Raw genomic sequence first — 114,547 nt, forward strand, 5'->3', positions numbered from 1 at the left:
CTCCACCAGTACCGGCGGCTGGCCGTCCGCTGGGAACGCCGCACAGACATCCACGAAGGCTTCCTCAACCTCGGCGCCTCCCTCATCTGCTGGCGACGACTCAGCAATCGAACCCGATAGGAGCTCTAAGCGCGGCGGCGGCCGACCGGGTTTCGGTGAACGGATACGCCGTCATGGCGCTCGAAGGTCTGAAAATCCGCTCAGAACGGATCATCGGTACTTGGATTAAGTATCCGTGATACTATCTTCACGTACCTTTCGATCGATCGGGGAGTTGGATGACCACGACCTACACGTTCTGGAACAACAAGGGCGGCACGGGCAAGACGAGTCTGTGTTTCCAGTCCATGGCCTTCTACGCCGACCAAAATCCGGACAAGCGAGTCCTGGCGATCGACGTCTGCCCACAGGCCAACCTGTCCGAGCTGCTTTTCGGTGGGCTGACGGGCTCAGGTAGCGAGGTGCTGCTCGCCCGCCAGAATGAGCCGACCCGCCGAACCATCGGTGGCTATTTCGAGCTGCGGGTCCCCACCCCGTGGTCGACTCCGGCCATCGATCCCGATTTGTACATGTCGCACCCAGCGGACTACAACTCCGCGATCCCGGACAACCTCGATCTCATCGCCGGAGACCCAATCTTGGAGCTGCAGGCCAACGCCGTATCCACGCTGGCCAACACGCAGCTGGCTGGCACTCCGACGTGGCTGCGCGTCATCGACTGGATCCAAGATCTGGTCGATACCCTGGAGGGCAGATACGACACGATCTTCATCGACGCGAACCCGTCGTTCTCGATGTACACCCAGATCGCCCTCTCGGCAGCCGACCGCTTGGTCTTGCCCGTGATGGCTGACGACTCCTCGCGCCGCGCGATTCAGAACGCATTCTCCCTGATCTACGGCCTGAAGCTGCCGTCTGAGATCTACACTCAGTACGCCTTCGCCACGAAGTTGAAGGCAGAGGGCCGTGGCCTGCCGAAAGTGCACGTGATCGCGAAGAACCGGCTCACTCAGTACGTCGTCGCGGCGTCGGGGTACTCTGCCGTGCTCAAGACCATCGACGCGGACGTGAAGGCACTCCTCACGTCGAACCCTGGAATGTTCACCGCGCACAAGGCGAAGGACGTCATGGTTGAGATCCGGGACTTCCAGACCGCCGGAGTCGTTGCGTTCGCACGTGGCTGCCCGTTCTACGAGCAGAAGCCCGGCCGCATGGACATCATGGGCAAGCGTGTTGGGGTGAAGCGCGAGTACCTCGACAACTGCATCCAGTCAGTGCAATCGCTTGTCGACGAACTCTGACCTCTGAAGTTCCCCCCGACCGTTCTGTGGTCGCACAGCCTTCTGTGCCAGCGTTTGGCCGCGCTCGTCGACCGGACCTGTCGCTGAACGTCGAGTTCAGGCAGCAAGCGCAGAGAGAGTCTTGCGAGATATCGAGGCTTGGGCCAGCTCGGCGACCACGCTACGGCCGCCGAAGAAGGCATTCGAGATGCATTGGTGCACAGCGTATTTCGACAAGCAGGACCGCGCTATCAGAGGCAGTCGACTGTAGCGCATCCAGGTCCGAGTGCTGCCATTCCGAACCGCTGCTTGCACACACCGTCGTGGCGAGGCCCTGACACGGCTCCGGCGGACCGCTCGGCAATCGAAACTGAGAGACCTGGGTAAGAAGGCAGACCTTGGAGATTTTCGACGCCATAGGATTTTTCGGAGGTCATGAGTTTAGTCTAGGCTGCACATAGATCGGCCTTGGGAGGCCGCCGTGAGCAACTGGGGAAACTACGTGGACAAGCACTTTGAGCAGATCGCGGTGGGCAAGCTCAGCGTCGATCCGGAGATGAACAGCGGACGTCTCTACATGCAGCGCGATGAAATCCTTGCCTGGACTGCAAAAATTGCAGAGAACTGGGATAGGGAGATGCTGCTACCGGCTTTGGTGTCGAAGCGCGCCGACGGCACGTTGGTGATCTTGGATGGTCAGCACAGTAACGAGGCCTGCAGGCGCGTGGAGGGTGACAACTTCCGCCGCGACGCCATGGTTTACGAGGGGCTCACCATCCAGCAGGAGGCCAAACTCTTTCTCGCTGCGAACAAGCACCGCAGGCCGGTCAAGCCCTTCGATAATTTTCGGGTATCGCTAACGGCAGGCGACCGCACTGCAGTGCGGGTAGATACAGAAGTACGAGCCCTTGGCGACGGCCTGCAGGTGGCTGCCAGCTCAAGCACGAACCGTGTTGGTGCCGTCCAGGCCCTTTTGGTAATGGGCAAGACAGCAGGGATGATCACTCGAGTCTTGAGGATAGTAAGTGCCGCGTGGGGTCGCGATGCCAGCACCTGGGACAACCTGGTCCTGCGGGCGGTGGCTATGGTGCTCGCCGCACCGGGTACCTGGGAGTTGGCAGACGACGATCTGCTCATCAAGGTATTAAAGGACGGCGGCACTCCGGCGGTCTGGAAGCGAAACGCAGTGCGCGAGACGCCGAGTGGCGGCGGCTCGGCATCTCGGTCGGTGCCGATGGCACAAACGATTGTAGGGAATTACAACATGGGCATCATGGATCGCGAGAAGCTGCTTGTTTTCGGCCGACCGAAGAAGGCAGTGTCCTCCAGCCGCAAGGTCCGAACGTAGGCGAAGCTATCTCGGTCCGCAATCATCTACCGCCGCAACTACAGCCACCGCACGGCGTGGCCAACTCCACTGGCTCCCTCAAGGCCACCAAGTCGAGTGCAGTGGCGTCGCCCGGTGGAGCCGCGGGCCGCCAGAAGCGGCAATGAGAAACGGGCTACCCGTCGGCTGTGGCCGTTGACCGCGCAGGGGCGGGCAAGTACCCGCCCCGGCCACCGCAGCCAGCCCGGCCGACGGGTAGCCGCCAGGAACGGCCTTGTGGCGGCTACGCCTCATCATCGTTGACGAACGCCTCTATTGCCCTGCGCAACTCTTCCGGATCAGAAGTGACGATGTGGGCCTTGGTCGTTGCGCCGTCCGCTTCCCGCCGTTCGAATTTGAATACGTTTCTGTGAGATCGCGACGGAAGAAAGCGCTTCGCCGAGTCATAGAGGATTGCCGCTAGGATATTCGCGGGGATGGCCAGCAGAACCGACGCGCCATACTTGAGAAAGATCGCTGCGTCAGGAAGTGCTGACAGCTGATGAATGCGCGAAAATTCGACAGTGTGTGTGGAGGGGAGACCCGAAGCGGCAGAGAGTATCTCATCGTCTGTGTAGTAGCTCGCATCCGCCGCAATCTGGAAATCCGCACCACCTGAGATTCCCGCAAGGTGTTCGAAAAACGCGATAGAGAATCCGCCCGGCGCTCCCTGTTCCTTGATTTCATTCTGTATCGCCGCCCAATCGTCCGCATCTACGTCGAATTCGGCCCAGGCCGCTCGATGGCCGTCGTCAAGCTGTTCAACACCGGCCGTTACGTTCTGGACCTCAAGCTGCCGACCAGGATCGTGATTGAAATTCATTGGCGTGGTGCCAGTAGCAAGAGCATCCGCAATTTGATCCAACGCCGATTCGTCCAGAACAAAGTCTTTGCCGGGCAGTGGATGATTGCTTGCTACCCGGGTCCTCACACGCTTCATCGCCACGGCATGCCTCCCTTATCGACCACGCCATTACCCAGATGGACTACCGGCCAAGAGTATCCCAGTGCATACACCCCACCCCCATGCCATCCACCGACGGGATGTCAACGGTGTTCCATAGGTGTCCGCCGGTGCGCAAAAGGTGGCGATTTAGTGCCTCTCACCTGCGGTGATGCGACAGGGTACTCGGTGGCGGTGCAGGTGGGCGGGCTGCCTCATAGCGGGCCGGAGGTACTTAAAATCCGTCAAGTCTGGGTTCGAGTCCCAGCGGGGGCACTACTTTTCGGCCGATGTGCCGCGCGGATGCGTTCCGTGCAGCGGCCGGTATCGGGGGCGGTGCCCACAGCCGACGCGCAGTCGGGCGGCGCTATCGTGGTCGGCGGCGAGCACCGGTTCGATCGGCAATGCCGGGTGGCGCGGGGATTTCGAAGTCCGGGTCGCTGGGGGATCGGGGGGGTGGGTGTGGACTGTGAGCAAACTTACGGACAATTCCGGACAGTCGAGCAGATGGGTAGTCTGGCGCGCAGGTTCGCCTTGTCGTACCGCAGATCAGTAGACCTCATATGCAGTAGTCGATAGGAAGTGCCTTATGCATCGTCACCGTGTGGCTGTCGTCGCCGGACTCGTCAGCGCCGTCCTGGTCGCCGGCACCGCCGCTACCGCTTCGGCGCGGCAGATCGGTGGATTCGACGTCGGTGGTGCGATCGAGACCGAGTACGACCAGTCGGGGGGATTCGATCTGCTGGGTAATCCGACCGGGCCGGACAGCCTGGGCGCCAACGGCGGTCACTTCCAGGTGTTCGAGCACGGGTCGATCTACTGGTCGCCCGATACCGGCGCCCACGAGATCGGCGGGTTCATCCGGGATCGGTGGGGTGCGCTGGGCTGGGAGAAGGGGGTGCTCGGGTATCCGACCACCCGGGAATCCGATGCCACCGACGGGAAGTACAACAACTTCCAGAACGGGTCGATCTACTGGTCGCAGGACACGGGTGCGCATCAGATCGGCGGGGCCATCTACGTGAAGTGGGCCGCGCACGATTACGAGCGCGGGCCGCTGGGTTTCCCGACCAGTGACGAGTTCGCGACCAAGGGCGGCGGAAAGGCGAATCTGTTCTCCGGTGGGGCGATCTACTGGACCAAGGCGACCACCGCGCACATTCTGAGCAACGGGCCGATTCTGGATCAGTGGACCGTGGCCGGAAGCGATTCCGGGCGCTACGGGTTCCCGACCAGTGACGAGTACGACGTGCCGGGCGGGAAGGCGCAGAACTTCCAGCACGGCACCATCACCGTGCGGAGCTGAGCGGGATCGTGGCGGGACCGCGGTGGGGTCGGGTGCGGACCGCGGACTCGATCAGGCCGGGACCGCGGCGGGTTTGCGGGTGCCGGTGGTGACCAGATACAGCACCAGCAGCACCACGCTGAGCCAGACGTAGGTGTCGCCGATGAAATGTTGCCACGGCGTCCAGGACAGCTCCCGGTTCTCCTCACCGGGCTCCCAGTTCTGCGGGCCGATCACGAACACGACGGCGGTGGCCAGCATGATCGCGTACCAGACGAGGGCCTGCCGCAGTGGCGCCCGGCTCGCGGCACCCACGCCGGCCAGCAGGGCGGGCGCGATCCAGACCCAGTGGTGCGACCAGGAAATCGGGGAGGCCAGCAGGGTGAACACCGCGTTGAAGGCCAGCACCAGCGGCGGGTTGTCCGCGGCGCGGCGCATCGCCGGTACCACCAGCGCCAGCAGGACCAGGCTGAGCAGCAGCCACAGCGCGGTGAATTCCGGGCGTGGTACCTGAAAGCGGGACAGCACGCCCTGGATGGATTGATTCGTGCGGAAGGCCGAACCGCTCAGGCCGGATACGTTGCCCATGCCGCCGAACCAGTATCGGGTGGATTCGCGGGGGAGCACCGCGTAGGCGAGTGCGGTGGCCACCGCGCCGGTGATCGCGGCGGTGGCGGCGGCCCGATAATCGCGGCGTACGAGGAAATACAGCACGAACGCGGCGGGGGTCAGTTTGATCGCCGCGGCCAGGCCGACCAGGACGCCGCGCGGCCACTTCGAGCGTGCGGACGGATCCTCGGCGGAGGCCCCCCCGGCCAGGCAGTCGATCGCGACCAGCACCATGAGCAGCAGATTCACCTGGCCGAAGTCCAGGGTCGAATGGATCGGCTCGAGCAGCAGGGCCAGCGGCAGCGCGCACGCGGTGACGAGGAGGGCGAGTTCGACTCCGCCGGACCAGATCCGGCGAGCGGCCAGGTAGAGCGTCACCGCCAGGGCCAGGACCGTGACCACGAAGAACGCGGTCGCGGCGGCATGCCAGGGCAGCATCGCGAACGGGCTCAGCGCCAGCGCGGCGAACGGCGGGTAGATGAACGGCAGGCTGATGCCCATCGTCGTCTTCGGGAGGCTGCCGTACATGTCGGCGCCGTGCCACATCGCCTGTACACCGAGCCGATAGACCTGGAGGTCGATGTACTCCCGCTTGATCGGCGTCAACGGCCCGCTGGGGTGCAACAGCCACCAGACGCAGATCGCGGCCAGCAACGCCGGCAGCGCCCACACAATCCGCGGGAAGCGGCGGGTCGCGGCCGTCGGTCGACTGGAGGTAGTGACGCTAACCATCCAGGACGAGGTTACCGGCAGCGGCATTCGGACAACCGGACGGGTGTGACACCATGACACCCGCTATGACGATGACCAGCGGCGAGCGCTCGGCCGCCGAAGCGCCGCTCACCCTCACCACCCAGCCGCCCCGCAGCCTGTCGTTCGGCGACCAGACCGCCTTCTGGGCCAACCTCGGGGTCACCCTGATCGGTTTCACCGCGGCGCTCTATGTCCTGCATCCGACCGGGCATCCGCAGCTGCCGCTGCTCGGCGCGCTGCTGGCCACCGCGGCCGGCACCGTGATCGGCGCGGCGATGGTGGCCGCCGCCGGTGCGGTGGGCGAGCGGACCGGCGCGCCCGCGATGGCGAACTTCCGTGGCCTGTTCGGTACCCGGCTGTCCTATCTGCCGACCGTCGCCAACATCGTGCAGTGCGTCGGCTGGGGTGTGTACGAACTGACCGTGATCGCGGGCGGCGTGCAGGCGCTGACCCATCATCGGCTGCCGCACGCGCCGGTGATCGTCGCCGCGGGTGTGCTGTGCACGGTGATGGCGATCTGGCCGTTGCGAATTCTGCGGCTGCTGCGCAAGTACGTGACGGTCGCGGTGGCCGTGGCGATGCTGTATTTCACGGTGCGGTTGTTGCATCGGCCGCTACCCGCGGTGCCCGACACGTCGTGGAGCGGCTTCTTCCCCGCCGTCGATACCGCGCTCGCCGTGGCGGTGTCGTTCGTTCCGCTGGCCGCCGACTACACCCGGCACGCCCGGTCCGCGCGCGCCGCCTCGGGGGCGACCCTGCTCGGTTTCTCGGTCGCGCAGACCTGGTGCTATCTCCTGGGCATCGTCGCGTTGATCCAAGTCGGCGGCGACGGTGACCGGATCTTCGACACCTTCCTCGGAGTGGGTGCGGGCTGGTTGTTCTTCGCGGTGCTGGTGCTGCGCGAATCGGATCAGTCGTTCGCGAACGTGTACTCGACGGCGATGTCGATCCAGAATCTGCTGCCGCGGGTGGATCGCCGCATCCTCGCCGCCGCGGTCGGTGTGCTGGCCACCGCGCTGGCGCTGGGGGTGCACGATTTCACCGGCTTCGCCAACTTCCTGCTGTTGATCGGCTCGGTGTTCGTGCCGCTGGCCGCGGTGCTGGTGGTCGACTTCTTCCTCGGCCGGGGACGGGCCGCCGGGGCCGGGCACGGCTGGGACCTGTCCGAGCGTGCCCCGGCCCGGCCGGTGATGCTGGTGCCGTGGTTGCTGGGATTCGTCGTGTACCAGCTCTGCAATCCCGGTTCGGTGGACGGCTGGGCCCGCTGGTGGGGGCATGCGCAGGACGCCCTCGGCGTGCACCCGGGCTGGTGGTCCTCGGCGTCGCTGCTGTCGTTCCTGACCGCCGCGCTGATCACCGGGATCATCGTGCTGTTCGAACGCCGCCGGGGCCGGGCGGCCGCCGTCGCTTGACCGGCCCGCCGCCCTGGTCACCGCGATCGGCGTCCAGCGCCACTCCCGCACGGATTGCCTCCGGTGGCTGGGCCTCCGCGGTCCGGCGGGCCGCACGGATGCCGTCGCCGGGTGTGCCGGAATTTCCCGCACATGATCGACGCGAGGCCGGGGTATGCCCGACTCGGTATCCGCGGCACGTCCGTGCACGGTGCGGTGGCTGTTAGATTCGCCTGACCGTGCGGGTTCGTACGCGGTGCTTTCCGTTCAGGGAGGAGACCGAGGTGACCGATCCGGGGCAAACGCGACGGGGAGCCGGTACGACGCGGCGGGGGATGTTCCGCGTCAAATCCGTCGAGCAGTCCATCCGGGACACCGACGATCCCGAGGCGAACCTGCGCCGGGAACTGTCCGCCTGGGATCTCACCGTTTTCGGGGTGGCCGTGGTGGTCGGCGCGGGCATCTTCACCCTCACCGCGCGCACCGCCGGGACCGTGGCCGGGCCGTCGGTCTCGCTGGCGTTCGTGCTCGCCGCGGTCGCCTGCGCGCTGAGCGCCCTGTGCTACGCCGAATTCGCCTCGACGCTGCCGGTGGCGGGCAGCGCCTACACCTTTTCCTACGCCACCTTCGGCGAGATCGTCGCCTGGATCATCGGCTGGGACCTGCTGCTCGAATTCGCGCTGGGGACATCGGTGGTCGCGAAGGGCTGGTCGCAATATCTGGGTGAGGTGATGGGGACGGCCAGTCCGATCGTGCATCTCGGCTCGGTGACGTTCGATTGGGGTGCGGTCCTGCTCGTCGCCGTGCTGGGGGTGCTGCTGGCGCTGGGCACCAAACTGTCGTCGCGGGTGTCGGCGGTGGCGGTCGCGATCAAACTGGCGATCATCGCGATGGTGGTGATCGTCGGGCTGCGGTACTTCTCGACATCGAATCTGTCGCCGTACGTTCCGCCCTCCCAGCCGGGCGACACCGGCGGCGGGTTGCGGCAATCGTTGTTCTCGTGGCTGACCGGCGCGGGCAACAGCAGTTTCGGCTGGTACGGGCTGCTCGCGGCGGCCAGCATGGTGTTCTTCGCGTTCATCGGATTCGACGTGGTCGCCACCACCGCGGAGGAGACCCGCGATCCGCAGCGCGACGTGCCGCGCGGCATCCTCGGCTCGCTGGCGATCGTGACGGTGCTGTACGTGGCGGTGTCGCTGGTGCTGACCGGCATGGTCCCCTACACCGCGTTGTCCGGTGAGAATGCCACTCTCGCAACAGCTTTCGCGCTGCACGGGGTGAATTGGGCGAAGAACATCATCTCCGTCGGCGCCCTCGCCGGGCTGACCACGGTGGTGATGGTGCTGTTCCTGGGCCAGACCCGGGTGATGTTCGCGATGGCCCGTGACGGATTGATCCCACGTCCGTTGGCGCGCACCGGAACTCGCGGCACGCCGGTGCGGATCACGGCGCTGGTCGGGGTGGTGTGCGCGGTGCTGGCCGGATTCGTCGATTTCGGCACGCTGGCCGAGATGGTGAACATCGGCACGCTGTTCGCCTTCGTCCTGGTGTCGATCGGCGTGGTGGTGCTGCGGCGCTCCCGGCCGGATCTGCCGCGCGGCTTCCGGGTGCCGTTCGTCCCGGTCGTGCCGGTGCTCGCGGTGCTGGCCTGCCTGTGGCTGATGCTGAACCTGTCGGTGGAGACCTGGCTGCGGTTCGTGATCTGGATGGCGGTCGGCCTGGTGCTGTATTTCGGTTACGGCATCCGGCATTCGAAGTTGGGCGCGGCCGAGCGGGCGGACGGCCCCGCGGTCAGAGCTCCGCGCCGCTCACAGCCGTGACGACGCGCGCCTGCGGGGTGGTCTCGGCGGCGGCGTGCGCGGCGCGGGCGAGGGCGCGGGCGCGGTCGAGCTGGGTCAGGACGGCCTCCCAGGCCGGATGTCCCACGGCCGGCCCGCTGCCCAGGGCGAGATCGCGCTGGATGCGGAGCAGGGCCCGGGTGGCCTCGGCGGTGCAGGCGGCGGCGGCCAGCGGTGGCGTCCGGTCGGCATCGGAATACAGTTCGGCGATGCGGTCGGTGAGCCAGTACGCCTCGAAATGCGCCTGGTCGTAGAGGTCTTCGTCGCCGAGCGCGACCGTGCTGGGCGTCGCGGCGCGGGCCCGGTGCTCGAAACTGACCAGATCGGGGGCGGCGGTCAGGGTACGCCGGAGATCCGCGCCGATCAGCCGATACAGCAGGCCCGCCAGCATGGCGTGCTGTACCCCCGCACTGTCGGATCCGGGCGCCTCCCGATCCCGGACCTGCTGTGCGACATCGTCGATTTCGGCGCGCAGTACCGCCAGCGCCGCTCTCAACTGCCCAATAGTGGCCATCGGTGCTCGCTTCGGTGCCGTCCGGACGTCCCGCAGGAAACGAGACGGACGGGGGCAGTCGACCGCCCCCTTCGATCGGCAAGGCTACCTTGTGGCAAACGATTTTGGTCAGGATCCGGCCGGTGAATTCGAAGGTGTGTCGTCCGAGGACGGCGTCGGCAGGTGCTCGAAGGCATAGTACAGCGACAGCAGGCCGAACAGGATCAGCGACAGCAGCGGCTCCCACAGTGCGAGCGCGGTGCCGGCCAGATAGCCGGCGGCGCCGACGCTGAAGCGAAAATTGGCTCGCCGCAGCCATTCCCGGCTCAGCCGGGCATCGATCACGCCCGGCCGGAGTACGGCGTACCACCAGACCAGGCTGAAGCCGGCCGCCATCGCGATCATCACCAGGCCGTAGACGAAGGTCACCGTCGCGGTATCGCCGCCGTGCAACTCGTGAGCCAGCTGACGACCGAGCAAATCGGTGGGGAACGGCACCGCGACGATCACCATGAGCAGCAGCAGATTCGCCAGTTGCAGCGCCCGATCCACCCGAACGACGTGGCGGAACACCGCGTGATGATTCATCCACATGATGCCGATGCTCAGGAAGCTGACCACGTAGGCCAGGTAGGCGGGCCACATGTGCAGCAGGCCCTCGCGTAGATCACCCTCGGGCGCATGCAGATTCAACACGAGCAGGGTGATGGCCACGGCGAATACGCCGTCGCTGAACGCTTCGGTGCGGCTACGATCCATGCCCCGAGTCTGTGTGACATGTCGCCTTTCGGCCAGCCGGGCAACGGCTGGGAAGCCGAACCCGAGCCGGGCTCATATTCTGTGCGGCATGAGTTCTACGACCGACGAGCCGACCGGTCCGCTACCGCGGGGCCGGCATCGACTCAGCCGGGACGAGGTCCGGTCCTCGCAATATCGCAGATTGTGCACCGCGGCACTGGTCGCCGTCGGGGAACTCGGATATGCCGCCACCACCGTGGCCGATATCGTCAGCCGCGCCCAGGTGGCCCGGCGTACCTTCTACGCCCTGTTCAGTGGCAAGGACGAATGCTTCGCCGCGGCATACGATTTCGGTGTCGAGACCGGATTGCGGACGTTGCAGTCGACGATTGCGGCGGCGGGCGAGATGAGTTTCCCGGCCCGGGTGCGGTTGTCCTTCGACGTCTGGCTGGCGGCGCTGGCCGGCGAACCGGCCGCCGCCCGCGCGCTGTACGTGGAGACGCTGGTGGCCGGCGGTCCGCTGGTGGAGCACCGGGCGCGGGTGCACCGGATGTTCGCCGCCTACATGATCGATATCGCCCGCTGCGGGGTGGACAGCGGCGATCTGACCTCCGAACCCGATCCGCAGCTGATCGATATGCTGCTCGGCGGGATCGACGATCGCGTCCGCGCCTGTCTGCACGAGCGGGGCGCCGAGGATCTGCCCGAGCTGAGCTCGCTGTTCACCCGGACCGCGCTGGCGTTGTGTGCCGGCGCGCACGGGTGAGACCTCCTCAGGGCGTGGGAAATCCGCCGGAGCGCAGGGCGGGCAGGCCCGCGCAGTCGCGATAGGTCCGGGCGATCAGCGCCGCGCGCAGATACCAGAGGCCGGTGTCGCGGCTGGGATCCAGACCCGTCAGCTCGTTGACGCGCTTCAGCCGGTAGTCGACGGTGTTGGCGTGCACGTGCAGCTGCCGCGCGGTCCGCTGCCGGGACAGCCCGTTGTCGAGGTGGCAGCGCAGCGTCTCCATCAGATCCGGATAGTCGTCGAGCGGATCCAGCAGCGTGCCGAGCCGATCCAGTCCCGGTCCGGGGCGGGTCACCTGGTATTCCAGCACCAGATCGGCGAGCCGGTAACTGCCCGGCGGCCGGCCCAGCCGCAGCACGGTGTCGAGCAGTTCGTGTGCCTGATCGGCCGCCTCCGGAATCGCTTCGGTGGCGGCGGGGATCACGGTGGCGGTGACGGAAACCCCTGCGGCGTGCGACAACCGGGTGATCAGCGGGTCGAGTTCGCCCGGCGCGACCTCCGGGTCGTCGGCGGGGGCCTCGCCCACGTCGCGGGGGATCAGGACGGTGCCACCGTCGACGGACAGCAGCGACAGCGCCCGGCCGCCGCACCGCTCGGCCAGCTCCGACTGCAATCGCCGGAGCTTGCGCCGGGCAACGACTTTGGTGTCGACCCGCGGATGCGATTCGTCGCGGTGCGCCGGAATGCTCATCGCCACCACGAGATACGCCGGGGCGATCTCGATCCCGGCGACGCGGGCCATGGTCGAGGTGGGATGCCCGGCCAGCAGCGCCGAGACGAGCGTGTGCACGGCGGTGTGGTGCTCGGCCGCCGCGGCCTGATGCTCGCGGACGTACGCCAGCGCGACGGCCGGCGTGATGGTGTCGATGATCCGCAGCATCAGCCGGGCGGTGTCGCGCGGGCGTTCCCGCGGATCCGTCTGTGCCAGCAGCAGATCGAACGCCAGCGTGAAACCCTCGTGCACGGCGTGGTGCACGGTGTCGATCGGGATACCCTCGCGGGCCCACTCCGCGGCGGCCCGCTGCAGCCGCTCCACCTTGCCGTCGGGCTCCGCGCCGGACATCATGTCGACGGTCAGCTCCAGGCAGATGCGGGTGACCGTCGTGATGTCACCGTGGGTCGCATCGCCGGGCAGGGTGGCGCACGGCGCCAGGTGCGTGGCGAAGTGGCCGACGAGTTGCCTGGACAGGGCGTGGATATCGTGGCGTGTGCGTCCGGTCATGCAGGGCCCCGCGATCACTGCTTCTGGGAACTCTGGCGTTCCTATTGTTATCGAACTGTAGCTTTTCCACGTGTGCGAAAGCAATAGCCGATCCCGAATGTGTCGGGCTCGCATCCGGGTTGCGCGTCCGTCGACCGGATTGAATTGCGGCTCAGAGGGGTTGCGGCTCGGCTGCCCGGCGCTGATCGAACTCCGCTCGGGCGGTGTGGATCTCGTCCATGTTCCGTAGCGACCAAGCACCCAGCGCGTGGGTGAGCCGGCCGAGATCCGCGCCCAGTTCGGTCAGCGCGTACTCCACCCGCGGCGGCACGGTCGGATACACCGACCGCCGGACCAGTCCGTCGCGCTCGAGCGTGCGCAGGGTCTGGGTGAGCATCTTCTGGGTGATGCCGTCGAGCCGGCGCCGCAGCTCGTTGAACCGGACCGGCCCGCCCTCGACCCGCAGCACCCCGAGTACGAGCAGCACCCATTTGTCGGCCAGCACGGCCAGGATGTCACGGGCGGGGCAGCGGCGCAGGTAGCTGTCGACCAGGTCGGCGGAGTCCACCCAGCCGTCCAGGGCGGCGTGCGTCGCCGGGTCGGATCGGAAGCTGACAGTATCCATCGGGTACCTCGGTATGGAAATAGTGCCTACTTCCCAAGTAGATACCACGAAACCCAGAATTGATACATGTTAGCGATCATCCAGAACACCTACGGCGGCCCCGACGTCCTGCACACCGCCGAACTGCCGATACCCGTGCCGGAAGCCGGCGAGGTCCTGCTGCGCGTCGCCGCGACCGCGGTGAATCCGGCCGACTGGAAGGTGCGTTCCGGCGGCGTGCGCCGGCTCGGGGAGCCGCCGTTCACCCTCGGCCTGGACGTGGCCGGCACCGTCGTCGAGACCGGTTCGGCGGTCACGGGTTTCGCGCCGGGCGACGAGGTCTTCGCGCTGGTCCTGAGCCGCCGCGGCGCCTACGCCGAATACGTGACGGTGCCCGCCGCCAGCCTCGCCGCCGTTCCGGCGGGCCTGGATCTCCGGCAGGCCGCGGCCCTGCCGGTCGCCGCGCTGACCGCCTGGCAGTCGCTCGCGGAACTGCGTGCGGGACAACGGGTCCTGATCCACGCGGCGGCCGGCGGGGTGGGGCATCTCGCGGTCCAGATCGCCAAACTGCGGGGCGCGTACGTGATCGGCACCGCCCGTTCCGGCAATCACGAGTTCCTGCGCGAACTCGGGGCCGACGAGCTGATCGATTACAGCACCACCGATTTCACCACCGCGGTGCGCGATGTCGATGTGGTCCTCGATCTGATCGGCGGCGACTACGGCACGCGTTCGCTGCGGGTGCTGCGGCCGGACGGCCGGTACGTCGACGCCCAGGGTTCCGACGCCGAGGGGGACCCGCGGTACCGGCGCTTCCACGTCGGCCCCTCGGGCCCGGATCTGGCCGAGATCGCGGCACTCGCCGCCGCGGGCCGCTTGCGGGTGCGGATCGAACGGGTGATGTCGCTGGCCGAGGTCGCCGAGGCGCACGCGCTCAGCGAGACCGGGCGGGTCCGCGGCAAGATCGTGCTGGTCCCCTGGACCGATTGAGCCTCAACGATATTCGGCCAGCCGGGGCCGCACCCCCAGGAACACCAGCAGCGCGATCAGCGCGAAGGCGGTGTAGGGCACCCAGCTGCTCCAGCCGGTCAGGGTGTTGACGCCGCGGGTGACGGCCGTGTCGAAGGTCCGCTGGTCGATATCGATGACGGCCTGGAGCTTGTCGTCGTAGTAGCCGAAGTCGCCGTCGGACTGACCCGGATCGTCGCTGGTGTCGAACGAGATCGCCTCGTGCAGATCGGCGGCGGCCATCGCGCGCATCGTCCGGTCGTCGCGCTGATAGGACTGGTAGGCCAGCAGCATGGTCTCCAGCGCGGACCGTTTGCCCCGGAAGGACGCGGCACGCGCCTCGTCGGCGAAGAATCCGGTGAATCGGATGTCGGAGGTGCGGCGGTAGGCCGTCAGCGCGACGCGCAGCGCGTCGTCGTATTCGCCGATCGATTTCACATGTACGTTCAGCAGCCACTGCGACTGATCCAGGAAGCCCTGTTCGTAGGTGGCGGCCCGCTGCGGATCGAGCAGCCAGCGGCTCTCGTCCGCGTTCATGTCGTAGCCGTAGGCGCGGGCTCGCTGCAAGGTCAGCAGCGACTCGAAGGCGTCCTCCTTCGCCACCTTCAGATGCTGGGCGGCGTCCGCGTTGGCGGACAGGCTGCCACCCACCAGCACGGCGGCGACCACGGTCGCGATCAGCAGCGCCGGATTGAACCGGCGGCGGGTCATCACGCGCAGCAGGATCTGCAATCCCACCAGCGCGCCGATCAGCACCGTGCCGAGGAGGGTCAACTGGGCTCGGGCATCGGTGGTATCGCGACGGGTCGCGGCGTAGGCGCTGTCCAGTGCGGTCTTGTTGTCGTTGGTGAGCCGCTGGGTGTCCAGTTCGATGCGGGACATCAGGTCGGTGGCCTGCCGTTGCATCCGCAGAATTCGATCCGAGGGCCGGCCCGCCGGATTCTGCTCGGTGTCGTTGAGCAGCATGATCTGGGCGGCCAGCGCCTGGTACCGGCCGAGTTCCTCCAGCAACGTACGGGAGATGTCCGAACCCGTCGCCGCGATCGCGCGCTGCAGGTCGCCGTCGGCCTGAATCCTGCGCTGCTCGTAGGTCTTCCGGGCGTCGGCCACCGCGGCGCGATTCTCGCTGCCCGCCAGCAACATATTGGCCAGCTCCGCGTCCATGTCGGCGAACGCCACCGCGAGGTCCTCGGTCGCCGCCACATTCGGTGCGGTGTGCGTTCCGAGGAGATCGATACTGGCGCGGATACTCGTCGCGTCCGTCGTCTCCACGACGGCGGTGGCCAGCGCCGCGAGCACGATCACGGTGGCCAGCAGGCGAATCCAGGCCGGCCGGTCCGATCGCTGCGGTACCCGCGACCGCACGGCGTCGACCGCCGTTCGTACCGGTCCGGGCCGAATTGTCCCGGTAGTCACCATGATTCCCTTCTCGGTGCCGTCACACCCAGCTCAGCGGGCGAATATCGTTGGCGCGGTTGACCAGTGCGCGCCGGGTGAGCTGATCGGGGGCCAGCCGGGCCAGCGTGCGGTAACGCTGTTCGAGCGCCGCTCGCAGTGCCCCGTCGTCGAGCGGACAGCCGAGTACCGGGCCCCCGGCGGTGCCGGCGGCCGCCAGTTCCCGGGCTGCCCCGAGTACCTCGATATCCAAGCGGGCCTTGCGTTCCGGGTCGAGTGCGAGTTCCGTGAGCAGCTGCCCGGCGGCCACGAGATGCGGTTCGGTGGCCGCTTGTACCCGGATGCGCACCGCGGTCAGCCGTGCGGCGAGGTACTGACTGGAACTCTCCGGCACGGATTCGACCGCGGCGATCGCACCGTCGAAGTCGTCGGCGGCGAGCCGGGTGCGGGCCAGGCCGAACGCGGCGCTCGGATAGCCGTGGTCGGTGCGCCACACCAGGTCGTACAGTGCGCCCGCCGCGTCCGGATCACCGTCGCATTCGGTGGCGGCGGCCAGCGCCAGTTTCGGCGCGGCCTCGCCGGGCAGCAGGCCGTAGACGGCGTCGAAAGCGGTTCGGGCCGAGCCGGTGTCGCCGCCGGCCAGCGCCGTCAGGGCGCGGTACCAGCCGATCCGCCAGTCCGCCTGCTCGTGTTGCTCCAGATCGTCGAGCCCGGCGCCGGCGTCCGCGAGCGCTCCGGCCGCGACGCGGGCGCGGGCCAGCGCCAATTCGACCTCGTAGGACGGGATCGGGGCCGCTTCCAGCAGCGTGACCAGTCGATCCGGATCGTCGCCGAGACTGGACAGCCAGCGGGCGGCCGGATCCGCCGGATCGACCAGCGGGATCGGCAGCGCCTGCGCGACGACGGCCGGGCCGAGTGTGGCGGGCCGATCCGCGGGATCCGCGCCGAAGACCGCGCGCTCGGGGCCGAACATCGCCGACAGCGCCGGTCGCGGCGCGCCCTCCTCGGCGGCCACCACCTCCCGCAGCACACCGGTGAGCTGTTCGGCCATCTCCGCCGCGGTGCCGAACCGGTCGTCCGGATCGGCTGCGGTGGCCCGCCGCAGCAGCCGGTCCAGGGACGGATGCCGTTGCAGCACCGGCACATCCGCGGCCGGCGGCAGATCGTGCCGGTAGGTCTTGCGGTAGTCGAAGGCGAAGGTCAGCACCGCGAGCGTGCGGCCGACGGTGAACAGATCCGATTCGACCGAGGCGCCCTCGAGTTCCAGCTCCGGGGCGCAGTAGCCGTCGGTCTTGAAGCCGACACTGTCGAGATCCGTCCGGTGCCGCACCGCGCCGAGGTCGATCAGCTTCAGTTGCTCCTCGGACTGGATCACGTTGTCCGGCTTGAAATCACAGTAGAGCAGTTCCCGCGAGTGCAGGTAGCCGAGCGCGGGCAGGATCTCCAGCATGTACGCGAGACCCTGTGCGGGAGGCAACGGTTCGAGCCGGCCCTCGGCATTTCGCTTGGACCGCAACTCCTTCAGCGACGCGCCGCCGATGTACTCCATCACGATGTATCCGACCTCCTCGCCGCTGCGCGGGTCGGGGTGCTGTACGAAGTTGTAGATCTTGACGATGTTGGGATGTTCGACGCCGGCCAGGAACCGCCGCTCGGCCACCGCCGCCGCCATGGCATCCGCGTCGCCGGAATCGAGCAGGCCCTTGAGGACCACCCAGCGGTCGCTGACGTTGCGGTCCCGCGCGAGATAGATCCAGCCGAGACCGCCGTGGGCCAGGCAGCCCAGCACCTCGTACTGGCCCGCGACCAACTCACCCGGACCGAGTTTCGGGGTGAAGGAGAAACCCGTCCCGCAGTGCGGGCAGAAGCCCTCGGCGCGGCCGGGCCGGTCGTCCCGGGTCCGGCCCACGGGCTTGCCGCACTGGCTGCAGAACCGATCCTGTTCGGGCACTTGCGGATCGGACATGATCGCCGTCGACGGATCCCGATAGGGCACCGGGGCGATGGTGACCAGCCCCGCGCCGAGCCGGCCGCGACCGGACCGCTCACTGCGATTGGATCGGGACCTGCTGGAGCCGCGGCGAACCCGGCCCGTCACCGTGCCGGAGGAGGCACTCGCTACCGTGCCGGAGGAGGCACTCGCTACCGTGCCGGAGGCGGCACTCGCTACCGTGCCCGGCGGTCCGTCGGCCTCGGGTCCCGGATCGGGCGCCTGCGCGGCGGTCACCGCGGAATCGGGCGCCAGCCCGCAGACGGTGCAGTAACCATCCTCGACGATGCCGGTGCAGCCCGGCTGCTCACAACGTGTCATTCCCTGTTCCCACGACGGACTCTGTCGCACCGACGGATTCCGGTATGGGAATCGACCCCCACCCGTACCGGAGATACTGCCAGAACCCCAGGTAAACAAACCATGAGTTTTCGATCGAACGGTTGGCTACCCGATTGCGATGCGGGGAGAGCTCGATTTGGTGTGTCCGGCTGCGGCAACCACCCCGCTTACGGTTCAATGATGCTCGAACGTAGCGATCTACCAGCATGCTCTCACCGCCCCCGCGACGCGCGTGGGTGGATCGATTCATCGCAGCAGCACATCGGCATCCGAGAGGACACGACTGTGAGCATGGTTCTCGCCGCAGCACACGACATGTACACCACCGTGCTGGCCCAGGTCGGCAACCCCACCCCGGAGACCCCGCCGGCGGCCGAGAAGCTGATGAAGCTCGTCCGCTACTTCACCTGGTTCGTCCTGCTGTCCGGCGTGAGCGCCATCACCTACGGCGGCGGCAAGTTCGCCTGGGAGAAGTGGAGCGGCGGCGGACTCGAGTCGCCGAAGATGGTGGCGGGCGCGATGATCGGCGGTGGTGTCGCCACCAGCGCCGGCACCATCATGAACGCCGTCATCGGCAGCTGAATCCGTTCCCCGCCGCCTCGCGTTTCACCCGCACGGAATCGGGTAGTGCTCTCGGCCCGAAGTTCCGGCACCATGTATCCAGAAGAATGCGAGGTAGCGGGGGACGGTCCGGTCCCCGGGTCCGGGAGGTTGTCCATGACGCGAACCTGGCGCACCGTCACGATGGCGAGCGCCGCGACGCTGGCCGCTGGGTCCGGTGCGGGCACCGCGTGGTGGGCCACCTATCGGCTGCTGGCGGCGCAGGCCGCGGTGGCCCGCGACCTCATCGGGCACGGGATCATCCGCCCGCCGGAGGCCGACGGCGTGTACACCACCGGTTGTGTCGTGCCCGAGCCGTGGCGCGCCGGTACCGGGTTCGACCTGCATCTGATGATCTTCGGCGACTCCACCGCGGCCGGGGTGGGCTGCGCGACGGCCGAGGAGGTGCCCGGGGTGCGGCTGGCCCGCGGGCTGGCCGAGACGACCGGGCAGCGGATCCGGTTGAGCACCAAGGCGATCTCGGGCGCCACCTCCAAAGGGCTGGCGGGTCAGGTCGACGCGATGTTCGTGGCCGGGCGGCCGCCGCACGTCGCGGTGATCCTGGTCGGCGCCAACGACATCACGAAGAAGCATTCGGTACTGCAATCGGCGCGGCGCCTGCGGCTGGCGGTGGCCCGGTTGCGCGCCGCGGGCAGTGTGGTGGTGGTCGGCACCTGCCCGGATCTCGGGTCGGTCGGGGCGTTCCCGCAGCCGTTGCGGACCGTCGTGCACGGCTGGAGCGCGCGGCTGGCCCGCGCGCAGGCCGCCGCCACCCAGGCCGGGGGCGGTCGCGCGGTGGCGCTGGGCGGGCTGCTCGGCCGCGACTTCCGCAGTCAGCCCGCGGTGTTGTTCTCGGCAGACGGGTTCCACCCCTCCGCCGCGGGCTACGAATTGGCCGCCGCACATCTTCTACCTGCGGTGTTGGTCGAGTTGGCGGCGGGGGAGCCGGTCGCCGCGGCGCCGGTTGTCCACTGAGCGGGATCGCGGTGGTCCGGTCGTGCGTGGGGATTCCGCGCGACGTACATTCGGTAGGGAACCGTTTTACCGAACAACGTTCGGTTAGTCGTCACTGACAAAGGAGACCTCATGCCCGAGGCCGTCATCGTTTCCTACGCCCGCTCCCCGATCGGCCGGGCCGCCAAGGGCTCCCTGGTGAGCATCCGCCCCGACGACCTGGTCACCCAGATGGTGCGCGCGGCGCTGGACAAGGTGCCGAGCCTGGCCGCCGCCGACATCGACGACCTGCACCTGGGCTCCGGCCAGCCCGCCGGCACCGCCGGATTCAACATGGCGAAGGTGGTCGCCACCAAGCTCGGCTACGACTACCTGCCGGGTACCACGGTCAACCGCTACTGCGCCTCCTCGTTGCAGACCACCCGGATGGCCTTCCATGCCATCAAGGCCGGCGAGGGCGACGTGTTCATCTCCGCCGGAGTGGAGACGGTGTCGCAGTTCCCGAAGGGCACCGCCGACGGCTGGCCCGACACCCACAACATCGACTTCGCCGAGGCCGAGGCGCGCACCGCGAAGCGCTCGCAGGCCGGTTCCGCGGACTGGACCGACCCGCGCGAGAACGACGAACTGCCCGACATCTACATCGCGATGGGCCAGACCGCCGAGAACGTCGCCCAGCTGACCGGCATCTCCCGCCACGAGCAGGACGAGTGGGGCGTCCGGTCGCAGAACCGCGCCGAGGAGGCCATCAAGTCCGGCTTCTTCGAGCGGGAGATCACCCCGGTGACCCTGCCGGACGGCAGCGTCGTCTCGACCGACGACGGTCCGCGACCGGGCACCACCTACGAGAAGATCTCGCAGCTCAAGCCGGTGTTCCGTCCCGACGGCACGATCACCGCCGGCAACGCCTGCCCGCTGAACGACGGCGCCGCCGCCCTGGTGATCATGAGCGACACCAAGGCCAAGGAACTGGGCCTCACCCCGCTGGCGCGGATCGTGTCCACCGGCGTGTCGGGCCTGTCGCCGGAGATCATGGGCCTCGGCCCGATCCAGGCCGTGCGCAACGCGCTGGCGATCGCCGGCAAGACCATCGGCGACATCGACCTGTACGAGATCAACGAGGCGTTCGCCGTGCAGGTTCTGGGCTCGGCCCGCGAGCTGGGCATGGACCTGGACAAGCTGAACGTCTCCGGCGGCGCGATCGCCCTCGGCCACCCGTTCGGCATGACCGGCGCCCGGATCAGCGCGACCCTCATCAACAACCTGCAGGCCCACGACAAGCAGTTCGGTCTCGAGACCATGTGCGTCGGCGGCGGCCAGGGCATGGCGATGGTCATCGAGCGGCTCAGCTGAACCTCGCGAAGCCGCCCGGGTCCCCGCGTAAGTGCCGTGGTGACCCGGGCGGTCGCATGTCCGGGCACTTACCCCACGGGTAATCGCCTGCCGCCTCCCGTTGCGGAAACATCGAGGGCATCAACGTAGTAGCCGACAGGAGCCGGAGATGCCCGGATATGCCGTAGCCCATCTGTACAACGTCGACGCCAACGCGCAGGTCGCCGAATATCTCCGCCGCATCGACGGCACGCTGGCGCCGTTCGGCGGGCGGTTCATCGTGCACGGCGGGCGGCAACTCGTCGCCGAGGGGCCGGCGGACGCGGTGCCGATCGTGATCGAATTCCCGGACTACACCGCGGCCGAGGCCTGGTACCGATCGCCGGAGTACCAGGCGATTCTGCGCCTGCGCACCGACAACGCCGACGGGATCGCGACGCTCGCCGACTACTGCGGCGACGATCACATCGCCACCGACGTGCTCGGTGCCGGCGCGCCACACAGCTGAGTTGCGGTTCGGATCGCTCGATGCGGGAACGCACGGAACGGCCGGTCCCCGAAGGGAACCGGCCGTTCCTGTCTCACGCCGTCCGGGCCGTCGCCCGGGACGTCAATCGTTCTGCAGATAGCTCAGCAGGCGCAGGATCTCCAGGTACAACCAGACCAGGGTGACGGTCAGGCCGAAGGCCACCTGCCAGGCCGCCTTCTCCGGCGCGCCGGCGCGGATGAGGCCGTCGGCCGCGTCGAAGTCCAGCAGGAAGCTGAACGCGGCGATGGCGATCACCACGAGGCTGAACACGATCGCGATCGGGCCGCCGTCGCGCAGGCCGAAGCCGCCGGGGGTGAAGAACGCGGCGATCGCGTTGCCCAGGGCCAGCACCAGCACGCCGATCAGCGCGCCGACCATGATGCGGGTGAACCGCGGCGTGACCCGGATCGCGCCCGTCTTGTAGACGATGAGCATGCCGAAGAACACACCGAAGGTGCCGAGCACGGCCTGGGCGATCATGCCGGAGCCGCCGACCCCGCCGTGCCCGCCGAAGCGGACGTTGGCCAGCAGGAACGACACCGCGCCCAGGAACAGACCCTCGAACGCGGCGAAGGTCAGGACGAAGGCGGGGCTGGTCTGCAGCCGCGGCGAGAACATGGTGACGAAGGTCATGCCGAACGCCACCAGCCCGGCCAGCGCGAACAGGCCCGCGAGGCCGTGGTTCGCGGAGGTCAGCGCATAGGAGACGATCGCGGTGATGGTGACCACGCCGAGGCTGATGCCGGTCTTGGTGACGACATCGTCGATGGTCATCGGTCGCGTCGCCGGCGCCGTCTGATACGGCTGGTTGCCGTACTGCGCCTGCTGCCCGCCGAATTGGCCGGTATCGACCGGACCGAACCCGGCGTTTCCACCACCCTGCCGCTGTGGCAGGTTTCTGAAGATCGGGTTGCTGGTGGTCCTCATGACAGCCTTTCTCCGGAAGTCGCGAGCCACGTCCGTCGTGGTCGTTCTGAGTATCCAACGTCCGGGCCTCGAAGTGAGTTCCGAAATCCGAGAAAAAAGCCGACAAATCGGACTATGAGTCGGTGTTGCCGGGCTCGGGCGGCGTGTCGTGCAAGCCCCGGACCGAACGGGTGACGGTGAACTTGGCGTTACGGCTCACGATCTCGGTCCTGCCGACCATCCGCTGCATCACGCCGCGGTAGTTGAGATGTGTGTTGTACACGGTCCACAGTTCGCCGCCCGGCCGCAGGACCCGCCCGGCCTGTCCGAACATCTTGATCGCCGAGCCGGTGTGCACGGCCGCGCCGACGTGGAAAGGGGGATTGCAGAGGACCAGATCGGCGCTGCGGTCGGCGAGTCCGGTCATCGCGTCGTCGCGGAGCACGCACACGCGGTCGGCCACGTCGTTCGCGACCGCGGTGGCCCGGGCCGAGGCGACCGCCGCCGCGGACTGGTCGGTGCCGACGACGGTGATATGCGGGCGTGCTTTGGCCAGCGCGACCGCGAGAATGCCGGTGCCGCAACCGAGATCGACGGCGTCGCTCGCATCGGGCTTCATCCGCCGCAGGTGGTCCAGGAGGAAGCGGGTGCCGATATCGAGCTTCGGCCCGGAGAACGCCGCTCCGTGCGCGACGACCTCGAGGTCGATCTCGTCCAGCTGCCGGCGCACCGGATACGGCGGCTCGCCGAGCGGCCTGGGCCCGCTCGCGAGCAGGATCCGGGACTTCTGCCGGCCGCGGCTGGCCCGCACCGACGCGAACGACTCGGCGAGGACCTCGTTCATCGCCGGAGTGAGGTATTTGTCGCGGGCCCCGGCGAAGACCTCGACCTCCGGCGCGGCGTACCGGGCCACGGCGTCGGCGATCTCGGCCAGTCCGGCCAGCATGCGCGGCAATCGCAGCAGCACCACCGTGACGCCGGCGAGCAGTCCCGGGCCCAGCGTCTCCGCCGAGTACCGGTCGGCCAGCCCGACCGCGCGGGCGTTGTTGGCCAGCGCCAGCTCACCGGTCAGCAGATCCTGGTGCACGCGGACGTCGCGGAGGTCGTGTGCGGCGATGGCGCCGAGGGTGAGGGCGCCGTAGCCGTCGTCGACGATGGCGACCCGGCCGCTGCCCGCGGCGGCCAGCGCGTCGGCGGCGACGTCCAGCAGGAGCCGATCGGCGGCATCGACCGCGTACAGGTTCACGGCCTCTACATCGGGATGGCGCCGCAGGCGGCTCAGCACGTCGTCGACTTCCAGCACTCCTACAGTGTGCTAGACCGTTGCCGTGTCGTCACCACGACCCCAGGGGTCGCACATTTACCATCTGCCCCATGCGTAACAGGCTGCTATTGACGGTCCTCGCGGGATTCGCGCTGCTGACCGGTTGCTCGGAACATTCCCCGGCCCCGGCTCCCGGGCCGGCGACCCAGCCGCCGGCCTCGGCGGCTGAACCGGCTCCGGCGGTGCCGAAATCGGCCGACGACGCTCTCGCCTCCCGCGACGCGCGGCTCACGGTGACCGGCGTGCGTCTGGAGCATCTGCCGGGTATCGACCGGGTCGTCTACGAACTCGGCGGCGCCGGCGTCCCCGGGTGGCAGGTGCAGTACACCGGGCAGCCGTTGCAGGACGGTAGCGATACCGCGGTGCCGGTGGCGGGCAAATCGGTCCTCGAGGTGCGGATCCTCGGTTCGGCCTACCCGTGGGACAGCGGGGTGGACGAGTACGACGGGCCGGATCCGGTGACCGACGCGGGCGTGCCCGGTATCGCCGGGGTCTACGGGACCCAGGTGTACGAGGGCGTCACCCAGTCGTTCATCGGCGTCCAGGGCGATCGACCGGCCTACACGGTCTCGGGCGAGCCCACTCGGCTCGTCATCGACATCGCCACCACCTGAACCAGGGTCGCGGCGATCGCCCGACTTCCGCCGGAATGTCGTGGCGATCGCTCGACCGGCGTCGGGCGAGCGTGTGGCGGACCACGGGTCGCCGCGGGCACGCCGCCGGGCGATCGCGCGGCCGAGATCTGGATGGCGGGTCGTCACCGGCGTGCGGCATGGTCGAGCGAACCGGGGTCGTCACCGGCCTGTCGCTCGACGATCATGCGGCCGCGATCCCCGCGGCGATCGGATTCAGGCGGGGATGTTCTCGGCCGGGGTATCCGTGTCGACGGGCATGGACGGGTCGGCCGGTCCGACGGGCGCAGTCCTCTCGGCGGTGCGGTCCGCCGTCTTCTCGTCGACCGGGGCGGGCTTCGGTGCCTCGGGCGGCGGCCCGACGACGTCGAAGGATCCGTGCACCGGGGTGGCGGCATTGTTGGTCGTCACCGTGACCTCGATGTGGCCGGGCCCGGTGTCCTGGTACAGCGAGTAGAGGATGCTGCCGTAGATGCCGGACACGACGGTGACCCGGTAGTCCCCGGTGGCGCCGGTGCCGATGTTGCGCCAGGAGACCGTGGTGTCCACCTCGCACAGCGGAGCCAGCGGATAGTCGCCCGGGCCGACGCCCTGGACGGGCAGGGACTGGATGTTGAGTACCGCCCGGCCCGGATAGTCGGGGCTGGTATCGGCCCAGGTCCGGATGTTGCCCCAGCAGGCGCCGCCGTAGAACAGCGTCTGGATCTGCGGGAATTCGACGGTCTGGGCACTCGCGGAGCCGGGCACCGCGAGCGTGACGAGGGCCCCGAGGGCCCCGAGCGCGGTGGCGGAAGCGGTCTTCGGAATCCTCACGGCGGCGATGATAAATGCAAACCGAACTTCGCGCGGCGGTATGGCCGGTGCGCCTCGACTGTGATGTCGGCGACAGCCCACCCCGGTCGTGGCGGGTGCCACGGCAGGGCGGTCGGTCGCTTCTGCAACGATGGATGCCATGCGCATCGCGAACCATGTCGTCGATCTCATCGGCAACACCCCACTCGTTCGACTGAACTCCGTGGTGGAGCCGAATTCCGGCCTGGTGGCGGCGAAGATCGAATACCTGAATCCCGGCGGCAGCTCCAAGGACCGTATCGCGGTCAAGATGATCGATGCCGCCGAGCGGGACGGTCTGCTGCGGCCGGGCGGCACCATCGTCGAACCCACGTCCGGGAACACCGGGGTGGGCCTGGCCCTGGTCGCGCAGCAGCGCGGCTACAAATGCGTCTTCGTCTGCCCGGACAAGGTCAGCGAGGACAAGCGCAACGTGCTGCGGGCCTACGGCGCCGAGGTGGTGGTCTGCCCGACCGCCGTGGCGCCGGAACATCCGGACAGCTATTACAACGTCTCCGACCGCCTGGTCCGGGAGATCCCCGGCGCCTGGAAGCCGGATCAGTACTCCAATCCCGGTGGCCCGGCCAGCCACTACGAGACCACCGGTCCCGAGATCTGGCGCGACACCGAGGGCAAGGTCACCCACTTCGTCGCCGGCGTCGGTACCGGCGGCACCATCACCGGCACCGGCCGCTACCTCAAGGAGGTGTCCGGCGGGAAGGTGCAGATCGTCGGCGCCGATCCGGAGGGTTCGGTGTACTCGGGCGGCACCGGCCGGCCGTATCTGGTCGAGGGCGTGGGCGAGGATTTCTGGCCGTCGGCCTACGACCCCGAGGTGCCGGACGAGATCATCGCCGTCTCCGACGCCGATTCCTTCGAGATGACCCGCCGCCTGGCCCGCGAGGAGGGCCTGCTGGTCGGCGGATCCTGCGGGATGGCGGTGGTGGCCGCGCTGCGGGTGGCCGAGCGTGATCCCGACGCGGTCGTGGTGGTGCTGCTGCCCGACGGCGGCCGCGGCTATCTGTCGAAGATCTTCAACGACCAGTGGATGAGTTCCTACGGCTTCCTGCGCACCCGCCTGGATCCGACGTTGCCGGAGCCGCTGGTGGGCGCTGTGCTGCGCGGCAAGTCGGGCGCCCTGCCCGATCTGGTGCACACCCATCCGCAGGAGACGCTGCGCGACGCGATCGAGATCCTGCGTGAATACGGTGTCTCGCAGATGCCGGTGGTCGGCGCCGAGCCGCCGGTGATGGCGGGCGAGGTGGCGGGCAGTGTCACCGAGCGCGATCTGCTGTCGGCGGTCTTCGAGGGCCGTGCGCACCTCACCGATCCGGTGTCGAAGCATATGAGCCCGTCGTTCCCGCTGATCGGCTCGGGCGAGCCGGTCTCGTCGGCGACCAAGGAGCTGGAGTCCACCGACGCGCTGATGGTCGTCGAGGACGGTAAGCCGATCGGCGTCATCACCCGGCACGATCTGCTCGGGTTCCTGTCCGGCAACTAGTCGGCACACTCTCGTTCGACAACCCCGGTGGCTGCGGCCGCCGGGGTTTTCTCGTTTTCGCGCCCGTCCGGCGATCGTGCGACGGCGCGAGCCGGGTCAGACGGTCCGCGCGCGCCCGGATCAGGTCGCCGCGCTCCGGTCGCGAGGGCCGGGATGCCGGTCTCCGAGCGTCGCCGAGCCGATATCAATGCCCGATTCCCGGTCCGTATGGACCTTCTGCACCGAGTCTTCAGCGTGACCTGACAGGGTCCAGCGAACTTCTGATTCGGACAAATCGGGCCACTCGGTATCGACCGGGTAACTTTTTGTGTGATGCACGTCACTTTAAGGTTTCGGACAAAGTGCCTGATGGGAGCAATATTTTGCTTTCGAACAGACCTTCAACCAAGGCCAGTTCACCTTCAGTTCAACTTTGGTTTCTATCGATTTAACTTTGCGAGATCAGGCTGTGATCTGTCGGTTAACAGACCGCAAGTCTGGAAAGCTCAAGGAGTTGTCAACGCTTATGTGGAACACGACGGCGACCGCAGTGCCCCTCCGGCACCGCAGCCGCAGCGTCTGCCGCAATCGCGCGCGCATCTCGCTTCGCCGCCGGGTCGCCAGCCCGTCAGCTGCTGAAGTCGCGTCAGTGTCGGTGGAGAGCCAGAGTCCTCTTCGCTGAGGGAAGCGCAAGCTTCCCGGTCTCCCTTTCAACAGCAAAGCCACGCTCAGCCATTTGCGGGCGAACCCTTCCGAGGGTAACGCCCTGGTTCAGTGCTGCCTGTGGCAGGCCGGTGACGGCCGACGTCCCCAGATAGGAACCACGAACACATGTCTGCAAGCACCATCAAGTCCAGTCGCGTCAAGTCCGCCGCTCGTACCGCCGGTGCCGGCGCCCTGGCCCTGGCCGCCTTCGCGGCCATCACCTCCGCCGGTGGCCACCGCAGCACCGAGCTGCAGCCGGTCGCCCTGCAGTCGACCCTCGCCGCCGCCGCCGATGCGGTGACCGCCAAGGCCAAGCCGATCGACGACCCGGTGGCCGACGTCACCCCCGATTTCGATCCGGCGCAGGTGGACGATCCGGCCCCGGCCGCGATGCAGGAGCCGGCCCCGGCGCCCGCGCCCGCCCCGGCCGTCTACTCCAACGACCTGGACGGCTGGATCCACCAGGCCATGGACATCCTGAACTCGCGTGGCGTCCCCGCCAGCTACGACGGCATCTACCGCAACATCATCCGCGAGTCCGCGGGCGACCCGCGCGCGATCAACCTGTGGGATATCAACGCCATCAACGGAATTCCGTCGAAGGGCCTGCTGCAGGTGATCGACCCGACATTCCAGACCTACCACGTCGACGGCACCTCGTGGGACATCTACGATCCGGTCGCCAACATCGCCGCGGCCTGCAACTACGCCGCCGCGCGCTACGGCTCGATGGACAACGTCAACTCGGCGTACTGATCCGCGTTCCGTTCCTCACACCGTTTCCGGCCGTGACCTCGAAAAGAGGTCGCGGCCGGCGGCATTTCGGACAAGTTCACGATCTCGGCAATACTCGTGCAAATGGGATGAGCGGGTGTTCTACTGAGACCAGCACCACCCTCTCCAGCAGCCACGGCAGTCGGCCGGGCGCGCCTGAATGCGAAGGGAAAGGTCGTGAACACCTCCACTGTGGCTATCGATTTCCAGAGGGGATTCACGGACGCGTGGAGTTCGGTCGCGACGTTCGTCCCGAAACTGGTGGGATTTCTCGTCATCCTGGCGATCGGCTGGATCATCGCGAAGGTGGTCTCGCGAATCTGCGACCGGGTGCTGCGCCGGGTCGGATTCGATCGCCTGGCCGAACACGGCGGAGTCAACCGGATGCTCGCGAACAGCCGGTACGACGCCACCTCGATGTTCAGCAAGCTGATCTACTACGCCATCCTGTTGATCACCCTGCAGCTCGGCTTCGGCACCTTCGGCCCGAACCCGATCAGCCGGATGTTCGACGGCATCGTCTCCTGGCTGCCCAAGGCGGCCGTGGCGATCATCATCGTCTGCGTCGCGGCCGCGGTCGCGCGGGTGGTGATGGACCTGGTCTCGAACATGCTGAGCGGCCTGTCCTACGGCCGGATGCTGGGCCGCATCGCCGCGGTGTTCATCTGGGGTATCGGCATCATCGCCGCCCTCAACCAGATCGGCGTGGCGACCTCGGTCACGACTCCGGTGCTGGTCGCGGTGCTGGCCACGATCGCCGGTGTGCTGATCGTCGGTCTCGGCGGTGGCCTGATCCGGCCCATGCAGCAGCGCTGGGAGCACTGGCTGGACACCGTCGAGGGCGAGATGCCCGAACTGCGCGGCCACGCCGAGGCGTACCAGCGCGGGCGTGAGGACGCGGCGCGGCAGCGACAGTGGTCGGCGACGCCGCAGGCCGGTTATCCGCAGGCCACCACGACGGCCTCGGGGTATCAGTACGGCGACCAGTCCGGTTACGGCCGGTCGTAACTCCCGGGGGCCGGGAGCGGCCCGATCACGAGAGGAGCCCGAGCATCCGCTGCCGGCGGATGCTCGGGCTCATCTCTGCGTTTTCGCGCGGGGCGCGGGGGCGAGCAGGCAGACGGCGGCCAGCCGCATCGGCAGCCAACCGGCCTCCGCCCAGCCCGCCGCGTCGTGCGGCGCGCGGACGGCCTCATGGCCGGCGTGTTCGACGAGACCCCGGGCATATCCGGCCAGCAGCACGGTGACCGGCACGGTCGTGGAATTCTCGATTCCGAAATCGAGAATGTCGCGAACCGCGGCCGCGTGCTGATCGAGAGTCGCCGACAGCGCGGGAACCACCTTCGCGGCGTCGGCCGCCGGATTTCCGTGCGACAGTTGCAGGCGGCTCAGAGTCTTTCGCGCCGCCACTTCAGCCATCACAGGTCCGATCGAGAACACGTTGTCACTCTATCGGTTATCCGATATTTATCGCACTGTGATGAATATCGTACGAATTTCGTCCGGGTTATTTTCCGGTTATTTCACCGTCCGCGCGATGGCCCGGTACCGTGGCCGCCCGCCCCGAGCGACCGTTCCGTAGGCTCTCGGGTATGACCGACGATTTGCTGGGGTTCTCCACCCGCGCCGTACACGCGGGCTACGACCCGGATCCGCGCACCGGCGCGGTGAACGTGCCGATCTACGCCAGCTCGACCTTCGCCCAGGACGGGGTGGGCAGCCTGCGCGGCGGCTTCGAGTACGCGCGCACCGGCAACCCCACCCGTTCCGCGCTCGAGGCCAATCTGGCCGCGCTGGAGTCGGGCCGCCACGGCCGCGCCTTCGCCTCCGGCATGGCGGCCACGGACTGTACGTTACGAGCCACGCTGCGGCCCGGCGATCACCTGGTCATCCCGAACGACGCCTACGGCGGCACCTTCCGCCTGATCGACAAGGTCTTCACGAACTGGGGTATCGAGTATTCGGTGGCCGCGGTCTCCGACCCGGACGCGGTCCGCGCCGCGATGCGGCCGAACACCAAACTGGTGTGGGTCGAGACGCCGACCAATCCGCTGCTCAACATCGGTGACATCGCCGCGCTCGCCGATATCGCGCACGCCGGGCGGGCCCGCTTGGTGGTCGACAACACGTTCGCCTCGCCGTACCTGCAGCAGCCGCTGCACCTCGGCGCGGACATCGTGCTGCACTCCACCACCAAGTACCTCGGCGGGCATTCCGATGTCATCGGCGGCGCGCTGATCACCGACGACGCCGAGCTCGACGCCGCGTTCGGCTTCCTGCAGAACGGCGCGGGCGCGGTGCCCGGCCCCACCGACGCCTTCCTGACCCTGCGCGGGATCAAGACCCTGGCGGTCCGGATGGACCGGCACTGCGACAACGCCGAGACGCTGGCCGAATTCCTGGTCGATCATCCGGCGGTCGAGCAGGTGATCTACCCCGGCCTGCCGCAGCATCCCGGTTTCGCGGTCGCGCAGAAGCAGATGCGCCGGTTCGGCGGCATGATCTCGGTGCGCCTGCGCGGCGGCCGGCAGGCGGCGCTGGACTTCTGCGCTCGCACCCGGATCTTCACCCTCGCCGAATCGCTCGGCGGAGTGGAATCGCTGATCGAGCATCCCGGCGCCATGACGCACGCGTCCACGGCCGGCTCCGCGCTGGAGGTGCCGGACAATCTGGTGCGTCTGTCGGTCGGCATCGAGGACGCCGCCGATCTGCTGGCGGATGTGCAGCAGGCGCTGAGCTGACCCGTTCCCGGACACCGACGGCCGCACCGGATCCGGTGCGGCCGTTCGGCTTTCCCCCGCCGATCGGGGACACGATCGGCCGTGGCGTCTCAGCTGTGGTACGGCTCCGCGCTGAGCAGCGTCACCTTCATGGTGTTGCCGTTGGGGAGCGTGTACTCGCGGGTCTCGCCGACCTTGGCGTTCAGCAGTGCGCCGCCCAGCGGCGAGCTCGGCGAGTAGGTCTCCAGATCGGACTGGCCCAGACCCTCCTCGCGGGTGCCGATCAGGAAGGTCTCGGTATCGCTCTCGTCGCCGTCGTAGTAGACCTTGACGACCGAGCCGGGCAGCGCGACACCCGCCTGCGACGGCGGCACGCCGACCTTGGCATTGTTCAGCAGTTCCTGCAGCTGGCGGATGCGGGCCTCCTGCTGGCCCTGCTCCTCGCGAGCCGCGTGGTAGCCGCCGTTCTCCTTGAGATCGCCTTCTTCGCGGCGTTCGTTGATCTCGGCCGCGATGACCGGACGGTTGGCAATGAGCGCGTCGAGTTCGCCCTTGAGCCTGTCATGCGACTCCGGTGTGAGCCAGGTCACGTTCGTCTCAGTCATCTCGATCAACTCCCTAGTAGTTGTTCCCGGCGGGCCCGGGATTTCTGATACCCGCTGCCCGTACCCGCTCTGGGTCGAGCGCATACGGCAGCATGACGGCTGGAGCGATCCTGGGGGGATGTCCCTCGAACCCCGGCAGGTTCCGTTCCGCGGGCATTGTGTGCCCGGAACCGACAGCGCTGGCCGCCAATGCAGCAAACACGGCTCCGATGTTCGGAACCGTGTATCGGCCCATTCTACCACGATTCATAAATTCGCAGGTCGGAGTGGGTCTTCGTGGGCGTTTCGCGGCTGAAACGTGGTGTGGAGCGGTCGAGCGCGGTGGTGCTTCCGGGTAACGACGGAGTACCCGATCAGCCCGCTTTCAGATATGCCGGGACGTTGCCGCCGCATCCGTACACGTTGCCGTTGGCGGGCCGGGCGGTGCCGCGGACCGGGACGTTCACCTCTACGGTCCCACTGCTCGACGGCGGGATCAAAACCTCGCGACGTCCGAGTTCGTTGCCGTCGGCGTCCATCGCCCGGACGAAACAGACGGCCGGCCGCTCCGGGTGGGTCCGGGTCACCGTGAAGTGGACGTCGACCGTGGAGTCGTTCACCACCGAATAGCCGAGTTCGTCCGGTTGGATGTCCTTGGGCCCGAATTGGCGGTATCCCACATAGGCCACGAGCAGTCCGAGCAGCACCACCACCGCGCCGAGCACGAACGGAATCCGGCGCCGCCGCCGGGGTCCGGTGCCCCGGGCGCCCGGCCGCCCGGCATTCCCGTAGCGATCGGCCACCCGCCGGACGGGTTCGGCGGCGGGATCGAATTCGGGTGTGGTCTCGTTCATAGTGGTGGACCCTCCCGGGGGGTAGGTCGGATTGCGCGTGGGTCGGATGGAACTATAGGGAACGGGCAGCTGCGCCCCTTCCGCCCGGCGGTTCCGCCGCCGGTATCCCAGCGCCGGGACGACGCAGCGGCGGCCCCCGAGACGACACGGCGAAAGCGACGAGATGACGACGGTGAGCGACGAGGTGAACGAGAAGTGAGCGGCCTTCGTCTCATGGCGGTGCACGCCCATCCCGACGACGAGTCCAGCAAGGGCGCCGCGACCACCGCGAAATACGCCGCGGAGGGCGACGACGTGCTGGTGGTGACGCTCACCGGCGGCGAACGCGGCTCGATCCTCAATCCCGCGATGGACATCCCCGGCGTCCTCGACCGCATCGAAGAGGTACGCCGCGAGGAGATGGCCGAGGCCGCCAAGGCGCTCGGCGTGCGACAGCACTGGCTCGGCTTCCGCGACTCCGGCCTGCCCGAGGGTGATCCGCCGCCCCCGCTGCCGGAGGGCAGCTTCGCGCTGGTGCCCCTGGACGAGGCCACGGAGGCGCTGGTCCGGCTGGTGCGCGAATTCCGGCCGCACGTGATGACCACGTACGACGAGAACGGCGGCTATCCGCACCCCGACCACATCATGTGCCACAAGGTGTCGGTCGCCGCCTTCGAGGCCGCCGGCGATCCGGAGCGCTTCCCCGACGCGGGCGAGCCCTGGACCCCGCTCAAGCTCTACTACGACCACGGCTTCAGCCTGCAGCGGCTGCTGACCTTCGCCGACGAGTACGAGAAGATCGGCGATCCGTTCCCGATGCAGGAGTTCCTGGACCGCATCCGGGCCGCGGCCGCCGAGCGTGGCGACATCATGACCCGGGTCACCACCCAGATCGAATGCGCGAAGTACTTCCCGCAGCGCGACGACGCGCTGCGGGCGCACGCCACCCAGATCGATCCCAACGGCGCGTTCTTCGCGATTCCGCTGGAGATGCAGCAACGCCTGTGGCCCACCGAGGAATTCGAGCTCGCCCGGACCCGGGTGCGCACGGAGATCCCCGAACACGACCTGTTCGCCGGGATCCGGGAGGCCGACGAGACCGCGACCACCGCGGTGGAGGACGAGTCCTGATGTTCACCCTGCTCGCGCAGTCGACCAATCCGACCGGCCCGGAATTCGGCAAGGCCTCGCCACTGGGCCTGGTCATCGTGCTGATCCTGCTGGCCGGCACGGCCCTGCTGATCCGCTCGATGAACAAGCACATCAAGGGCCTGCCCGCCGAGTTCTCCCCGGAGCATCCGGAACCGGATCAGGAAGCGGATGAGGGTACCGAACACGGTGTGGCGCATCCGGATTCGGGAAAACCGGCCGATTCCGGAACTCCCTGAAGGCTGTTCGGCCGGTACCTGTTCAGTACCGCAGTCCGGGACGGCGACACAGGTCGCAGTCGCAATCGAAGTACCCGATCCCGGCGCTGCCGCGCGCGCCGCGGCGCTCGGCATCCTCGAGATCGACGAACCAGGGACGGCGAGTGGGCGCCGTCCCTGGCGAGGGAGAGGACAGCGTGTTCTTCATATCGGGTAAATACCCATTCCGGGCCCCCGGCTCGATCACGTTTCGGTACGCGACCCGGGAATTCTCCGTCAGGACAGCTCGGCGAGCGCGCCGGTGATCACGGCCGCGACCTCGTCGGGGTGGGTGTGCATCACCAAGTGCGGTGCGTCGAGTTCGACGACCGCGCGCAGTCCGGCCCGCTCGTAACCGAACCGCTCGACCTCCGGATTGATGGTGTGGTCGGCTGCGGAGACGATTCCCCACGCGGGCTTCGTCTTCCATGCCGCGACCGACGCGGGCTCGGTGAAGGCGGCGGCCGACAGCGGCCGCTGCGAGACCGCGAACACCCGCGCCCGGACCGGATCGACGCCGGCCGCGAAGATCGCCGGAAAGGCGTCCGGCTCCACCGAGACATCCGTACCCGGCTCGCCGTCCGCGACCGGGTACGGCGTGTAGACCAGATGCGCCGCGAGGTCGGAATCGGGGAAGCCGCCCTGCAACGCGCCCAGGCTCTCACCCTCCTCGAGCACGTAGCCCGCGACGTAGACGAGCCCGATCACGTTGTCGGCCGCCCCGGCCACGGTGATCACCGCGCCGCCGTAGGAGTGTCCGGCCAGCAGGACCGGCCCGTCGATCCGCTCCACGACCGCGCGCACCGCGGCCGCGTCGGCGGCCAGGCTGCGGTTGTAGACCGGTGGTACGAATACCGGAACTCTTTGTGCGAGAAGTCGTTCGGTCACCGGTGACCAGCTGGCCGCGTCGGCGAAGGCACCGTGGACCAGGACGACGGTGGGGGAGGGCATGCGTTTCCTTTCGTCGGTGTGCGGCGATGACCCGCTGCCCATGAAGTCTCGATCCGCACCCCCGCGGGCGCCCCTCGCTCCGGGCCACGAATCCACCGGTTCAGGACACGGCCCGATCCTCGTCCACGAACGGTTCCGTCGACCGGAACCGCTGCTGATACTTGCGCGGCGAGATTCCCAGCCGCGCGACGAAGGCCCGCCGCAGACTCTCGCTGTTACCGAATCCGGCCGCGATGGCGGTCTCCGTCACCGAGTGCCCGGCGTGCAGCAGATCGCGGGCCGTGCAGAACCGCGCGAACACCACGTAGTCGGCGGGCGAGCGCTCCAATTCGGTGCGGAACAACCTGGTCAGATGCCGCGGACTGATGCGGGCGTGCGCGGCCAGCGTCTGCACGGTGTGCGGGTACGCCGGATCGGCCCAGATCAGATCCGTCACCCCGCGCACCAGCGCACTGCGCGGCGCGGGCCCGCTCAGCGAGGCCGAGAACTGCGACTGCCCGCCCGCGCGCTGCATGTAGACCACCAGCGACTGGGCCACCCGCCGCGCCACATCCGGCCCGTGATCCTCCTCGACCAGCGCCAGCCCCAGGTCGATCCCCGCGGCCACCCCCGCCGAGCTGTACAGATTCCCGTCCCGCACGAAGATGGCATCCGCCTGCACGTCGACCGCCGGGTACCGATGCGCGAGCTCACGCGCGAACTTCCAATGCGTGGTGGCCCGCCGGCCGTCCAGCAGCCCGAGTTCGGCCGGTACGAAGGCGCCGCTGCAGATGGAGGCAAGCCGGCGGGTGCGCGTCGAGAGCGTGAACGCCGCCGCCAGCAGCCGGTCGGTGACGAACCGGGCCGGCGGCAGCTCACTGCCGGGGATCACGACGGTGTCGAATCGCCCGGCGTCCGTCGCCGCGCCGCCGACCTCCATCCGGCCGCCGATCGAGGTCTGCACACTCTCCCCGTCCGGTGAGATCAGCACCACCTCGTAACCCGGCACCGAATGACCGGCCTCCACGAAAACCTCTGCGGGCCCGGCGAAATCGAGCATCTTGACGCCGTCGAAGACCAGGAAGCCGATGCGTCGGTGCGGTGGTCCCGGGATCGATGACATGTCCACCATTATCCCGGCCCCGTGCTGCCGGAATGATGTGATCTTCGCTGCTCACGAGGGTCCTCCGCACGGATCGCCGGGTGTCTCGTTTTCAGGGATTCCTGGCCCGTTCAGCGGGGCCGTGACGCCGCGCCACCGCCAGACTCGAGTGGCTCGCCGCGGCGGGCGCCGACGCGACGAAAGGGACAACGAACATGGCAGGCAATCCGCACGGGATCTCTCTCGAACCGGCCGCACAGGATTTCGTGGACGCCACCTCCGAGCCGCCGTTCCTGTATCAGATGCCACCGGAGGAGGGCCGCAAAACCGTTGACGGCGTCCAGGATTCGGAGATCTTCAAGCCGGAGATCGACGAGGAGTGGATCACCGTGGACGGCGGCCCCACCGGATCCGTGCGCGCCCGGATCGTGAAGCCGAAGGACGCCACCGGCCTCCTCCCGGTCATCGTCTACACTCACGGCGCCGGCTGGGTCTTCGGCGACGCCCACACCCACGACCGCCTGGTCCGCGACCTGGCCGTGGGCGCCCGGGCGGCCGTCGTCTTCCCCGAATACGATCGCTCCCCCGAGGTGCACTATCCGGTCGCCAACGAACAGTCCTATCGCGTGGTCCAGTGGGTCACCACCGAGGGCCCGAGCAAGAACCTCGACCCCACCCGCATCGCGATCGCGGGCGACTCCGTCGGCGGCAACATGGCCATCGCCCTCACCCTGATGGCGAAGGAGCGCGGCGACGTGTCGTTCCGTCAGCAGGTGCTGTTCTATCCGGTGACCGACGCCGCCTTCGACACTCCCTCGTACCACGAATTCGCGACCGGCTACTTCCTGACTCGCGAAGGCATGCAATGGTTCTGGGACCAGTACACCACCGACGAGGCCGACCGCGCGCAGATCACCGCCTCCCCGCTGCGGGCCACCCCCGAACAACTGGCGGACCTCCCGCCGGCCCTGATCATCACCGCCGAGGCCGATGTGCTCCGGGACGAGGGGGAGGCCTACGCCGCCAAACTCCGCACCGCCGGCGTCCCGGTAACCCAGGTCCGCTACGGCGCCATCACCCACGACTTCGTGATGCTGAACACCCTGCACGACACCAATGCGGCGAAAGCCGCTGTGGCACAGGCGGTCGCGGCCCTGTCCGCGGCACTGCACGACTGACCGTCCCGGGTTCGCCGGTCCGCTCGCCCGGACCGGCGCTCCGAGCCGGCGGATTCAGCCTTGTCCGGTGCGGGTGTCGTGCGCATCCACCGAGCCCGCCAGGAGATCGGTCAGTAGCGAGCGGGTGTTCTCGTCGTCCAGCCGTGCCCGCTCGGCGCTGAGCTCGACCGTCGTGCCGTCGGATCGAGACACATTCACTGTGAGGTCACCGGGCTGGGTGCGGATCCACGCGACGAGCGCGCCGGCCAGCGCCATCGCCGCGCCGTCGGACCGCAGCGCGACCGTCACCGTCTCGATCGCCGAACCGAGTGTGCCCACCGGTGGCACCTTGCTGATCAGCCGCACTCGGCCGCGCAGCGTTTCCTCGGCCGCCAGCCGGGATCGCAGCGTGTGCAGGTCGCTGCTGTTCCCCGATGTCACAACGGATACGGATTCCGCCACGTCCACCTGTCCACCCCTCGGATCGCCTCGAGCGACGCCAATCTAGCACCGAACAGCTTGCGCGGGCCCACGTTTCGCGATCCGACGTCCGAGCCGCAGGCGATTCATCGGCAACTACGGTGCCGCCCAGTTCAATCCAGCCGCGGCGGCGGCTTCGCCGAGACGCTTGTCGTAAGCGACGAAAGACGTCAGGTCAGTGGCCAATTCGAGGGCGGTGGCCAGATGGATCGCGTCGAGACTTCGCACTGTCGCCGGCGATACCGCGGCAGCGTTCGCCCGAACGATGCCGTCGATCTCGACGATGTCCACTCGTGCCAACACTGCGGGGACGTGCACGAGGTCCCCAGGCGCGGCGATCCGCACGGCGCGAACCAACTCGACCTCTACGAGCGCGGAAGCGACCCAGGGGAGGTCGGGACGTTCTCCGAGCCAGTGTCTGAGCGCGTCGGTCTCAGGCTCGAGGCGAACCAACTTGACCAGTGCGCTGGTATCGAGATAAAGCATCAGTACCGCTCACCGTCGCGGAGTTCCTGAAGTGCGGCGTTCACCTGGCTCGCATCATCGACCGCCTCCGACCTGCCTCGGCGGTGAAGATCTGCGAGCAGGTCGGCGCGGCCTCTCGTAGCGGGTCGGATACGTCCTTCGGCTGCCAGGCGAGCCCGCATATCCTGGACCCGGTCCACCGGGACGATTCGGCCTATGATGCGGCCACGTTCGGTGATGTCGATTGTCTCTCCCGCCTTGACCAGCGCCAAGGCCCGTGCCGTGTGGTGCGACAGTTCACGAATCGGAATGGCCGTCATGCCCCGAGTGTGTCACAAAAATGTGTCACATGTCAGGGTGTGGGAGGCTGGTGGGGTGAATCGGCTCGGTGGCGCGACCTCGCCCTATTTGCGGCAGCATGCGGACAACCCGGTGGCCTGGCGGCAGTGGGATGCCGAGGCGCTGGCCGAGGCCGCGGCGCGGGATGTGCCGATTCTGTTGTCCATCGGATATGCCAGTTGTCACTGGTGTCATGTCATGGCCCACGAGTCGTTCGAGGACGAGGCGACCGCGGCGGTGATGAACGCGAACTTCGTGTGCGTGAAGGTGGATCGGGAGGAGCGGCCCGATCTGGATGCCGTGTACATGGCGGCGACCGTCGCCATGACCGGGCAGGGTGGCTGGCCGATGACGTGTTTTCTCACGCCGGCCGGGGATCCGTTCTATTGCGGGACCTATTACCCCAAGGAGCCGCGTGGGGGGATGCCGTCGTTCACGCAGTTGCTCGAGGCGGTGCGGGAGACGTGGCGGAATCGGCGCGGTGAGGTGAACGAGGCGGCGGGGCAGGTGGTGGCGGCGTTGCGGTCGCAGGCCGACGGGTTGCCGGAGACCGATGCGAGTGTGACGCCGGAGTTGCTGGAGCAGGCGGTGGCTGCGGTGATCCGCGATGTCGATTCGCGCAACGGCGGATTCGGGGGTGCGCCGAAGTTTCCGCCGTCGGCGTTGCTGGAGGGGCTGTTGCGGCACGTCGAGCGCACCGGTGACGAGCAGGCGCTCGCGGCGGCCGCGCTGACCGCCGAGGCGATGGCGCGGGGCGGCATCTACGACCAGTTGCGGGGTGGGTTCGCGCGATACTCGGTCGACGCCGCCTGGGTGGTACCGCATTTCGAGAAGATGCTGTACGACAATGCGCAATTGCTGCGGGTGTACGGTCATCTCGCTCGGCGGTTCTCGAATGTGACTGTGGGACAGTTGGGTTCGTCCTCCGTGCGGGTGGCTGCCGAGACGGCTCGATTCCTGATCGACGATCTGGGTACCGCCGAGGGCGGGTTCGCCTCGGCTTTCGACGCCGACACGCACCTCGAGCCCGGGGCGCCGGGGGTCGAGGGGGCCACGTACGTGTGGACGCCCGAGCAGTTGCGGGACACGCTCGGTGCGGACGACGGTGATTGGGCCGCAACGTTTTTCAATGTCACCGCCGAGGGCACCTTCGAGCACGGGAGTTCGGTGCTCACCCGGTACCGCGACCCGGAGGATCCCGAGCGGTTCGAGCGGATTCGGGAGCGGTTGCGCGCGGCCCGGGATCGGCGACCGCAGCCGGATCGGGACGACAAGGTGGTCACCGCCTGGAACGGCATAGCGATCACTGCGCTCGCCGAAGCTGGTGCGGCGCTGGGGCATTCGGAATGGGTCGAGGCGGCTGCCGGTTGTGCGCGGTATCTGCTGGCCGAGCATGTCCAGGGTGACCGGGTGGTGCGGGCCTCGCTGGGCGGGGTGGCCGGTTCGGCGCCCGGCGTGCTGGAGGACTACGCCTGGCTGGTCACCGGTCTGCTCGCCCTGTACCAGGCCACCGGCGACCCACAGTGGCTTGCTCCCGCCGAGCGTCTGCTCGATGCCGCCATCGAGCTGTTCGCCGACTCCGCGCAGTCCGGCAGCTGGTTCGACACCGCTGTCGACGCCGAATCGCTGGTCACCCGGCCTCGTGATCCTTTCGACGGCGCCACCCCGGCCGGCGCCTCGGCACTCGCCGAGGCGCTGCTGACCGCCTCGGTGCTCACCGGCGCCGAGCGGGCCGGGCGCTATCGGGCACTGGCCGACGCCACTCTCACCCGTGGCGCGATCGTGCTGGCCCGCGCGGCGCGCTCCGGTGGCCATTGGCTGGCCGTCGCCGAGGCGGCTCTGGCCGGGCCGATCCAGGTCGCGGTCGCCCTGCCCGATGACGCGGAGGCGGTCGAACTGCTCACCGCCGCACGTCGTTTCGCTCCCGGCGGCTCGGCAGTCCTTGCCGGACAGGAGAACTCGAGCCCCTTGCTGATCGACCGACCGCCTGTCGCCGGGCGGTCCGCCGCCTATGTCTGCCACGGCACCGTGTGTGATCTCCCGGTCACCGAACCGGCGGCATTGGTCGACGCACTGAATGCGGTCCGCTGATCGGAGACCATGGGGTCGGCCGACTTGCGGTGCGTCGGCCGGGGCTCGCGATGCCCGTCGGCCGCGCTCACGCCGAACTCGGCCGGGTCCCTCGGCCGATCGGAGAGCTCTGCGAAAGTTGGGCCGTCTGCCTTCGGGTTTCGGTCGGATGGTCCTCGATCGTTCAGGTGGCGGAGTCCCGCCGGCCCGGCCACCAGGCCTCGTGTCGGCGAGAGGACTCCACTCGGGCGGCGACCCGGGACGGTTCGGCGAAACGCTTGCCCGATCGGCCGCGGTCGAAAAGGGTTGGCGGGGGAGACGTGCCGACTGATAGTGTCCCGGACACCGTGACATCCAGCGAGGAGGTGAGACCCGTGAACACTGTGTCCATGTGGGGCCTCCCTGTCGTCGTCACGGTTTGGCGAACGATGTAGCCGTCGCCGGGAGTGCCTCAGCAACAAGGCAATCCCGAAAGGCGACGTCCGATGAACTTCGCGAATTCCTCACCCGATACGGGTGGATCCACCGTAACCATCACCCGAGTTGCGGAAACACAATGGCACGCGGTGGCCGATGACCTGGTGGTCGGCCGCGCCGAAGCCTCCCGGCGGCCCGACGGCAGGGTATTCCTCAGCATCGACGCATGGCATGAGGCGGTCTTCGACCGGCTGGCCGAGGCGATGGTGCCGAATCTGCCGACACCGCTCCACACGATCGTCGACGAGGTCGACATCGACCTGCGAACCGCTTGGGAGCGTGCCGGTTTCACCGCCGGTCGCCGGGAGTGGGAATATCTCGTATCCACCGACCCACGGGTCGCCGGGCGGGGTGCGGCCACGGATCTCGGGGAGGTGATCGTCCTGCCACTCGGTGCGCTACCCGAAGAACCACTTCTTCAGGCGTACAACATGATTCGTGCCGAGGTCGGGCCGGACCGGATGCCGGTCGAGATCACGGACTGCCGGGGCGGGGCGGCGATTGATCCGGCCCGATACGCGGTCGCGGACAGGTCCGGCGACATCGTCGGCCTGCTCCGGATCGTCTCGCGCCGTCGCCACGCGCGGATCGAATTCGTCGCCGTGCGCGCCGGACATCGCCGCCGCGGCATCGCCCGAGCCCTGCTCACGGGGGTTCTGGACGAACTGCACCGGTCCGGGATCGGCACGGTGTCGGCGTACGTCGACGCCGGCAACACCGCCGCCGTGGCACTGTTCGACGGACTCGCCGGCCGCCGTGCAGGCAGCAACATCGAGTTGGTGCTGCGATGAGCGATCGGGCGAACGGCAAGGGCATCGAGATCGAGGGCACGGTCGTCGAGTGCCTGCGTAACGCCACGTTCAAGGTGGAACTCCCGAACGGGCATACGGTACTCGCGCACATCAGCGGGAAGATCCGGAAGAACTACATCAAGATCCTGCCGCAGGACCGGGTGCTCGTGGAGCTGAGTCCCTACGATCTGGCCCGTGGCCGAATCCTGTTCCGGTATCGGACATAGGGCTGGACCGTGCCGGGCACCCCGGTGCCCGGCACGGTTGCGCTGCCCCGGCCGATCCGGTTCCGCCGTGCCGGTCCGGAAACCGTGTGTACCGACCACGAAAGCCGGTTCGGCTGTGTCCGCACCGCCCACTGCTGCCGGGCAAAGGCTGGTAGTCCTCGCGGCTCGGCCCGGCCGCAGCGGGGTCGGTGGCTGTGGCTCTGGACGCACTGCGGTTGAATCGATTCCGCTGTGCGTAGTCACAGGTCGGCTGTACCTTCATGAAATCGACTGTGCTGACGAAGAATTCGATCGCAGCGGCATCGAGACGATCGGGTCACAGGGTTCGGCCCGGGGGTGCTTTGCACATCCTTCACAGGTGCGGTTGTGCCGATGAGGAAGGTGACTGTGTCGGCAACGGGTCACCGGTGTCGATCAGGGGGTCGGCTGTGCCGGTCTCCGGGTCCGGGTAACCCCCCACGGGCGCGGCGGTATCGGCGATGGGGCCGGTCGCCTCGGCTATCACTTCCACCGTGCCGGGCGATGGTTCCGCCGAACGGCCGAGCTCGGCCGCATCGGTGCCGGGAACGTCCGGTGTGGTGTCAGGGACGCCCGGCGCGATGAGGGGAAGGCCCGGCGCGGTGGAGGGAAGGCCTGGAGTGGCGCCGGGAAGATTTGGCGCCGAACCGTTCTCGCCGGACGAACCCGCCGGGATATCCGTGAAGCAGTCCGTCGGCTCCAGCCGGCCGCGCAGGTGGATGGTTTCGTACCGTCGCCAGTTCGCGCCTTCGGCATCGGTGGCGGCGTCGATCACCGCCCGGCTCACCAGGATTCGCCGCGGCACCCGTTTGGCCTCGCTGGTGAGGCGCGCCGCCTCGTTGACCGCGTCGCCGATCACGGTGAACTCCAGCCGGGTGTCGGTGCCGACATCACCGGCGAACACCAACCCGCGCGCCACCCCGATGCCGATGTCGAGTTCGGCGGCCGCGAGCACCTCGTCGCGGATCCGGCGGGCGGCCCGCAAGGCGGGAGTCGCGTTGTCCGCCATGGGAACCGGCGCACCGAAGATGCACAGCGCCGCGTCTCCCTCGAACTTGTTGACCAGGCCGCCGTTCTCCTCGGTGGCTGTGACCACCGTCGCCAGCAAACGGTTCAGGGTGGCGACGAATTCGCGCGGCGGCAGCCCGGTGGACAGTTGCACCGATCCCGTGACATCGACGAACAGGGTGGTCACCTCGCGCAGGTCGCCGGTGAGGTCGGCGCCGCCGGCGAGGGCGCGTTCGGCCACCTCCGGGCCGACGTGGCGGCCGAAGACCTCCCGCATGCGTTCGCGCTCACGGAGATTCGCGACCAGTTCGTTCACCGAATGTTCCAGCCGGCCGATCTCGCTGGTGCTGCCGATCGGGACGGCGACGTCGAGGTCGCCACGGGCCACCCGGTCCACCGCGCGGCGCAGCAGCCGCAGCGGTTCGGCGACGGCCAGCGCGAGGGTCGCGGTCGCCAGCGCGCCCACGACGATGCTGATGGAGGCCAGGTAGATGCCGGTGCGCACCCGTTCCGCGGTGCCCGCCTCGGCGTCGGACAGCACGGTGATCAGGCCCAGCATCGGCACCGCCGCCGACACGATCCACGACACCACCACGCGGTTCAGGACGGTGGAACTCCAGTGCATCGCGGAACCGAGCACGGCGGCCACCGCGGGGATGGTCGGCCGGATCATCCGATCGACGATCAGGAAGGTCAGACCGGCCGATTCGAATGCGCCGAGGGTGAACATGCCGAGCACAGTGGGCAGCGCCCGGCCGTCGATCTCGCGGGTGAACAGGACGCCCGCGATGAGTACGCCCGGCAGCCAGATCGCCAGTGCCCGTGCGGTGATCGCGATCGGCAGTTGCAGCAGGCGACGCGCTTCCGCCGGTCCGGGCCCGCGGTCGGCGTCGAGCCAGCCGAAGTAGTGGTCGCGGTCCCGCACGGCCAGCACGATTCCGGCCAGCGCGCCCAGTGCCGGATAGATCGCGATCCGGGACACCGCCGCCATCCAGTCCGTGCCCATCCGGCCGAGGAATCCGCTGAGCCACAGCTCGGTGACGATCACGGCGAGGCCGCTGAGGTTGCAGGCCATCACCACCGTCGACAGGCCCCAGCGTGCCCGCAGCGCCCACAGAATCAGCCGGCCCATGAGCGTCTACGGTAGTACCAGCCACACCGCCACGTAGTGACATATCGCCGCGAGAACCGTTGCCGCATGGAAGAACTCGTGGTGACCGAAGACCCTGGGCCACGGATCGGGCCATTTGGCCGCGTACAGGATCGCGCCGACGCTGTAGGCGATGCCGCCGACCAGCAGCAGGACCATCGGCGTCACTCCGACCCGATGGGTGAGCGTGGCCGCCACCGGCACGATCGCCCAGCCGAGCAGCAGATACAGCGGTACCCCGACCCAGCGTGGCGCGGTGGGCCACAACAGTTTCAGGGCCACGCCCGCCGCCGCGCCGATCCACACCACGGTCAGCAGCGTGACGCCGGCCCGCCGCGGCAGCCCGAGCAGCGCGAAGGGGGTGTAGCTGCCCGCGATGAACAGGAAGATCATCGAATGGTCGGCGCGCTTCATCCGCATCCGGGTGCGGTCGCTGCGCCAGGTCACCCGGTGATAGGTGGCGCTCACCCCGAACACCCCGCACACGGTCACCGCATACACCAGGGTGGACCAACCGGCCAGGGCGGACCGCGTCGCCGCGACGGAGACCAGCACGGCGCCCGCGACGGCCGCGAAGCCGACGGCGTACGTGTGGATCCACCCCCGCATCAGCGGTCTGACCACGGCCTCCACGGCCGCCGGAACGCCGGTCACCGGCCCATCATCCACGGACACGTACTTACCTCCCGAGTAACCTACGGTTCCGTAGGTTTGCTTCGTCACTGTACCGCCCCGCCCGACTTGCACCCGGCGGGCCACGGCTGATTTGGTGGGAGTACACGGGTGCCTTCCCTGGGGCCTGCCTACCCGGCCGCACTAGGGTATGACCTGTGCCAGCCACCGCGGCTCCGACTCGTGCGGCCGAACTCGCGGAGAGGTGAACCAGCATCGCGCAGAGGCGGACGAGTATGGAGAACGCGGAGAGGCGGTCGAGCACCTGTGACGGACAGCCGAGGCCGAACCGGGAGCGATCGATGAGCGGGGCCGGAGGCGCGGCGTGAGGGGCAAGCTGCGGCTGCTGCCGTATCGCGTGTACGAGACGCGGCTGTCGAAGCAACTCGCCGGCCGGCAACATCCCCGGCACGTCGCGGTGGTCTGCGACGGCAACCGGCGCTGGGCCCGGGAGAACGGGTTCACCGATGTCGCGCACGGTCATCGGGTCGGCGCGCTGAAGATCGCCGAACTCGTCGACTGGTGCCATGCCGAGGGTATCGAGCTGGTCACCGTCTATCTGCTCTCCACCGAGAACCTGCGGCGCGCGCCGGACGAGCTGGAAACCCTGTTCGAGGTCATCCCCGACGTCGTCGAGGAATTGTCCGCGCCCGAGAAGAACTGGAGCGTGCGTATCGTCGGCTCGCTCGACGGCCTGCCGGGCGAGATCGCGCGCCGGATGGAGAAGGCCGCCGCGGAGACGCACGGCCGCAGCGGGGTGCACGTCAACGTCGCGATCGGATACGGCGGCCGTCAGGAGATCGCCGACGCGGTGCGCTCCCTGGTGCGCCAGGAGATGGCCGCCGGTGAGACCGGTGAGGATCTGGTCCAGTCGATCACCGTCGAGGCGATCGGCCAGCACCTCTACACCTCGGGCCAGCCCGATCCGGATCTGGTCATCCGCACCTCCGGCGAGCAGCGGCTGTCCGGATTCCTGTTGTGGCAGAGCGCATATTCGGAGATCTGGTTCACCGAGGCGTACTGGCCGGCGTTCCGGCGGGTGGATTTCCTTCGCGCGCTTCGTGATTACGCCGCCCGGCACCGCCGGTACGGTGTCTGAGCGACCGCCGGTCCGGCGTCGGGGTTACCGCCGGTCCGGCGAGCCGTAATCAGAGCTTGCGCAACCGGATTCGATTGATGGTGTGGTCGCTGTCCTTGCGCAGCACCAGGGTCGCGCGCGGGCGGGTGGGCAGAATGTTCTCCACCAGATTCGGCCGGTTGGTGGAGTTCCAGATCTCCTGCGCGGTGGCGGTCGCCTCGTCGTCGGTCAGCTTCGCATAGTGGTGGAAGTGCGAATTGGGGTCCGAGAATGCCGTCTTACGCAGTGTCAGAAAGCGATTGATATACCACTGCTCGATATCCTCGATGCGCGCGTCGACATAGATCGAGAAATCGAAGAGGTCCGAAACCATCAGCCGCGGCCCGGTCTGCAGTACGTTCAATCCCTCCACGACGAGGATGTCGGGCTGCCGCACGCAGTGGAAATCATTCGGCACGATGTCGTACAGGATATGTGAATACACCGGCGCGCAGACCTCGGCCGCACCGGATTTCACCTCGGTGACGAAACGCAGCAACTTACGCCGGTCGTAACTCTCCGGAAAACCCTTCCGGTGCATGATTCCGCGACGGTTCAATTCCGCTGTGGGATAGAGGAATCCGTCGGTGGTGATGAGGTCCACCCGGGGATGGTGCTCCCACCTGGCCAGCAGGGCCTGCAGGACGCGGGCGGTGGTGGATTTGCCCACGGCCACGCTGCCGGCGATGCCGATCACGAACGGCACCTGCTGATCGGGATGGGTTTCGCCGAGGAACGTCGCGGTCGCCGCGAACAATCGCTGCCGGGCCGCCACCTGCAGATGGATGAGCCGGGCCAGTGGCAGATAGACCTCGGCGACCTCTTCCAGATCGATCTGCTCGCCGAGTCCGCGCAGACCGGTCAGTTCTTCCTCGGTGAGTACCAGAGGAGTGGATTTCCGCAGCGTGCGCCACTGTTTACGGTCGAATTCCACATAGGGACTCGGCTCGCTCATCCGTGCCATTTACCCACGACCCCGTCCCGCCAAACTTCGTTGTTCGGGCGAGCGGCATCACCACGGCGTGATCCGTACGACGCTGCTCGCATAACCGAATTGTCCTCCGGGCCAACAGCCTGCCGCATCCGGGGTCGCACTACCGCTGGGTAACTTGGAGTGATATTTCTCTCCGCGATGATGCGCGCACTGTGCGGACGGCATCGCGGCGCTGCGCCGGTCCACGTCGGCGGACTATCGTCTCCGGACATGGACGCGCACTCGCTGGTGCCGGAATACCTCCGGCTGGGGCTGGCATTCGACCGTCTCGAACCCGGTTTCGTCGATGCCTACACCGGCGACCCGGCCCTGCGCCGGGAGGTCGCCGACGGTCCCGCCCCGGAGCCGCGCGCGCTGGCCCGCCGCGCCGCCGAGTTGCGCCGGGAGGTGCCCGCGGCCGGGCTGCCGGCCGCGCGCGCCGAATTCCTCGACGTCCACCTGCGCGCGCTGGAATGCTCGGCCCGCAAGTTCGCCGGGGACGCGATCCCGTTCGTCGACGAGGTCCGGGAGTACTTCGATGTCGACATCGCGCCGGGCGAGGTCGACGACTACCGGGACGCGCACCGGCTGCTCGACGAGGTCCTGGCCGGCGACGGGCCGCTGCTCGACCGGATGACCGCGCACCGCAGGGCCGACGAGATCCCGCCGGAGCGGTTGCGCGCCTGTGTGGACGCGTTCTCCGGCGCGCTCCGGGAGCAGGTGCGGGCCCGCTACCCGCTGCCCGACCACGAGAAGGTCGAGTACGAGGTGGTCGGCGACAAGCCGTGGTCCGGCTTCAACTACTACCTGGGTGACTATCGCTCCAAGGTCGCGATCAACTCCGACCTGAAACAGCACATGGCTCACCTGCCCGCGCTGATCGCGCACGAGGCCTATCCGGGCCATCACACCGAGCACTGCCGCAAGGAGGCGGGCCTGGTCGCGGCCGGGCAGGCCGAGCAGACGCTGTTCCTGGTGAACACACCGCAGTGCCTGATGGCCGAGGGCCTCGCGGACCTGGCGTTGAAGTCGATCGTCGGCCCCGGCTGGGGCCGGTGGGCGGAGGAGATCTATGCCGATCTCGGGCTGCGCTTCGACGGCGAGCGGGCCGAGCGCGTCTCCGTCGCCGCCGCGAAACTGCTCAGCGTGCGGCAGGACGCGGCTCTGCTGCTCCACGACCGTGGCCGCGACGCCGACGAGGTGGCCGAATTCCTGCAGCGCTGGAGCCTGACCACACCGGAACGGGCCCGGCAGTCGCTGCGATTCCTGTCGTCACCGCTGTGGCGGGCCTACATCAGCACCTACGTGGAGGGGTACCGGCTGCTCGGCGACTGGCTGGACCGGGCCGCCGACGCCGACGAGCGGGCCGGCCGCTTCGGCCGGCTGCTGGACGAGCCGCTGACACCCGGCGCGATCCGCCGGATGCCCTAGCTCAGAACGTGGTCCAGGTGCTGCACGCCGCGTTGCCGCTGGCGGAGATGCTGCAGGCCGAGGCCAGCAGGGCCAGGATCGTATCGAGGAGGGTCCCGGTGGTTGCGATGGGCGACGCGAAGACGAGCATTGGTACCTCTGTGACTCATGATGTGAAGCCCACCCGGCCGCTGCCGGATGCGACATGCGCGCGCGGCGTACGTTACGGCATTCCGGGCCGCTCGGCAGCCCCGGAAGCTGGGGGATCCCGTCCCGGAGGGCTCGGGCCGGACACCTAGACTGTCCCCGTGACCCAGACGACCGCTTCTGTCAATACCCAGTCGCTCGCCGACCTGGACCCCGAGCTCGCGACCGCGATGGCCGGCGAACTCGCCCGCGAACGCGACACGCTCGAGATGATCGCCTCGGAGAACTTCGTGCCGCGCGCGGTGTTGCAGGCGCAGGGCAGCGTGTTGACCAACAAGTACGCCGAAGGGTATCCGGGTCGCCGTTACTACGGCGGGTGTGAGCACGTCGACGTCGTCGAGGATCTGGCCCGTAACCGGGTCAAGGAGCTGTTCGGGGCCGAATTCGCCAATGTGCAGCCGCATTCCGGCGCGCAGGCCAACGCGGCCGTGCTGATGGCGCTGATGAATCCGGGCGACCGGCTGCTGGGCCTGGATCTCGCGCACGGCGGTCACCTCACCCACGGCATGCGGCTGAACTTCTCCGGCAAGTTGTACGAGGTGCACGCGTACGGGGTCAGCAAGGAAGACCACCGCATCGATATGGACGAGGTGCGCAGGCAGGCGAAGGAGGCCCGGCCCGCGGTGATCGTGGCCGGCTGGTCGGCGTATCCGCGGCATCTGGATTTCGCGGCGTTCCGGGAGATCGCCGACGAGGTCGGCGCCTATCTCTGGGTCGACATGGCGCATTTCGCGGGCCTGGTCGCCGCCGGTCTGCACCCGTCGCCGGTGCCGCACGCGGACGTGGTGTCCTCTACCGTGCACAAGACCCTCGGCGGTCCGCGCTCCGGCCTGATCCTGGCCAAGCAGGAGTTCGCGAAGAAGCTGAACAGCGCGGTCTTCCCGGGTCAGCAGGGCGGTCCGCTGATGCACGTGATCGCGGCCAAGGCCGCGGCGTTCAAGATCGCCGGGACCGACGAGTTCAAGCAGCGCCAGGAGCGCACCCTCACCGGCGCGAAGCTGCTGGCCGAGCGACTGACCGCCGCCGATGTCCAGGACAAGGGCATCACCGTGCTCACCGGTGGTACCGACGTGCATCTGGTGCTGGTGGATCTGCGCAACTCCGCGCTGGACGGTCAGCAGGGCGAGGATCTGCTGCACGAGATCGGCATCACCGTGAACCGCAACGCGGTGCCGTTCGACCCGCGCCCGCCGATGGTCACCTCCGGCCTGCGGATCGGCACCGCCGCGCTGGCCACCCGCGGCTTCGGCGACACCGAATTCACCGAGGTGGCCGACATCATCGCCACCGCGTTGACCGGCGCGGCCGATGCCGAGTCGCTGCGCGCCCGGGTGTCGAAGCTGGCCCGCGACTTCCCGCTGTACGAGGGCCTGGAGGAGTGGCGGCTGCTCGGCTGAGCGGCGCTCCGCGACGAATCGAGGCCCCTCGCGCTCTGCCGGCGCGAGGGGCCTGTTCGTTCGGCGGCCACCGCCGGGCCGCTCTGGACCCCGGGGGCGGGCTCAGTCGCGCGCCGGCGATCTGCTCAGCTGTGGACCAGCGGTCCGAGCGCCTTCCCGGCCAATTCGAGGATGCCCTCCTCGTGCCCGTTGGCGATCATGTTGCAGATGACACCGTCGACGCCGCGGTCGAGGATGCGGCGCTGGATCTGTTCGGCGACATCGTCCGGATCGCCGACGAACACCCGATCCGCCGGGACCGGCGCGCCGACCAGCTCGGTCTGCCGGTCCATCAGTTGCCGATGCAGTTCGCGGGCCCGTTGGCCGTCGGCATCGATGATCGTGAAGGCCAGGAAGCTGGTCTCCAAGGTCCCGGGATCGCGGCCGATCTCGTCGCAGCGCTGATGCAGCGCCTCGATCTTCCGCGGCAACTCCTCGGTGCTGCAGATGATGTTGAGATGGTCGGCGTACCGGGCGGCCAGCGCGAAGGTCTTCTTCTCACCGCTGCCGCCGAGCATGATCGGCAGGTCGTCGCGGATCCGCGGCTCGTTCATCGCCTCCACGGTGTGGTACCACTTGCCGTTCACCGTGGGCCGTTCACCGTGCAGCATCGGCGCGATGATCTGCAGCGCCTCGTCGAGCCGCTGGAACCGATCGGTGAAGGTGCCGAACTCGTAACCGAACGCGTTGTGCTCCAGCTCGAACCAGCCCGCGCCGATACCCAGCACCGCGCGGCCGCCGCTGACCATGTCCAGCGTGGTGACGGTCTTGGCCAGCATGGCCGGATTGCGGTACGTGTTGCCGGTGACCAGCGTCGACAGTTGGATGCGCGAGGTGGCGGTGGCCAGCGCGCCGAGCGCGGTGTAGGACTCCAGCATCGGCTCGTCCGGTGTGCCGATCGAGGGCAGCTGGTAGAAGTGGTCCATCACGAAGGCAGCGTCGAAACCGGCCGCCTCGGCGGCCTGAGCCTGGGCGATGACCTGCGGGAACAGCTCGCGCGGGGAGGCGGCGTGGCTGAAATAGGGCATCTGATATCCGAGACGAATGCTCATACGGGTCAAACTACCGCCGGGCCGTCGGGCCCGGCAGTGACAAACCGGCCCTGGCAATCGCCCCGCCACGCGCGTATAAGTCGATATTCCCGGGTTTCCTGTGCGAATCCACTCACGCGTGGCAGCCCCGGTTCGCCGATGCCCCGCATAGTGTCGGATTCATGAGCGACGACCAGACGCAGTACCGAATCGAACGGGACACGATGGGCGAGGTGCGGGTCCCGGCGGCCGCGCTGTGGCGGGCGCAGACCCAGCGCGCGGTGGAGAATTTCCCGATCAGCGGGCGGGGCCTGGAACGCGCGCAGATCCGGGCACTGGGCCTGTTGAAAGCGGCGTGCGCCACGGTGAATCGGGATATCGGCCTGCTGGACGCCACGAAGGCCGACGCGATCGCCGCCGCGGCGGGCGAGATCGCGGCGGGCCGGCACGACGACCAGTTCCCGATCGACGTGTTCCAGACCGGTTCCGGCACCAGCTCGAACATGAACGCCAACGAGGTGATCGCGTCCCTGGCCGCCCGCGCCGGCGTCACCGTCCACCCCAACGACGACGTCAACATGTCGCAGTCCTCCAACGACACCTTCCCGACCGCGACCCACCTCGCCGCGACTGAAGCGGTCGTGAAGGAACTCATCCCGTCCCTCGACCATCTGCGACTTCGATTGCTGGACAAGGCAACCGAGTGGCGCACGGTCGTGAAATCCGGCCGCACCCACCTGATGGACGCGGTCCCCGTGACCCTCGGTCAGGAGTTCGGCGGCTACACCCGCCAGATCGAGGCCGGCATCGAACGCCTGACGGCGACCCTGCCCCGCTTGGGCGAACTGGCGATCGGCGGCACCGCCGTCGGCACCGGCCTCAACGCCCCCGACGGCTTCGGCGACCGGGTCGCCGCCGAACTGCGCCGCGTCACCGGCCTCGACCAATTGTCCGAGGCCCGAAACCATTTCGAGGCCCAGGCGGCCCGCGACGGCCTGGTGGAACTGTCCGGCGCCCTCCGCACCGTGGCGATCAGCCTCACGAAAATCGCCAACGACATCCGCTGGATGGGCTCCGGCCCCCTCACCGGCCTCGCCGAACTCCACCTGCCCGACCTCCAGCCCGGCTCCTCGATCATGCCCGGCAAGGTGAATCCCGTTCTCCCCGAAGCGGTCACACAGGTAGCGGCCCAGGTGATCGGCAACGACGCGGCCATCGCGTGGGGCGGCGGCAACGGCGCCTTCGAGCTCAACGTCTACATCCCGATGATGGCTCGCAACGTCCTGGAGTCGATCCGCCTGCTGGCCAACGTTTCCCGTCTCTTCGCCGACCGCTGCATCACCGGCCTCACCGCGGATGTCGACCACCTCCGCCACCTAGCCGAATCCTCCCCCTCCATCGTCACCCCGCTGAACTCGGCCATCGGTTACGAGGAGGCCGCGGCGGTCGCGAAGGAAGCGCTGAAGGAGCACAAGACGATCCGGCAGACGGTGATCGATCGCGGGCTGATCGGGGACAAACTGTCGGAAGCGGAACTGGACCGGCGCCTGGATGTGCTGTCGATGGCGAAAGTTTCCGACGGGCAATAGGTTTCGCTCGATCGCCACCTCCGGGATCTAGGCGGAGGTGGCGGTGAGTTCGGCTACCCAGTCCGGGTTTTCGATGAAATGCCGGGGGATGTAGTCGGATTCGACGGTGACGGGGAGGCCGAGGTCGTGGGCCCAGCAGGCCAGGGCGAGGAGGGGGACGGAGACGAACCCGCTGGGATCGGTGCGTGATCGAGCCGTGTCGTAGAACGTGCGGTACTTGATCAAGGCATCGGTGAGCGCGTGCTCGAATCGCTTACCGTCGCCGGCCGCGAGCGCGTCGAAGACGTCCATCGGAGGCCGTAGCAGGTGGTCGGTTCTGTATTGGCCCTCGGGTCCACTGATGTCTTCGTTCGTAGCGAGACTGTTCACCCGCCCTGTTTGTTCGCGGAGGTCGTCCAACCAGGCATCCTGGAGAATTGATACCCACTGATAGGTGAATTCACTGCTCCAACTGCCGTCGCCGGTATTGCGGAGGCGATCCACCGGATATCGGGCAAGTTGCTCGGATGCGGCGTCGGAGCGGGTGATACGGGACCACCAGAACGCGGTCCGCCAACTCCCTTGATGCGCCGCATGGTTCGGCCCTGCGGGAACAGCGATGGTCGCATCGAGCATGCGTAACCGGACCGAGTCGGTTCGCCCGGCGATGTGCGCACCGGTGACCTGGAACAGCCCGACCGCGAGTTGCTCGGTGAGAAGGGCGGCTCTCTGTATCGAGCGTGTCCGGCCGGTTGGATCATCGAGCGACTCCACGCCGAAAAGAGATTCGGCTCGTGCGCAGGCGAACACGAACTTGTCCGGTGCGATCTCCAACAAGGGCAGTAGTCGCGCGACGCTTGCTTCGTACTCCGCTGCACGTCCTTCGAAGGATTCGGCGTCTATCAAGTGACGGGCCACAGTCATGGTCATCTACTTTGTCAGATCGAACTTTTCGCTGGTGTACCCGTCGTATCGCTGCTCGACGAGCCCGTCCCGCTTCTCCTCGGCCACGTTGGCGCGTACCAGAACGTACTCGATGTCCGAAATGAGTGTCGTATCGAGGATGTCCGCCAGATGTCGTTCGATTGCGGAACTGCTCTTGGACAGCGCATTCACGATACTGTCGTAGTAGCATCGGGAGCCCTGCTTACAGTCTGCGTTGTCGGCCCCCGCCCTGGTGCCGAGTGCGGATTCGGGACTCTTCTCCTCGATGATAAGGATCTTCTTGGCACCCGTTGCCTTGTCGGTTATTTCTTGGACCCGGTCGAAGGTACCGGATTTGGTGTTGGCGGGGTCGGTGAGCGATGGACCCCGGGCGTACCGATCGAGCGGATAGGCGGTGTCCAGATACTGTTGCCCGGCATACACACCGATCTGCTCGCCCGCTCTCGTCTGGGCGTCGTAGGCCTGTGCGAGTGCCGTGGCGGTCTGTGGTGCGACGACACCGGCGGTCTCGAGTTCCTGATTCTTTTGATCCACCAAGGATTTCACCAGCAGCCCGGCGATCGAGCGGGCCGACATCTGTTCGGCCACGCCTATCCATTGGGGGAGAGACGCGTTCTGCCGGTCGCGACTACCCGGCACGAATATCGGCGGAACGGCGGTGTCGGGACTGGGCAGGTAGCGGGTGGGATCCGCGGAGTCCTGGCGAACGATCGGAACCGGGATGCCGTTGTCATCGATCTGATTGGCGTCGCGCCGGCGCAGTTTTCCATCAGGACCAGCGTTGTCGTAGTACCGGTAGCGGTAGGTCTCGTCTGCGACCTTCTCGGCGACCGGAGCATTGAGTTTCTCGGTTCGGCTCGGCGGCCCGCGCGGCCCCTTCGAGCCGGGCACCGGCTTGCCGGGAGCGGCCACCCGAGTGGCCGCTTGCGCCTGCTGAATCGCGGTGACGCAGCTCGCCCGCTCCTGTTCCAGCGCCGCCTTCTCGTCATTGAGTTGTTTACTGACGTTGTTGAATGCCGTGACCGCACCGGCGTCGGTGTGATCGAGCCCCGCTTCCTGACCGTTGTGTGCCTCGGTGGAGTCGTTGTGGTCGAGCGCTCGCTGCGGCAGAGTGGCGCAGGCGGGATCGATCGGCGGCGGTGCGGGCGCCTGTGCTTGGCCGGCGGTACCGGCCCCCAGCACCGCTGTGACGGCGAGCGTGAGCAGCAGTACCAGCAGCCGGATCGTGGTCGGTCGGTGGGCCGAACCTAGAACTCCAGCAACCATTTCCCGTCCTCTCTGACGAGGACGAAGGTCGTCGTGATCTGCGTCAGATCCGGATAGAGCCGGGTCACATCCGCATTGGCCAGATCACCATCGATCAGGTAATTGCTCACGTACAGAATTTCGCCCTGATCGCTGCGATCCGTCTTCTCGGGAATGAGACCGCGCGCCTGGGCCTGGTGAAATCGTTCGCGCATCTCCGCGCTGCGCAGATGGACCACTGCGGCGGCGCTGTCGGAGTCCAGCACCGTACGCAGCACATGCTCGATCTCCGCCTCGTCCCGCGCCTCCCGCTCAGCGGGCGACATGCTGTGGCCCAGCAACAGCACGAGACCGATGCAAGCGACGACGACCACCACCAGCGCCGCCGCGATCAGCACCAGAGCGCGGCGGGAACGTAACCGGTCCGGGATTCTCATGCCCGCTCACTTCGCCGGCGCCCGGGTCGGCATCGGCATCCCCAGGTCGGGGCAGTATTTCCAGGTGCCGTTCTCTTTGCGGAAGGTGACCGGGCCGCTGGCGTCGCCGCCCGTGTCGGATTTGCCGACCGCCTCGGCGGTCGCCTTGTCGCCGGTGATCTGGACCTTCTGCAGTTTGGTCAGCGACCCCCGCGGCTTGGATGCGGAGAAACCGGTGCTCAGGTCGGCCGGGATGCTGTTGATGAGCTCCGCGAACTGCGCGCAGTACTGCCCGGACGCGTCGCGCGGGGTCTTCGCGTTCATCACCGACCGCAGATTCGATTCCATCTGGCTCTGGTCAGGGTTCGCGCCGATCACGTCACCACCGCCGCCGCATCCGGCGAGCAGGCCGGCCGCGGCCAGCATCGCCAGCGCTCCGGCCGTACGCGAGCGCGACTGTCCAGCAAACGATTTCACCGTGATCCTCCCCGCGGAGATTTTCCCCACCCCCAGTTCGTCACTGTAGAACATCCCTGCCCCGGACGCGAGCCTGTGTCGAATGACCAACGGCCGCAGCACATCTTGTCGAAGTTCGAGGACCGTCGGGCCGGCTCGGCGCTCGCTTCGATCCGATCCTGCTCAGGCGCCGACCAGGGCCGGGTAGTCCCGCAGTTCGATGTCGTTCTTGGCGTGGTCGGTGTACTTCAGCATGAGGTCCATGCCGCGGGAGCCGAGGAACCAGTTCCGGAAGCGCAGGCCCAGTGCGGTTTTGGGGGCGAGGAAGGGGCCGGGGTGGGAGCCGTCGGCGAGTTTGGTGTAACGCTTCATGATCTCCTGGTAGCGGGGGAAGGCGATCGTGTGATCGCCTGCGGCGGCCGCCAATTCACCGGCCAGGACGTAGGCGCCGACCACGGCGAGGCCGGTGCCGAAGCCGCCGAGGGTGGTGCCGTAGGCCGCGTCGCCGACCAGGGCGACCCGGCCGCGGGTGTAGTCGCGCAGCGTCACCTTGCTCAGCGAGTCGAGGTAGAAGCCGTCCAGGCCGGGCAACTCGGCGAGCATGCGGGGGACCTCGCCGCCCATGCCGGCGAATCGGTCGGTGATCAGGCGGCGCTGGGCGTCGACGTCGTCCCGGGCGTAATCGATTGCGGGAGAAGCGAACATGTACAGCTGGGTGGCCTTCGAACCGCCCGAGGTGGCCAGGCGGCCGGGGGTGTTCCAGCCGTGCGCCACCGCGCGCTCGCGGGGGCCGTCGGCCGGGGTCTCCCAAGGGGTGGCCCCCGCGATCGCATAGTAGTAGCCCTTGTGGGCGACGTAGTCGGCCTCCGGGCCGAAGGCCACCCGGCGCACCCGGGAGTGGATTCCGTCGCAGCCGATCACCAGGTCGAAGCGGCGGGCTTCGGCGTGCTCGAATTCGACGTGCACGCCGTCGGCGGTTTCGGTGAGGGTGGTGACGGTGTCACCGAAGAGGTATTCGCAACTGTCGGCGGTGCGCCGGTACAGGATGCCGGACAGGTCGCCGCGCAGGATCTCGATATCGCCGCCGGTGAAATCGCCTGAGATCACGGCCTTTCGGCGGCCCGCCTCATCGAACAGGATCGTGTCGGTCTTGCCGGTCTGCCGCCGGTGGATGTCGTCGAGGATGCCCGTGCGCTCCAGCACGATCCGGTGCGTCTCGCCGGTGAAGTCGACGGCCTGGCCGCCGCGGCGCAGCTCCGGCGCCTTCTCGACCACGGTGACCGTGTAGCCGTATCGCGCCAGCCAGAGGGCCAGCGTTGGTCCGGCGATGCTGGCGCCGGAGATCAGGACGGTGGTGTCGCGCATGGCGGATCCTTCCATTACTGCGTCCAATGGACGCTGTTCGATGCAATTAGAGTACGATGGACGCAGTTTCTTCGTCAAGCATGATTCGGAAGGATGGAGGACATGCCGTCACCCACCGCCCTGGACCTGTTGTGGGGCACCCGGGAGCGCCCCCGCCGGGGTCCGAAGCCGTCGCTGACCCTGGAACGCATCGTCGGCGAGGCCATCGCGCTCGCCGACGCGGAAGGGCTGGCCAGTCTGTCCATGCAGCGGCTGGCCGAGCGGCTGGGTTGCGCGAAGATGGCGCTCTACCGCTACCTACCCGGCAAGGCCGAATTGACCGCGCTGATGCTGGACTTCGGCATGGGCGCGGCGCCCACCTTCGAGGATGCGGAAACTATTGTGGCCGAAGATATTTCGATGGAGCCGCAGTGGCGGCGGCAGTTGCGCGACTGGACCGTCGCGGTCTACGACGGCATGCGGGCGCATCCGTGGATGCAGGAGCTGGTGGTCGGCACACGCCCGTTGGGGCCCAACGAGATCGGCTGGTTCGAGGCGGGGCTGACCCCGCTGGCCGACACCGGACTCGCCGGCGCGGAGCGCCTGGATGCCATCGCGTTGCTGTCGGGGCACGCGCGGGCGCTCGCGCAGCAGGCGGCCGACGGACCCGGACCGGAGAGCGCGATGGCCCGGCAGTTGGCGGAGACGCTGGCCGCGCGTGCGGATCGCTATCCGCACACGCTGGCCGCCTTCGCCGAACCGGGCGTCCGCGACAATGCCCTGCACTTCGGCATCGATCGCATCCTCGACGGTCTCGCCGTCCTGATGGCGGCCCGGGCCGGCGATTAACCCGCCAGGATCGCGATCTCGGCGCGGGCCTTCTCGCCCTCCTCGCCGAAATCACCGCGGGACAGAATGTTCCAGCGTTCCAGCAGTGGCGCGAAGACCAGTTCGGACATCCGGGCCGGATCGAAGATGCCGGCCTCGGCCAGCACGTCGGTGCTGTTGCGGCCGTCGGGCAGGGTGAGTTCGGGCACCCGGTAAGCGGCGATCCGGTCGGCGACGGCGCGCATGGTCTGGTCCGGCGCCAGATCGAAGGCGGCGGCGACCAGATTCGCGAAGAACACGCCCTGCAGTTCGTCGTCGGCGGCCAGGCGCTCGGCGATCGCGGTCACCAGCGGGTTCTCGCCGAGCGCGGCGATGTTGCGATGCCGCACCGCGGCCGCGGCCTCCTCGAAAGCGGCCTCGGCCAGCACATCGAGCAGATGCAGCGGCGCGCGGCGGAAGCCGGTGGTCATGTGGGTCATCCGCGCGCGTTCCAGCTCCACCGGATCGACGGCACGGGTCACCATCAGATAGTCGCGCAGCACGATCTCGTGCCGGTTCTCCTCGGCGGTCCAGCGGCCGACCCAGCGCCACCACGGACCCTTCCGCAGATATTTGCCGAGTTCGCGGTGATAGGAGGGCAGGTTGTCGGCGATCAGGACGCTCACCGTCAGGGCCAGTTTCGCGGTCTCCCCGAGCTGCGACTGCGCGGAGTCCCAGTCGGCGCCACCGAGGAATTCGAAATTGCGCCCGTCGTCCCACGGCACGAAATCGTGGGGCTGCCACTCGTCGGCGGCCGCGATGTGCCGCTGCAGATTCGCTTCCACCTCCGGTGCCAGCGATTCCAGCAGCTCACGGTCGGTCAAAAAACTTTGCACGCGGCAAATTTACCCATCCGGCGCCCGTTTCGGGCGTCCTGGGCGATTGTCCACTGCAAGGACACAGCGATCCCACAGAAATACGCACCACCAGCACGATCCCACTCCGTCGCCGGAAGCGGTGCGGGCGGAGTAGGCGGCGCCGGGCCGTGAGGCACCGGCGCCGCCACTTCATCGGCGACAGCCGCCATCCCGCAGGGGAATCAGGCGTGCGGGCCGTACTCCTCCAGCATCTCGGTGACGAGCGCCGCGATCGGCGACCGCTCGCTGCGGGTGAGGGTGATGTGGGCGAACAGCGGGTGCCCCTTCAGTTTCTCGATCACCGCGGCGACGCCGTCGTGCCGGCCCACCCGCAGGTTGTCCCGCTGGGCGACGTCGTGGGTGAGCACCACCCGCGAGCCGCTGCCCAGCCGGCTCAGCACCGTGAGCAGCACGTTCCGCTCCAGCGACTGCGCCTCGTCGACGATCACGAAGGAATCGTGCAGCGACCGGCCGCGAATGTGGGTCAGCGGCAGCACCTCCAGCATCCCGCGGGAGAGCACCTCCTCCATCACCTCCGGGCTGGCCAGCCCATCGAGGGTGTCGAAGACCGCCTGCGCCCAGGGGCCCATCTTCTCGCTCTCGCTGCCCGGCAGATAGCCCAGCTCCTGGCCGCCGACCGCGTACAGCGGACGGAAGACGACAACCTTGCGCTGGGTGCGGCGCTCCAGCACCGCTTCCAGACCGGCGGTCAGCGCGAGCGCCGATTTACCGGTGCCGGCCTTGCCACCGAGCGAGATGATGCCCACGCTCTCGTCGAGCAACAGGTCCAGCGCGATGCGCTGTTCGGCGGACCGGCCGTGCAGCCCGAACGCCTCCCGATCACCGCGGACCAGTTGCACCCGCTTGTCCGGGGTGATCCGGGCCAGCGCACTGCCGTTCGCGGACAGCAGTCGAATTCCCGTGTGGCAGGGCAGATCCCGGGCCTCGTCCAGATCGATCACGGACTCCGCGTAGAGCCGGTCCACGCATTCGGAGCTCACGTCGACCTCGGCCATGCCGGTCCAACCGGACACGATCACGTCCTGCGCGTGGTACTCGTCGGCATCCAGCCCGACCGCGCCCGCCTTCACCCGCAGCGGAATGTCCTTGGACACCAGGACCACTCGATTACCCTCGGCCTTCAGATTCAGCGCACAGGCCAGAATCCTGGAATCGTTGGTATCGGTGCGGAATCCCACCGGCAACACCTCGGGATCGGTGTGGTTCAGCTCCACTCGCAGCGTGCCGCGCTCCGTGCCGACCGGCACGTCCTGATCCAGCCGGCCGTGTTCCAGCCGTAGATCGTCCAGCATGCGCAGGGCTTCGCGAGCGAACCAGCCGAGTTCGTGGTGATGGCGTTTTGCCTCCAATTCGCTGATCACTACCAGCGGCAGGACCACCTGGTTCTCGCCGAAGCGAGTAACAGCCCAGGGATCCGACAGCAATACGGAAGTGTCGATCACGAAGGTTTTGACGGAGCGTGCATCAGTCACGGTGGGCTCCTTCGTTGCCCGTGCTTCACTTGCACGGACTACTCTCGCTGGACCGGTCGGCCTGCGGGTCGATCGATGAGATCAATCGCCCCAGGGGCCGGGTGCCGGCCCCCTCGCGCTGAGTTGCTCAGTCACGATCAGGACCTCCCGTACGAGCCACACCGCCGCGGCCCGCACAAACGACGTTACTGCGATTTCGCCGCCAAGGTGAGAGTGATCTCGTTCGGCACGGTGAACATCCCGTAAATGTCCAGCTCGCGGTGACCCTCAGTGCGCGAGTCGCTCCAGCAGAACCGGGATGTGGCTGTGCGCCGGTGCTCCGGATCGGCGTGCAGCCAGCGGCGCAGTTCGGTGGAGGGGGTGACGTCCTTGGCCCATTCGTCCACGTGCGCCTGCTGTTTGCTGACTCCGCGCGGCCACAGCCGGTCCACCAGGATCCGGGTGCCGTCGGCCGGATCCGGGGCCTCGTAGATCCGGGTCACCCGGAACCCGTGCTGCGCTGTCTCGTGGCCGTGCGGCTGCTGTGCCATATCTCCCATGGCAGCACGAACCGACGGGTGACGCGAGCCTCGAATCGGCCACAGCGGATAGAGTGCCCCTCATGGCGGATGCTCGGGAACTTGATCAGCTGTCGTCCAAGGAACTGCACGATCGGGCGGTGAAACATGCCGTCACGCACGGCGACGTGAAATTCCTGTGGCGTTTGCTGGAGCAGATACCGGCGGCCGAGGCGGCGGCCGGCAACCTCGCCGAGAGCGAGTCCGACATCAAGTACATCCTGCCGATGCTCGACGACTACGTGCACGCCGGCGAGGGCACGGTGGCCGATGCGCTGCGGCCCTTGTACATCGAGTACCTGGCCGAGCGCACCTAGCCACCGGGCGGCCTGTCAGGGCATCGGCGGGGCCGCGTGCTCGTCTCCGGTGAAGTCGACCGAGGCGTACTCGCGCAGCTTGGTCAGGCGATGGTAGGCCTCGACCATCCGGACCGTGCCGGACTTCGAGCGCATCACGATGGACTGGGTCGAGGCGCCGCCGGAGTAGTACCGCACGCCGCGCAGCAAATCGCCGTCGGTGACGCCGGTCGCGCAGAAGAACACGTTCTCACCGGAGACCAGGTCCTCGGTGTCGAGGATGCGGTCCAGGTCGTAGCCGGCGTCGATGGCCCGCTGCCGTTCCTCGTCGTCCTTCGGGGCCAGCTTGCCCTGTAGCGCACCGCCCATACAGCGCATGGCGGCGGCGGCGATGATGCCCTCCGGGGTGCCGCCGATGCCGATCAGCACGTCGGTGCCGGAATCCGGGCGGGCGGCGGCGATCGCGCCGGCCACGTCGCCGTCGCCGATCAGGCGGATGCGGGCGCCGGCGTCGCGCACCTCCTGAATCTGCCGGGCGTGTCGCGGCCGGTCCAGGATGCAGACGGTGAGATCGGAGATCCGGGTGCTCTTGGCCTTCGCCACCCGGCGCAGGTTCTCGGCGATCGGCACCGCGATATCGATCACGTCCGCGGCCTCCGGGCCGACGGCGATCTTCTCCATGTAGAACACGGCCGAAGGATCGAACATGGCGCCGCGCTCGGCCACCGCCAGCACGGAGATCGCCCCCGGGGAACCCTTCGCCATCAGCGTGGTGCCATCGATCGGATCGACCGCGAAATCGACGTCGGGCCCGGTGCCGTCGCCGACCGCCTCGCCGTTGTACAGCATGGGCGCCTCGTCCTTCTCGCCCTCACCGATGACGACGATGCCCTTCATGGAGACGGTGGCCACGAGCTGGCGCATCGCGTCCACGGCGGCGCCGTCGCCACCCTCCTTGTCGCCCCGGCCGACCCACCGGCCCGCGGCCATGGCGCCGGCTTCGGTCACCCGGACCAGCTCGAGGGCGAGGTTGCGGTCCGGGGCCTCGCGGCGGCTGGATGCGGGGGTGGATGCCGTCATGGCGTGCCTCCTAGGTTGTCCTTCGCTGACCGAATTGTCGCAGAGAGCCCCCGGCGGTTGATCACCTGCTCAGGTACCGGGACCCGGCGGGAGGGGATGCGCGCGTGCGGGAGGGGTGTGCGGCCGGGGCGGCAACGGCGTGGATACTGGGGCTGTGTCCTACCAGAAACCCCGCACTCAGCACGACTACCGGGACCTGGTCTGGTCGCTGATCCCGCTGGTGCTGATCTGCGTGGTGTTCGCGGCCGTGGCCAGCCAGTGCAGCTTCTCGACACACGGGCCGACCGCCGGCAACGTGCCGTCCTTCGACGTGAACGACGCCTTGAAGTCCGATGCGCACACCTTGCCGTTCCCGGTGCGCAATCCGGCACTGCCCGCGGGCTGGAAGCCGAATTCCGGCAGCCGCGACACCGTGGCGGGCGCCGGTGGGGGAGAGGTGAGCACGGTGGGATTCATCACACCGCAGGGCACCTACATGCAGCTCACCCAGTCGAACGCGACCTCGGATGTGGTGGCCGGGCATGTCGAGGGCGCCCGGCGGCCCAGCGGCACCCAGCAATTGGGCGACCGCACCTGGGCGGTCTACCACCAGGCGGGCAGTGAGCCCGCCTGGGTCACCGATTTCGGGACCGTCCGAGTGCTGATCAAGGGTGCGGGCGACAGCGCGGCGTTCAACACGCTCGCCAACGCCGTGGATGCGGCGCAACCACTTCCGGCGAAGTAACGCCGACCGCGGTGGTGCCGCGGCACGGCCACGGGCTCGTACCCCGTCGGAGCGTTGTGCGGCCGACCCGTGGAGAGTTCGCATCGTGCTCGTGGTTACCGTAGGGCGCCGAGAGGTCCCGGTCGAGGGCTGTGGTTTCCGCGAGGCTCGGATCGGTGGTCTCGGCCGGGCGCCGTGTTGCGGGCGCGTTCCGGCTACTCGGGCCGTGGAGCGGCGCGCAGGGCCACCGCGGCCACGAATGCGGTGAGCAGCATGGTGATTCCCGCCAGTGCGAAGGCATGGTGCAGGCCGTCGATGCCCAGTCCGGAGCCCTGGTAGGCGAGCGCGCCGAGGACCGCGACACCGAGCACCTGCCCGACCTGACGCAACGCGTTGTGTACTGCCGAAGCCATGCCGGTGCGGTGCTGCTGCACCGCCGCGACCGCGGTCGCGGTCATCGGGGTCAGCGACAGGCCGATGCCGAAGCCGCCCAGCGCGAGGATCCACCAGATCGAGCCGAGGCTCGTATCCTGTTGCAGCCGTAGCAGTCCCAGCACCGCGGCGCCGCCGAGCAGCAGCCCCGCCACCATCGGCGGCCGAGGACCGAACCGGCCGACCAGTCGTCCCGAGATCGGTGCCGCCAGTGCGAAGGCCACCCCGATCGCGCAGACGTCGAAACCCGCTCGGATCGCCGAATGTCCTTGCAGCTGTTGGAAATACGCGCTGAGATAGACCACCAGGCCGATGAAGGCGAAGAACACCACCAGCCCCGCCAGATTCGCGGCCGCGAAGGCCGGATTGCGGAACAGCCCGATGTCGACCAGCGGTTCGGCCCGCCGCCGCTCCCAGGCCAGGAAGGCCACCGCGGTCGCGGCCGCGAGGACGAACGCCGACAAGGCCGGTGTGGAACTCCAGCCGTACTGCTGGCCCTCGATCAATCCGAACGCCAGCGCCCCGATCGCCACCGTCGTCAACGGTGCCGCGACCCAATCGAAGCCGTGCTCCGCCGCGGCGCGCGGTAGTCGCGGCACGGCCAGCGCGGCGGCCCCGACCACCACCGCCGCCAGCGGCACGTTGAGCAGCAGCACCCAGCGCCAGCCGAATTCGGCGACCACGATGCCGCCGACCACCGGCCCGATCGCCATCCCCAATCCCGAACTGGTCGACCACAATCCGATCGCCACCGCGCGCTGCCGCTCGTCGTGGAAGGTGGCCCGCACGATCGCGAGACTGCTGGGCACCAGCAGCGCCGGACCCAGGCCCTGGATCACCCTGCCCGCCAACAGGATCGGCACCGACGGCGCCAGCCCGGCGATCAGCGCGCCGACTCCGAACATCGTCACGCCGAGCAGGAACGCGCCCTTGCGGCCGTACCGGTCGCCGAGGCCGCCGCCGGCGACCATCAGGCTGGCGTAGACCAGCACGTAGGCGTTGACGATCCACTCGGCGGTGGTGGGTCCGCTGCCCAGGTCGTGCCCGATGGTCGGCAGTGCCACGCCAACCGCCGTACTCGACAGCACGGCCAGGAACTGCCCGCCGGTCACCGCCGCCAGCGTGAGCCGGTCGGCGGTGTGCGCACGGGTGTCCGCGAGAGGTACAGAGGTCACAACGGGACGGTAGAGGCGGTGAGTGATGCCGTCCATGACCAATAGTGCTATCGATCGATGCCTCTAGAGTTATGAATATGGACCTGCTGCAGTTGCGCTACTTCCGGGCCGTCGCTCGCACCGAGCACCTCGGCCGCGCCGCGACGCAACTGCGGGTGGCGCAGCCCTCGCTGAGCCGGACCATCGCCCGGCTGGAGGCCGACCTGGGCGTGCCACTGTTCGACCGGCAGGGCCGCGGGATCCGGCTCAACCGCTTCGGTGCGGCCTTCCTGGCGCGGGTCGACCGGGCCCTCGGCGAACTCGACGACGCCCGTACCGAATTGGCCGATCTGGCGGGCAGCGGCTGCGGCTCCGTGGTGGTCGCCGCCGAGAATCTGGCGGTGCTGCGTACCGTGCTCGGCAGTTATCTCGCCGCGTATCCCGATGTGGCCGTGCGGTTGTCGCAGTGCTCACCCGAGGAGACGGCGACCCGGTTGCAGGCCGGCACGGTGGATCTCGCGGTGCTGTCCCAGCGTCTCGACCGGCCCGGTATCGCGGGCCGGGATCTGATCACCGAGGAGGTGCTGCTCGCCGTGCCGCCCGGGCACCGGCTGGCGCGGCGGCGCCGAGTCCCGGTGTCGGAGTTGCTCTCCGAGCCGTTCGTCACCACCGGGCCCGACTACTGGCCACGGACACTGCTGGACCGGCTGTTCGCGCCGACCGGCCGGCAACCCGTGATCGCTTGTGAGGGAGACGAACCGGCCTCGCTGCGCGGCCTGGTCGCTCTCGGATTGGGGGTCGGGCTGCTGCCCGCGATGGCGCGGCCGTCGCCTGGGGCACGGGTGTCCTGGCTGCACGTCGACGCGCCGGACTGTAGCCGCACGTTGTCGCTGTACTGGCGGGAGGGCGCCTATCTTCCGTTGTCGGCCCAGCGTTTCCGGGATATGGCGGCCGAGCGCTTCGCCGCGATCGAGGACGGCCGCGCGCCCGGCGGGTTGTGAGGGCGCCGGCGGATCGTCCGCGCGCCTTCGGGTCGCGTGGCGCCTTCGAGTAGCGAGTCCGGGGCCGCAACAGCGGCGCTCGTCCCGGACGGACCGGCGAACCGGATATTTCCGGTGCCGTGGCGATCACGGTCGCGTTGGGCGGGTTTGGCAATCGCAGGGCAATCCGACCGTGTGGCTGTGTGCCGAGGGGCCGGAAGATACTCTCTGCGAGTGAATCGTGGGGAGTTCGGTTGGTTGGAGGTGCTGCTCGGGCGCCGGATCGTCGGCGTGGCGTCGACAGAATCCGGGTTTCGCAGTCGCACCGATCTGCTGGCGCTCGCGGACGGTCGCCGGGCCATGGTGCGCCGGCACTACCGGCGAGCGGATGTCCGGCGACACGAATGGCTCGCCACCACGCTGCGGGCGCGGGCCGCGGCGGAGGGCATCGAGATGCCACGCGTCACCCGGTCGAGCCCGGAATCGGATCCGACCTGGAGCGTCTTCGACGCACTGCCCGGAATGCCGGTCGACGACGAACTGGACAGCCCGCGATTCCCGGTGCTCGCGTGGGAAATGGGCGCGATGCTGTCCGATTTCGCCGAATTGCCCTGCGAAGACCTGAATCTCGACGAGACCTGGACGCGGCCACGATTCCTCGCCGCTCGTGCCGACGCCTGGGCGGAATGCCTGCTGCCGACGCTGAGTCCCGCACAGTACAGCGAATTACAGACCGTGCTGGCCGGATTACCGGACCTGTTCGAGGACCGGCCGGCCGTACTGGCACACGGTGACTTCGTACCGGGCAACATCCTGGCCGACGGTGAAAAAGTCGGCGGGGTACTGGATTTCGATGAGGTTCGGCGAGCCGACCCGCTGTACGACGTCGCCTGGTGGGCGTGGTCGGTGAGTTTCGCGCAGGCCGAATCGTTCGCCGCCGCCTGGCCCGCCTTTCTCGACGGTGCGGGTATCGATCCGTCGGAACCCGGTCTGCTGCCGCGCATTCGGGCACTACAGGTCGTGCGGATGGTGGAGATGCTCGCGGAACACGATCTCGGTCCGGATCCCTGGCGCATCGTGCACAGCCGGTTGCTGCGGACCCTGAGCTGGGTCGCGGCCTGACGGATCCCCTACGGTAGTGCTCCGCAACCTCATTCGCCGTCGGCGTCGCGGCGGGAGAGCGCGTCCTCCACGCGGCGGCGGGCGCCGGCGAGGTGTTCCTCGCAGCGGTTGGCCAGTGCCTCACCGCGTTCCCACAGGGACAGGGCGTCGTCGAGGTCCATGCCGCCCTGTTCCAGCATCTTCACCACGTTGACCAGCTCGTCGCGGGCGCGTTCGTAGCCGAAGCCGGCGATTTCGGTGAGATCACTGGCGGTCATCGGACGGCTCCTTCGATCGGTCGGTGGGGGCGAGCAGTTGCCCGCCGAGGGTGGCGGCGGTCACCGCGCCGTCGACGACCCGGATGCGCAGCTGGCTGCCGGGCGGAGCGTCGGCGACAGCGTGGATGACGTGCCGTTCCTGGCCCGAAACCCGTTGTACCACAGCGTATCCGCGGGCCAGAGTGGCGGCGGGTCCGACGGCGGTGAGCTTCTCGCGCAGATGGCGGGTGGTCGTCGACTCGGCGGCCAGGGCGTGGTCGATCGCCCGGCGGGCCGCCGCGCGCAGCCGTTCGGCCTCGTCGTAGCGCTGGTCCAGCATCCGCAGCGGATCGGCGAGCACCGGCCGGGACCGCATCTGCTGCAGGGCGCGCGCCTCGCGCGCCACCCAGCCGCGCAGCGCCGCCGCCGAGCGGTTCCGCAGCTCCCGCACCGACGCCAGTTCGGCCGCCGCGTCCGGCACGATGCGTTTCGCGGCGTCGGTGGGGGTGGCCGCGCGCAGATCCGCCACGTAGTCCGACAGCGGGTTGTCCGGTTCGTGCCCGATGGCGCTGACGATCGGAGTTGTCGCGGAAACGATGGCGCGGCACAGGGTCTCGTCGGAGAACGGCAGCAGATCCTCGACACTGCCGCCGCCGCGGGCCAGCACGATCACGTCCACCTCCGGGTCGCGATCCAGCTCGGTCAGCGCGTCCAGGATCTGCGGCACCGCGGTCGGACCCTGGACGGCGGTGTTGCGGACCTCGAATCGCACTGCGGGCCAACGCTGCCGGGCCACCGACAGCACGTCCCGTTCCGCGGCGCTCGCGCGACCGGTGATCAGCCCGATCGTCCCCGGCAGGAACGGGATCGGCCGCTTGAGCCGAGGGTCGAACAAGCCCTCGGCGGCCAGCAGCGCCTTCAACCGCTCGATGCGCGCCAGCAGTTCGCCGATCCCGACGGGCCGAATCTCGGTGACCCGCAACGAGATCGTGCCCCGGCCGGTGAAGTAGGTGAATTTCCCGTACACCACGACCCGGGTGCCCTCCTGCAACGGCACCGCCGACCGCCGCAGCAGATCCGCCTCGCAGGTCACCGACAGCGACATGTCCGCGGCGGGATCGCGCAGCACCAGGAACGCGGTCCGGGCGCCCGGCCGCAGCGAGATCTGGGTGATCTGCCCCTCGACCCAGACACTGCCGAGCCGGTCGATCCACTGCGAGACCTTGATCGCGAGGGAGCGCACCGGCCACGGATTGTCCGCCGAATTGGCCGGCCGGCCGGCGTCGGCGGGCCGCTGCCCCGCGCCGCTCGCCGCGGCATCCGTATCGGTCACTGCGCCGTCACGGTGGCGATCCGGTTGGTCAGCATGGTCACGAACGGCGCGCGGTCCAGCGTGCGCTGCTCGTACGCCAGCAGTTCCGTCAACTCCTCGACGCCCAGCGTGCGCAACCGGGCCCGCAACTGGGCCAGGGTCATGGTGTCGTAGTCGTAGCGGGCGACGACCTCGGGCGCGGTCTCGGCGCGCGGCTCGGCCGGGGCGCTGCCGTTGGCGCCGTGGGGTTCCGGATCGGCGGGGGCGCCGGGAGTGTCGTCGGCCACGTCACCGTTCGTGTCGGCGGCGGCGTCATCGATCCAGGACGCCGGCTCGGGATCCGCCGAATACAGGTCGAAACGGCTGCGCCGGACCGGTTCGGCGGTGGTGACGGCTCCGTCGTCCGCCGCGTCCTCGTCGAAGGTGGCCCATTCCGGCTGCTCGGCGCCGTTGCCGGCGAACTGCTCGAATACGGCGTCGCCCTTCAGGGCGAGGGTGGTCACGAACTGCTGCGCGCGCATCGTCGTCTGCAGCACCCGGCTGACGGCGGTGATCGGCAAACTCAGTGCCACGCTTGGTAATCGACGGGTTTCCTCGAGGGCGTAGACAGCGGCCCCCGCAGCGACCCGGGCGATGAACGGCGGTCGGAACATGCCCTAAGGCTAACCGCGCCGCTGCCGGCTGACGACACCGCCGACGGCCGCGGCACTGTACCTTGCCACGCCCGACCACGGGGAATGCGTTCGTGACCGGGCCGAGTGGGTTCCCTGGGGCGCACGTAAGCTGTGGGCATGTCCTCGGCAATCCCCTTGAACGTCGGAATCACCCGGTCGGCGGGTTCGGCCACGGTCGGCTCGGCGAAGCGGGTCCTGCTCGCCGAGCCGCGCGGCTACTGCGCGGGCGTGGACCGCGCGGTCGAGACGGTGGAGCGCGCGCTCGACAAGCACGGCGCGCCGATCTACGTGCGCAAGGAGATCGTGCACAACCGCCACGTCGTGGAGACGCTGCGTGACCGCGGCGTCGTCTTCGTGGACGACACCGGCGAGGTGCCGGAGGGCGCGGTCGTGGTGTTCTCCGCGCACGGCGTCTCGCCCGCGGTGCACGAGGCGGCGGCGGTCCGCAATCTGCACACCATCGACGCCACCTGCCCGCTGGTCACCAAGGTGCACCAGGAGGCCAAGCGATTCGCCCGCGACGACTTCGACATCCTGCTCATCGGCCACGAGGGCCACGAGGAGGTCGAGGGCACCGCGGGCGAGGCGCCCGACCACGTCCAGTTGGTCGACGGTCCCGACTCGGTGGTGAATGTCACCGTCCGCGACGAGAACAAGGTGATCTGGCTGTCGCAGACCACACTCTCGGTGGACGAGACCATGGAGACCGTGCAGCGATTGCGGGAGCGCTTCCCGAAGTTGCAGGATCCGCCCAGCGACGACATCTGCTATGCCACCCAGAACCGGCAGATCGCGGTGAAGGCGATGGCCCCCGAATGCGATCTGGTGATCGTGGTCGGCTCGCGCAACTCCTCCAACTCCAAGCGGCTGGTCGAGGTCGCGCTCGGCGCCGGCGCCCGGGCTTCCTATCTGGTCGACTTCGCCCGTGAGGTCGAGCCGGCCTGGTTCGAGGGCGTGCGCACGGTCGGTGTCACCTCGGGCGCCTCGGTGCCCGAGATCCTGGTCCGCGGGGTGCTGGATCTGCTCGCCGAGCACGGTTACGCCGATGTGCAGCCGGTCACCACCGCCAACGAGACGCTGGTTTTCTCCCTTCCCCGGGAACTGCGCGCCGCGCGCGGCTGACCGTCGTCAGCGGTCGACGACCCGACCGGCGTCGCGTTCGCGGTAGCGGACGTTCGGGCGCGGGTGCGGCGGGACGTCGCCGCTGTGCTGGCCACGACCGCGGCGTTGCGGCTGCTCACCGGCGGCCCGGTCCGGCGTATTGCGGTCGGCCGCGGTCCGATCGGTGGTCCGCGGGTAACCCGCTCCCGGATTGACTCGTGTTGTCCGCTCGGCGCCCCGTTCGGCACTGCCGCGCCGCGATTTGGCCGGGGCCTCCGCGCCGCCCGATCCGGTCGCGGAACGCGCCGCCCGGCGGCGTCCGGAGCCACCGGTGGCACCCTTCGCGGCGGTGCGACCACGTTCGGTGCGACCGGCGCTCGCACCCGCCCGGGGCTTGGCCGTGGTGCTCTTGCGGGCGCGCCCGGCGCTCGCGCGCGGCGTTTCGCGCCGATCCAGCAACACCCGCACGCCGCCGACCGCCAGGGTCAGCACGGTGGCCAGGGCCATCAGCGGGAAGCGATTCACCAGCGGAATCGCCAGGTTGAGAATGATGTCCTTCTTGGAGGTCGAACCGTGGCCCACCAGTTGCTGGTAGGCGAGCGGGACCGCCACGAACAGCAGCAGCGGCGGCGTCACCATGGCGGTGAACAGGCCGCGGTAGCGCACCAGCAGCGCGGTCAGCAGGCAGCCCGCGATATAGCAGCCGGCGAAGATCGTGCTCAGTTCCTTGCGGTGGCCGCCGGCATCGATGAAGAAGCCCACGAGTGTGCAGAACACCGCCACCAGAACCGCCGCGCCGGCCGGCAGGCCGGGCACCGCGGGAATGATCGAGCGGTGTGATGCGGGCACCTCGGATCGCTCGCGTTGGATAGCTGCCACGTAAAGCACACTATCGCTAGCGGACCGAGCATGCGTCGAGGCCGGGCGGATCCGCTGGTCGATCCCCGGTTTCGGCGACCGCCACCGCGCGCGGCCACGACTCGATGTGCCGGATCACCGAGACCTCCCGATCGCCGATGTCGAGGTCGTGCAACCGGCGGGCGGTGACCATGACGCGCGACTCCACGGTGGCCACCGTCTGATTGAACGCCTCCACGGCCTTTCCCAGCTGCGCGCCGAGCCGATCCAGATGGCTGCCGGTCGTGTTCAGCCGCGCGTACAGTTCCCGGCCCAATTGCTGAATGGTAGCCACATCGCGGGACAGGGCCTCCTGCCGCCAGCCGTAGGCGACCGTGCGCAACAGCGCGATGAGCGTGGTCGGAGTAGCGAGGATCACATTCCGGCCGAAGGCGTACTCCAGCAGCCCCGCGTCGGCGGTCAGCGCGGCGTCGAGGAACGGGTCGCCCGGGACGAACAGCACCACGAATTCGGGGGATTGTTCGAAGGCCGCCCAATAGGTCTTGTCGGCCAGCTGATCGACATGGCCGCGAAGATGTTTGGCGTGCCGGGCGAGGTGATCGGCGCGGGCCCGCGGATCTTCACCACCCATGGCGTCGAGATAGGCGGTCAGCGGAACCTTGGCATCGACCACGATCTGCCGCCCGCCGGCGAGCCGCACGACCAGATCGGGCCGCACACCGGCGTCGCGGCCCGCGCGGGTCACCTGGGTGTCGAAATCACAGTGCCGCGACATGCCCGCGAGCTCGACCACCCGCTCCAACTGGATCTCGCCCCAGCGGCCGCGGACCTGCGGCGCCCGCAACGCCGACACCAGCTGCCCGGTCTGCGCCGACAGCTGCTGCGAGACCTGCCGCATGCTCGCGACCTGTTCGCGCAGCCCCGAATACGCGTCGATCCGGTTGTGCTCCAGCCGCCGCAACTGCTGGTCCAGCGCTCCCAGGGCCTCTCGCAACGGATCCACCAGCCCGCCGATCGCGAGCGCGTTGCGCCGCGCGGCGTCCTCCCCGGCCACACTCAACGACTGCCGCAGCACCAGTTCGTTGTCCCGCAACGCCGACAGCCGGGCCTCCGCGACCGCCGCCCGCTGACCCGCCCGCGCGGCATGCCCCAGCCACCCGAGGCCCAGCCCGGCAGTGAACACCAACAGCAGCGCGAACAGCATCGGTGCGGTCATGGGTGCAGATAGTGCCCCATCCCTCCGACAAGTTCCGGCAACCCTCCGGCGTCGGCCACGCGATTCGCCGAAACCGGTGGCGCGGAGCGCGCATCGTAATCGGGGTCGCAATTGGGACAGCGCGGAGTGCCGGTTTCGAAATTGTCGGTGGCATCGCCTACGGTTTCGCGGCATGCGGATGCTGCACACGTCGGACTGGCATATCGGCCGTACCTTCCACGGCGTGGATCTGCTTGTGGACCAGGCACGTTCGCTGGAACACATCGCCGCGATCGTGGCCGAGCAGCACGTCGATGTGGTGCTGGTACCCGGTGACGTGTACGACCGTTCGATTCCCGGCGCGGAGGCCATCGCCGTGTGCAATCGCGGTTTCGAGGCGATCCGGGCCGCGGGCGCGGTGATCGTCGCCACGTCGGGCAATCACGATTCGCCGACCCGCCTCGGCGCGCTGGGCAGTTTCGCCGCCGCGGGCGGGCTGCACCTGCGCACCACGGTGGCGGATGTCGACCGGCCCGTGCTGCTGTCCGACGAGTTCGGCGAGATCGCCTGCTACGGCCTCCCGTATCTGGAGCCGGAGATCACCCGGGTGGAACTGCGGGTGCCGCAGGCCCGCTCGCACGCGGACATCCTGGCCGCCGCGATGACGCGGATCCGCGCCGACCTCGGCCGCCGCGGCAATCCGCGCTCGGTGGTCCTCGCGCACGCGTTCGTGGTGGGTGGCGAGGCGACCGGCTCGGAGCGCTCCATCTCCGTCGGCGGCGTGGAGACGGTGCCGCTCGGCGCGTTCGACGGTATCGACTATGTCGCTCTGGGACACCTGCATTCACCGCAGGTGCTGTCGGAATCGGTGCGGTACAGCGGTTCCCCGCTGCCGTACTCGTTCGGCGAGCGTTCGCACCGCAAGGCGGTGTGGGTGCTGGAGCTCGACGGTACGGGCCTGAAAGAGGTGACGCGGCACGAGATCCCGCCGGTCCGCGGACTGACCCAGCTGACCGGCGAGCTGGACAGCCTGCTCACCGACCCCGCCCACGCCGAGGCCGAGGATCACTACGTATCCGCGCAGCTCACCGACCACGCGCGCCCGGTCGACGGACTGCGCCGGCTGCGTGACCGCTTCCCGCACGCCGTACACGTGGAATGGACACGGCCGGAAGGCAATCCGGAACTGCGCTACCGCGAGCGCGTGGACGGCCGCCGCGACGCCGAGATCGCGCACAGCTTCCTCAGCGACGTCCGCGGCACACCCACGTCCGGTGAGATGCGATGGCTGGAACGCGCACTGGCCACCGCCACCGCCGAGCGTCCCGCCGAGGCGGTGGCCGCCACCTCGCTGGTCGAAGGGCTGACGGCATGAGCGGGCTGGGCTCGAGTGCGCCGGGCGGGCGCGCGTGAGACTGCATCGGCTGGAGATGACGGCCTTCGGCCCGTTCGCCGAGACCTCGGTCGTCGACTTCGACGAACTCGGCGCCGACGGGCTGTTCCTGCTGCACGGGCAGACCGGCGCGGGCAAGACGACGGTGCTGGATGCCATCGCGTTCGCGTTGTACGGCCGAGTGCCCGGAGCCCGCGGCGAGAGCAAGCGGCTGCACTCCGATCACGCCGACGTGCACACACCCCCCAAAGTGTCGCTGGAGGCGACGCTCGGCGGGCGCCGGTTGCGCCTGATCCGCACGCCGGAGTTCCGGCGCCCCAAGAAGCGCGGAACCGGCTGGACCGACGAGAACGCCACCGCCACACTGGAATGGCTCGACGGCCGCGGACCGCACCTGTCCCGGATCCCGGACATCGGCGACGAGGTGAACCGTCTGCTCGGCATGAGCGCCGACCAGTTCTTCCAGGTGGTATTGCTGCCACAGGGCGACTTCGCGCGATTCCTGCGCTCGGACAACGAGGATCGCGAACGGCTGCTGGAAAAGCTGTTCGACACCGAACGTTTCGGCACCGCCGAACAGTGGCTGGCGAACCGGCGCCGCGAGAGCGCTGCGGAGGTGGAGACCCACCGTCAGCACATCGACCGGCTCGTCGCCCAGGTCGGCGTCGCCGCCGGGCTGAGCGCGACCGAGACCGTGGGCCCGCTGGAGTCGGTCGACTGGTCGCAGCAGCTTCTGGACACGGCCCGCACCACTGTCACCGCCGCCGCGACGGAACTCGAACGCTGCCGGTCCGAGTCGCGCCGGGCCCAGGCCGCTGCCGAGGAGCAGCGCCGGCTGCACGACCTGCACCGCCGCCTCACCGCCGCGCGCACCCAGCTCGAGGCGTATCGGGCCGCCGCACCGCACCGCAGCGCGCTGCGCGACGAACTGGATCGAGCGCGGCGCGCCGAGCCCGTCGCCGCATCCCTCGGTGACGCTCGCGCCGCCGCGCTGACCCATCGCCGGCACCACGACGAGACCCGCCGCCGTGCCGAAACCCTCGCCACCCGCCTGCTCGAACCGGCGAGCGCCGAACTCTCCGGAACACCTTGGGCTGCCGCCGATCTGGTCGAGCACGAGCTCGCGGACACCGACCTGGCCGCGGGTCTCGCCGCTCTCGTCGCCGAGGAATCGGCAAACGCGGACCTCCTCGCCGAGCGGAAAATTGCCGCTTCGTCCGGGGGCGGCACGAGGTCCGCTGTGCGCGCGACCCCGATGGTCGCTCGGGAAGACGTCGACGGTACGAAATCCGATGATCGCAGCGGTGTTTCGGGCGAGCGGGATTCATCGGGAGATCCTGAATCGTCGGCCGGGACCGGATCTACCGGGATTCGCGCGACCGATTCGAGCGTGCGCGAGCATGCGATTCCGATCGAGGACTCGTCCGTCGAGCCCTTGAGGGACGGACGGGGCGGTGATTTCGGAAGCGACTCGAAATCACCTGTAGACCAAAACATTCCGCTGGGTGTGGCAGAAGATGCGACAGACGGACGGCACTCGGGAACACGATCGCCGGATGCGCCTTCGGGAGTGGTCGAACTCGAACTCTTCTCGGTCGCGATCGATGACTCCGTCGGTAATACGACTGCGGCGCAGCAAGTTTCGCTGGATCCGGAGCCGGACGAACAGCAGGTGCCCGGCCGGAAGAAGGCGACGCGCGGACGGAGGAACAGCCGTCGTACCGCCGACGACCGGCCCCGCCGGGTCGATGATGCCCCGCTCGTCTGGGAACTCGGCGCGGACGAACCCGGTCTGTTCGCGGTGGACTCCGTCTCGATCGAATCGGCGTCGGCTGATACCGGCGGGCAGGACGAGGCCGATGACGCCGCGTCACTGTTCGATGAAACATGGGATACAGCAATCGATTCGGTAGCATCCGGGACCGGCGGACCGGCGGCTGCCGCCCGGGACGAGCCCGTCGAGCCAGGGGTCGGGAGCGGTTCCGGTGCCATCGAGACTGGTTCCGGTGCCATCGAGACTTCGGTCGAGGCGGCTCGGGCGCCGAGTGATGCTGCGGCCGGCAGCGCGGGCGTTCAGGGCATCGAGAACGGTCCGGTCGAAGCCGGTGGCGGCGACGCAGGCGGTGAGCGCGCCGGGTCGGGACAGCGGCCCGGAGACGTCGTCGCGGCCGAGCGCGTCGAGCAGGGCGGTGGACAGGCCGCCGGTGGGTACCGCGCTGCCATCGAGTCCTCGGTCGAGGTCTTACCGGTAGAGAGCGATGCCGCGTCCGACAGCCCGGCCGTCCGGATGCCGGACCTGTCCGGGGCATCCGCACCGGGCCAGTCGGCCGACGGCTCGAGCGAATCGACTCCGGTTGCGGCCGAATACGATTCGGTGCCGGCCGGGGAGCGGGTTTCCGGATTGGTGGTGGCCGTCGCCCGCTGGTCCGCGCAGATCGGGGCACTGGACGAGGTACGGGCGGATGCCGAGTCGGCCGAGCGGTTGGCCGCGGAACTGGCCGAGCTGCGGGCAGAGCAGGACAAGATCGCGGCGCGGGTGCAGCGGTGCGGGCAGCGGCACGCGCAACTGCCGGAGGAGATCCGGACCGCCGAGACGCGATTGCGGGAATCCTCGGACGCGCTGGCGGCGCTGCCCGGATTGTCCGCGGAGAGCGAACGGTTGCGCACGGCGGCACGCGCCGCGATCGAATTGGCCGAGCGCCGAGCCGAGTCGGAGCCGGCGCGGATCGAGTACGAGGCCGCGCGGGTGGCACATGTGGACGCCCGGGAGCGCACACTCGATGTGCGGGAGCGCCGCCTCGCGGGGATGGCCGCGGAGTTGGCCGGGGCACTGCACGACGGAACACCGTGCGCCGTCTGCGGTTCGGTGGAACATCCGGCCCCGGCGAGCACGACATCGAACGCGGCCACCAAGGCGGACGAGGAGCGGGCCGTGGCGGCCGAGCGGGCCGCCGAGAACACCCGTGATCGAGCGCTGGCACGTATGACCGATCTGGAACGGCAGATCGAGGTGCTGGTGGAGCGGGGCGGCGACGTCGACCGTGCCGAACTGGCCGTCGCGCTGACCGACATCACGCAACGTCACGACGCCGCGCGTACCGCGGCCGCGCGCACCGATGATCTGACTGTCGCACGGGCACGTCTGCGCAGCGAGGAGACGCGGCTGCAGGACGAGCTGCGCGAACTGGAAGGCCGGGCGACGGCGGTCGCCGCCGGCATCGTGGCGGCGGATCGGCGTTCGGCCGAACTCACCGAACGGCTGCGGGTGGCCGCCGGCGCCGACGGCACCGTCGAACGGCGCCGGGCCCGGCTGGAGGCCCTGGTCCGGGAGGCCTCGGAACTGCGTGAGGCCCGGGCCGAGTCGGCAGCCGCGCGGGAACAACTACTGACGGCGGCCCGCCGCGTGGAGCAGCTCGGCCGGGCCGCGGAGCTGGTCACCGGACCGGACTCCGTCGTGGCGCCCGGCGCGAACGAGCCCGACTACACCGTCCTGAGCGGCTACGCGGGCGTGGTCGACGCGGCCACCCGGACCCCGCAGCGGCAAGCGGCGATCGACGAGGAACTGGCCGCCGCCGACCGCACCCGCGCCTACGCGGAAGCGGTGCTGGCGGAGCCGGACATCGAGGCCGCCGCCACGGCCACGCCTGGCGACCCCGACGCCGCCGAGGCGCTGGTCGCACGATCGCTGGCCGAGCTGGACGCCGCCGTCGCGGGCCACGCGGAGGCCGCCCGGCGGGTGACCCTGCTGGAGGATCTCGGCGGTCAGCTGTGGGCCGCGGTAGACCGGATCGCCCCGATGCAACGCGCCCACGAGGAACTGGCCGGCCTCGCGGAGGTGGTCGCCGGCCGCGGCGAGAACAATCGCCGAATGTCGTTGCGCTCCTACGTACTCGCCGCGCGACTGGAAGAGGTGGCGATCGCCGGATCGGTCCGACTGCGCCGGATGTCCGGTGGCCGTTACGAATTCGTGCACACCGACGCCGCCGGTACGCACGGCCGGCGCGGCGGCCTCGGCCTGGACATCCGCGACGACTACACCGGAGCGATCCGCCCCGCGAAAACCCTGTCCGGCGGCGAGACCTTCATGGCCTCCCTGGCGCTGGCCCTCGGCCTCGCCGACGTGGTGGCCGCCGAATCCGGCGGCCTGGTACTCGACACCCTGTTCATCGACGAGGGCTTCGGCAGTCTCGACGCCGACACCCTGGACGCGGTCATGGGCGTCCTGGACGAATTGCGTTCCGGCGGAAGGGTCGTCGGTATCGTCAGCCACGTCGACGAGATGCGCCAGCGCATCCCCAGCCGCCTCCACGTGGTACGCACACCGACCGGTTCCCATCTGCACGCCACGGTGGCCTGAACCGGCCCGACAGCGAACCGAGCTCGATGGAGCCATGGGCGGTGGGAAGCGATGAACTCCACTGTGCGCCATCGTCGTCCGCGTGCGCGCGGGCACTTCGATGCTTCCGCCGGCACCCGGCGTTCGGTGCCGGCGTCCCGCTCATCCGGACCCTTCCACCCACATCGGTGCCGTCCGCCGCGCACGTGCATCATGACGCCGTTGCCTGGTGATCATGCCGCGAACGTGCTGTACGCAGATGCAGGGAGTTGCTCGCGCCGGGAGGCGTGCTCGTGGGCGTCGGGAGCGGGCGTGCGGAACCGGTTGCCGGCCACGACCTCCGATCAGGCGCTGGGCGGCGTGGATATCGGCGCAGGGCCGTGACGAGCAGTTCGTCGGGTTCGGCACGGTCGAGCTGTTCCGGCGGTTGTTCGGGCAGGCCGTCGGTGGTCGTTCGCGACCGACGTTCACCGGCGCCCGGTTTCCTCCCGTCAGCGGCGAGCCGCCAGTGGCATGCCCCGGTTCATCATCGGGGGGCTGCCGAGGCGGGCGGGGGCGGTGCGTTCGGCGAGGGCACGCTTCCACATGTGCATGGACAGGTACGACCGCCAGGGGGCCCAGCGGCCGGTGTCGGAGAGGTCGATGCCGAAGAGGGCGGCGCCGCGGCGGACCACCAGGTCGGTGTGCAGCAGGATGTCGGGGTCGGCGAGCAGGCGCATCGTCACGTAGTCGGCGGTCCACGGTCCGACGCCGTCCAGGGCGAGCAGGTCGCGGCGGACGTCGGCCGCCGTGCGGCCGGAGTGCAGCACCAGATCGCCGGAGGCGAGGGCGCGGGCGACGTTGAGGATCGAGGCGGTGCGCCGCACCGGGCCGGTCAGCACGTCGGCGCCGCGGTCGGCGATGGTCTCGGCGGAGGGGAACAGGTACGGCATCGGGCCGGGGATGGGGTCGCCGAGGGTCTCGACCAGGCGCGAGGTGTGGGTGGTCGCGGCCGACACCGAGATCTGTTGTCCGATCATGGTGCGCAGCAACAACTCCGGGCCGTCGAAGCATCCGGGTACCCGGATGCCGGGACTGAACGGCATACGTCCGCGGCGGTTGCCGGCGTCGAGGGCGTCATCGATGCCGACCGGATCGGCGTCCAGGTCGAGCAGATGCCGCAGCCGTGCCACCGTCGGCGCCAGATCGCGCATGTCGTGCAGGGTCAGGCCCGCGCGGACATGACCGGGCAGGACCTGCAGCCGGACCGTCGCATAGCCGTGCGGGGTGCGCAGGGCCCGTGTGTAGACGCCGTCCTCCCACTGCTCGAGGCCGGGTACCGCGTGCGCGGACAGGAACCATTCGAGCCACGACCGGTCCAGAGGTTCCCGATAGGGCAGCCGCAGCGTCAGCAGGCCGTTGACGCTCGGGCCGTTGCCGTTGGGGATGGCGTCGCCGCGTAGTCGCCGCGACTCCTCCCGCAGGGTGGTGGGGCTGACCGCGAAAACCTCGCGCACGGTGTCGTTGAACTGCCGGATGCTGGCGAAGCCGGCCGCGAAGGCGATATCGGACATCGGCATTCGGGTGGTCTGGATCAGCAGCCGGGCGGTATGGGCGCGGTGCGCGCGGGCCAGGGCCAGCGGGCCGGCGCCGAGTTCCGCGGACAGCACCCGGGTGAGCTGTCGTTGCGAGTAGCCGAGGGCGTCGGCGAGCGCGGGCACGCCGCCGCGCTCGATCACGCCGTCGGCGATGAGCCGCATCGCGCGGGCCGCGAGGTCGGCGCGGGTGTTCCACAGCGGGGAGCCGGGGGCGGCGTCGGGGAGGCAGCGGCGGCACGCGCGGAACCCACTCTGCTGGGCGGCGGCCGCCGTGGGTAGGAACGTGACGTTCGAGCGTTTCGGAGTGATAGCAGGACAGGATGGCCGACAGTAGATCCCGGTTGTCCGTACCGCTGTGACGAACTGCCCGTCGAAGCGGGCGTCACGGGTCGCTACAGCACGGTAACAGCGCTCGAAGTCCAGACCGTTCGCACTCACGCAGTCCACCATGTCAGTCTCGGCCGCCGAGCGCTAGCGGTATTCGGTCATCTGTCCCTGGTCCTATCGTTTAAATATAATTCGGTTTAGCTATCAAACCAGTAGCTACTGGTGTGCTGGTCGTCTTGCCGAATATCGGCGAAATCAGCAGCAGCGGTTGGTCGGATTGCGATCTGCCGCGTCATGCCGCTCACGCCAGTACTCGCGTTCGGTGGGGACCGGGCATTCCGGGTGGTTGCGCCGGAGATGCTCGACGTATCTGGCGTAATCCTGCCCGCCCAGAACCGCGTTGAGGTACCCCGCGAGCGCGCGGCCCGCGCGCACGACGGTCCGGAGTGGACCGCCGAGCGTGTCGGACCGCGCGGGTCGCATGTTCATCGAACTCATTCCGCGGCCACGGCGTGCGCCGCGCCCGGAATCCGGACCTTGCCGGCCCGCGCCAGCTCGTCCCACTCCTGTTGCACTTCCCGCTCGGCCTTGGTGGCGGCGAAACCGGTGGGGCCGAAGATCTTCGACGGAACCTCCGCTGTCTCGGTGGTGGCGCCGCCGCCGTTGCGGAGGGCCCGGACGCAGACGATCACGCCCACCACCGCGATCAGCAGGACCAGTACCGCGAAGACGATCGACAGCGTGCCCTGGATGTAGGTGTTGCGAATGATCTTGCCGAAATCGGAGATCTGCTTGTCGAGGGCCTGGAAACTGGTGACGCCCTTGGGTAGTTGATGCGCGTCGCGGGCGGCGGTGAACGCGTCACGCTTGGCGATGGTGTCGGAGTGAAGCTTCCAGTAACCCAGCTTCGGGTCGTGCGAGAAGATCTTCTGCCAGGAGGCGGTCATCGTGACGATCAGATCCCACAGCAGCGGCAGCGCCGGGATCCACGCCCATTTCACCAGGCCCTTCTTCACCACGATCACCAGTACGACGGTCAGCGCGACCGCGGCCAGCAGCTGGTTGGAGATGCCGAACAGCGGATACAGCGTGTAGATGCCGCCCAGCGGATCGGTGACGCCCATCAGCAGCACCGAACCCCAGCCCGCGACCACGATCGCCGCGCACAGCCAGGCGCCCGGCCGCCACGACGGATCCTTGAAGCGCCGCAGCGGGCCACCGAGGTTGCCCAGCGTGTCCGACAGCATGAACCGGGCCACCCGGGTGCCGGCGTCGATGGTGGTGAGGATGAACAGCGCCTCGAACATGATCGCGAAGTGGTACCAGAACGACTTGAGCCCGGACCCGCCGATCAACCGCTGCATGACCTCCGACATGCCGACCGCCAGGGTGGGCGCGCCGCCGGTACGCGAGTAGATGGCCGTCTCGCCGACGTCCTTGGCGGCCTGGTTCAGCTCGGCCGCGCTGATCGGATTGCCGCCGAGGCCCAGCGTGTTGACCTTGTCGGCGGCCGCCTGCGCGGTGGTGAGGCCGCCGGTGTTGATCGCGAAGTAGAGGTGCTGGTCCAGGATCGAGGCGGCGATGATCGCCATCACCGCGACGAAGGACTCCATCAGCATGCCGCCGTAGCCGATCATGCGGGCCTGCGACTGCTTCTGCAGCAGCTTCGGCGTGGTACCCGAGGACACCAGCGAGTGGAATCCGGACAGCGCGCCGCAGGCGATCGTGATGAACAGGAACGGGAACAGGCTGCCCGCGAACGCGGGACCGCTGGAGTTGCCGGCGAACTGCGAGATCGCGGGTGCGTGCAGGACCGGTGCGGTGATGACGACGCTGACCGCGAGCAGCACGATCGTGCCGATCTTCATGAACGTCGACAGATAGTCGCGCGGTGCGAGCAGCAGCCAGACCGGGAGCACCGAGGCGACGAAGCCGTAGATGATCAGCATCCACGAGATGGTGGTGCCGGACATGGTGAAAAGATCACGGCCCCAACCGGAATCGCCGACCCAGCGGCCCGAGATGATGATCAGCAGCAACAGCGCGAAGCCGGCGATCGAGATCTCCCCGACCTTGCCGGGCCGCACGAAGCGCAGGTAGATGCCCATCAGGATGGCCAGCGGGATGGTCATCGCGATCGAGAACACGCCCCACGGGCTGCCGCCGTGCAGCTTCCCGTCCGGGCCGGCGGTGGCCGCCAGTGCCTGCACCACGACGATGCCGAGCACCGCCAGCAGGATCACCATGATGACCAGCACCGCGATGAGGGCGGCGACGCCGCCGACCACGCCGAGCTCGTCGCGGGCCATCTGGCCGAGGCTGCGGCCGCGGCGCTTCACCGAGGCCCACAGCACCATGTAGTCCTGGACCGCGCCGGCCAGGACCACGCCGACGACGATCCAGATCGTGCCCGGCAGGTACCCCATCTGGGCGGCGAGCACGGGACCGACCAGCGGCCCGGCGCCGGCGATGGCCGCGAAATGGTGGCCGAACAGGACCCGCCGGTCCATCGGCATGTAGTCCTTGCCGTTCTCCAGCTCCTCGGCCGGAGTCGCGGTCCGGTCGTCCGGTTTGGTGATCTTCCATTCGATCAGCCGGGCGTAGAACTGGTACGCGACGATGTAGGTGCAGACCGCGGCCAGCACGATCCAGACGGCGTTGACATTCTCGCCGCGGGCGATCGCGAGCACAGCCCAGGCGACGGCGCCGAGGATCGCGACGGCGAGGAAGATACCCTTCTTCGCCGGGGACAGCGGGGAACGGTCCGCGACTCCCACAGGGGGTAGGTCGGGGTCCGTCCGGAGGTATTCGATGGTCGCCATGGCGAGCAACTCTCCTGGTGGTCGTGCGTGGTCTTGCGGAAATCGGTCACACCGTAACCGAGCGCGAAAACCGATTGGTCCGACTTAAGCAAGTCTGAACATTGCCCTCGGGCAGGGGCCGCCTACCCGAGCGAGCTGGCCGGAACCCGCTGGCGTCGGCGGTCGGCTGCTCTGAAAACGCAGGTCACGATGTGTGGTGGATATCCGGTTGTCAGTGCCCGGCACGAATGATGCCATCGGGGTCCGACAGGTTCGGCGACGCTGCCGCCGTTCGCTCCCGGGCGGCGGCGCCCACCCGGATTCGGACCATCGCGCCGACCCGGACGAGTCGGACCGGACCGCGTGTCGGGAGTGCGCCGCAGGCCACGGTCCGTAAGCTCCGGACCTGATTTCCGGCTGTGTGCGGTGCGGCCCGCTGCTCTGTGGTTCCCGCGTTCGAGCTCGCCCTGTCCCGTACATCAGGTCCCCGGCGGAAGGAGGTGTGTTGGCGTCGCGATTGCACCGCCGCACCCTGCTCCGGTCGGCCCTCGCCGCACCCGCGGCCGCCGCGTTCGGGACCGCCTGCGGCGGCGGGACCGACGACGCGGTCACCTTCTTCTTTCAGGCCAGGCCGGCGGAGGCGCGGGCTCGCCTGCGGATCGTCGAAGCGTTCGCCGCCCGGCATCCCGGAATCCGTATCCGCACCATCATGTCCGGCCCGGATCCGATGCAGCAGATGCTGACCTACTGTGCGGGCGGCCGCTGCCCGGATGTCCTGATGGCCTGGGAGTTGCTGTACGCGGGGCTGGCCGAACGGGGCGTGCTGCTGGATCTGCGGATCATGCTGGACCGCGAACCGGAATACGCGAAACATATTCGCGCGGAGTCCTATTCGACGCTCTACGACACCTTCGGCTACCGCGGCGGGCAGTACGCGCTACCGGAGCAGTGGTCGGGAGTGTTCCTCTACTACAACCGGAAGCTGTTCGCCGAGGCGGGAATTCGGCCACCCGGCAGCTGGGGCGCGGCGTGGACCTACGACGAATTCCTCGCCGCCGCACGGGCGACCACGCGTCGCGACAACGACGGCCGGGTCCGGCACTGGGGTTTCGCGGACGGCTGGGTGCCCTACTACTCCGCCGCCTGCTTCGGAATGAACAACGGCGCAACCTGGTTCGACCCCGCGGTGCGGCATGTGAATCTGGGCGATCCCCGGTTCGCGGCGGGCATGCAGTTCTACGCCGATCTCGCGGTGCGGCACGGGGTGGCGCCGAGCGTCGCCGACCGGCAGGCGATGGCGGCGCCGGATCTGTTCGCGCGCGGCCGGGCGGCCATGTTGCTCGGCGGGCACTGGCTGTATTCGGAATTCGCCCGGCGCGACGATCTCGACTTCGACGTCACTGTGCTGCCGGTCGGCCCGCACGGCGGCCCCGCCGCGGCCACCGATGTCGGCTGTACCGGCCTGGCCATCGCCGCCGACAGTCCGCACCGGGAGACCGCTTGGGAATTCGTGAAATTCGCGACCGGGCCGGAGGGCCAGGCGCTCATCGCCGAATCCGGACTGTTCGTGCCGGTTCTCCGGTCCGCCATGGGCTCTGCCGGTTTCGCGGCCGCGCACCGCCGGATCGGCAATCTGGCGGTGTTCACCGAAGGGCCGGAGCATTCCCGGCCGCTGGCGGTCACCCCGGTATGGGGGAAGGTGGACGCGTTGCTGGCCCGGCACTGCAATCGGGTCCTGCGCGGTGCGGCGAGCGCGGATTCGCTCGGGGCCGTGGCGCCGGACATCGACATGCTGCTGGGAGCGCGCCCGTGAACGGCCCGAGGGTACGAATCGATCGACATCCACAGTCGTGCAAGGGAATTCGCACGAACTCGGCCGCCGGCCGGGGTATGCACGTGCGTGATCGGCGCCGCCGATGTCGGTCCGGCCGGGAGTCGCTGGAGCCCGGTCGAATTCGTGGGTACTCGGGCGCCCGGACCGGCAGCGCGCCGATGGCCGCGAGGTCGGCGTGGACGATTGAGAGATACTGCGGCGCAGTCGGATTCATACGTGCTCAGGTCGCCGGCAGAAAGGGGTGCGTGTGACCGGACCGGTCCGAAGCGGAACCGCTGGAGACAGCGTCCCGGGGGACACATTCGTGCGTGACCGGGCTGCGGGGACCGGTTGTCCCGTGGTCGGTACGCACGAGCGCAGCGAGCGCTTCCGGGCCGAGATGAGCGGGGCCGGGCGAGATCCAGGGGCCGGGCGAGATCCAGCGGAGCCGCGGCCGCCGGGCGACCGGACCGGCCGCCGCCGGCCCGCCGCGCTGCGCCGCCATCGCGCGCGAGCCGGAATGTTGTTCGTCGCACCCAATCTCGCCTCGGTGCTGTTGTTCCTGGTGTTCCCGCTCGGCTTCTCGCTGTATCTCAGTTTCCATTCCTGGGATCTGTTCCGCCCCATGCACTTCGCGGGTTTCGACAACTATCGCCAACTGCTGCGCGACCCGTTGTTCTATGTGGCGCTGCGCAACACCGGCGAGTTCACGGCCCTCACGCTGCTGCCGACGGTGGTGATCAGCCTCCTGACCGCCGCCGCGCTGAATCGCCGGCTGCCGGGCATCGGCCTGTTCCGGACCCTGGCCTTCCTGCCGCTGGTCGCGTCCACCGTCGCGATGGCGGTGGTGTGGCGATTCCTGTTCGCCACCGACTCGGGCGCGGTGAATCTGCTGCTACGCTTGGTCGGGCTGGAACCCGTTGCGTGGCTGAGTGATCCGGGCGCGGCCATGGCCGCGCTGAGCATCGTCACCGTGTGGCGGAGCGTGCCGTTCGCCACCGTGGTCCTGCTCGCCGCCATGCAGGGCATCCCGGAGAATCTGTACGAGGCCGCGCGGATCGACGGCGCGGGCCGGTGGCGGCGATTCCGCTCGATCACCGTGCCGCTGATCCGCGGCGCGCTGTCGTTCGTCCTGGTGATCACGGTGATCAATTCGGTCCAGGCCTTCGACCAGGCCTACGCCCTCACCGACGGCAACGGCGGCCCGGAGACGGGTACCTATGTGCTCGGCATCATGTTGTTCCAGAACGCTTTCGGCTTCTACGAGATCGGTTACGCGGCCGCACTGGCGTGGGTGATGTTCGCACTGCTGCTGGCGCTCACCCTCGTCCAGTTGTGGCTGGCGCGCCGGGACGAGGACATCGAATGACGTCGGGCCGGGCGCGCCGGGAACCGATCCGGCGCCTGTGGCACGGCGCCCTCGCGTACGCGGCACTGGTCGTGATCGGCTGGTGCGCCGTCGCGCCCATCCTGTGGGCGCTGGCGGCCTCACTGAAAACCGAAGGCGCGGTGAGCGATCCGAACCCGATCCCCGCCCATCCGCAATGGTCCAACTACGGCCGGGTCTTCGCCGTGGTGCCGCTGGGCCGCATGCTGCTGAACACCGCCGGCTACGCGGCGTGCGTCACCGCCGGCCAGGTCCTGTTCTGTTCCCTGGCCGGATACGCGTTCGCCCGCTTGCGATTTCCCGGCCGCGAGGCCCTGTTCGTGGCTTATCTGGCCACCCTGATGGTCCCGCTGACGGTCACGGTGATCCCGCAGTTCGTGCTGATGCGCCGTCTCGGCTGGGTGGACACGCCGTGGGCGATGATCGTGCCCGGCCTGTTCGGTTCCGCCTTCGGCACCTACCTGATGCGCCAGTTCTTCCGCACGCTCCCAGCCGAATTGGAGGAAGCCGCCATCCTGGACGGCTGCACGACCTGGCAGATATATTGGCGAGTTCTGCTCCCGCACGCACGCCCGGCGATCACGGTGCTGGCGGTACTCACCTGGATCACGGTCTGGAACGATTTCCTGTGGCCGCTGGTGATGATCCAGCGTACCGAGATCGCCACCGCAACCCTCGGTTTGGTGCAACTACAGGGCCAATATCACACCGACTGGTCACTGCTGATGGCCGCGGCTCTGCTCGCTCTCACCCCGTTGCTGCTGGTCTACGCGGTGGCGCAGAAGACCTTCGTCCGCGGCATCGCGCAGTCCGGACTGGGTGGTCGCTGACGAGGAAAGCTATGTCCGGGCAACCACCGTGATTGTCTTGTCAATCCGCACTCGGTCTGCAAGTCTGTGAATCGTCATCCGCACACGGAAAGAACCCCATGAAGTATTTCCTGTGGGTAGTCGTGCCCTACAGCGCATTCGCGCTCTTCGTGGCCGGCCACGTCTGGCGCTATCGGCGCGACCGTTTCGGATCCGATCGGCACCCAGCCGGTTCGCGACGGATCGAGGGGACCGGCGCCACACTGTTCCGGACCGGCATCCTCCTCGTCATCGTGACCCGACTACTCGTGATGGCGTTCCCCACGTTGCGTTCCCAGCCCTACGGCGCCCCGCACATGGCGGTCATCGCGGTGGAACTGCTGGGCATGGCACTGACCGTCAGCGGAGCGGTCCTGCTCGCGGTGCCGCACATGATCGCCGGCACCCCGCGCCGCCTGGTGTCCCCGGTCGACCGCTTGACCGTGCCCGTACTGATTTTCACCCTGATGTCCGGCCTGCTGATCCAGTTCGGCTCGAACTCCTACCTCGGCGAATACCGCACCGCCGGAACCCTTTTCCGCTGGTTCCGCTCCCTGCTGACCCTGCACCCGCACCCGGACTACATGCACTCCGCCCCCACCCCCTACCAGGCCCGCGGCCTGATAGTCATGCTCCTCATAGCCATCTGGCCCTACACCCGCCTCTCCGGCACCCTCGCCGCCCCGATCATCTATTGGTGCGGCCGCCTGTATCGTGCCGCCACCCGCGTCCTCGGTTCACGATCCAAGACCGCTACCTGATCGACGCTGTCGGATCCGCTCTCACCGCTTCGCCGAATCCGTCTCTCCGCCAGGGATTTCGACGACATTCCCGCCGACCCGTTCGAAGCGCGCGACCTCCACGATCTGTCCCACGATGTGGTCATTGAACTCCTCGAGCTGCTCGGCCGGAATCCAGTACTCCAGGATCGTCCGTCCGCCCACCTGAGGTACCTCGAACCGGTCGAGGCAGGACGTCTGCACGTCGAATCGCGTCACGTAGCCGACTCCCGATGCCGGCCGCCACCGGGTGGTCACCTCGGTGCGAGGCGTCATCGAATTCTCGATCTCGTTCGCCGGGTCTACACGTTGAAGCGGAACTCGACCACGTCGCCGTCGGACATGATGTAGTCCTTGCCCTCCATCCGGACCTTGCCGGCGGAGCGGGCGGCGGCCATCGAGCCGGCGTCGACGAGGTCGGTGTAGGAGACGATTTCGGCCTTGATGAAGCCGCGTTCGAAGTCGGTGTGGATGACGCCGGCGGCCTTGGGGGCCGTGTCGCCCTGGTGGATGGTCCAGGCTCGGGCTTCCTTGGGGCCTGCGGTGAGGTAGGTCTGGAGGCCTAGGGTGTGGAAGCCGGCACGGGCCAGGGCGTGCAGGCCGGGTTCGGTCTGGCCGATGGATTCCAGGAGTTCCAGGGCCGATTCCTCGTCGAGTTCGAGGAGTTCGGATTCGACCTTCGCGTCGAGGAAGACGGCGTCGGCGGGGGCTACGGCGGCGGTCAGCTCGGCGACGCGGGGGGCGTCGGTAAGGACCGATTCGTCGGCGTTGAAGACGTAGAGGAAGGGCTTCAGGGTGAGGAGGGAGAGTTCGCGGAGGAGGTCGGCGTCCACGCGGTCGCGGGCGGCGAAGAGGGTGGTGCCGTTGTTCAGGATCTCCTGGGCGGCCTTGGCGGCGTCGAAGACCGGTTTGCGGTCCTTCTTGACCTTCGCTTCCTTCTCCAGGCGGGGGACGGCTTTCTCCAGGGTCTGGAGGTCGGCGAGGATCAGCTCGGTCTCGATGATCTCGATGTCGGCGAGCGGGTCGACGCGGCCGTCGACGTGGACCACGTCGTCGTCGGCGAATACGCGCACCACCTGGCAGATGGCGTCGGCCTCGCGGATGTTGGCGAGGAATTTGTTGCCCAGGCCCGCGCCCTCGGAGGCGCCCTTCACGATGCCCGCGATGTCGACGAAGGACACGGTCGCGGGGAGGATCCGGGCGGAGCCGAAGATCTCCGCCAGCTTGTCCAGCCTCGGATCGGGCAGCGGCACCACACCGACGTTCGGCTCGATGGTGGCGAACGGATAGTTCGCCGCGAGCACGTCGTTGCGGGTCAGCGCGTTGAACAGCGTCGACTTGCCGACGTTGGGAAGGCCGACGATTCCGAGGGTGAGACTCACGAGAGTGGGAGTCTACCGGGTCACTTGCGCGGCACCGTCGAGACCACCGTGCCGTCGACGTCCGCTGCCAGGTACGCGCCGCCGTAGTCGTCGCTGAGGTAGACGCGGAGCGTCGGCTTGTCGTCGTTGAACGTCCACTGCGGGTCGACGATGATGTAGCGGTTGGTGGGGTGCGGGACGCCGAGTTGCGACTGGGCGGCGTCGAGCAGGGCGGGGAGGATGTCCCAGTTGATCGAGCGCAGCGCCACCGTCTTGTCGCTCAGTTCGCCGCCCGCGCCGGAGCGGGTGGCCTTGCCGTTGCGGTAGGTGTACTCGTCGTAGAGTTTGGGCTGATCCCGCAGTGGGGCACCGGTGTTCACGAAGGCCGGATAGATTGTGGTCTCGGTGAATTGCTGTCCGCCGGTGGCCTTTTCGAGGGCGGAGATCGCGGCCCGGATACCGTTGGGGGTGAGCAGTTCGCCGGTGGTCTGGTTGCCGCGGGCCGCGCTGGTGGGGGCGGCCGAGGTGGTGGTGGGGCTGTCGGTGTCGGTGGTGTCGGTGTCGCCCGACTCGGCCGTGACGGTCGTGCTCGGCTGGGCCTCCGCGGCGTTGCCGGAGCCGGTCCGCGGCCACAGCAGTACCGCCGCGGTCGCGACGGCGGCGACCAGCACGAGGGAGCCGCCGACCAGGACACCGCGGCGGGCCGGCGACGATGTCCGGGCGGGGGCGGTCGGCCGGGTGGCGATGGTGGGGGCGCCGGGGGGATGCGGCAGGGGTACGGGGGTCATCGAGCCCTGGGCGGCGTGGGCCAGCAGGTGATCCACCACCTCGGCCGGGGGCCGGTGGTCCGGGTCGGTCACCAGCAGCGCCTGCAGCGTCTGGGACAGCGGGCCGGCGTGCCGGGCGGGGGGTACGACGCCCTGCATGATCGCCGCGAGGGTGGCCACGGAGGTCTCGCGGTGCATCGGCTGGTAGCCCTCGACCGCGGTGAACAGCAGCATGCCCAGCGACCACAGATCGGAGGCGGGATTGCCCTCGATGCCCGAGAGTCGTTCCGGCGCCAGGTAATCCAATGAGCCGATCACCACACCGGTGGAGGTGAGGCCGTCGTTGCCCTCCATCGCGGCGATGCCGAAATCGGTGAGGACCGGTGAATCATCCTCGCGCATCAGCACATTCGCGGGTTTGATGTCGCGGTGCAGGACGCCGACGGCGTGCGCGGCCCGCAGTCCGGCGAGCAGGCCGCGCCCGATCTGCGCGGCCCGCACCGGATGCATCGGGCCGAGGGCGAGATGATCGGAGAGGGAGCGGCCGCGGACCAGTTCCATCACGATCCAGGGGAATTGCTCCGCGGGGGTGTCGACGATGTGGTGGATCGCCACCACATTGCGATGGTTGATCCGGGCCAGCGCCCGGGCCTCGCGCAGTACCCGCTCGCGTTGCCGGGCGTCGCCCTCGGCGGGGCGCACCTCCTTCAGCGCCACCTCGCGATGCAGGGCGAGATCGTAAGCTCGCCAAACCGTTCCCATGCCGCCACTGCCGAGCGGTTCGATCAACTCGAAACGCCCGTCGACCGTTGTCCGCCCGGTTTCCACGGCGGAAGCCTATGGGTTGCGCGGTCCGCGCGCGAGACCTGGTGCCGGTGAATCGGTCACGATGCCGCCGCGGGTGGCCGGTGTCGCCGCCGGACGGAACTCGTCGGCGCGGCCGCGGGCGGATCCCCGTGCCGGCCACGAAGCGACGCGGTGATTCGCCCGCCGGCGCCGGCGGTGGGCTCAGCGCCGGGGAATGCGGCCCAGGTACCGCAGCAGCTGATCGACTGTGGTGTCACCGGATTCACCCTCGACGACGGGAGCGTAGGCGCCCCACTGGCGCAGCGGCTCGATCACGCCCTCGGCGGCGAGCAGCAGCGCCGCGGCCAGGTCCTCGGTCAGCGGGGACGGGCGGCCGATCGCGACGGCGATGTCCCAGGCGTGCGCGGCGGCGTCCAGCGCGCAGAGCACTCCGGCGACCGGGGTGGGCAGGTCGCCGTGCGGCAGCGGGGTCGGGACCGTCTCGGTGCCGCCGGCGACGGTGGCCCACGCCGCGGCGCTCTCCGCGACCGCCGCGGCGGCCAGTTCGGTGGCCGGGACGTCCAGGGCGCCCGACGGTGCGAACGGGTCGTAGGCCGGTCCGGTGCCGACTCCCAGGGCCTGGGCGTACGCCAGCTGATCGGCGGCGGCGTGCTGGATCACCTGGGTGACAGTCCATTCCGCGCACGGCGTGGCCAGTTCACCCTGCTCCGGGCCGACCTCGGCGACCACCTCGGTCAGTGCCCGCAGTGAGGTGGCGAGGACGTCGCGCCAGACCGGGGCGAGGGTAGCGGCGGCCGAGTTGTCCTGGGTGGTGGTGATGCTCATTTTCGTTGCCCTTCAGTGTGTTTCGCTTCCGTTGTGATTGAATCTACGGGGGCATCAGGAAGGATCTCTTCCTGATGGCAACCGGTCACGAAAGGTTCGGATGTGAGCTCCACCACAACGCGTGCGCTGCGGCTGCTGTCGCTGTTGCAGGACCGCACCCACACGGGTCCGGAGCTGGCCGAACGGCTGGGGGTCAGCGATCGCACGCTGCGGCAGGACATCGCGCGGCTGCGGGAACTCGGGTATCCGGTGCACGCCGGGCGGGGTTCGGCCGGTGGTTATCGGCTCGGACAGGGCAGCACCATGCCGCCGTTGCTACTGGACGACGACGAGGCCGTGGCGATCGCGGTGGCCGCCGGGCTCGCCGAGGACGGTTCCCTCGGTGTCTCCGATATCGATCACAGCATCGCGCGGGCCCTGGCGAAACTGCAACGGATCATGCCGAAACGGTTGCAGCGCAAGGTGTCGGCGCTGCGGTCGGCCACCGATATCGGACCGGCGGTGACCGGTTCGGTGGAGCCGGACGCGCCGGTGCCGGCGCAGCGGCTGACCGTTCTCGCGGAGGCCATCCGGGCGGGCCGGGTGCTGTTCCTCGACGGCGACCCGATCGAGCCGTATCGGCTGATCAGCTGGCAACGGCGCTGGTATCTGGTTGCCTACGATCGCAATTCGCACGCCTGGCGGGCCCTGCCCGCGGCCGCGCCGGCTCGGGTGGAACCGGGCGCCGAGCATTTCGCCGCCCGCGCGCTGCCGGAGGACGACCTCACCGCGTTCGTGCTCCGCGAAATCGCCTCCGCCGGTTGGCGAGTGCACGCCCGGATCACCGTGCTCGCGCCCGCCGAGACGGTCCTGGCCCGGATCAATCCGACGGTCGGGGTGGTCGAGCCGGTCGACGACGCCAGCTGCCTGCTGATCACCGGGGCGGACACCCTGGAGACGATCGCGATCTATCTGAGCATGCTGATGATGGACTTCCGCGTCGACGGACCGCCGGACCTGGTGGCGCACATCCGCACTCTGGCCCGGCGGTACACCGACGCGGTGGCCGATTGCTGAGCGGGCAGCGGGCGTATGGTCCCGCCGAGGTTGTTGTCGCCGAGGTGTTTTCGGCCCCGACAACGTCGGCGCGAGGCCCTCGCGGTGGCGATCCGGCGCGGTGTCAGCGTCCGGCCGGCAATCCGGCGAACCTCGCGAAACCGGCCGGGGCATCGATGGGAGAGTTATCCGGTTGTCCCGGAAGGGAAGTCGGTTCCGGCTCCGACGTGCCGATGGTTCCGGCCGGGTATTCATCGGTGGGCCACGCGATGTTCTCCGTGCGGTCCGAACTGGATGGTTGCTGGAATTGCGCAGAGAGCCCGGTGCCCGGTCGGCGGTGGGTGGGTGCGATCGGGTGCCGCGGTGCGCGGAGGATGCCTCGCCGGGGCGCTCTCGTCAAGACGTAATCGCCCGGTGAAAGCGGATTTAACGTCTCCTTGATCTTGTGCGGAAAGCGCGGGTCACAGCCTCGCCACAATGGATTTGCACGACCCGCCGCGCGACACGCGAAGGTATGCTGGGAATTTACACGTCGCCTGCACCGGCGATGGCAGCAGTTCCGTTATCGTTCACCTCACTATCCGATGCTGCTGCTGGCGCGCCAGGGCTGGTAGGTCGTTCCGGAGGGGTTGTAGCCGGCGGCACCCACCCGACGTCGCCGGAGACCGTCCGCGAAAGCTCGAGGGAAACGTGCCTGCACCCGTTACTCTCACCGGTCGCCACGTGCGACTGGAACCCCTTGCGCCACATCATGTTCCGGGGCTCGCCGAGGCGGGTGCCACGGAGCGTGAGGTGTACGCCTTCACGCCCGTGCCACACGGCCCGGACGAGTCGGCCGCCTATGTCGCGCAGGCGATGACCGACCATATGGCCGGCACCGCGCTGGCCTTCGCGATGATCGCGACGGCCGACGATCGGGTGCTGGGTTCCACCCGGTTCACCCGATTCGACTACTGGCAGGGGCCGATGGTCTGGCCCATCGTGCACGGCCTGCCGGTCGGCGATCCGGTGCTCGCCATTCCGGATGCCGCCGAGATCGGCAACACCTGGCTGTCGCCGCGGGCACGCGGTACCGGTGTCAATCTGGAATCGAAACTGCTGTTGTTGCAACACGCCTTCGAGGTCTGGCGGGTGCGGCGCATCGCCATGCGCGCCGATGTGCGCAATCTGCGCTCCCGCATCGCCATCGAGCGGCTCGGCGCGACCAGCGACGGGGTGCGGCGGGCACATTCGCGCGGGCTCGACGGCGAGGTGCGCAGCACCGCGTTCTACTCGATCCTCGACGAGGAGTGGCCCGTCGTGCGCGGCACCATCGCGGAGCAGCTGGCCGCGTCGAGTTCCAGGCTGCTGAACGCCTGATCGCGCCCGACTACAATCGACAGGGCAACGGTCGGACACGAGGGTGTCCCCACGGCCCCGGTGCCCGGCATACGGCGGTGATTCGACCGTCGGTTCTCGCCTCTGTCCGGGTTCCGCGCAGGCACGATTCGCGGGACGGACCGCTCCGGCGGCCCGCATGCCGAGGAGATCCGCATGACCGACCCGATGCACGATCCGATCCGCGGCGGGCCCACGCGCCTCAGGATCTGTCTCACCGATTCCGCGCACAGCGAGCCGATGGTGAGTGTCTTCCTCGTCCCCGAACCCCGGGTCCGCGGGGCGTCGATGCTGCACCTGCTCGAGCAGGCGCCGGTGACCGAGGGCGTCCCGGCCGCCGATCCCGGCCTGGTGGCCGCCCTGCAGGAACGCAGCCTGCCGGGGGCGCGGGTGCGGATGATGCCGTCCGCCACCCGGCCGCGATCACCCTCGGCGCGGGCGGGCGACCCGTTCCGCGGTTCCGGTGTGCGCACGATCTTTCACGACCACTACATCGGTGACGGCCCGCTGGGCCTCGATCTGGCCGACGCCGCCGAACTGACCCGGCTGGCGCTGCTGCCGGAACGTCCGGTCGGGCCGCGCCGCATCGATGACTTCCAGGATTATTCGATCAGGCAGGCGATGCTGGCGATATATCGCTATTTCGGCGTCGATCAACGCATCCCGCTGATGTACCACGGCTACGCCGATCCGGCGGGCGGGTGGCTCGCCGTTCGGACCGCGCTCGCCTGACCCGCAGCCGGGACGCGTCGAAATTCACCGTTACCTCCGAGGTGCCGCACCGGGTATGGTCGGTTCGGTCGGTTGTGAGCGTTCCGCCACGCGGGCGGGAGGCTGCTACCGGTGGGGGAGGGTGCCCGACGGGCATCACACCCTACGATGTACCCGGCGGCGCCCGGCAGCGCCGCCGTCGCGGACCCTGTCCTGCTGCCCCCTCATCGGCAGGACAGGGCTCCGTTTTCCGTGTTTCTGCGCTCGAGCGTGTATCCCCTGTCCGACACAGTGAGGTTCGGGAGCCCATGCGACAGTCCGCCGGGCAGGCTCGGCTCGTCTGGATCGATTACGCCGACTTCGGTGCCCGCTTCATCGCCGAGGCGGTGACACCCGAACGTATCGAGGCCGCGGTCGCCGACATGACCGGCCGGGGCATCACCATCGGCCCGTTCTCGGTGGGACCGCTCGCCGGTTTCGTCGCCGAGGGCAAGGTCGGTAAGCCCGTGATCGTGCGCGGCGGCCCGCAGGTCGAGTTCGGGGTGCGACTACCGGCCAGCCTGCTCGTCACCATCACCCTCGGCGGCCAGCAGTTCCGGGTGGAGGCGATCGTCGACATCGCGTTGACACTGCACGCCCGCGCCGCGGATCCGCTGCTGATCGTCATCGACATCCCGCCGGTCGAGCCCGGCGACGTCGGTTTCACCGTCCGCGCGCAGGCCATCGGCGGCGTGCTCGCGCTGCTGCTGGAACCGATCACCGTGCTGGTGCAGCGCGAGGTCGCCGCGCGGGTCAACGGCATGCTCGACGATCCGCAGACCAGGCGCGCCCGGCTCTTCGACATCGTGGCCATCCTCGACGGCCGCAGGTCCCGGCCACAACTACCGCCGCGGCTGGAGTGGATCGGCTACGACGAGTTCGGCCGCCGGTTCTTCCCCCGCATCGTCACCGCCGACCGGGTGCGCGAGGTCGTGGAGGGTCTGGCCGGCCGGGTCATCGAGGTCGGCCCGATGCGGACCGGGCCCGGTTCGGCGGCCACCGTGCAGGCCAGCGGCGTGATCCGGATGCCGCGGGTGACACCGCGACCCGGCGAGGATCCGGTCTCCTTCGACCTGACGCTGCCGGTCGAACTCGATCTCACCATCGACGCACTGGTGGCCAACCGATATCGCGCCGATCTCACCATCTCGCTGGTCCTGATCGCCCGCGCGGCCGAGCCGCTGCTCATCGTCGTCGACGTGCCCCCACCCGCGCCGGACGAGATCGAGGTGAACCTGCGGCCGCTGACCTGGCGTGCCAAGGCGCTCGGCGTGCTCGGCGGCGTCCGCGGCCAACTCGCCGTCCGGGTGGCCGCCGTCGTGCGAGAGGAATTGGCGGACCTGTCTTTCCGCACCATCGACGTCGCCGAACGGATAGCGGCCGCGACGGACTGAACCGCGCGCCATCCCCAGCGCCGGCACGGACATCGCCTGGGCACCGGTTCGGGGAGAGGGGTCGTGGGCGGCCGCCCGGCGTGACGCGTGTTGTTGTTGAGCCCTGTGTTCCTGGCGGTTCCGTTGTGAATGTGGTGGAATAAGTCCGCATTTTGCAGGCTCCCGGCGCGCAGGCGGCACGGCTGTGTCGCCGGGGAAGGCGCGCCGGGTTCGCTTCCGGTTCCCTCGCGTCGACCCCGGTCCGTGAGCCCCACCGCTCGTCGGCTCCGCTGCTCGCCCGCACTCCCGTTCGCCGCAGTCGAGGTCGCACAACTCGCGCGCCACTCGCTCATCGAATTCAGTTCCGGCACAGCCATTTCGTACGTCGTGCTCGCCGCTCACAGCACTGGTTCCGCCCCCGCGTGCGGTGTTCGTTGCCGCGCGATTCGTCGCGCGCTGTTGCCGCACAACGTGTTCCGATTCGCCACGCAGTATCGCTCGTCGCACCGCATTCCGGACGGCCGACCGTCCGCGCTGAATCTCGTTGTTACTCGCACCTATTCCGCTGTAGCTCGAGGTGGGCCGGGGTGCCCACGGGAAGGAGCGCGATGCATCCGCGCGCACTCACGCGCCGCACTCTGCTGGGGTACGGCGCCGCGCTGGCGACCGCGGGCGCCACGACGCTGACCATGGTCGGCCTGTCGGTGGAGGACGCCCAGATCGCCGAGGCCGAATCGCTCGGCACACTGCTCGATTACGCGGGTGGCGTGCCCGACGCCGACGCGATCCGCGATGCCGGCCACACCGGCGTGATCCGCTACGTCTCGGACCGCCGGCCGGGAGCGGAATGGATGGAGGGAAAACCGTTGCAGGCGCGCGAGGTCGACGCGCTGCGGTCAGCGGGCCTGTCCATCGTGTCCAACTACCAGTTCGGCAAGGGACCGACCGCCGACTGGCGCGGCGGCCTGGAAGCCGGTAAGCGGCACGGAGATCGAGGAGTGACCCTCCATCGGGCCGCCGGCGGCCCGGACTCCGCCCCCCTCTACGTGTCCATCGACGACAACCCGACCGCCGAGGAGTTCGGCGAGCAGATCGTGCCGTATCTGCTGGGTTGGCAGTCGGTGGTCGGCCCGCAACGTCTCGGCGTCTACGCGAACTCGCCGACCATCGACTGGGCCCGCAACGCCGGCCTGGGAACGTGGTTCTGGCAACACAATTGGGGCACGCCCACCGGCTACGTGCACCCGGCCGCTCATCTGCACCAGTTCGAGATCGATCGTCGCTCGGTGGACGGAATAGCGGTCGACGTCAACTCGATCCTGACCCCGCAATACGGCCAGTGGTAACGCTCCGCTAGGTCTGGCTGTGGAACGTGAGATCGCGCCGGAGATCCGGCTCGTCGTCGGGAACCACCCGGAGGGCCGGCCGGCCCTCCGGGACCCCACGGTTACCCAGCCACGACAACAACGACCAGCGTGACAGCCCCGAAAGAGCCGATCCCACACTGAAGAACGACCCCACCGACCCGACAGACAGCATCGACCCCACCGAGGCGATCGACAGCACCGAATACGCGGACCCGATCGACAGAATCGACCCCTCGGAACGAATCGACAGGATCGATCGACTGGACCGGGTCGACAGGATGGACCGACTCGACCCGCGCGAACGGATGGATCGGTACGAGTGGGACCGGGCCTTGTCGACACATGTCTTCTCAGCAGTCGCCATAAACCCCGGTCTACCACACCCCCGCGACCCGAACCACCTCACCACCGAGCAAGCCCCCGAACCGAAACACTCCCCGCAACAGATCCATTCGCGACCCCCCGCGAACCCGCCGAGCTCAATTCACCATGAAAAATCCCATGGTAGGGATGAACGAGCAGGTGATCGGCGCCTCGTCTGCGACCGCGGTGGTCAGCGACCCCGCAACGACCGCCACCACCCGCCCCCGCCCCGTATCCGCGATGGCCGACAAAGTAGCCGGACCGTCCGGATTGATGTGCAGTTCGTCGGTCAGCGGGACAATGCCCGTACGCCCGGTATCGAGGTTCAGCCACTGAACCGTCATCAGCGGATTCTGCACAGGCGTGGGCCCGTGGGTGCCGAGCGCCGTCAGCACGAATCCGGTCTGCCCCGACTGCGGCCCGGGCAGCGGCAGATCCGCCGGCCCGGGCACGGCGAGTGCGGTGGCGACCGAATCACTCTGCGGCCCGATGCATCCGCGCCCGATGGACGGATAGAGGAACTGCGCGAACGCCGGCCCGTCGTACGGCACGGCCGGCCCGCCGCCCCCACTGCCGTCCAGGAAGGTGATGACGCCCTGCAAACTCTGCTTCACCTGCGGCGGCAGCGGTGCGCCCGCCAGCACCGTCCGGGCCTGATCGAGGATGGCCTGCTGCCCCGGCGAGGCGATCGCGCCGGCGGTGTGCCCGGTGGCGATGGCGCCGACGATCGCGGGCACCAGGGAGGCGAGCGCGTCGATCGGCACGCCCTCCGGCACCATCGGCACCGGATCGGAGACGGCCGCCGCCATCGGGGTCTGCGGCGCAGGCGTGGGCGCGGCGACCGCGGCCGGCGCGCACGCGAGGGTGACGCCGACCGCGGCGGCCAGCACGGATACGGAAATACCTCGGGTGCGAAGCACTGGTGTTGCCGTCCTTACCTCGGAGTCCTCACCGGAAGTGATACTGCCCGCATCACTTTCGCGACACTCTAGGGAAATCGATACCGGGTTGTACAGCTGCGACACGACGTCCGTGAATGATTGCCTTCGGGTATCGGAACCTATCCCACCGTTCCGTTACCGGAGTGAATGCCGAGGCAAATGTTTCGTAACGGGCCGGGGCCGCAACGGCCGGTGCCTGCCGGGTCGCTAGTGTTGTGCTCGCCTGTCACCCGATCCGAAAGCATGCGCGCCGTGACTCGACTCCTTGCCGGTACCCACCTCACCGGCGGAAACCGCGGACGCCTCGCGATCGCCGCGCTGGCTCTGTCGGTGCTGGCCAGGCTGTTGTGGATGCTGCTGTCGCCCAACGGCATCAACGTGGTCGACTTGCACGTGTACGTCAACGGCGCACACGAGCTCGGCACCGGTCATCTCTACGATTTCACCTACGCCGACAAGACTCCCGATTTCCCGTTGCCTTTCACGTATCCGCCGTTCGCGGCGATCGTGTTCTACCCCTTGCATTGGCTGCCGTTCACAGCGGTCGCGGTGGGCTGGACGCTGCTGACCGCGGCAGCGCTGTACGCGGTGGTGCGGATCTGCCTGACGATGCTGGTCGGCGAGCGAGCGCAAACCGAGAGTTGGCGGACCGCCGCGGTGGCCTGGACCGCGGTCGGGCTCTGGCTGGAGCCGGTGCGTACGACGCTGGACTACGGGCAGGTCAACGTCTTCCTGGTGCTGGCGGCGATCCTCGCCGCGTACAGCTCGCTGTGGTGGCTGTCCGGGCTGCTGGTCGGCGCGGCGGCGGGGATCAAACTGACCCCGGCGGTCACCGGCCTCTATTTCCTGACCCAGCGCCGCTGGGCGAGCGCGGTGTGGGCCGCCGCGGTCTTCGCGGGCACCGTCGGGGTGAGCCTGCTGATCAGCCCCGCCGAGACCCGCACCTATTTCGGCCCGCTGATCGGCGACGCCAACCGGATCGGCCCGGTCGGCTCGGTGTGGAATCAGTCACTGCGCGGCGCCCTGTCGCGCATCCTGGGCCGGGACGCGGGCGCCCCCTGGTATCTGCACGGGCATCGGATCCCGGAGGGGCCGTGGTGGCTGGGTGGGATCGCGGTGGTGGCGGTGCTGGCGGTGTTCGCCTGGCGTGCGGTCGGATCGGACGATCGGCTCGGCACGCTGCTGGTGGTGCAGCTGTTCGGGCTGATGGTGTCGCCGATCTCCTGGTCGCATCACTGGGTGTGGTTGTTGCCGCTGATCCTGTGGCTGCTGTACGGACCGCTGCGGGCGGTCCGTGGTGCGCGGCTGCTGGCGGGATACTGGCTGGTCACGATGCTGATCGGGGTGCCGTGGGTGCTGTCGTTCGCGCAGCCCTCGATCTGGACCATCCCCCGGCCGGCCGTGCTGGCGTGGCTGGGCGCGGTCGACGTGATCGGCGTGCTGGTCCTCTTCGGGTGGCTGATCCGCGCGGGACGCGGCCGGGCCGTCACGCCGACTGACCGGCCAGCAGATCTATCTCGTGAGCCAGCAGCACATCCAGCCGGGTGAGACCGCCGACGGAATGCGTCGACAGGGTGAAAGTGACCCGGCGCCAGCGGATGTCGATGTCGGGATGATGGTCGGCCGCCTCGGCGGCGGTGGCCACCCGGGTGACCAGTCCGATACCCGCCAGGAAGGTCGCGGCCTCGACGGTCCGGGTGATGCTGTCGCCGGACCGGGTCCACTCGGGCAGGTCGGTCAGGGCGGCGGTGATTTCCTCGTCGGTCAGCTGTGCGGTACTCATATCCCTGGTTCTACCCCGCTGGACGAGACCGATGCGCGGGTGCGCGCGAGGACGGCCCGCGGCATTTCGGTACTGTGTAGCTGGCCGCATGCCCGGTGCGATGTATCCACCTGTCTTGTTCGAGGACCCTCGCCGAGGAGGGTGGGCCGCCCAAGTTACTTCAGCCAGGAGGATCCAACGTGTCGTCTGTCGAGTTCCGCAATGTCGCCATTGTGGCTCACGTAGACCACGGCAAGACGACGCTGGTCGATGCCATGCTCAAGCAGTCCGGCGCGTTCGCCGAACGGGCCGAGGTCGTCGACCGGGTGATGGACTCCGGTGACCTCGAGCGCGAGAAGGGCATCACCATTCTCGCCAAGAACACCGCCGTGCATCGGCACCACGCCGACGGCAGCGTCACCGTGATCAACGTGATCGATACCCCCGGCCACGCCGACTTCGGCGGTGAGGTCGAGCGCGGGCTGTCCATGGTCGACGGTGTCGTGCTGCTGGTCGATGCCTCCGAGGGCCCGCTGCCGCAGACCCGGTTCGTGCTGCGCAAGGCGCTAGCCGCGTCGCTGCCGGTGATCCTGGTCGTCAACAAGACCGACCGGCCCGACGCCCGCATCGAGGAGGTTGTCGAGGAGAGCCACGACCTGCTGCTCGATCTGGCCTCCGACCTGGACGACGAGGCCTCCGAGGCCGCCGAGCTGGCGCTGGACCTGCCGGTCCTGTACGCCTCCGGCCGCGAGGGCAAGGCGTCCACCACCAAGCCCGAGAACGGCAACGCCCCCGACGCGGAGAACCTCGACGAGCTGTTCGAGGTGCTGCTGAAGTACATCCCGGCGCCGAAGGGCGACAAGGACGCGCCGCTGCAGGCGCATGTCACCAACCTCGACGCCTCGCCGTTCCTGGGCCGCATCGGCCTGGTCCGCATCCACAACGGCACCCTGCGCAAGGGCTCGAACGTGGCGTGGATGCACGGCGACGGCGTGAAGACCGTCCGCATCACCGAACTGCTGCAGACCATCGGTGTCGAGCGCAAGCCGGGGGAGGAGGCGGTCGCGGGCGATATCGTCGCGATCGCGGGCATCCCGGAGATCATGATCGGCGACACCCTCGCCGACGTGGAGAATCCGGTCGCGCTGCCGCGGATCACCGTCGACGAGCCGGCCATCTCGGTCACCATCGGCACCAACACCTCGCCGCTGGTCGGCCGGGTGCAGGGGCACAAGCTGACCGCCCGCATGGTGAAGGCGCGGCTGGACCAGGAGCTGGTCGGCAACGTCTCGCTGCGGGTGCTCGACATCGGCCGGCCGGACGCCTGGGAGGTGCAGGGGCGTGGTGAGCTGGCGCTGGCCATCCTGGTCGAGCAGATGCGCCGCGAGGGTTTCGAGCTGACCGTCGGCAAGCCGCAGGTGGTCACCCGGACCGTCGACGGCAAGATCCACGAGCCGTTCGAGGAACTGACCATCGACTGCCCCGACGAGTACCTGGGCGCCGTCACCCAGCTGCTGGCCGCCCGCAAGGGCAAGATGGTCCAGATGAGCAATCACTCCGCGGGGTGGGTGCGGATGGAGTTCATCGTCCCCTCGCGCGGCCTGATCGGCTTCCGCACCGACTTCCTCACCGAGACCCGCGGCACCGGCATCGCCAACGCCGTGTTCAACGGGTACGCGCCCTGGGCCGGCGAGATCCGCGCCCGGCACACCGGCTCGCTGGTCTCCGACCGGGCCGGCTCGGTGACCCCGTTCGCGATGATCCAGCTCGCCGACCGCGGTCAGTTCTTCGTCGAGCCGGGTGCGGACACCTACGAGGGCCACGTGGTGGGCATCAATCCCCGTGCGGAGGACCTCGACATCAACGTCACCCGCGAGAAGAAGCTGACCAATATGCGGTCGGCCACCGGTGACGTGCTCGAGACGCTGGCCAAGCCGCTGCAGCTCGATCTCGAGAGCGCGATGGAGTTCTGTGCCGTCGACGAATGCGTCGAGGTCACCCCGCAGATCGTGCGGGTGCGCAAGGTCATCCTCAATGCCACCGAGCGCGGCCGGGAGCTGTCCCGCCGCAAAGCGCGTGATCGCGCGGCGACGGGCGCGTAGTAACGTACGGGCGGCAAGATTTTCGTGAGTACGGGTCGTCCCTGCCGGGCGGTACTCACGCAGGACCTGTGATCAATGTCAGGGGCGATTGCTTGTATGGCCTGAACCGCAGAGCGGCGGGGGTGCCGCGACTGCTGCGGGTGCTGACGATGTCGCTGGCGGCATCGGTGGTGGTGCTGACCGGATGCACGGCGAATCCGCCGCCGCCGATCGAGAGCACCGACAGCCCGAAGACCACGCCGGCGAAGCCGACCAAGAGCACGGTGGTCGTCGCCGTGGACGACATCGGCATCGGGCTGAACCCGCATCTGCGCTCGAATCAGTCGCCGGCGACCAACGCGGTCGCCTCGCTGGTGTTCCCGAGCCCGTTCAAGCCGGTGCCCTCGGCGGTGCCGGGCGCGCCGGCCGGGGCCACCGACTGGGTGCCCGACACCGCGCTGCTGACATCGGCGGACGTCACCGCGCAGGAGCCGTTCACGGTGACCTACAAGATCCAGAACCAGGCCTCCTGGTCCGACGGCGCACCCATCGCGGCGGAGGATTTCCGGTACCTGTGGCAGCAGATGATCACGCAGCCGGGTGTCGTGGATCCGGCCGGTTACCGGCTGATCTCCGATATCACCTCGTCCGAGGGCGGCAAGACGGTGACCGTCGTGCTGGCCCACGAGTACCCGGCCTGGCGGCAACTGTTCATCGATCTGCTGCCCTCGCATCTGCTGAAGGATTCGCCGGGCGGATTCCAGCGGTCGCTGACCGTCGATCGCGGGCTGATCGATCAGAACCCGATCTCCGGCGGGCAGTTCCGGGTGAAGCAGGCCGACGCCGGGCGGGAGGAGATCCTGCTCGAGCGCAACGACCGGTACTGGGGGACGCCCGCGGTGCCGGACCAGATCCTGTTGCGGCGCGGCGGTACCGCCGCGCAGCTGGCCGAATCGCTGCGGTCCGGCGACACCCAGATGGCACTGGTGCACGGTGGGGTGGCGACCCAGGCCCAGCTGGCCGCGATCCCGTCGGTGCGGACCGCGACCATGCCGCAGGCCCGGGTCATGCAACTGTCCCTCAACGGGCGTACCGGTGACCTTTCCGACGCCCGGGTGCGGCGGGCCGTGCTGGGCCTGCTGGATCCGGTGCTGCTGGCCACCGTCGGCGCGCAGACCGGGTCCTGGGTGGATCCGGTGCGGGCCCAGGTGCTGACCCCGTCGGATCCCGGCTACGCGCCGACCGCGCCGCCGCGGCCCAGCCTCGACGAGGTGTTCACCCTGCTCAACGAGGCCGGATTCGGGCGGGCGCCGGAGCAGGCGCCGGCCGGTAACACCACCACCTCGCCGGCGCCGCAGCCGCGGCCGATCGCCAAGAACGGCCGGACGCTGAGCATCCGGCTGGCCGCGGTCGACAAGGATCCGAGCACGCTCGCGGTCGCCAACACGGCGGCCGATCAGCTGCGCAGCGCGGGTATCGACGCGACCGTGCGCAGCCTGCCCGCCGACGAGCTGTACGGCAAGGATCTGCTGGACGGCACCGTCGACGCGATCGTGGGCTGGGAACGCGCCGGGGAGGACGCGGCCACGGTGCTGGCCTCCCGCTACGGCTGCCCGCCGGCGTCACTGCCCGGGAACGAGGACTCCGCGGCGGTGGAGGCGGCCCGCAAGGCGCCGGCCAACATCTCCGGGGTCTGCGATCCGGCGCTGCAACCGGCGACGGACGGCGCCCTGCGCGGCCAGAACGCGCCCAAGGTGATCGCCGACGCCGAACCACGGTTGTGGGAGCTGGCGACCGTACTGCCGATCATGCAGGACAACGGGGTCGCCGCGGCCGGTCCGCGGGTGGACGGCGTCTCACTGAACGGCGCGATCCAGGTCGGCATCTTCGGCGGAGCGGCCACCTGGCGACGGCTGTCGTGACCACCGGCGGTCTGCTGCTGGTGCACGCGCACCCGGACGACGAGACCATCGGCACCGGCGGCACCATCGCGCACTACCGCCGCCGGGGTGTCCCGGTGACGGTGGTGACCTGCACCCTCGGCGAGGAGGGCGAGGTGATCGGGCCGCGCTGGGCCGAACTGGTCAGCGACCGCGCGGACCAGCTGGGCGGTTACCGAATCGGCGAATTGGCCGGGGCGCTGGCCGAATTGGGAGTGGCGCAGCCGTACTTCCTGGGCGGTGCCGGGCACTGGCGGGATTCGGGGATGTCCGGCACCACGGCAGCGCCGCGGGAGGCCGAATCCGCCCGGCATCCACGCGCTTTCGTGCATTCCGGCCCCGCGGCGGTCGAGGCCCTGGCCGCGGTGCTGCTGGAGCGGCGGCCGGACGTGGTGGTGTGCTATGACCCCCGGGGCGGCTACGGGCATCCGGATCATCTTCGCGCCCACCGGATCACGATGGATGCGGTGGAGACGGCCGCCGGGAACGGCTGGGACGTACCGAAACTGTATTGGTCGGTCGTCGATGATGGTGTGCTGCAACGTCACATCGACGCGATGGTCCGCGATGCGGCGAATCTTCCGGACGGCTGGCGGCTGCCGCCGCCCGGCGAATTGGCTTGTGTCCCGAGCGGATCCGTCACCACGGTGATCGACATCGCGGCGGTGCTGCCCGCCAAGTGCGCCGCGCTGCGCGCGCACGCCACCCAGGTGAGCGTCGCGCCGTCGGATCGGGCCTTCGCGCTGTCCAACGACATCGCCCAGCCGATCCTGCCGGAGGAGCATTACACGCTGGTGCGCGGCCGCCCGGGTCCGGCCGGTCCCGACGGCCGCGAACGTGATCTGTTCGCCGGATTGCCGGGTTCCCCGGGCGATGCCGTGGCGGAATGAGAGACTGACCGACATGTACAACTGGAGCCTGCAGGATGCGATCGTCGCGTTCGTCGAGAGCCAGCGGCCGTTCTGGCAGTCGCAGCACGACCAGTACATGTCGGCGCTCTACGGTCTCGCGGATGCGCAGAGTCAGCTGCTGACCCTGCTCGGCTACCCGCCGGTCTCGTGACGGCCACCGTCGATCGGCCGCAGGGGGCCGGCGCGCTGCGGGCCTGGGCGCTGCTCGGTGCGCTGCTGGCCGGGGTGCTGGTGTTCGACGGCCTGCTGACGCTGGTGCTGGAGGTGCTGTTCCTGCCCAGCTACCTCGGCGGCACGCCGTTCCCGATCAGCGCGCTGGTGGCGGCCTTCGTGAACGTACTGCTGGTGCGTGGTATGGCCACCGTGGCGACGCGGCCCGCGGCGCTGTCGTTGCCGCTGGTGGCGTGGCTGCTCGGATTCCTGGTGTGCTCCACCACCGGGCCCGGCGGCGACATCCTGCTCGTCGACAGCTGGACGGCCCCGCTGCTGCTGGCGTGCGGTCTGGTCCCGGCCGGGTTCGTGCTGTTCCGGCGCACCTTCCTACGCCCGCGTATGTAATCGCGCATTCTGCGGTAGCGGGAAGATCTCCGGTGTCGCTTTTTCCAGATTGGCCGGAATAACTGGCCTGTCTTCGTTACCCTTCTCCAGCAAGCGAAGCACGTGCCGACTCTGCCGCGCGCACGCTCATAAGTTGGGCTGAGATTCTTCGGCCAGTGAGGGGTATGTCGATGTCTGGCGGAGAGCGGGGCATCCGGGGCCGGGTCAGCGTCCGCGTGCGACTGCTGGCGATCGTGGCCATTTCCAGCGTCACGTTGCTGGTGCTGGGTGTCGCCGCGGCCGGCTATCTGGTGAGATCCGGTAGCGCGGCGAAGAATTGGGCCGAGCTGGCCAGCAGTACGACCACCCCGGCAGTCCTGATGGTCAAGGCCTTCGAGGAGGAACGCCGGCTGTCGCTGCTGCAACTCGGCGGCAGTCCGGACCCGGGGGGACTGGCCGCGGCCCGGCAGCGTTCCGACGAAGCGCTGGCCACCATCATCGCCAAGGGCGACGACGCGAAGAAATTGAATCCCGAGAGCTCCCAGGACGAGATCGCGGGCTACCAGCAGCTGTTCACCATGGTGCCGCAGATTCGGACCGGCGTGGACTCCCGGCTGGTGCCCCCGGATCAGGTCGTCGCATTCTTCACCGGGGTGATCGATACGATCGCCAGCGCCTCGATACTCGCCGCGCGGGTGGCGCCGAGCGCCGGCGTGGCGATGGCGCTGAGCTTCGGTGTGCATCCCCTGCACGCGGCGGAAGCGATGTCGAAGGCGGACACGCTGGGCACGGTGGCCCTCGTCCGCGGCGAGCTGACACCGGCCCAGCTCATCGAATTCAACGGCTACGTCGGCGAATTCCGCAGCGCGGCCGCCTATGCGGCGACCGTGCTCAAAGGGCAGCGGCTGGACCAGTTGAAAGCGATCACCGGTGGCGCCGCCTGGCAGCAGGTGTTCTCGATGCAGGACGCGTTGTCGCTGCGCGGGCCGGTCACCGCCGACGGCGACGATTCCCGTTCCGGCACAACCAGAACGGGCAAACCCGGGCTGCCGCTGAGCACGGCCGCCTGGCAGAACGCCTCCGCCCAGGTGGGTGCCGGTCTGCTGAAACTGTGGGAGGACCAGAGCCACGACGCGCAGGCCATCGCCCGGGCCGACAGTGCCCGGCAGGCGAACAACTCGCTGGCCGGCGGCGCGGCCGTGCTGGTGGTCGCGCTGGCGGCGCTGCTCGCGGCGCTGCTGCTGGCCAACAGATTCGTGGCGCGGATGCGCCGGCTGCACGGTCACACCCTGGAATTGGCCGGCGAGCGGCTACCCGGGCTGATGGAGCGGCTGCGCCGCGGCGAACACGTCGATCCGGACGCCGAGGTGTCCCGGCTGGATTTCGGCACCGACGAACTCGGTGAGGTGGCCGACGCGTTCAACCGCGCCCATGTCGCCGCGGTGGCCGCGGCGGTGGCGGAGGCGGAGACCCGGGCGGGTTTCAACGCGGTGTTCCTCAACATCGCGCAGCGCAGTCAGGTCGTGGTGCACCGGCAGCTCGCCCTGCTCGACCGGGCCGAGCGCAAGGAGGAGGACGCCGATCAGCTGGAGTTGCTGTTCGAGCTCGACCATCTGGCCACCCGCGCCCGGCGCAACGCCGAGAACCTGATCATCCTCGGCGGCGGGCAGCCGGGCCGGCGCTGGCGTAAACCCGTGCCGCTGCTCGATGTGATCCGCTCGGCCGTGGCGGAGGGTCTCGACTACGCCCGCTGTCAGATCGGGCGGGTGCCCGACGTGCGGATCGCGGGCGACGCGGTCGCCGACCTCATCCATCTGCTGGCCGAACTCGTCGACAACGCGACCGCCTTCTCGCCGCCGCCCGCACGGGTCGACCTGTCGGCGACGGTGGTCGGTCGCGGTCTGGCGGTGGAGATCTCCGATCAGGGCCTGGGCATGCCGGCGCCGGACCTGGCGGCTCGCAACGAATTGCTCTCGCACCCACCGGAGTTCAGTGTGGCCGCGGTGTCCGGTGACACCCGGCTGGGTCTGTTCGTGGTCGCCAAACTCGCTGCCCGGCACAATGTTTCGGTGAATCTCGGCGAATCCGACTACGGTGGGGTGCGGGTGATCGTACTGATTCCGCGCCACCTGATCGACGCGAATTCGGCCGGGCTGCAACCGATGGCGCTCGCCGAGAACGGCCGCCCGCCGCGGCCGCGGCTGCTCGAGTCGCAGGCGGAGCCCGTGGAGTATCAGGATCGCGGGAGATGAGTCACCCCGACGACGAGGCCTGGTTCGACGAGGAGGCGGGACCGCTGGTCCGCCTCTACGCCGTGACCCGCGGCCGGGGCCGGACCTCGCGGGCGGAGCTGAACATGCTCACCCGCGTGGTGGATTCCCGGATGCCGGTGCGGGTGCGGCGCACCGAGCCGGAGTATGTGGCGATCGTCGAGCTGTGCCGCACCCCGCAGTCGATCGCCGAGGTCTCCGCGCAGGTCCGGCTGCCGCTGGCCATGACGAAGGTGCTGGTGGGCGACCTCGTCGAGGACGGCAAGCTGGTGGCACGGGCCCCCGCCGCGACCGAGGCGGGGGCCGATGTCGTACTGCTGCAAGCGATCCTGAATGGCATCCGGAGCCTGTGAGGCCGGCTCAGCGCAACCGGGCCGCCAGCCGGGCGGCGTTCATGTAGCCGATGGCCTCGATCGACACCATCGGGTTCACGCCCGGCGCGGTCGGGAAGCAGGAGCCATCGGCGACGACGATATTGGGCACGTCCCAGGTGGCGCCGTCCGGATCGGTGGCCGACAGGGTCGCCGAGCCGCCCATCCGCGCCGAGCCCATGATGTGCAGGGCGCCCATCGCGCACTGTCCGGGTCCGTAACCGGCCGCCTTCGCGGCCGTGGCGAATTCGGCGTGCGAGCCGCGCCGGCCCGGTTCGTAGGAGACCCCGGCCTGATGTCCGGAGAAGATCCGCCGCGCCCCGGCGGCCTCCAGAATGCTTGCCGCACCCTCGATTCCGGTGTGCAGATGCGCGGCGTCGTAATCGGACAGCCGGTACTTCACCACCGGCTCGCCGGTGCGGTCGACGGTCACCGTACCGTGATCGCGGTCGCGGGTGATGATCCCGACGGCGTTCGAGCGGCCGAACGCGGACATCACCTCGCGGTGCGCGGCAGCGCCCTGCCAGCTCAGGAAGCCGCTGCCCGCGCCGGGATGGGTGGGTCCGGTCTCGTAGATGACGCCGTAGCCGTTGCCGTCGAGATCCGCGTGCTCGCGGCAGATCCGGGCCTGCAGCGCCCCCTCCCAGGGGCGGATCTCGTCGTCGAACACGCCGAACACGGCCGCCGCCGGATGCAGCCGCAGGTAGCGGCCGATGTTCTCGTTGCGCAGCCCGGACCGCCGCAGCAGCGCGGGCGTCTGGATCGCCCCGGCCGCGACCACCACGGCGCGGGCGCGCACCCGGATCTCGGCCCCGTCCGAGGTGGTCGCCACCACCTCCTCGGCCCGGCCGCCGCGCACCTCGATCCGCCGGACGTTCGCGTCGACCACCAGGCGCGCCCCGGCGACCGCGGCATCGGCGAGCCAGGTCTTGGTCACCGACTGCTTGGCGCCCAGGCGGCAGCCGAGGCCGCAGCGACCGCATTCGACGCCCGCGTCGCAGGCGTCGGAGACGTTGCGCGGCAACGGATCCACCGCCCAGCCCAGCGCCTGCGCGCCGCGCTCGAGCACGCCGTCGCGCTCCGACAGCGGCGAGCGGTCGCCGGTGACGGAGATCCGTTTCGACACGGCCGCGAGCGCGTCGCCGAACTCCGCCGTCGCGAACTGCTCCGCACCGACCCCGGCCCATTCCGCCCGGACATGGTCCGGGGTGGGCAGCGACGTACTCCAGTTGACGACCGTGCCGCCGCCCAGGCAGCTGCCCGCGACCAGGGCGAGCTGGCCCTCGGCCGTGGCAGCCGGACCGCCCGCATAGAACCGGGTCAGTGCCTCGAGTTCGCCGGTGCCGAAATCCCGGTCGTCGTAGTAGTTCCCGCGTTCCAGCACGATCACGTCGAGGCCGGCCTCGGCGAGCACCGCCGCGGCCACGCCACCGCCGGCGCCGGATCCGACCACGACGACATCACAGGTCAGCGCGGTCGGGGCGGTGTAGCGCAGGGGCCGCAGGGCCGGCTCCGGCGCGCCTTCCAGCGCGCCCGGCGCGCCGGGATAACCCATGGCCGTCCAGAACGGATTGGCGCCGGACGGACCGGGCGTGATGTTGTAGGCGAGGACCGACGCGCCCTCGAGGGCCTGGAAGATCGCGCGCACCGGTGCCAGGCCGGACGATCCGAGCCGCAGCAGCGCGCGCTCGCGGTCCTGCGGCGACAGCGCCGAGAAGCGGCGCGGGCCACGGCCGGTCAGCAGGCCGAACATCCGCGAATCCCACAGGTTCAGCAGGGTCATGAGCTGTTTCGTCTCCGCCTCGCGCGGATTGCGGGCCAGCAGTCGCAGCACGGTGTCCACGGCGCCCAGCTCCGACGCCGACGGCAGCGCCGAGCCGTCGCCGGGGACGAAGGTGTCGCAGATCAGGCTCAGCGCGGCGCGCTGTTTCGCCGTCGGTTCCATCGGAAACATCCACCCTTCATAGGATCGGGTGAGTTGTATCACATGTGACGAATATCTGCTTACTTATGGGTGGAAGTTCACCTGTAACAGCGGATTCAGGAACCAGAATTCGTGTTTACTTGACCCGCGAGCGTCGGGGTGGCCGACCATGGCGCGGCGGCCGGCCCGACGCTCGCTCCGGTGTGATCAGTGCAGGTGGACGGTGAGGGTGGCGACCACCGCCGACGTCCGGGTCCGCAGCGCGGCGGCCAGGACTGGGCCGCGTGGATTGTGCAGCAGCCGCTGCCACCAGTGCGGGGTGTCGATCTGGACCAGCAGCACCGTGACCCGATGACCCTTGCCGGTCTGTTTGCGGACGTAGCCGACCAGGGTGGCGATCAGGCTGCGATTGGGGGCGGGCAGCACCCGCAGCGGCACGCCCGGATCCCAGCGTTTCCAGCGGGCGCTCAGGCGTTTGGTCGAGGCCGGGTCGATCTCGGCCGCGACGGCGTGCACCTCCGCGCCCATGCCCATCGCCGTCTCCAGGGCCCGCGCGGTCATCGAACTGACCGCCACCACCGGCACCACCACCAGGGTTGCCCGCTCCGGCTCCGGCCGCGGCGGGATGGTGCCCATACCCAATTGCTGTGCCACCCAACGGTAATAGCTTTGGGTGCGGGTGAACAACAGGATCAGCGTCGGCACGATGATCAGCAGCAGCCACGCGCCCTCGGTGAACTTCTCCACCAGGAGCACCACTCCGGCCACCGCGGTGAGCACGGCGCCGAATCCGTTGAGCGCCACCCGCCATCGCCAACCGGGCGACCGCGCCCGCAGCCAGTGCCGCACCAAACCCGTTTGGCTGAGCGTGAATCCGATGAACACCCCGATCGCGAACACCGGCAGCAGCCGATGCGTATCGGCGCGCACGATCAGCAGCACCACGGCGGCCAGCGCCGCGAGGGCGGCCACGCCGTAGCGGAAAACCGGTCGCTCCGAACGCATTCCGAACAGGTGCGGCACCCGGTTGTCGTGCGCGAGCAGTGACAGCAGCACCGGCAGTCCGCCGAAACTGGTGTTCGCGGCCAGCACCAGCACCAGGGTCACGGCGAGATTGGTGAGGTAGAACGCCCAGCCGGTGCCGAACGCGCCGGCCGAGAGTTGCGCCAGCACAGTGACATTGCCGCGCGGCACCGTGTGGTGCGACCGGATCAGCACCGCCAGGCCCAGCAGCATGAGTCCGAGCAGCGCGCCGAGCGCGATCTCGGTGTGCTGGGCCCGTTTCACCGCCGGTGCCCGGAACGCCGGCACCGCGTTCGCGATCGCCTCGACCCCGGTCAGCGACGAGCAGCCGGCCGCGAAAGCCCGGAGCAGCAGGACGATTCCGACGCCGTCGGTCGGCGAGAACGGCCCGAGGTCGGTGCCGATCACGGCGACCGGCGTACTGTGCGACAGCCCGGCCACGATCACCGCGAGCACCGCCACCACGAAGACGATCGTCGGACCCATCAGCACCCGTGCCGATTCCGCGACACCGACCAGGTTGATCGCCGTCAATCCGGCCAGCCCGATCAGCGTCATCGTCGGCAGATGCCCGGCCAGCGCCGGGAACACACTGGCCAGGCTGGCCGCCCCCGCGGCCAGACTGACCGCGACGGTGAGCACGTAGTCGACGATCAGACTGGCCGCCGCGAGCAGACTGGCCCGGCTGCCGAGATCCTTCGCCGCCACCGCGTACGCGCCACCGCCGTCCGGGTGCGCCGCGATCACCTGGCTGTACGACATCACCAGCACGACCAGCAGCACCACGATCGCGATCGAGACCGGCAGCGTCCAGGACACCGCCGCCGCCCCTGCGGTGACCAGCACCAGCACGATCGACTCGGGGCCGTACGCGACGCTGGTCAGCGCGTCCAGCGACAGCGCGGCGAGGCCACCGAACGCGGTCAGCCGGAATTCGTCCCCCCGCTGATGCCGGCGCAGCCGCCGATCGGCGATGGGCAGGTCCTGCACGTAGTGCGCGATCTTGTCGGCCACCGGCCCATTCAACGCGGCCCGCGACGAATCCCCTGGCACCGACACATTCCCGGCCCCGATCCGGTTGGTGACGGCCGACTGCGGCGTGGTGGCCGACAACGATGCCTGCGTCAGCCGCCTGCGATGGCCGCCTGCGGGTGGCCGCCGCCGACTGCTTGCGGCAACCGCGTGCGAGAGCCGGGTGCGGTGGCCGCCTGAGCTGGCCACTTGCGCTGGCGGCCGGTTCCGGCGGTCGGTTCCGGGGGTCGATCAGGGGGCTGATCCGTGGTGACGAACGTGACCGGAGCCTTCACAGCGCCGAAAGGTGCGGACCGTGGCCGGTCAGCGTGTGCCGAGGATGCCTGGTGTCACCGAATCGACGATGTCCCAGGCCTGGGCGACCGGGACGTCGCGGACCAGGTAGCGCTTCTTGCCTGCGGCCGTCGCGGCGACGACGGTCGCGAGTCCGGCCCGGCGCTGGAAGAAGGTTCGGCGGACCGTCCAGCCGATTACGCCGGGCGCCGCCAGACAGTGGCGCTCGCGGTCCAGGCTGCCGTCGCGGGTGATCAGCCAGGTCGGCCGGGCGCCCGCGCCGGGCAGTACCGCGTGGCCGAGGCCGCGGTAGCGATCCTCGGCCACGGCCGCGGCGACGACCCCGAGGAACACCAGGATGAGCCAGATCCAATCGGGAATGTGGTTGCCGCCCAGTGATATTCCGAGCGTGATTGCCGCGGCTACCGCCACCGGTGCGAGCGCTCGGACGTAGCGCCGACGGTGTGCGCGCGATCCGTGCCGCACGAGTTCCGCGGTCACCGGTGCCCAGGCCTCGATCGGAACATATTGTGGTGCAGTCGTATTCGATTCGGGTGCGCCCTGCCGGATGGTTTCGGACAACAGGTGGGCGAGGGTACGGTCGACCGCGGCGCGGGGCGCCTGGGGCAGAATGCGTTGGCGGGTACGGGTTCCCGTCATCACGGCCTCCAGTTCCGCCGCACCGGCCAGCCGCAGCAACAGCGGTTCGTTCACCGTCGCGCCGCGCAACCGGGACAGGTCCAGGGTGATCTGGCGGGTGGTGAACAGGCCGTGATTGATGTGCAGGCGCTGGCCGTCGTCGATCACCCGCAGACCGAACCACGTCGTCAGATACCGCAGGCTGGCCGCCGCCGCGCTGACCAGCAGCAGGATCATGACCCCGGTCAGCGCCACCAGCGCGAGAAACAGGCCGCTGTGCCGCCCGAGGCCCTGCACGGTCTGCGAGTGCACCAGCCGGTCGGTGGCGCCGTACTGCGACGCCAGACCGGCCAGCGGGCCGAAGATCGCCAGCCCGGTCAGCGACAGCGGCGCATACCGAACCCACCCGGCCCGCCAATGCCCGATCTCGGCACCGGCCGGTTCGGACTCGCCGAAGTAGCCGCGCGACGCGCCGTCGGACCGGCCGAACCCGGCGCGGCCCGGCCGGCCGGTCTCCAGCTCCGAGATCGGCGCCACGAGGGCAGATGCGCCGACGTTCGGATCGTGATTCTGGGCGGCAACCGAATTCGCCGATGCCGCATCGTCCCGGTCGACCCCGTCGGCCGGAACCCGGATCGCCGCTCCCCGATCGACCGGCTCCGCGCCGATCGCGGACAGGTTCGCTGCGTGTTCGCCACCGCCCGGGGACGACCCGAGCGGGCCGGAGACGACGTGCGATGTCGTGGGCTCGACGCCGTCCGCGTTCGCGCGTTGCCCGGCGTCGGCGAGTGGGGGCGTCGGTTGCGCGACATCGGTGTGCGATGCCGTGATCTGGCGTGTGTCGGGGGGCGGTACCGCGTCCGCGAGTTGTCCCGCGTCGGCGAGTGGGGGCGTCGGTTGCGCGACATCGGTGTGCGACGCCGTGACCTTGCGTGTGTCGGGGGACTGTGCCGTGTTCGCGCGTTGCCCGGCGTCGGCGAGTGGGGGCGTCGGTTGCGCGACATCGGTGTGCGATGCCGTGACCTGGCGTGTGTCGGGGGGCGGTGCCGTGGGATTCGGCGCCGGGGCGTGCGTGGCGGCGAGTCCGGTGGCGGCCGGTTGCGACGCGGTCTGTGGCGCGGCGGATGTCCGCGGCGAGGGCGGGTTCGACGTACCCGGCGCGAAAGCCAACGGGCCGAGGCTGTTCGCGCCGGCCGGGGTGGGGCGGAGTGTGTCCGAGGGTGCCGGGCCGGTGAGCGCGATGCCGGGCCCTGCGACCGGTGGCGGGGAGACAGGGTTGCCCTGACCGGGTGGATTCGGAGGTGGTGCGGCCGGATCGGTCCGGGGGGAGCGGTTCGGCACGGCGTCGCTCAGCAGGGCGGCGCGGAGGGCGGGGACCGCGCGGGCGTCCACGCCGTCGAGGTGGAAGCGCTCCTCGCGGCCGGCCAGCTGGCCGGTGCCGATGGTCAGGACGGCCAATCCGAGCAGGCGGTGCAGCAGGTCGGCTCGGACGTCGACCGACCGGATCCGGGAGCGGGGGACGGTCAGCGTCTTGCGCTGGATCAGACCGCGACGCAGTTCGACGGTGTCCGGGCCGAGCCGGTAGGTGGTGGTGAACCAGCGGGTCACCGCCACCGCGACGATGAACACCAGGGCTCCGAACCCCCACATCGGATTGTCGTTGCGGGTGCCGATGATCACGGTGGCCAGCAGCACCGGGATGTAGCGGACCACCTCTCGCACCGGATGCAGCAGCAACATCCGCGGATCGAGGCGCTCCCAGGGCGCCGGGACCGGCCCGGTCACGTCGCGTCACCGCGATCGGCGGCGGCGCTGGCGGTCAGCCGGGCCACGGTCTGTTCGGCGACCGGCAGGTCCAGCGCGGTGATCCGGACCGCGCCCGCCGAGGAGGCCGTGGTGACCGTGACCGTCGCGAGACCGAGCAGCCGTTCGAGCGGCCCGCGGTGGGTGTCGACGGTCTGCACCCGGGTCAG

The 114,547-nt window shown here is 69.0% G+C and carries 104 protein-coding genes (1 of these 104 cut by a window edge); 51 read left to right on the forward strand and 53 right to left on the reverse strand.

Annotated elements, in window-relative coordinates; all coding sequences use genetic code 11:
• Positions 1-278: 278 nt before the first annotated feature.
• The gene (locus tag NRB56_RS20150; protein ID WP_153344535.1) at positions 279-1,301 is read left to right on the forward strand and encodes a ParA family protein; all 1,023 of its coding nucleotides are present in this window, start codon (positions 279-281) and stop codon (positions 1,299-1,301) included.
• Positions 1,302-1,761: 460 nt separating this feature from the next.
• On the forward strand, positions 1,762-2,628 hold the full coding sequence (locus tag NRB56_RS20155; protein ID WP_153344537.1) for a DUF6551 family protein: 867 nt from the start codon (positions 1,762-1,764) through the stop codon (positions 2,626-2,628).
• Positions 2,629-2,890: 262 nt separating this feature from the next.
• Here NRB56_RS20155 and NRB56_RS20160 read toward each other — a convergent pair whose 3' ends face one another.
• Entirely contained in the window at positions 2,891-3,592 is a 702-nt protein-coding gene (locus NRB56_RS20160; protein ID WP_153344539.1) for a hypothetical protein, read from the reverse strand.
• Between the two features lie 601 nt (positions 3,593-4,193).
• Here NRB56_RS20160 and NRB56_RS20165 point away from each other — a divergent pair.
• Positions 4,194-4,895: an LGFP repeat-containing protein gene (locus tag NRB56_RS20165; RefSeq protein WP_319943256.1), complete on the forward strand. Its 702-nt coding sequence runs from the start codon at positions 4,194-4,196 to the stop codon at positions 4,893-4,895.
• Positions 4,896-4,946: 51 nt separating this feature from the next.
• On the opposite strand, the gene NRB56_RS20170 is transcribed toward NRB56_RS20165, so the two are convergent.
• A complete protein-coding gene (locus NRB56_RS20170) occupies positions 4,947-6,215 on the reverse strand; it encodes a glycosyltransferase 87 family protein (protein WP_153344543.1) in 1,269 nt (422 codons plus the stop codon).
• A gap of 65 nt (positions 6,216-6,280) precedes the next feature.
• Between NRB56_RS20170 and NRB56_RS20175 the strand changes: the two genes are divergently transcribed.
• Positions 6,281-7,648, forward strand: coding sequence for a purine-cytosine permease family protein (locus tag NRB56_RS20175; protein WP_153344545.1), 1,368 nt, complete (start codon positions 6,281-6,283; stop codon positions 7,646-7,648).
• A gap of 314 nt (positions 7,649-7,962) precedes the next feature.
• Positions 7,963-9,447 carry an amino acid permease gene (locus tag NRB56_RS20180; protein WP_153345127.1) on the forward strand — a complete coding sequence of 495 codons (1,485 nt, stop codon included), beginning with the start codon at positions 7,963-7,965 and terminating at the stop codon, positions 9,445-9,447.
• Here NRB56_RS20180 and NRB56_RS20185 read toward each other — a convergent pair.
• A complete protein-coding gene (locus NRB56_RS20185) occupies positions 9,419-9,979 on the reverse strand; it encodes a hypothetical protein (protein WP_153344547.1) in 561 nt (186 codons plus the stop codon). The two genes, NRB56_RS20180 and NRB56_RS20185, sit on opposite strands and share 29 nt — an antisense overlap.
• Before the next feature lie 108 nt (positions 9,980-10,087).
• Complete coding sequence (locus tag NRB56_RS20190) at positions 10,088-10,717, reverse strand: TMEM175 family protein (RefSeq protein ID WP_153344549.1); 630 nt, start codon at positions 10,715-10,717, stop codon at positions 10,088-10,090.
• Between the two features lie 88 nt (positions 10,718-10,805).
• On the opposite strand from NRB56_RS20190, the gene NRB56_RS20195 reads away from it, so the two are divergent.
• Positions 10,806-11,462 carry a TetR/AcrR family transcriptional regulator gene (locus NRB56_RS20195; protein WP_153344551.1) on the forward strand — a complete coding sequence of 219 codons (657 nt, stop codon included), beginning with the start codon at positions 10,806-10,808 and terminating at the stop codon, positions 11,460-11,462.
• A 7-nt stretch (positions 11,463-11,469) separates the two neighbouring features.
• On the opposite strand, the gene NRB56_RS20200 is transcribed toward NRB56_RS20195, so the two are convergent.
• Both NRB56_RS20200 and NRB56_RS20205 read right to left on the reverse strand, forming a co-directional pair.
• A complete protein-coding gene (locus NRB56_RS20200; protein WP_153344553.1) occupies positions 11,470-12,705 on the reverse strand; it encodes a PucR family transcriptional regulator in 1,236 nt (411 codons plus the stop codon).
• 151 nt (positions 12,706-12,856) lie between these two features.
• On the reverse strand, positions 12,857-13,309 hold the full coding sequence (locus NRB56_RS20205) for a winged helix-turn-helix transcriptional regulator (protein WP_227838077.1): 453 nt from the start codon (positions 13,307-13,309) through the stop codon (positions 12,857-12,859).
• A 66-nt stretch (positions 13,310-13,375) separates the two neighbouring features.
• On the opposite strand from NRB56_RS20205, the gene NRB56_RS20210 reads away from it, so the two are divergent.
• The gene (locus tag NRB56_RS20210) at positions 13,376-14,278 is read left to right on the forward strand and encodes an NADP-dependent oxidoreductase (protein WP_153344555.1); all 903 of its coding nucleotides are present in this window, start codon (positions 13,376-13,378) and stop codon (positions 14,276-14,278) included.
• A gap of 3 nt (positions 14,279-14,281) precedes the next feature.
• Here NRB56_RS20210 and NRB56_RS20215 read toward each other — a convergent pair whose 3' ends face one another.
• Positions 14,282-15,715, reverse strand: a complete 1,434-nt coding sequence (locus NRB56_RS20215; RefSeq protein WP_153344557.1) for a hypothetical protein — start codon at positions 15,713-15,715, stop codon at positions 14,282-14,284.
• Between the two features lie 19 nt (positions 15,716-15,734).
• Positions 15,735-18,002, reverse strand: coding sequence for a serine/threonine-protein kinase (locus NRB56_RS20220; RefSeq protein WP_153344559.1), 2,268 nt, complete (start codon positions 18,000-18,002; stop codon positions 15,735-15,737).
• 312 nt (positions 18,003-18,314) lie between these two features.
• On the opposite strand from NRB56_RS20220, the gene NRB56_RS20225 reads away from it, so the two are divergent.
• From NRB56_RS20225 to NRB56_RS20240, 4 genes are all read left to right on the forward strand, one after another.
• A complete protein-coding gene (locus tag NRB56_RS20225; RefSeq protein WP_019929403.1) occupies positions 18,315-18,605 on the forward strand; it encodes a hypothetical protein in 291 nt (96 codons plus the stop codon).
• Between the two features lie 135 nt (positions 18,606-18,740).
• Positions 18,741-19,598: an SGNH/GDSL hydrolase family protein gene (locus tag NRB56_RS20230; protein WP_153344561.1), complete on the forward strand. Its 858-nt coding sequence runs from the start codon at positions 18,741-18,743 to the stop codon at positions 19,596-19,598.
• Positions 19,599-19,709: 111 nt separating this feature from the next.
• The gene (locus NRB56_RS20235) at positions 19,710-20,930 is read left to right on the forward strand and encodes an acetyl-CoA C-acetyltransferase (RefSeq protein ID WP_153344563.1); all 1,221 of its coding nucleotides are present in this window, start codon (positions 19,710-19,712) and stop codon (positions 20,928-20,930) included.
• Between the two features lie 148 nt (positions 20,931-21,078).
• Complete coding sequence (locus NRB56_RS20240) at positions 21,079-21,417, forward strand: DUF1330 domain-containing protein (RefSeq protein ID WP_153344565.1); 339 nt, start codon at positions 21,079-21,081, stop codon at positions 21,415-21,417.
• 102 nt (positions 21,418-21,519) lie between these two features.
• On the opposite strand, the gene NRB56_RS20245 is transcribed toward NRB56_RS20240, so the two are convergent.
• Positions 21,520-22,365: a Bax inhibitor-1/YccA family protein gene (locus NRB56_RS20245; RefSeq protein WP_153344567.1), complete on the reverse strand. Its 846-nt coding sequence runs from the start codon at positions 22,363-22,365 to the stop codon at positions 21,520-21,522.
• Positions 22,366-22,477: 112 nt separating this feature from the next.
• The gene (locus NRB56_RS20250; RefSeq protein WP_319943257.1) at positions 22,478-23,647 is read right to left on the reverse strand and encodes a class I SAM-dependent methyltransferase; all 1,170 of its coding nucleotides are present in this window, start codon (positions 23,645-23,647) and stop codon (positions 22,478-22,480) included.
• A 71-nt stretch (positions 23,648-23,718) separates the two neighbouring features.
• On the opposite strand from NRB56_RS20250, the gene NRB56_RS20255 reads away from it, so the two are divergent.
• Positions 23,719-24,282, forward strand: coding sequence for an AMIN-like domain-containing (lipo)protein (locus NRB56_RS20255; protein WP_153344569.1), 564 nt, complete (start codon positions 23,719-23,721; stop codon positions 24,280-24,282).
• A 234-nt stretch (positions 24,283-24,516) separates the two neighbouring features.
• Here the strand turns inward: NRB56_RS20255 and NRB56_RS20260 are convergent, their stop codons facing one another.
• Positions 24,517-25,113, reverse strand: coding sequence for a hypothetical protein (locus NRB56_RS20260; RefSeq protein WP_194290918.1), 597 nt, complete (start codon positions 25,111-25,113; stop codon positions 24,517-24,519).
• Positions 25,114-25,252: 139 nt separating this feature from the next.
• Here NRB56_RS20260 and NRB56_RS20265 point away from each other — a divergent pair, with 139 nt between their 5' ends.
• The 3 genes from NRB56_RS20265 to NRB56_RS20275 all read left to right on the forward strand — a co-directional run bounded on the left by NRB56_RS20265 (position 25,253) and on the right by NRB56_RS20275 (position 29,098).
• Positions 25,253-26,632 carry a cystathionine beta-synthase gene (locus NRB56_RS20265; RefSeq protein ID WP_153344571.1) on the forward strand — a complete coding sequence of 460 codons (1,380 nt, stop codon included), beginning with the start codon at positions 25,253-25,255 and terminating at the stop codon, positions 26,630-26,632.
• 810 nt (positions 26,633-27,442) lie between these two features.
• A complete protein-coding gene (locus NRB56_RS20270; RefSeq protein ID WP_153344572.1) occupies positions 27,443-28,072 on the forward strand; it encodes a transglycosylase SLT domain-containing protein in 630 nt (209 codons plus the stop codon).
• Between the two features lie 195 nt (positions 28,073-28,267).
• Complete coding sequence (locus NRB56_RS20275; protein WP_319943258.1) at positions 28,268-29,098, forward strand: mechanosensitive ion channel family protein; 831 nt, start codon at positions 28,268-28,270, stop codon at positions 29,096-29,098.
• Between the two features lie 69 nt (positions 29,099-29,167).
• On the opposite strand, the gene NRB56_RS20280 is transcribed toward NRB56_RS20275, so the two are convergent.
• Entirely contained in the window at positions 29,168-29,509 is a 342-nt protein-coding gene (locus NRB56_RS20280; RefSeq protein WP_153344576.1) for a DUF6401 family natural product biosynthesis protein, read from the reverse strand.
• A gap of 173 nt (positions 29,510-29,682) precedes the next feature.
• Between NRB56_RS20280 and NRB56_RS20285 the strand changes: the two genes are divergently transcribed.
• A complete protein-coding gene (locus NRB56_RS20285) occupies positions 29,683-30,831 on the forward strand; it encodes a cystathionine gamma-synthase (protein WP_153344578.1) in 1,149 nt (382 codons plus the stop codon).
• An 89-nt stretch (positions 30,832-30,920) separates the two neighbouring features.
• On the opposite strand, the gene greA is transcribed toward NRB56_RS20285, so the two are convergent.
• Both greA and NRB56_RS20295 read right to left on the reverse strand, forming a co-directional pair.
• The gene (greA, locus tag NRB56_RS20290) at positions 30,921-31,415 is read right to left on the reverse strand and encodes a transcription elongation factor GreA (RefSeq protein ID WP_153344580.1); all 495 of its coding nucleotides are present in this window, start codon (positions 31,413-31,415) and stop codon (positions 30,921-30,923) included.
• Positions 31,416-31,768: 353 nt separating this feature from the next.
• Positions 31,769-32,248 (reverse strand): DUF4307 domain-containing protein, encoded by a 480-nt coding sequence (locus NRB56_RS20295; protein ID WP_153344582.1) that lies wholly within the window; start codon positions 32,246-32,248, stop codon positions 31,769-31,771.
• A gap of 195 nt (positions 32,249-32,443) precedes the next feature.
• On the opposite strand from NRB56_RS20295, the gene mca reads away from it, so the two are divergent.
• On the forward strand, positions 32,444-33,358 hold the full coding sequence (mca, locus tag NRB56_RS20300; protein WP_319943259.1) for a mycothiol conjugate amidase Mca: 915 nt from the start codon (positions 32,444-32,446) through the stop codon (positions 33,356-33,358).
• On the forward strand, positions 33,358-33,615 hold the full coding sequence (locus tag NRB56_RS20305; protein ID WP_153344584.1) for a hypothetical protein: 258 nt from the start codon (positions 33,358-33,360) through the stop codon (positions 33,613-33,615). Before mca ends, NRB56_RS20305 begins: the two co-directional genes overlap by 1 nt.
• A gap of 255 nt (positions 33,616-33,870) precedes the next feature.
• On the opposite strand, the gene NRB56_RS20310 is transcribed toward NRB56_RS20305, so the two are convergent.
• Positions 33,871-34,584, reverse strand: a complete 714-nt coding sequence (locus NRB56_RS20310) for an alpha/beta hydrolase (protein ID WP_153344586.1) — start codon at positions 34,582-34,584, stop codon at positions 33,871-33,873.
• A gap of 100 nt (positions 34,585-34,684) precedes the next feature.
• Positions 34,685-35,686, reverse strand: a complete 1,002-nt coding sequence (locus tag NRB56_RS20315; protein WP_227838079.1) for a GlxA family transcriptional regulator — start codon at positions 35,684-35,686, stop codon at positions 34,685-34,687.
• 194 nt (positions 35,687-35,880) lie between these two features.
• On the opposite strand from NRB56_RS20315, the gene NRB56_RS20320 reads away from it, so the two are divergent.
• Positions 35,881-36,843, forward strand: coding sequence for an alpha/beta hydrolase (locus NRB56_RS20320; protein WP_153344590.1), 963 nt, complete (start codon positions 35,881-35,883; stop codon positions 36,841-36,843).
• A gap of 54 nt (positions 36,844-36,897) precedes the next feature.
• Here NRB56_RS20320 and NRB56_RS20325 read toward each other — a convergent pair whose 3' ends face one another.
• From NRB56_RS20325 to NRB56_RS20335, 3 genes are all read right to left on the reverse strand, one after another.
• Complete coding sequence (locus NRB56_RS20325) at positions 36,898-37,263, reverse strand: effector-associated constant component EACC1 (protein WP_319943260.1); 366 nt, start codon at positions 37,261-37,263, stop codon at positions 36,898-36,900.
• Between the two features lie 135 nt (positions 37,264-37,398).
• Positions 37,399-37,788, reverse strand: coding sequence for a type II toxin-antitoxin system VapC family toxin (locus NRB56_RS20330; RefSeq protein ID WP_153344594.1), 390 nt, complete (start codon positions 37,786-37,788; stop codon positions 37,399-37,401).
• Complete coding sequence (locus NRB56_RS20335; RefSeq protein WP_153344595.1) at positions 37,788-38,087, reverse strand: type II toxin-antitoxin system Phd/YefM family antitoxin; 300 nt, start codon at positions 38,085-38,087, stop codon at positions 37,788-37,790. Before NRB56_RS20335 ends, NRB56_RS20330 begins: the two co-directional genes overlap by 1 nt.
• Between NRB56_RS20335 and NRB56_RS20340 the strand changes: the two genes are divergently transcribed.
• The 3 genes from NRB56_RS20340 (at position 38,086) to infA (ending at position 41,671) form a co-directional block, all read left to right on the forward strand.
• Entirely contained in the window at positions 38,086-40,197 is a 2,112-nt protein-coding gene (locus tag NRB56_RS20340) for a thioredoxin domain-containing protein (protein WP_153344597.1), read from the forward strand. The two genes, NRB56_RS20335 and NRB56_RS20340, sit on opposite strands and share 2 nt — an antisense overlap.
• 545 nt (positions 40,198-40,742) lie before the next feature.
• Positions 40,743-41,444: a GNAT family N-acetyltransferase gene (locus NRB56_RS20345; RefSeq protein WP_319943261.1), complete on the forward strand. Its 702-nt coding sequence runs from the start codon at positions 40,743-40,745 to the stop codon at positions 41,442-41,444.
• Positions 41,441-41,671, forward strand: coding sequence for a translation initiation factor IF-1 (infA, locus tag NRB56_RS20350; RefSeq protein ID WP_153344601.1), 231 nt, complete (start codon positions 41,441-41,443; stop codon positions 41,669-41,671). The genes NRB56_RS20345 and infA overlap by 4 nt, the downstream gene beginning before the upstream one ends.
• A 352-nt stretch (positions 41,672-42,023) precedes the next feature.
• Here infA and NRB56_RS20355 read toward each other — a convergent pair whose 3' ends face one another.
• Positions 42,024-43,829, reverse strand: a complete 1,806-nt coding sequence (locus NRB56_RS20355; RefSeq protein ID WP_227838081.1) for an adenylate/guanylate cyclase domain-containing protein — start codon at positions 43,827-43,829, stop codon at positions 42,024-42,026.
• Positions 43,830-43,835: 6 nt separating this feature from the next.
• Positions 43,836-44,456 (reverse strand): PAQR family membrane homeostasis protein TrhA, encoded by a 621-nt coding sequence (trhA, locus tag NRB56_RS20360; RefSeq protein WP_153345135.1) that lies wholly within the window; start codon positions 44,454-44,456, stop codon positions 43,836-43,838.
• Positions 44,457-44,844: 388 nt separating this feature from the next.
• On the opposite strand from trhA, the gene NRB56_RS20365 reads away from it, so the two are divergent.
• Positions 44,845-45,618: an isoprenyl transferase gene (locus NRB56_RS20365; RefSeq protein WP_319943262.1), complete on the forward strand. Its 774-nt coding sequence runs from the start codon at positions 44,845-44,847 to the stop codon at positions 45,616-45,618.
• A 49-nt stretch (positions 45,619-45,667) separates the two neighbouring features.
• Here NRB56_RS20365 and coaA read toward each other — a convergent pair whose 3' ends face one another.
• The gene (gene coaA, locus NRB56_RS20370; RefSeq protein WP_153344603.1) at positions 45,668-46,600 is read right to left on the reverse strand and encodes a type I pantothenate kinase; all 933 of its coding nucleotides are present in this window, start codon (positions 46,598-46,600) and stop codon (positions 45,668-45,670) included.
• Positions 46,601-46,840: 240 nt separating this feature from the next.
• Between coaA and NRB56_RS20375 the strand changes: the two genes are divergently transcribed.
• Complete coding sequence (locus NRB56_RS20375; protein WP_153344605.1) at positions 46,841-48,040, forward strand: DUF885 domain-containing protein; 1,200 nt, start codon at positions 46,841-46,843, stop codon at positions 48,038-48,040.
• A gap of 1 nt (position 48,041) precedes the next feature.
• Here the strand turns inward: NRB56_RS20375 and NRB56_RS39775 are convergent, their stop codons facing one another.
• Positions 48,042-48,170 (reverse strand): hypothetical protein, encoded by a 129-nt coding sequence (locus NRB56_RS39775; protein ID WP_264767052.1) that lies wholly within the window; start codon positions 48,168-48,170, stop codon positions 48,042-48,044.
• A 157-nt stretch (positions 48,171-48,327) separates the two neighbouring features.
• Between NRB56_RS39775 and glyA the strand changes: the two genes are divergently transcribed.
• Positions 48,328-49,623: a serine hydroxymethyltransferase gene (gene glyA, locus NRB56_RS20380; RefSeq protein ID WP_319943263.1), complete on the forward strand. Its 1,296-nt coding sequence runs from the start codon at positions 48,328-48,330 to the stop codon at positions 49,621-49,623.
• Between the two features lie 125 nt (positions 49,624-49,748).
• Here glyA and NRB56_RS20385 read toward each other — a convergent pair whose 3' ends face one another.
• Positions 49,749-50,714 (reverse strand): LLM class F420-dependent oxidoreductase, encoded by a 966-nt coding sequence (locus NRB56_RS20385; protein ID WP_153344607.1) that lies wholly within the window; start codon positions 50,712-50,714, stop codon positions 49,749-49,751.
• Between the two features lie 161 nt (positions 50,715-50,875).
• Between NRB56_RS20385 and NRB56_RS20390 the strand changes: the two genes are divergently transcribed.
• The gene (locus NRB56_RS20390) at positions 50,876-52,282 is read left to right on the forward strand and encodes a class II fumarate hydratase (protein ID WP_153344609.1); all 1,407 of its coding nucleotides are present in this window, start codon (positions 50,876-50,878) and stop codon (positions 52,280-52,282) included.
• 27 nt (positions 52,283-52,309) lie between these two features.
• On the opposite strand, the gene NRB56_RS20395 is transcribed toward NRB56_RS20390, so the two are convergent.
• The 5 genes from NRB56_RS20395 to NRB56_RS20415 all read right to left on the reverse strand — a co-directional run bounded on the left by NRB56_RS20395 (position 52,310) and on the right by NRB56_RS20415 (position 56,688).
• Entirely contained in the window at positions 52,310-53,191 is an 882-nt protein-coding gene (locus NRB56_RS20395; RefSeq protein WP_153344612.1) for an immunity 49 family protein, read from the reverse strand.
• The gene (locus NRB56_RS20400) at positions 53,192-54,388 is read right to left on the reverse strand and encodes a hypothetical protein (RefSeq protein ID WP_153344614.1); all 1,197 of its coding nucleotides are present in this window, start codon (positions 54,386-54,388) and stop codon (positions 53,192-53,194) included.
• Between the two features lie 65 nt (positions 54,389-54,453).
• Positions 54,454-54,888 (reverse strand): Rv0361 family membrane protein, encoded by a 435-nt coding sequence (locus NRB56_RS20405; RefSeq protein WP_153344616.1) that lies wholly within the window; start codon positions 54,886-54,888, stop codon positions 54,454-54,456.
• Between the two features lie 6 nt (positions 54,889-54,894).
• Positions 54,895-55,293: a hypothetical protein gene (locus tag NRB56_RS20410; protein WP_153344618.1), complete on the reverse strand. Its 399-nt coding sequence runs from the start codon at positions 55,291-55,293 to the stop codon at positions 54,895-54,897.
• A 213-nt stretch (positions 55,294-55,506) separates the two neighbouring features.
• On the reverse strand, positions 55,507-56,688 hold the full coding sequence (locus NRB56_RS20415; RefSeq protein ID WP_153344620.1) for an FAD-dependent monooxygenase: 1,182 nt from the start codon (positions 56,686-56,688) through the stop codon (positions 55,507-55,509).
• 102 nt (positions 56,689-56,790) lie between these two features.
• Here NRB56_RS20415 and NRB56_RS20420 point away from each other — a divergent pair, with 102 nt between their 5' ends.
• On the forward strand, positions 56,791-57,516 hold the full coding sequence (locus NRB56_RS20420; protein WP_406603509.1) for a TetR/AcrR family transcriptional regulator: 726 nt from the start codon (positions 56,791-56,793) through the stop codon (positions 57,514-57,516).
• Here NRB56_RS20420 and NRB56_RS20425 read toward each other — a convergent pair.
• The 3 genes from NRB56_RS20425 to NRB56_RS39780 all read right to left on the reverse strand — a co-directional run bounded on the left by NRB56_RS20425 (position 57,513) and on the right by NRB56_RS39780 (position 60,414).
• Complete coding sequence (locus NRB56_RS20425) at positions 57,513-58,370, reverse strand: acyl-ACP desaturase (RefSeq protein ID WP_319943264.1); 858 nt, start codon at positions 58,368-58,370, stop codon at positions 57,513-57,515. The two genes, NRB56_RS20420 and NRB56_RS20425, sit on opposite strands and share 4 nt — an antisense overlap.
• A 203-nt stretch (positions 58,371-58,573) precedes the next feature.
• Complete coding sequence (locus tag NRB56_RS20430) at positions 58,574-59,884, reverse strand: PhoH family protein (protein WP_319943265.1); 1,311 nt, start codon at positions 59,882-59,884, stop codon at positions 58,574-58,576.
• Between the two features lie 185 nt (positions 59,885-60,069).
• Positions 60,070-60,414 carry a DUF488 domain-containing protein gene (locus NRB56_RS39780; protein WP_264767053.1) on the reverse strand — a complete coding sequence of 115 codons (345 nt, stop codon included), beginning with the start codon at positions 60,412-60,414 and terminating at the stop codon, positions 60,070-60,072.
• A gap of 71 nt (positions 60,415-60,485) precedes the next feature.
• Between NRB56_RS39780 and NRB56_RS20440 the strand changes: the two genes are divergently transcribed.
• On the forward strand, positions 60,486-60,758 hold the full coding sequence (locus tag NRB56_RS20440) for a hypothetical protein (RefSeq protein ID WP_153344624.1): 273 nt from the start codon (positions 60,486-60,488) through the stop codon (positions 60,756-60,758).
• A gap of 15 nt (positions 60,759-60,773) precedes the next feature.
• On the opposite strand, the gene glpX is transcribed toward NRB56_RS20440, so the two are convergent.
• Complete coding sequence (glpX, locus tag NRB56_RS20445; protein ID WP_153344626.1) at positions 60,774-61,817, reverse strand: class II fructose-bisphosphatase; 1,044 nt, start codon at positions 61,815-61,817, stop codon at positions 60,774-60,776.
• Positions 61,818-61,971: 154 nt separating this feature from the next.
• On the opposite strand from glpX, the gene NRB56_RS20450 reads away from it, so the two are divergent.
• Entirely contained in the window at positions 61,972-62,541 is a 570-nt protein-coding gene (locus NRB56_RS20450; protein ID WP_319943266.1) for a DUF4245 domain-containing protein, read from the forward strand.
• Between the two features lie 194 nt (positions 62,542-62,735).
• Here NRB56_RS20450 and NRB56_RS20455 read toward each other — a convergent pair whose 3' ends face one another.
• On the reverse strand, positions 62,736-64,127 hold the full coding sequence (locus tag NRB56_RS20455) for an MFS transporter (RefSeq protein ID WP_194290919.1): 1,392 nt from the start codon (positions 64,125-64,127) through the stop codon (positions 62,736-62,738).
• A gap of 77 nt (positions 64,128-64,204) precedes the next feature.
• On the opposite strand from NRB56_RS20455, the gene NRB56_RS20460 reads away from it, so the two are divergent.
• Entirely contained in the window at positions 64,205-65,107 is a 903-nt protein-coding gene (locus NRB56_RS20460) for a LysR family transcriptional regulator (protein WP_153344630.1), read from the forward strand.
• Between the two features lie 213 nt (positions 65,108-65,320).
• The gene (locus tag NRB56_RS20465; RefSeq protein ID WP_153344632.1) at positions 65,321-66,208 is read left to right on the forward strand and encodes a phosphotransferase enzyme family protein; all 888 of its coding nucleotides are present in this window, start codon (positions 65,321-65,323) and stop codon (positions 66,206-66,208) included.
• Positions 66,209-66,237: 29 nt separating this feature from the next.
• Here NRB56_RS20465 and NRB56_RS20470 read toward each other — a convergent pair whose 3' ends face one another.
• The 3 genes from NRB56_RS20470 to NRB56_RS20480 form a co-directional block, all read right to left on the reverse strand.
• Complete coding sequence (locus NRB56_RS20470; RefSeq protein ID WP_153344634.1) at positions 66,238-66,465, reverse strand: exodeoxyribonuclease VII small subunit; 228 nt, start codon at positions 66,463-66,465, stop codon at positions 66,238-66,240.
• Positions 66,452-67,687 carry an exodeoxyribonuclease VII large subunit gene (gene xseA / locus NRB56_RS20475; RefSeq protein WP_319943348.1) on the reverse strand — a complete coding sequence of 412 codons (1,236 nt, stop codon included), beginning with the start codon at positions 67,685-67,687 and terminating at the stop codon, positions 66,452-66,454. Before xseA ends, NRB56_RS20470 begins: the two co-directional genes overlap by 14 nt.
• An 86-nt stretch (positions 67,688-67,773) precedes the next feature.
• The gene (locus tag NRB56_RS20480) at positions 67,774-68,409 is read right to left on the reverse strand and encodes a lipid droplet-associated protein (protein ID WP_153344636.1); all 636 of its coding nucleotides are present in this window, start codon (positions 68,407-68,409) and stop codon (positions 67,774-67,776) included.
• Positions 68,410-68,547: 138 nt separating this feature from the next.
• Between NRB56_RS20480 and NRB56_RS20485 the strand changes: the two genes are divergently transcribed.
• A complete protein-coding gene (locus tag NRB56_RS20485; RefSeq protein ID WP_153344638.1) occupies positions 68,548-69,552 on the forward strand; it encodes a 4-hydroxy-3-methylbut-2-enyl diphosphate reductase in 1,005 nt (334 codons plus the stop codon).
• 6 nt (positions 69,553-69,558) lie between these two features.
• On the opposite strand, the gene NRB56_RS20490 is transcribed toward NRB56_RS20485, so the two are convergent.
• Positions 69,559-70,410, reverse strand: a complete 852-nt coding sequence (locus tag NRB56_RS20490) for a DUF6542 domain-containing protein (RefSeq protein WP_194290920.1) — start codon at positions 70,408-70,410, stop codon at positions 69,559-69,561.
• A 16-nt stretch (positions 70,411-70,426) separates the two neighbouring features.
• Complete coding sequence (locus tag NRB56_RS20495; protein WP_153344639.1) at positions 70,427-71,605, reverse strand: DNA recombination protein RmuC; 1,179 nt, start codon at positions 71,603-71,605, stop codon at positions 70,427-70,429.
• Positions 71,606-71,777: 172 nt separating this feature from the next.
• On the opposite strand from NRB56_RS20495, the gene NRB56_RS20500 reads away from it, so the two are divergent.
• Complete coding sequence (locus NRB56_RS20500; protein ID WP_153344641.1) at positions 71,778-72,959, forward strand: metallophosphoesterase family protein; 1,182 nt, start codon at positions 71,778-71,780, stop codon at positions 72,957-72,959.
• A gap of 34 nt (positions 72,960-72,993) precedes the next feature.
• Complete coding sequence (locus NRB56_RS39785; protein WP_319943267.1) at positions 72,994-77,334, forward strand: AAA family ATPase; 4,341 nt, start codon at positions 72,994-72,996, stop codon at positions 77,332-77,334.
• 470 nt (positions 77,335-77,804) lie between these two features.
• On the opposite strand, the gene NRB56_RS20515 is transcribed toward NRB56_RS39785, so the two are convergent.
• The 3 genes from NRB56_RS20515 to NRB56_RS20525 form a co-directional block, all read right to left on the reverse strand.
• On the reverse strand, positions 77,805-79,340 hold the full coding sequence (locus NRB56_RS20515) for an AlkA N-terminal domain-containing protein (protein ID WP_153344643.1): 1,536 nt from the start codon (positions 79,338-79,340) through the stop codon (positions 77,805-77,807).
• A gap of 132 nt (positions 79,341-79,472) precedes the next feature.
• Positions 79,473-79,700 carry a YbdD/YjiX family protein gene (locus NRB56_RS20520; RefSeq protein ID WP_153345151.1) on the reverse strand — a complete coding sequence of 76 codons (228 nt, stop codon included), beginning with the start codon at positions 79,698-79,700 and terminating at the stop codon, positions 79,473-79,475.
• Positions 79,701-79,711: 11 nt separating this feature from the next.
• Positions 79,712-82,039, reverse strand: coding sequence for a carbon starvation CstA family protein (locus NRB56_RS20525; RefSeq protein ID WP_153344645.1), 2,328 nt, complete (start codon positions 82,037-82,039; stop codon positions 79,712-79,714).
• Positions 82,040-82,520: 481 nt separating this feature from the next.
• On the opposite strand from NRB56_RS20525, the gene NRB56_RS20530 reads away from it, so the two are divergent.
• The 4 genes from NRB56_RS20530 to NRB56_RS20545 all read left to right on the forward strand — a co-directional run bounded on the left by NRB56_RS20530 (position 82,521) and on the right by NRB56_RS20545 (position 86,827).
• The gene (locus NRB56_RS20530) at positions 82,521-83,831 is read left to right on the forward strand and encodes an ABC transporter substrate-binding protein (protein WP_319943268.1); all 1,311 of its coding nucleotides are present in this window, start codon (positions 82,521-82,523) and stop codon (positions 83,829-83,831) included.
• A gap of 520 nt (positions 83,832-84,351) precedes the next feature.
• Positions 84,352-85,200, forward strand: coding sequence for a carbohydrate ABC transporter permease (locus NRB56_RS20535; protein ID WP_227838121.1), 849 nt, complete (start codon positions 84,352-84,354; stop codon positions 85,198-85,200).
• Positions 85,197-86,048, forward strand: coding sequence for a carbohydrate ABC transporter permease (locus tag NRB56_RS20540; protein WP_153344647.1), 852 nt, complete (start codon positions 85,197-85,199; stop codon positions 86,046-86,048). The genes NRB56_RS20535 and NRB56_RS20540 overlap by 4 nt, the downstream gene beginning before the upstream one ends.
• A gap of 98 nt (positions 86,049-86,146) precedes the next feature.
• Positions 86,147-86,827, forward strand: a complete 681-nt coding sequence (locus NRB56_RS20545; RefSeq protein WP_153344649.1) for a respiratory nitrate reductase subunit gamma — start codon at positions 86,147-86,149, stop codon at positions 86,825-86,827.
• A gap of 21 nt (positions 86,828-86,848) precedes the next feature.
• On the opposite strand, the gene NRB56_RS20550 is transcribed toward NRB56_RS20545, so the two are convergent.
• From NRB56_RS20550 to NRB56_RS20565, 4 genes are all read right to left on the reverse strand, one after another.
• On the reverse strand, positions 86,849-87,121 hold the full coding sequence (locus NRB56_RS20550; RefSeq protein WP_194290921.1) for a hypothetical protein: 273 nt from the start codon (positions 87,119-87,121) through the stop codon (positions 86,849-86,851).
• Positions 87,122-87,147: 26 nt separating this feature from the next.
• Entirely contained in the window at positions 87,148-88,227 is a 1,080-nt protein-coding gene (gene ychF / locus NRB56_RS20555; protein WP_319943269.1) for a redox-regulated ATPase YchF, read from the reverse strand.
• A gap of 20 nt (positions 88,228-88,247) precedes the next feature.
• The gene (locus tag NRB56_RS20560; protein ID WP_319943270.1) at positions 88,248-89,801 is read right to left on the reverse strand and encodes a serine/threonine-protein kinase; all 1,554 of its coding nucleotides are present in this window, start codon (positions 89,799-89,801) and stop codon (positions 88,248-88,250) included.
• Between the two features lie 180 nt (positions 89,802-89,981).
• A complete protein-coding gene (locus NRB56_RS20565) occupies positions 89,982-90,605 on the reverse strand; it encodes a TIGR03086 family metal-binding protein (RefSeq protein ID WP_153344651.1) in 624 nt (207 codons plus the stop codon).
• A gap of 102 nt (positions 90,606-90,707) precedes the next feature.
• On the opposite strand from NRB56_RS20565, the gene NRB56_RS20570 reads away from it, so the two are divergent.
• From NRB56_RS20570 to NRB56_RS20590, 5 genes are all read left to right on the forward strand, one after another.
• On the forward strand, positions 90,708-91,661 hold the full coding sequence (locus tag NRB56_RS20570) for a helix-turn-helix transcriptional regulator (RefSeq protein WP_319943271.1): 954 nt from the start codon (positions 90,708-90,710) through the stop codon (positions 91,659-91,661).
• 669 nt (positions 91,662-92,330) lie between these two features.
• The gene (locus NRB56_RS20575; RefSeq protein WP_319943272.1) at positions 92,331-92,999 is read left to right on the forward strand and encodes a GNAT family N-acetyltransferase; all 669 of its coding nucleotides are present in this window, start codon (positions 92,331-92,333) and stop codon (positions 92,997-92,999) included.
• A 174-nt stretch (positions 93,000-93,173) separates the two neighbouring features.
• Positions 93,174-93,749 (forward strand): hypothetical protein, encoded by a 576-nt coding sequence (locus tag NRB56_RS20580; protein WP_153344653.1) that lies wholly within the window; start codon positions 93,174-93,176, stop codon positions 93,747-93,749.
• 287 nt (positions 93,750-94,036) lie between these two features.
• Positions 94,037-95,161, forward strand: a complete 1,125-nt coding sequence (locus NRB56_RS20585; RefSeq protein ID WP_153344655.1) for a hypothetical protein — start codon at positions 94,037-94,039, stop codon at positions 95,159-95,161.
• A gap of 587 nt (positions 95,162-95,748) precedes the next feature.
• Positions 95,749-96,486: a DUF1906 domain-containing protein gene (locus NRB56_RS20590; protein WP_153344657.1), complete on the forward strand. Its 738-nt coding sequence runs from the start codon at positions 95,749-95,751 to the stop codon at positions 96,484-96,486.
• 7 nt (positions 96,487-96,493) lie between these two features.
• Here NRB56_RS20590 and NRB56_RS20595 read toward each other — a convergent pair whose 3' ends face one another.
• Complete coding sequence (locus NRB56_RS20595) at positions 96,494-96,871, reverse strand: hypothetical protein (protein WP_227838085.1); 378 nt, start codon at positions 96,869-96,871, stop codon at positions 96,494-96,496.
• A gap of 115 nt (positions 96,872-96,986) precedes the next feature.
• Positions 96,987-97,790 carry an Rv1157c family protein gene (locus tag NRB56_RS20600; RefSeq protein ID WP_319943273.1) on the reverse strand — a complete coding sequence of 268 codons (804 nt, stop codon included), beginning with the start codon at positions 97,788-97,790 and terminating at the stop codon, positions 96,987-96,989.
• 264 nt (positions 97,791-98,054) lie between these two features.
• Here NRB56_RS20600 and NRB56_RS20605 point away from each other — a divergent pair, with 264 nt between their 5' ends.
• A complete protein-coding gene (locus NRB56_RS20605; protein WP_153344659.1) occupies positions 98,055-99,359 on the forward strand; it encodes a mannosyltransferase in 1,305 nt (434 codons plus the stop codon).
• Here the strand turns inward: NRB56_RS20605 and NRB56_RS20610 are convergent.
• A complete protein-coding gene (locus NRB56_RS20610; protein ID WP_153344661.1) occupies positions 99,298-99,594 on the reverse strand; it encodes a 4a-hydroxytetrahydrobiopterin dehydratase in 297 nt (98 codons plus the stop codon). The two genes, NRB56_RS20605 and NRB56_RS20610, sit on opposite strands and share 62 nt — an antisense overlap.
• Before the next feature lie 179 nt (positions 99,595-99,773).
• Here NRB56_RS20610 and typA point away from each other — a divergent pair, with 179 nt between their 5' ends.
• The 7 genes from typA (at position 99,774) to NRB56_RS20640 (ending at position 107,665) form a co-directional block, all read left to right on the forward strand.
• Complete coding sequence (gene typA, locus NRB56_RS20615) at positions 99,774-101,675, forward strand: translational GTPase TypA (RefSeq protein WP_319943274.1); 1,902 nt, start codon at positions 99,774-99,776, stop codon at positions 101,673-101,675.
• 149 nt (positions 101,676-101,824) lie between these two features.
• A complete protein-coding gene (locus NRB56_RS20620; RefSeq protein ID WP_194290936.1) occupies positions 101,825-103,576 on the forward strand; it encodes an ABC transporter family substrate-binding protein in 1,752 nt (583 codons plus the stop codon).
• Positions 103,573-104,484: an N-acetyl-1-D-myo-inositol-2-amino-2-deoxy-alpha-D-glucopyranoside deacetylase gene (gene mshB, locus NRB56_RS20625; protein ID WP_319943275.1), complete on the forward strand. Its 912-nt coding sequence runs from the start codon at positions 103,573-103,575 to the stop codon at positions 104,482-104,484. Before NRB56_RS20620 ends, mshB begins: the two co-directional genes overlap by 4 nt.
• A 13-nt stretch (positions 104,485-104,497) precedes the next feature.
• On the forward strand, positions 104,498-104,656 hold the full coding sequence (locus NRB56_RS38390; protein WP_194290922.1) for a hypothetical protein: 159 nt from the start codon (positions 104,498-104,500) through the stop codon (positions 104,654-104,656).
• Positions 104,653-105,063 (forward strand): hypothetical protein, encoded by a 411-nt coding sequence (locus tag NRB56_RS20630; protein ID WP_319943276.1) that lies wholly within the window; start codon positions 104,653-104,655, stop codon positions 105,061-105,063. The genes NRB56_RS38390 and NRB56_RS20630 overlap by 4 nt, the downstream gene beginning before the upstream one ends.
• A 170-nt stretch (positions 105,064-105,233) precedes the next feature.
• Positions 105,234-107,294, forward strand: coding sequence for a sensor histidine kinase (locus NRB56_RS20635; protein WP_227838087.1), 2,061 nt, complete (start codon positions 105,234-105,236; stop codon positions 107,292-107,294).
• On the forward strand, positions 107,291-107,665 hold the full coding sequence (locus tag NRB56_RS20640; protein WP_153344667.1) for a DUF742 domain-containing protein: 375 nt from the start codon (positions 107,291-107,293) through the stop codon (positions 107,663-107,665). Before NRB56_RS20635 ends, NRB56_RS20640 begins: the two co-directional genes overlap by 4 nt.
• A 7-nt stretch (positions 107,666-107,672) precedes the next feature.
• Here NRB56_RS20640 and NRB56_RS20645 read toward each other — a convergent pair whose 3' ends face one another.
• From NRB56_RS20645 to NRB56_RS20660, 4 genes are all read right to left on the reverse strand, one after another.
• A complete protein-coding gene (locus NRB56_RS20645; protein ID WP_153344669.1) occupies positions 107,673-109,628 on the reverse strand; it encodes a GMC family oxidoreductase in 1,956 nt (651 codons plus the stop codon).
• A gap of 186 nt (positions 109,629-109,814) precedes the next feature.
• On the reverse strand, positions 109,815-111,644 hold the full coding sequence (locus NRB56_RS20650; RefSeq protein ID WP_319943277.1) for an APC family permease: 1,830 nt from the start codon (positions 111,642-111,644) through the stop codon (positions 109,815-109,817).
• A 321-nt stretch (positions 111,645-111,965) separates the two neighbouring features.
• Positions 111,966-114,314, reverse strand: coding sequence for a PH domain-containing protein (locus NRB56_RS20655; protein WP_227838132.1), 2,349 nt, complete (start codon positions 114,312-114,314; stop codon positions 111,966-111,968).
• A 41-nt stretch (positions 114,315-114,355) separates the two neighbouring features.
• On the reverse strand, positions 114,356-114,547 hold the 3' portion of the coding sequence (locus tag NRB56_RS20660) for a PH domain-containing protein (protein WP_153344671.1). It continues 324 nt past the right edge of the window; the window shows 192 of its 516 coding nt (coding positions 325-516); the start codon falls outside the window, past its right edge; it ends in the stop codon at positions 114,356-114,358.

The organism is Nocardia aurantia (genome assembly GCF_009604425.1).
Taxonomy (GTDB): Bacteria; Actinomycetota; Actinomycetes; order Mycobacteriales; family Mycobacteriaceae; genus Nocardia; species Nocardia aurantia.

What these genes read in the sequence shown, in the direction of transcription:
- NRB56_RS20150 (WP_153344535.1), top strand. Translation starts at nt 279, where the DNA reads ATGACCACGACCTACACGTTCTGGAACAACAAGGGCGGCACGGGCAAG.
- NRB56_RS20170 (WP_153344543.1), bottom strand. Translation starts at nt 6,215, where the DNA reads ATGGTTAGCGTCACTACCTCCAGTCGACCGACGGCCGCGACCCGCCGC.
- NRB56_RS20175 (WP_153344545.1), top strand. Translation starts at nt 6,281, where the DNA reads ATGACGATGACCAGCGGCGAGCGCTCGGCCGCCGAAGCGCCGCTCACC.
- NRB56_RS20180 (WP_153345127.1), top strand. Translation starts at nt 7,963, where the DNA reads ATGTTCCGCGTCAAATCCGTCGAGCAGTCCATCCGGGACACCGACGAT.
- NRB56_RS20185 (WP_153344547.1), bottom strand. Translation starts at nt 9,979, where the DNA reads ATGGCCACTATTGGGCAGTTGAGAGCGGCGCTGGCGGTACTGCGCGCC.
- NRB56_RS20190 (WP_153344549.1), bottom strand. Translation starts at nt 10,717, where the DNA reads ATGGATCGTAGCCGCACCGAAGCGTTCAGCGACGGCGTATTCGCCGTG.
- NRB56_RS20195 (WP_153344551.1), top strand. Translation starts at nt 10,806, where the DNA reads ATGAGTTCTACGACCGACGAGCCGACCGGTCCGCTACCGCGGGGCCGG.
- NRB56_RS20200 (WP_153344553.1), bottom strand. Translation starts at nt 12,705, where the DNA reads ATGACCGGACGCACACGCCACGATATCCACGCCCTGTCCAGGCAACTC.
- NRB56_RS20205 (WP_227838077.1), bottom strand. Translation starts at nt 13,309, where the DNA reads ATGGATACTGTCAGCTTCCGATCCGACCCGGCGACGCACGCCGCCCTG.
- NRB56_RS20210 (WP_153344555.1), top strand. Translation starts at nt 13,376, where the DNA reads ATGTTAGCGATCATCCAGAACACCTACGGCGGCCCCGACGTCCTGCAC.
- NRB56_RS20215 (WP_153344557.1), bottom strand. Translation starts at nt 15,715, where the DNA reads ATGGTGACTACCGGGACAATTCGGCCCGGACCGGTACGAACGGCGGTC.
- NRB56_RS20220 (WP_153344559.1), bottom strand. Translation starts at nt 18,002, where the DNA reads ATGACACGTTGTGAGCAGCCGGGCTGCACCGGCATCGTCGAGGATGGT.
- NRB56_RS20225 (WP_019929403.1), top strand. Translation starts at nt 18,315, where the DNA reads ATGGTTCTCGCCGCAGCACACGACATGTACACCACCGTGCTGGCCCAG.
- NRB56_RS20230 (WP_153344561.1), top strand. Translation starts at nt 18,741, where the DNA reads ATGACGCGAACCTGGCGCACCGTCACGATGGCGAGCGCCGCGACGCTG.
- NRB56_RS20235 (WP_153344563.1), top strand. Translation starts at nt 19,710, where the DNA reads ATGCCCGAGGCCGTCATCGTTTCCTACGCCCGCTCCCCGATCGGCCGG.
- NRB56_RS20240 (WP_153344565.1), top strand. Translation starts at nt 21,079, where the DNA reads ATGCCCGGATATGCCGTAGCCCATCTGTACAACGTCGACGCCAACGCG.
- NRB56_RS20245 (WP_153344567.1), bottom strand. Translation starts at nt 22,365, where the DNA reads ATGAGGACCACCAGCAACCCGATCTTCAGAAACCTGCCACAGCGGCAG.
- NRB56_RS20255 (WP_153344569.1), top strand. Translation starts at nt 23,719, where the DNA reads ATGCGTAACAGGCTGCTATTGACGGTCCTCGCGGGATTCGCGCTGCTG.
- NRB56_RS20265 (WP_153344571.1), top strand. Translation starts at nt 25,253, where the DNA reads ATGCGCATCGCGAACCATGTCGTCGATCTCATCGGCAACACCCCACTC.
- NRB56_RS20270 (WP_153344572.1), top strand. Translation starts at nt 27,443, where the DNA reads ATGTCTGCAAGCACCATCAAGTCCAGTCGCGTCAAGTCCGCCGCTCGT.
- NRB56_RS20280 (WP_153344576.1), bottom strand. Translation starts at nt 29,509, where the DNA reads ATGGCTGAAGTGGCGGCGCGAAAGACTCTGAGCCGCCTGCAACTGTCG.
- NRB56_RS20285 (WP_153344578.1), top strand. Translation starts at nt 29,683, where the DNA reads ATGACCGACGATTTGCTGGGGTTCTCCACCCGCGCCGTACACGCGGGC.
- greA (WP_153344580.1), bottom strand. Translation starts at nt 31,415, where the DNA reads ATGACTGAGACGAACGTGACCTGGCTCACACCGGAGTCGCATGACAGG.
- NRB56_RS20295 (WP_153344582.1), bottom strand. Translation starts at nt 32,248, where the DNA reads ATGAACGAGACCACACCCGAATTCGATCCCGCCGCCGAACCCGTCCGG.
- NRB56_RS20305 (WP_153344584.1), top strand. Translation starts at nt 33,358, where the DNA reads ATGTTCACCCTGCTCGCGCAGTCGACCAATCCGACCGGCCCGGAATTC.
- NRB56_RS20310 (WP_153344586.1), bottom strand. Translation starts at nt 34,584, where the DNA reads ATGCCCTCCCCCACCGTCGTCCTGGTCCACGGTGCCTTCGCCGACGCG.
- NRB56_RS20315 (WP_227838079.1), bottom strand. Translation starts at nt 35,686, where the DNA reads ATGTCATCGATCCCGGGACCACCGCACCGACGCATCGGCTTCCTGGTC.
- NRB56_RS20320 (WP_153344590.1), top strand. Translation starts at nt 35,881, where the DNA reads ATGGCAGGCAATCCGCACGGGATCTCTCTCGAACCGGCCGCACAGGAT.
- NRB56_RS20330 (WP_153344594.1), bottom strand. Translation starts at nt 37,788, where the DNA reads ATGCTTTATCTCGATACCAGCGCACTGGTCAAGTTGGTTCGCCTCGAG.
- NRB56_RS20340 (WP_153344597.1), top strand. Translation starts at nt 38,086, where the DNA reads ATGCCCCGAGTGTGTCACAAAAATGTGTCACATGTCAGGGTGTGGGAG.
- NRB56_RS20335 (WP_153344595.1), bottom strand. Translation starts at nt 38,087, where the DNA reads ATGACGGCCATTCCGATTCGTGAACTGTCGCACCACACGGCACGGGCC.
- infA (WP_153344601.1), top strand. Translation starts at nt 41,441, where the DNA reads ATGAGCGATCGGGCGAACGGCAAGGGCATCGAGATCGAGGGCACGGTC.
- NRB56_RS20355 (WP_227838081.1), bottom strand. Translation starts at nt 43,829, where the DNA reads ATGGGCCGGCTGATTCTGTGGGCGCTGCGGGCACGCTGGGGCCTGTCG.
- trhA (WP_153345135.1), bottom strand. Translation starts at nt 44,456, where the DNA reads ATGCGGGGGTGGATCCACACGTACGCCGTCGGCTTCGCGGCCGTCGCG.
- coaA (WP_153344603.1), bottom strand. Translation starts at nt 46,600, where the DNA reads ATGGCACGGATGAGCGAGCCGAGTCCCTATGTGGAATTCGACCGTAAA.
- NRB56_RS20375 (WP_153344605.1), top strand. Translation starts at nt 46,841, where the DNA reads ATGGACGCGCACTCGCTGGTGCCGGAATACCTCCGGCTGGGGCTGGCA.
- NRB56_RS39775 (WP_264767052.1), bottom strand. Translation starts at nt 48,170, where the DNA reads ATGCTCGTCTTCGCGTCGCCCATCGCAACCACCGGGACCCTCCTCGAT.
- NRB56_RS20385 (WP_153344607.1), bottom strand. Translation starts at nt 50,714, where the DNA reads ATGAGCATTCGTCTCGGATATCAGATGCCCTATTTCAGCCACGCCGCC.
- NRB56_RS20390 (WP_153344609.1), top strand. Translation starts at nt 50,876, where the DNA reads ATGAGCGACGACCAGACGCAGTACCGAATCGAACGGGACACGATGGGC.
- NRB56_RS20395 (WP_153344612.1), bottom strand. Translation starts at nt 53,191, where the DNA reads ATGACCATGACTGTGGCCCGTCACTTGATAGACGCCGAATCCTTCGAA.
- NRB56_RS20405 (WP_153344616.1), bottom strand. Translation starts at nt 54,888, where the DNA reads ATGAGAATCCCGGACCGGTTACGTTCCCGCCGCGCTCTGGTGCTGATC.
- NRB56_RS20410 (WP_153344618.1), bottom strand. Translation starts at nt 55,293, where the DNA reads ATGCTGGCCGCGGCCGGCCTGCTCGCCGGATGCGGCGGCGGTGGTGAC.
- NRB56_RS20415 (WP_153344620.1), bottom strand. Translation starts at nt 56,688, where the DNA reads ATGCGCGACACCACCGTCCTGATCTCCGGCGCCAGCATCGCCGGACCA.
- NRB56_RS20420 (WP_406603509.1), top strand. Translation starts at nt 56,791, where the DNA reads ATGCCGTCACCCACCGCCCTGGACCTGTTGTGGGGCACCCGGGAGCGC.
- NRB56_RS39780 (WP_264767053.1), bottom strand. Translation starts at nt 60,414, where the DNA reads ATGGCACAGCAGCCGCACGGCCACGAGACAGCGCAGCACGGGTTCCGG.
- NRB56_RS20440 (WP_153344624.1), top strand. Translation starts at nt 60,486, where the DNA reads ATGGCGGATGCTCGGGAACTTGATCAGCTGTCGTCCAAGGAACTGCAC.
- glpX (WP_153344626.1), bottom strand. Translation starts at nt 61,817, where the DNA reads ATGACGGCATCCACCCCCGCATCCAGCCGCCGCGAGGCCCCGGACCGC.
- NRB56_RS20460 (WP_153344630.1), top strand. Translation starts at nt 64,205, where the DNA reads ATGGACCTGCTGCAGTTGCGCTACTTCCGGGCCGTCGCTCGCACCGAG.
- NRB56_RS20470 (WP_153344634.1), bottom strand. Translation starts at nt 66,465, where the DNA reads ATGACCGCCAGTGATCTCACCGAAATCGCCGGCTTCGGCTACGAACGC.
- NRB56_RS20480 (WP_153344636.1), bottom strand. Translation starts at nt 68,409, where the DNA reads ATGTTCCGACCGCCGTTCATCGCCCGGGTCGCTGCGGGGGCCGCTGTC.
- NRB56_RS20485 (WP_153344638.1), top strand. Translation starts at nt 68,548, where the DNA reads ATGTCCTCGGCAATCCCCTTGAACGTCGGAATCACCCGGTCGGCGGGT.
- NRB56_RS20495 (WP_153344639.1), bottom strand. Translation starts at nt 71,605, where the DNA reads ATGACCGCACCGATGCTGTTCGCGCTGCTGTTGGTGTTCACTGCCGGG.
- NRB56_RS20500 (WP_153344641.1), top strand. Translation starts at nt 71,778, where the DNA reads ATGCGGATGCTGCACACGTCGGACTGGCATATCGGCCGTACCTTCCAC.
- NRB56_RS20515 (WP_153344643.1), bottom strand. Translation starts at nt 79,340, where the DNA reads ATGGTGGACTGCGTGAGTGCGAACGGTCTGGACTTCGAGCGCTGTTAC.
- NRB56_RS20520 (WP_153345151.1), bottom strand. Translation starts at nt 79,700, where the DNA reads ATGCGACCCGCGCGGTCCGACACGCTCGGCGGTCCACTCCGGACCGTC.
- NRB56_RS20525 (WP_153344645.1), bottom strand. Translation starts at nt 82,039, where the DNA reads ATGGCGACCATCGAATACCTCCGGACGGACCCCGACCTACCCCCTGTG.
- NRB56_RS20535 (WP_227838121.1), top strand. Translation starts at nt 84,352, where the DNA reads ATGTTGTTCGTCGCACCCAATCTCGCCTCGGTGCTGTTGTTCCTGGTG.
- NRB56_RS20540 (WP_153344647.1), top strand. Translation starts at nt 85,197, where the DNA reads ATGACGTCGGGCCGGGCGCGCCGGGAACCGATCCGGCGCCTGTGGCAC.
- NRB56_RS20545 (WP_153344649.1), top strand. Translation starts at nt 86,147, where the DNA reads ATGAAGTATTTCCTGTGGGTAGTCGTGCCCTACAGCGCATTCGCGCTC.
- NRB56_RS20550 (WP_194290921.1), bottom strand. Translation starts at nt 87,121, where the DNA reads ATGACGCCTCGCACCGAGGTGACCACCCGGTGGCGGCCGGCATCGGGA.
- NRB56_RS20565 (WP_153344651.1), bottom strand. Translation starts at nt 90,605, where the DNA reads ATGAGCATCACCACCACCCAGGACAACTCGGCCGCCGCTACCCTCGCC.
- NRB56_RS20580 (WP_153344653.1), top strand. Translation starts at nt 93,174, where the DNA reads ATGACCGACCCGATGCACGATCCGATCCGCGGCGGGCCCACGCGCCTC.
- NRB56_RS20585 (WP_153344655.1), top strand. Translation starts at nt 94,037, where the DNA reads ATGCGACAGTCCGCCGGGCAGGCTCGGCTCGTCTGGATCGATTACGCC.
- NRB56_RS20590 (WP_153344657.1), top strand. Translation starts at nt 95,749, where the DNA reads ATGCATCCGCGCGCACTCACGCGCCGCACTCTGCTGGGGTACGGCGCC.
- NRB56_RS20595 (WP_227838085.1), bottom strand. Translation starts at nt 96,871, where the DNA reads ATGGCGACTGCTGAGAAGACATGTGTCGACAAGGCCCGGTCCCACTCG.
- NRB56_RS20605 (WP_153344659.1), top strand. Translation starts at nt 98,055, where the DNA reads ATGCGCGCCGTGACTCGACTCCTTGCCGGTACCCACCTCACCGGCGGA.
- NRB56_RS20610 (WP_153344661.1), bottom strand. Translation starts at nt 99,594, where the DNA reads ATGAGTACCGCACAGCTGACCGACGAGGAAATCACCGCCGCCCTGACC.
- NRB56_RS20620 (WP_194290936.1), top strand. Translation starts at nt 101,825, where the DNA reads ATGTCGCTGGCGGCATCGGTGGTGGTGCTGACCGGATGCACGGCGAAT.
- NRB56_RS38390 (WP_194290922.1), top strand. Translation starts at nt 104,498, where the DNA reads ATGTACAACTGGAGCCTGCAGGATGCGATCGTCGCGTTCGTCGAGAGC.
- NRB56_RS20635 (WP_227838087.1), top strand. Translation starts at nt 105,234, where the DNA reads ATGTCTGGCGGAGAGCGGGGCATCCGGGGCCGGGTCAGCGTCCGCGTG.
- NRB56_RS20640 (WP_153344667.1), top strand. Translation starts at nt 107,291, where the DNA reads ATGAGTCACCCCGACGACGAGGCCTGGTTCGACGAGGAGGCGGGACCG.
- NRB56_RS20645 (WP_153344669.1), bottom strand. Translation starts at nt 109,628, where the DNA reads ATGGAACCGACGGCGAAACAGCGCGCCGCGCTGAGCCTGATCTGCGAC.
- NRB56_RS20655 (WP_227838132.1), bottom strand. Translation starts at nt 114,314, where the DNA reads ATGTTGCTGCTGCATCCGGTGCGAGAGGTGGTCCGCTACATCCCGGTG.